The sequence below is a fragment of the Ideonella sp. genome (genome assembly GCF_035254525.1).
GTDB lineage: Bacteria > Pseudomonadota > Gammaproteobacteria > Burkholderiales > Burkholderiaceae_C > Ideonella.
Map to the genome: position 1 here is coordinate 1 of NZ_DATFAN010000116.1, position 86847 is coordinate 86847.

Genomic DNA, 86847 nt, shown 5'->3' on the forward strand with positions numbered 1-86847 from the left:
GGGTTCGGTAGCCGCGTCATGAGCGACGGCGGCACCGGGCTGCCCGGCGGCTTCCTGCTGAACAACGAGCTGACCGATTTCGCCTTCGTGCCGCGCGATGCCGCCAGCCGGCCGGTGGCCAACCGGGTCGAGCCGGGCAAGCGACCACGTTCGAGCATGAGCCCGACGATGGTCTTCGATGCGGTTTCGGGGCAGTTGCAGCTCGTCATGGGCTCGCCCGGGGGCTCGGCGATCATCCACTTCAACACCAAGACGCTGCTCGGCACGCTGGCCTGGGGCCTCGCGCCGCAGGCGGCACTCGACCTGCCCAACTTCGCCAACGACAACGGCCCGACGCGGCTGGAGACCGGGCGCTTCCCGCCGGCCACGCGCGAAGCGCTGCGCGCCAGGGGCCAGCAGGTCATCGAGCAGGAACTGACCAGCGGCAGCCAGGTGCTGCTGCGTGTCGACGGTGGATGGCTCGGCGGGGCCGACCGGCGCCGCGAAGGCACGGTCGTCGGCGAGTGAACCCCTGACCCCCCGCGAAGCCGCGAGCCTCAGCCGCTGGCCAAGGCGCGCGCGATCTCGGGCACCAGGCCCGGCCCACGGTAGATGAAGCCGGTGTAGACCTGCACCAGGTCCGCGCCGGCGGCGATCTTGGCCTTGGCGTCGTCGGCACTCATCACGCCGCCCACGCCGATGATCGGGAAGCCCGCGCCGAGCGCGCCGCGCAGCGCCCGCACGACCCGGTTGCTGGCCTCGCGCACCGGTGCGCCCGAGAGGCCCCCGGTCTCTTCCGCGTGAGGCAGGCCCTGGACCGCCTCGCGGGCGATGGTGGTGTTGGTCGCGATCACGCCGTCCACGCCGTGGCGCCGCAGCGTCGCGGCGATGACGGCGACCTGCTCGTCGTCCAGGTCCGGCGCGATCTTCAGGAACATCGGCACGCGCCGCGCCTGCTGCTGCTCGAGCAGGGCCTTGTGCTCGGTGAGTGCGCCCAGCAGCGCGTCGAGCGCCTCGTCGCTCTGCAGTGCGCGCAGGTTCTTGGTGTTCGGGCTCGAGATGTTGACGGTCACGTAGTCGGCGTGCGGGAACACGCCGGTCAGCCCGATCAGGTAGTCATCGACGGCGCGCTCGATCGGCGTCGCCGCGTTCTTGCCGATGTTCAGCCCCAGGATGCCGCCGGCCGCGCGGAAGCTGCGCGAGCGCCGCACGTTGGCCAGGAAGGTGTCGAGGCCCTCGTTGTTGAAACCCAGCCGGTTGATCAGCGCCTGGGCCTTCGGCAGGCGGAACAGGCGCGGCTTCGGGTTGCCGGGCTGCGCCTTTGGCGTGACCGTGCCGACCTCGATGAAGCCGAACCCCATTGCGCCCAGGCCGTCGATGCAGCGGCCGTTCTTGTCGAGCCCGGCGGCCAGGCCCACGCGGTTCGGAAAATGCAGCCCGGCGACGGTGACGGGGTCGTCGACGCGCGGCTGCGACCACAGGCACTGGGCCGGGGTGTTCTGCAGCCGGGCGATGGTGCCGAGCGTCAGCTCGTGCGCCGCTTCGGCGTCGAGGCCGAAGAGGAAGGGACGGGCGAGGGCGTAGGGAACGATGGACATGCTGCATTGTCCATGGCCCCGAGGCCGACACACGGCTGGGCCCGGGTGGCGGCCGCCGTGGCGCCCCGGTACAAGCCGAGCAGCGACAACAGCACGGTCAGTGCGGTCGTGAGAACCATCATCAAGGTCACCAGCCAGCGCGAGCGGCGGAACGGCGGGCCGGCCGTCACGGCAGTTGAGGCTGGGTGTAGGGCCCAATCGTCGTCCGGCCGAGGGGAGCCCGGCGGTGTGCTCGACACGGGCCCCGGGGTGGCGGCCCGGCCGCCCTTCCACAGCATGGAGAACTCGCGCGGCGCGTCGCCGCCGACGAACTCCTCGACCAGGTGCCTGAGCATCGAGCGCGAGCGGGGGGGGGCTGGTCGAGCGCCCGCTGCAGTGCGCGCCCAAGCGCCGCAAGATCGAGGTCCCCTGGGCGGCCGGGCGCGCGGGGCGCCGCCGATGGCGGAGGGAGTTGGCGCAGGCCGCGTTGGCACAGCTGTCCCCACAGGCTGCGCAGCGCGTGGCGGCCGCGCTCGAGCGGGCTCGGGGCGGGCGGTGGCGATAATCCTGGCCATGACGCAAGACGAACTGAAGGCCCTGGTCGGGCAGGCGGCCCTGCAATACGTGGTGCCGGGCGCGGTGGTCGGGGTCGGCACCGGCTCGACGGTGAACTGCTTCATCGACGCGCTGGCGATGATGAAGGACCGCATCGCCGGCGCCGTGTCCAGCTCGGTCAAGAGCACCGAGCGGCTGCAGGCCCATGGCATCACCGTGCTCGATGCGAACCAGGTGGACTCGCTGCCGGTCTACATCGACGGCGCCGACGAGATCGACCACCGCGGGTACATGATCAAGGGCGGGGGCGCGGCGCTGACCCGCGAGAAGATCGTGGCCGACCTGGCGGCCAGCTTCGTCTGCATCGCCGATGCATCCAAGCTGGTCGACACCCTGGGCGCCTTCCCCCTGCCGGTGGAGGTGATCCCGATGGCCGCAGCGCAGGTGGCGCGCCGTTTCCACTCGGCGTTTGGCGGGCAGGCGCGCGTGCGAGAGGGTGTGGTGACCGACAACGGCAACCTGATCCTCGACGTGCGCGGGCTGAAGATCAGCGACCCGCTGGCGCTGGAGACCGAGGTCAACCAGTGGCCGGGCGTCGTCACCGTCGGCGTCTTCGCGCGCCACAAGGCCAGCGTCTGCCTGCTCGGCACACCCGACGGGGTCAAGACGCTGCGTTTCTGATCGGCGCCCTGTGTTGGCCCGAGACCCGGTGGTGTTTCGGGCGGGTGTATCGTTGACGCCGGACCGTCGGCCCAGCCGCCGGCGGCTGCCTCTTCCCAGACTGCAAAGGACGGCCCGTGGCCACACCGAATTACGCGTATGAGAAACGCCAGCGCGAGCTGGCCAAGAAACGGAAGAAGGAAGAAAAAGCCGCCCGCAAGACCCATGGGGGGCCCGGCGAGAACGAGCCAGGGCAACCGGCGGCCGGCACCGACAGGCCGACGAACGACACCCCGCCCGGGCAGACAAGCGACGCCGGCTGAGCGGCGCCGCGTCGGCGGCTCACCGAGTTGCCCGGCGTGTCTCGCGCGACAAGAAGCGCGCGGGATCGACCGCATCGAGCAGGCTGCCGGCCACCGGCAGCGGGGTGCCGATCACCAATGCGGCCAACACCTCGCCCAGCAGCGGCGCCCAGGTGATGCCGCGCGAGCCGAGCCCGGCCAGCACATAGAGCCCGGGCACCCGGGGCACGTGGCGTGGCTGCTCCAGTCGCCGGGCGCCCTGCAGTGCGAGCCGCGGCAAGGGCACGCCGCCAAGCACCGGCAGGCGATCATCGAAACCCAGCCGCCATCCGACCCGGCCGCTCAGGATCCCGCCGCCGTCGAACCACGCTGGCGGCGGCTCGACCGCCACACCCGTCAACGCCTCGATCTGGGCGAGGTTCGCGCGGTGGTCGCCGAGCCGGATCGCGCTATCGCCATCGTCGGCCTGTGAGGTCGCGCCGCACAGCAACCCGCCGCCAAGCGCCTCGGGCAAGGCCAGCAGGTAGCCGCCGCTGGCCACCGGCAGCGCCGGCCGCGGCAGCGCACGCGCTTCGGCCGCGCGCACGACGGTGATCTGGCCGCGCGTGCGTCGCCAGGGCCAGCCGGGCGCATCGCTGTGCGGCGCGAGCAGATCGGGCGCGCCCTGGGCCGCCGTGACGACGGCAATGTCGGCCTCGGCCAGGGCATGGCCATCGTGGCCGAGCGCGCGCCAACGTCCATCGGGCAGCGGGTCGAGCGAGGCGACGCGGGCGCCGGTGCACAGCGTGACGCCCGGTGACTGCAGCCAGGTGCGCGCCAGCGCCGCCGGCTGCAACCAGCCGCCGCCCGGCAGGTACCAGGCGGCAGTGGTCAGCGGGCATTGCGCCAGCGCGGCGGCCTGTTCGCGCGACAGCGCCTGGGCGTAGGCCGGCGGAAGCGCCTGCACCGCCGCGACGGCCTGCAAGGCGGCGAGCGGCTCGGCGCCACGCAGCAGGCCGTCGATTCGGCCTGGGATGCAGCCGGCTTCGATCAGCGGCCGATACACCTGTTCGGCGCGCAGCGCGGCGGCCCGCAGCCACTGCGCGTGCGCGCCGTCGTGCGCGTGCACGACACCGTGGAACAGCCCGCCGGGGTTGCCCGAGCCGGCGGTCGCCGCCTGCGCCGCCGATTCGAGCACCGTGACCCGAAGGCCCTGGCGGGCCAGCGCCCACGCTGCCGCCGCGCCGGCCAGGCCCGCGCCGACGACGAGCGCGTGGCGAGCCTCGGGCCGGGAGCGGCGGCCGGGCGGGGCGCCGTGGCGGCGCTCGGCCGCCGGGGCCTGGCGTTGCGCCACGGTCATCTCGCGCTTGCCGGCGAAGCCGGGCACGAGCTGGGTGCGAAAGCCGGCGCTGGCCAGGCCGTCGCGCACGCTGCGCGCGGCGCTCCAGGTGGCGGCGGTCGCATCCGGCGCGGTCAGGCGGCCGAGCGCACGCAGCATGTGGGCGTCCCACATCGCGGCGTTGCGCGACGGCGCAAAGCCGTCGAGATAGACCGCGTCGACGCCGGCCTGCAGCTCGGGCAGCCAGGCGGCCACGTCGCCGAGCGCGAGCAGCAGCGTGACGCGCCCGCCTTCGAACTCGAGCGTGTGCAGGCCCGGCGCCAGCGGCGGCCAGGCGGCACGCAGCGCCGCGGCGAGCTCGGGCTCGGGCGAGGCGGCGTGGGCGCGCGCCATGTCGGCCGAGTCGAGCGGATGTGCCTCGATCGAGATGAAGACGAGCCGATCGGCGCGCGCGGCGTCGGCGCGCCACGTTGCCCAGGTGGCGAGGAAGTTGTTGCCCAGCCCGAAGCCGGTCTCGAGGATCACGAAGCGCGCGCGCCCGCGCCAGCGCGCCGGCAGCCCGTTGCCGGCGAGAAAGACCTGCCGCGCCTGCTCGAACGCGCCGGCCCTCGCGTGGTAGACGTCGTCGAACGCGGGTGCGAACGGCACACCGTCCTTCCACTCGATGCGTGCTGGAACGATGGGCGAAGTCTTCACAGTGAAAGTAGAAAAGCCGGCCCAGGGCCGGCTTGTCGATCATGCTGGAGCCCCCGCTTGGAGGGGGCTCGGGGGAGCGAAACGCTCACCGCGCCAGCGGGTTTGGGCGCTTTGCGCTCAAACCCGCTTGCGGTATTCGTGGGTGCGGGTGTCGATTTCGATCTTGTCGCCGTTCTCGACGAAGATCGGCACGGCGATCTCGAAACCGGTGCCCACCAGCTTGGCTGGCTTCAGCACCTTGCCTGAGGTGTCGCCCTTGACGGCCGGGTCGGTCTCGATTTCGCGCACGACGGTGGTCGGCAGCTCGACCGAGATGGCCTTGCCGTCGTAGAACACCACTTCGACGGCCATGCCGTCCTCGAGGTAGTTGATGGCGTCACCCATGTTCTCGGCCTCGACCTCGAACTGGTTGTACTCGGCGTCCATGAAGGCGTACATCGGGTCGGCGAAGTAGGAGTAGGTGCACTCCTTCTTGTCCAGCACGATCTGGTCCAGCTTGTCGTCGGCCTTGAACACCGTTTCAGCGCCGAAGCCGCTGAGAAGGCTCTTCATCTTGATGCGCACGGTGGCCGCGCCGCGGCCGCCACGGCTGTATTCGGTCTTGAGAACGACCATCGGGTCCTTGCCCTGCATGATCACGTTGCCGGCGCGGATTTCCTGTGCGAGTTTCATGGTGAGTTTCCGAGGAGTCGAGATACGGCGGGCTGCAGTTGCCCGATATGCCTTTGCTGCGGCTGGCCGCCGCGCTGCTCTCGAGATGGGGGCTCGGGCGTGGCCTTGCAAGATGGCGTTGAAAACAGCGACCGGGGCAGCGGCCATGAGGCCGCCACCAGCCGCCACGAAGGCTTCGCGCGGTGTTCCGCCGAGCCTTTGCCGCAAAGCCTTGAATTTTAACGCTTTTCGCAGACGAAGGCGAGCAGTTGCGTGGTCAGGTCGGGTTGAGCACACAGACCGTCACGCCAGCGCCGGGTGTGCGCGGCCCAGTCTTGCAGGTCGGGCAAGGGGGGCAGCTCGGGCTGAAGGCCGTTCCAGGCGCGCATCCAGGCGCCGATCGCCGCCCCGAGTGCAGCGGGCGCGCCCTGCAGGTGCCGGGCGAGAAAGGCGTCGAGCTTGGCCGCATGGGCGCCGTCGTGCTGCGGGTAGATGTGCCAGGCGAACGGCGCGCCGGCCCACTGGGCGCGCACGAACGAATCCTCGCCGCGCACGAGGTTCAGCGCGCAGGCCCAGAGCAGGCGGTCGTAGCCGGCCTGGCTCAGCCAGGGCAGGGGCTGCACCCGCACCGCCGTTGGCAGCGGCAGGCCGGCCACGCCATCGGTGGCAGGCCCGGGTGTCGTGAGCAGCAGGGTGGGCGCGTCGCCCAGGCGCCCGAGCAGGGCCGCCAGCGGCGCACCCGGATAGCAGAACAGGCTGACCAGCCGCTCACCCGGGTGCGGCGCGATGCCGTTCGCCGCGAGCCAGCGTGGCGCGTCGAACGCTGCCTGCGTGGCCACCAGGCCGGGCTCGCGCAGCAGCCCGCCGGTGGCCGCCGTGAAGCCGGGGTAGAAGAACCACTTGATGAGGCGGGCGCCCGGGCCGCTGGCCTGCGGCGAAGGCAGGCGGTGGCTGCGCTCGACATAGGGCTCGGCGCTGAGGTACTCGAGGTTGATCCATGCCGGCGGCCGCGGGCAGGCCGCCATCGCCGCGACGAAGGCGGCCGGCGGGTCGCAGCCGAAGGCCTCGATGACCACGTCGCCCGGCTCGGGGAGCGGGGTGGCATCGGTCCAGTGGATCGGCTGCACCCTCGGGGTGCCGTCGGGCGCGATCCAGGCGAGCGCGGTGGGGTCGTCGACCCACAGGCGCACTGTGTGGCCGCGGCCGGCCAGATCGGCCGCCAGGCGCCAGCACACGCCGATGTCGCCGTAGTTGTCGACCACGCGGCAGAAGAGGTCCCAGTGCAGGGCCGGGCAGGGGGTGGGCGCCATCGCGGCATTATCGAAGCCGGCACTGCACAATCGCCCCCCGATGCCTGATCCCGAATCTTCCTCCGCCCCCTCCGCAGCCCCTGCGCCGGCGGCTCCTGCCGCGGCCGAGGGCCACCAGCGCGACCTCGATGCCGCCCTGGCCGCGCGCGAGCGGCTGCTGGCCGAAGTGGCGGCGCTGCCCGGCCTGCCCGGCGTCTACCGCTATTTCGATGCCGGCGGCCAGGTGCTGTATGTCGGCAAGGCGCGCGACCTGAAGAAGCGCGTCTCGAGCTACTTCCACAAGGACCTGGGCGGCACGCGCATCGGCGTGATGGTGTCGCGCATCGCGCGGCTCGAGACCACGGTCGTGCGCACCGAGGCCGAGGCGCTGCTGCTCGAGAACAACCTGATCAAGGCGTTGAACCCGAAGTTCAACATCCTGTTCCGCGACGACAAGAGCTACCCCTACCTCAAGCTGGTTTCGCACCCGTTCCCGCGCGTGGCCTACTACCGCGGCGCGGTCGATCGCAAGCACCGCTACTTCGGCCCGTATCCAGGGGCCTGGGCGGTGAAGGAGACGATCCAGCTGATCCAGAAGGTGTTCCGCCTGCGCACCTGCGAGGACACGGTGTTCGCGAATCGCTCACGGCCGTGCCTGCTGTACCAGATCCGCCGTTGCTCGGGCCCGTGCGTCGGTTTCATCTCGCCCGAGGATTACGCGCGCGACGTGCGCGACACCGAGCGCTTCCTGCTCGGCGAGCAGCAGCAGGTGATCGACGAGCTGCAGGCGCAGATGATGGCGCACGCCGAGGTGCTCGAGTTCGAGAAGGCGGCCGAGTTGCGCAACCGCATCTCGGCGCTGGCCAAGGTGCTGCACCAGCAGGCGGTCGACGAGAGCAGCCTGTCGGGTGCCGGCAAGGAGGTCGACATCCTCGCGGTCAAGGTGGCGGGCGGCCGCGCCTGCGTGAACCTGGCGATGGTGCGCGGCGGTCGCCACCTGGGTGACCGGGCCTTCTTCCCGGCCCATGTGGACGACGCGACGGCACTGGCCGCCGACGAATCCGTCGCCCTCGGCGATGCCGTGCCGCGCGACGCGGACGCGGAGCCGCCGGTGACGAGCGCCGAGCAGCAGGTGCTGCAGGCCTTCATGGCCCAGCACTACCTGCACAGCCCGCCGCCCCCGCTGCTGGTGCTGAGCCACCCGGTCGACAAGGCACTGCTGGCGGCACTGGGCGCGCAGACCGGCGTCAAGATCACCGCCCAGCACCAGCCGCGCGAGCAGCGCCGCATCTGGCTCGACATGGCGATCAAGGGCTGCGAACTGGCGCTCGCGCGGCTGTTGGCCGAGGAAGGCTCGCAGCGCGAGCGCACGCGCGCGCTGGTCGATTCGCTCGATCTCGCGATCGACAACCTCGACACATTCCGTGTCGAATGTTTCGACATCAGCCATACGGCGGGCGAGGCAACGCAGGCAAGCTGCGTGGTCTATGAAGACCACCGCATGCAGAACGCGCAGTACCGGCGATTCAACATCGAGGGCGTGACCGGCGGCGACGACTACGCCGCGATGCGACAGGTGCTGACGCGGCGTTATGCCAAGCTGGCCGAGTTGATGGCGGCCGAGGGCGCACAGGCCGCCGCGCCCGGCGCGAAGCTGCGGGTGCCGGATCTGGTGCTGGTCGACGGCGGGCGCGGCCAGGTCGCGATGGCGCGCGAGGTGTTCGGCGAACTCGGGCTCGACCTGTCGCTGATCGCCGGCGTCGAGAAAGGCGAGGGCCGCAAGGTCGGGCTGGAGGAACTGGTCTTCGCCGACGGGCGCGACAAGCTCACGCTGCCGCCCGATTCGGCCGCGCTGATGCTGATCGCCCAGATCCGCGACGAGGCGCACCGTTTCGCCATCACGGGGATGCGGGCCAAACGTGCCAGTGTTCGCACTGGCGGCAGCCGGCTGGAGGACATCGCGGGGGTCGGCCCGAAAAAACGGGCGAAACTGCTGCAGCGCTTCGGTGGCGTGCGCGGCGTGACGGCAGCGAGCGTCGACGACCTGGCCAGCGTGGAAGGCATCTCGAAGGAATTGGCAGAGGACATCTACCGTGCATTGCATTAGTGAAGACACACGCCACGGCGACAGCGACGACGGCCGCGGCCAAGGCCCGCAGCGCCTGGCCGGCGCGCCGTTCTCCCACCGCGGAACACCCTGGGCCGGCATTGCGCTGCTGTGCTCGCTCGTCGTGCCCGCCGGCTGGATCGCCGGTTGCGCGACACGCGAGCCGGCCCCGGCCCCGGCGCCAGCGCCGGTGCGGCCCGTCGCCCCGATGGCGCGGCCCGCGCCGTCACCGGGCGCGGCCCGCAACTGGGACGAGTTCCGCCTGCGCGCGGCGCAGAAGCTGGTGGCCGCCAACCCCGGCATCACCTACACCGGCAGTGTGCCGGAGCCGCTGCTGGCCATCCCGGTGCTCTCGGTCGAGTTGAATGCCGACGGCAGCGTGGCCCGCATCGACGTGATGCGCCACCCGAGCCAGGCCAAGGACACGACCCAGATCGCGATCGACGCAGTGCGCCGCGCAGCGCCCTTCGGCGACGTCTCGCGCCTGCCCCGGCCCTGGAAGTACGTCGAGACCTTCCTGTTCGACGAAGAGCGCAAGTTCAAGCCGGTGACGCTGGACCGCTGACCGGCACGCCGGCCCGGCCGCAATCGCGGGCAGAATGCGCGCATCATGTTCTTCACCGTCCCGACGCTGCTGACCTGGGCCCGCATCCTGGCGATCCCGCTGATCGTCGGGGTCTTCTACCTGCCGCTGGCCGACGCCACCCGCAATCTCGCGGCGACGGTGATGTTCGTCGTGTTCGCGCTGACCGACTGGCTGGACGGCTACCTGGCGCGCAAGCTCAACCAGAGCTCGGCCTTCGGCGCCTTCCTCGACCCGGTGGCCGACAAGTTCCTCGTCTGCGCCGCGCTGATCGTGCTGGTCCATCTGGGCCGGGTCCATGCGCTGATCGCGCTCATCATCATCGGGCGCGAGATCGCGATTTCGTCGCTGCGCGAATGGATGGCGCACATCGGCGCATCGCGCAGCGTCGCCGTGCACATGCTCGGCAAGCTGAAGACCACGGTGCAGATGATTGCCATTCCGTTCCTGCTGTACGACGGGCCGCTGTTCGGGGTGGTCGACACCCATTGGTGGGGCACGCTGCTGATCGTCGCCGCCGCCGTGCTGACGATCTGGTCGATGGTCTATTACCTGCAGAAGGCCTTGCCCGAGATCCGTGCGAAGGCCCGTTGACGGACGGCGGACGCCTCGGGGTTTACACATAGAATCCCGCTGCGCGCTTGACACCACCGGGGGCCAACGCTGTAATGATTTTTCGCCCTCGAAACGAGGTGCAGCGCCCGAAGAAATCCAAGTCGTCAAAGTCGCTTCAGTCAAACCACTGCGAGAACGCTGAGAGAGGGGTACCTTCGTGAACAAATCCGAGTTGATCGAACACATCGCACGCCAGGCGGATATTTCCAAGGCCGCCGCGACGCGAGCGCTGGAAGCCGTGATCGGCGGGGTGAAAGTCACCCTGAAGAAAGGCGGCAGCGTGTCGATCGTTGGCTTCGGCACGTTTGCCGTCACCAAGCGCGCCGCGCGCACCGGGCGCAACCCGCGAACCGGCGCCACGATCAAGATCAAGTCGGCCAAGGTGCCCAAGTTCCGCCCCGGCAAGGGCCTGAAGGACGCCCTGAACTGATGCCTTTTCCCGGGCGCTTAGCTCAGCGGTAGAGCGGCTGCTTTACACGCAGCGGGTCGGCGGTTCGATCCCGTCAGCGCCCACCACCACCGCACAGCCTCCACTGCGCGGGCATTGATTAGAATCCCGCGCGGCGTGCGCAAACGTTTGACCAAGGCGAACCCCGGTTCGCCTTTGTCGTTTCTGGCCGGCGCCTCACTTCAAGGCTGAGTCCCATGTTCGATTTCGTCCGCTCGCACACCAAGCTGCTGCAGTTCATCCTGGTGTTGCTGATCTTCCCGTCCTTCGTGTTCTTCGGGATCCAAGGCTATTCGCGGTTCACCGACCCGAGCAACGCGGCGGTGGCCAAGGTCGCCGGCGGCGAGATCAAGCTGTCCGAGCTCGATCAGGCGCATCGCCAGCAGATCGAACGCATGCGCCAGCAGATGCCGAACGTCGACGTGAAGCTGCTGGACACGCCCGAGATGAAGCAGCAGACGCTCGAGGGCCTGGTGAAGGACCGGGTGATGCGCACCGCGGCGGCCAAGGAGAACCTGGTCATCACCGACGAGCGGCTCCAGCGCATCTTTGCGACCGACCCGCAGTTCGCCGCCGTGCGCCTGCCCGACGGCTCGGTCAACAAGGACTTCCTGTCCGCCCGCGGCCTGAGCTCGGCGATGTTCGCGCAGCAGCTGCGCGATGACCTGGCGGTGCGCCAGGTGATGCAGGGCGTCACTGGCTCGCTGGTCGCCGGCAAGACGAGCAGCGCGACCGCGCTGGATGCGCTGCTCGAGCGCCGCGAAGTGCAGCTGCAGCGCTTCGATGCCAAGGACTACCTCGCCAAGGTCAACCCGACCGAGGCCGACCTGGAGGCGCACTACAAGAAGAACCAGGCGCAGTTCCACACGAACGAGGAAGCGCGCATCGAATATGTCGTGCTCGACCTCGACGCGATGAAGAAACAGGTCACGCTGAGCGAAGACGACCTGCGCAAGTACTACGAACAGAACATCAACCGCTACACCAGCGCCGAGGAGCGCCACGCCGCGCACATCCTCGTCAACGCGCCGAAGGACGCGCCGGCGGCGGACCGCGAGAAGGCCAAGGCCAAGGCGGAAGCGCTGCTGGCCGAGGCGCGCAAGAACCCGGCGGGCTTCGCCGAACTGGCGAAGAAGAACTCCGACGACAAAGGCTCGGCCGCCAACGGCGGCGACCTCGATTTCTTCGGCCGTGGCGCGATGGTCAAACCCTTCGAGGACGCGGCCTTCGCGATGAAGCCGGGCGAGATCAGCAACCTGGTGGAGTCGGAATTCGGCTTCCACATCATCAAGCTGCTCGGGGTGCGCGGCGGCGAGAAGAAGCCCTTCGAAGCGGTGCGCGCGCAGATCGTCGAAGAGGTCAGCAAGCCGAAGGCACAGGAGCTGTTCGCGGCGGCGGCCGAGCAGTTCACCAACCTCGTCTACGAACAGTCCGACAGCCTGCAGCCGGTGATCGACAAGCTCAAGCTGACCAGGCAGGAGGCCACCGTGCAGCGCACGCCGACGCCCGGCGCGACCGGTCCGCTCGCCTCGGCCAAGCTGCTCGACGCCGTCTTCTCGACTGACGCGGTGAAGAACAAGCGCAACACCGAGGCGGTCGAGACGGGCGCGAACCAGCTCGTGTCGGCGCGCATCGTCGAGCACCACCCGGAGCGCACGCTGCCGCTGGCCGAGGTGCGCGAGCGCGTTCTGGCCGAGGTCAAGTCGCAGCAGGCGGCGGCGGCGGCCAAGAAGGATGGCGAGGCGCGTGTCGCCGCGCTCAAGGCCAACGCCGGCGAAACCCTGCCGCAGACGCTGGTGCTGTCGCGTACCAAGATCGAAGGGCAGCCGCGCCAGGTGATCGACGCGGTGCTGCGTGCCGACATTGCCAAGGGACCGGCCGCGGTCGGCGTCGATCTGGGCGACCAGGGCTATGTCGCGCTGCGGGTGCAAAAGCGTGTCGAGCGCGAAGCCAACGACCCGGACAACGAGCGGGCCCGCCCCTATGTGGCGCAGGCGCTGTCGGCAGCCGAGTCGGCCGCCTACTACGATGCACTCAAGCGCCGCTTCAAGGTCGACATCAAGACGGCCGCCGTGGCGGCGGACGCGGCCTCGGGCGCCTCCAAGTAAGGGGCGTTCCTAAGGGAGCGTCGTTCAGGCTATAATTTTCGGCTCTAGTGGTGGCTGTAGCTCAGTTGGTAGAGTCCCAGATTGTGATTCTGGTTGTCGTGGGTTCGAGTCCCATCAGCCACCCCACCTAGACACTCGCGCACCAGCGCACGCAACGGCCCTTCGGGGCCGTTTTCGTTGCCAGTGTCCGCTTGCCGCCTGGTGTCGGTGCCTGCGGTCGGTGCCTGCGCAGCACGCCTTCAGTGCTCGCGCAGCAATTCAGACAGGGTCTGGCGCAGCCAGGCGTTGCCGGCGTCCGCGTGGAAGCGTTCGTGCCAGTGCTGCTTGACCGCGAACGGCGGCAGCGCGACAGGCGGCTCCAGCACGCGCACCTGCTCCTGCCGCGCCAGCGCCTCGCCCAGGCGCCGCGGCACGATGACCAGCAGCTCGGTGCGCGCCACCAGCCGTGCCACGCCGAGAAAGCTCGGCACCTTGAGCACGATGCGGCGTTCGTAGCCCTGCTGCGCCAGCACCTTGTCGACGATCGCGTGGCCGGTGCCCGAGGTCGTCACCTGGATGTGGCCCTCGGCGAGGAAGGCGCGCTTGCCGGGCTTGCCGCGGATTCGCGGGTGGTCTCTCGCCGCGAGGCAGACGAAATCCTGCTGGAACAGGGTCTGCTGGTAGAAGCCCGCCTCGAGGTGCGGCATGAAGCCGACCGCGAGATCGATCTCGCCGGATTCGAGCCGCCGCGGGCTGTCGGTGGAGATGCGTTCGGCCTCGATCGTCACACCGGGCGCGCGCTGCTGCAGGTGGTTCAGCACCGTCGGCAGCACGACGATCTCGCTGATGTCGGTCATGCAGATGCGGAAGGGGCGCTGGGCCGTGGCCGGGTCGAACTTCGCGCCGCGCGCGTCGACGAGGCGCGCCAGGCGCTCGAGTGACGCCACCACGTCGGGGTAGATCTGCTGCGCGTAGGGTGTGGGCTCCATGCCGCGCGAGGTGCGGGCGAACAGGCGGTCGCCGAAATGCCGCCGCAGCTTGCCCAGCGCGATGCTGGCGCTGGCTTGCGCGATCGACAGCCGCTCGGCCGCGCGCGACACGCTCTGGGTCTTGTAGACCTCGACGAACACATTCAGCCAGTCCAGGTCGAGCTTGGCCATTCTTCGGCTCCCGTCGTTTTGATCCAGCTCACGAGAGTATTGCAAAAGTTGATTTGATTCATATCAACCTGAGCGTTTACGCAATAGACCGCCACCACCACACTGCCGCCCAACGCAGCAGAGGAGACAAGTCATGGCGGCGCGTTCTTCCGAACCCGGGCTTCCCGTACTCGTTGCCGGCGGCGGCATCGGCGGCATCGCCGCCGCGCTCGCGCTGGCCCGCCAGGGCTTTGCGGTCAAGGTGATGGAGCAGACCGCGCAGCTCGGCGAGATCGGTGCTGGCATCCAGCTCGGCCCCAACGCGTTTGCCGCCTTCGATGCGCTGGGCGTCGGGCCGCAGGCGCGCGGCCGCGCCGTCTACACCGACGAGATGGTGATGCACGACGCGCTCGACGAGACCCTCGTCGGGCGCATCCCGACCGGCGAGGCGTTCCGGGTTCGCTTCGGCAACCCCTACGCGGTGATCCACCGTGCCGACGTGCACCAGTCGCTGCTCGACGGCGCACAGCAGACCGACCGCATCCAGGTGGCCACCTCGACCTGCGTGCAGCGCATCGAGCAGGATGAGAGCGGGGTGACCGTGATCGACACGCAAGGCCGCACCCACCGCGGCCTCGCGCTGATCGGCGCCGACGGCGTGCGCTCGGCGGTGCGCCGGCAATATGTCGGCGACGAGGCGCGCGTGTCGGGCCACGTGGTCTACCGTGCCGTCGTGGACCGGCGCGACTTTCCCGCTGATCTGCAGTGGAACGTCGCGAGCATCTGGGTGGGCCCGAACTGCCACCTCGTGCACTACCCCCTGCGCGGCGGCGAGCAGTACAACGTGGTCGTCACCTTTCACAGCCGCGAGAAGGAAGAGTGGAGCGTGCGCCCAGGCAGCCGTGACGAGGTGCAGAGCTACTTCGACGGCATCTGCGCCAAGGCGCGCCAGCTGATCGACCTGCCGAAGGACTGGAAACGCTGGGCGACAGCCGACCGCGAGCCGATCGGCCAGTGGACCTACGGCCGCGCGACCCTGCTCGGCGACGCGGCGCACCCGACCCTGCAGTACCTGGCCCAGGGCGCCTGCATGGCGCTGGAAGATGCGGTGGCGCTGGGTGAGGCCCTGCGGGTCAACGACAACGACATCCCCAAGGCCTTTGCGCTCTATGAGCGTTCTCGCATCGCCCGCACCGCGCGCATCGTGCTGTCGGCGCGCGAGATGGGGCGCATCTTCCACGCCAAGGGCGTCGAGCGGCTGGTTCGCAACGAACTGTGGAAGGACCGCATGCCGGAGCGTTTCTACGACGCGATGGAGTGGCTGTACGGCTGGAAGGTCGACCACTGCCTGGCGGCTTAAGCGAGCAAGGAGCGAACCATGAACGAACTCGGACGCCTCGAAGACCTGCCGCTGGACTACCGGCAGGCACTGGCCGCGCAGAACCTCGTCCCGCTGTGGCCCAGCCTGCGCGCCGTGCTGCCGCCGGGCCAGCCGCGCCCGGCGACGCGCGCCACGCACTGGCCTTACGAAAGCCTGCGGCCCCTGCTGCTGAAGGCCGGCGCACTGACCCCGATCGAGAAGGCCGAGCGCCGCGTGCTGGTGCTGGCCAACCCCGGCCACGGGCTCGAGAAGATGCAGGCCAGCGCCGCGATGTACCTGGGCATGCAGTTGCTGCTGCCGGGCGAGTGGGCGCCGGCGCATCGCCACACGCCGAACGCGGTGCGCATGATCGTGGAGGGCGAAGGGGCCTACACGACGGTGGACGGCCAGAAGTGCCCGATGCGGCGTGGTGACCTGATCCTCACCCCGACCGGCCTGTGGCACGAGCACGGCCACGACGGCGACCAGCCGGTGGTCTGGCTCGATGTGCTGGACCTGCCGCTCGTCCACTACCTCGAGGCCTCGTACCACGTCGAGGGCGCGCGGCAGAGCGTCGAGCCCGGCCAGGCCGAGCGCCGATATGCCCGCGGCGGGCTGGTGCCGACGCCGGTGTTCGAGCGCAGCAGCACGCGCTACCCGATGCTGCGCTACCCCTGGGCCGATGCGCGCGCGGCGCTGCTCCAACTGGCCGAGGCCGAGCCCGGCCTGGAGCCGGTACAGATCACCTACGTGAACCCCGAGACCGGCGCGCACGCGCAGAACATCCTCGGCTTCTACGCCTTGATGCTGCGGCCCGGGCAGGCCCTGCGCCTGCCGGCGCGTTCACCGGCGCAGGTGTTCCACCTGATCGAGGGCGCGGCCGAAGTGCGCGTGAACGACCAGCAGTTCGCGCTGGCCGAGGCCGACACCTGCTGCGCGCCGGGCTACACCGCCGTGCATCTGGCCAACCGGTCGGCCACCGCGCCGGCCTTCGTCTTCATCGCCGATGAAACGCCGCTGCACCAGAAGCTCGGTGTCTACGAAAACCGTGGCTGACGCCCTCAACCCCAGGAGCATTTCTTGAGCGACAACACCTTTGTCTGGGCGCCGCCGCCGGTGCCTTCGCTGCCGGTGCGCCGGCTGGCCGCGCGCCTGCCGGTGAACCGCCTGTTCTTCGTCGGCCGCAACTACCATGCGCACGCCGTCGAAATGGGCCGGCCGGTCGACAAGGCCGCCGAGCGGCCGTTCTACTTCACCAAGTCGCCGGCGACGTTGGTGGAATCGGGCGCGATCGTGGCCTATCCGCCCGGCACGCAGAACTATCAGTACGAGATGGAGCTGGTGGTGGCGATCGGCGCGCCGGGCTTCCGGGTGGACGAGGCCGACGCGCACCGCCTCGTCTACGGCTACGCCTGCGGGCTGGACATGACGCGGCGCGATCTGCAGCTCGCCGCGCGCGACAAGGGCCGGCCCTGGGACCTGGGCAAGGACGTCGAGCAATCCTCGGTCGTCTCCGAGATCGTGCCGATGCCCGGCGTGGTGCTGGACCAGGGTGCGCTGGCCCTGGGCGTGAACGGCCAGCCGCGCCAGCAGTCGGATCTGAACAAGCTGATCTGGAACATCCGCGAGCTGATCGCCGATCTCTCCGGCTTCTACCACCTGCAGCCCGGCGACCTGATCTTCACCGGCACGCCCGAAGGCGTCGGCCCGGTGGTGGCCGGTGACCGGCTGGACGGGCACATCGAAGGCGTGGGCGAGATCCGGCTGCACATCGGTGCCGCGGAGTGAGACCTCCGATCACTCGCACATCGCCTTGATGTCTTCCGGGATCGGAATGGCCTTGAGGCGGTAGCTGTCCGGCAGGCGCATGACGAAGGCCCGCGTCTCGCGGCCTTCGCACAGCAGGTCCGTGCCCCGCATGATGCGGTGGTGCTGGATCAGCACCTTGGTGCGCCACTCCTCGACATGGGTGTGTACCTCCAGCGTCTCGCCGTAGGTGGCGGGCAGCAGGAAGCGGGTGTGGATCTCGAGCAGGGGGGTGCCAACGATGCCGCGCGTGCGCTCCAGCTCGCGCCAGGGCGGCACGCCGCAGGCCATGAAGAAGGCCAGCGAGGCCTGGTCCATCCAGCGCGAGAAGTTGGGAAAGAAGACGATGCCGGCGGGGTCGCAGTCGCCGAAATGCACGTCGACGCGGTGGATGTGCGACTTGCTCATCGTGGGTTCAGATGCGGATCACCTCGGGGTTCGGGATGGCACTGTACAGCGCGATGACCTCGGCGCTGCGCCGCGCGAGCACGGCGCGCTGGTTGATGTAGCCCTTGTCGGTGATCTCGCCGGCATCGGCACTGGGCGGTTCGGCCAACACCAGCGCGCGCGTCGGTGCCTGCGACGAGCCGCCGCCTTCGGCGCGCAGGGCCCGCAGCGCCGCGCAGATCTTCTGCCCGCGCTCGGCCGGGTCCATCGCCTTGGCCGCCGGGCTCGGGAAGACCAGCAGGCCGACCTCCTCGCGGTCGTGGCCGGTGACCACCACGTCGGCGGCCAGCGGGTTCAATGCGGCCACCGCGCGCAGGCGCAGCGTGCCGACCGACACCCAGGTGCCGCTCATGAGCTTGAAATCCTCGGCCACGCGGCCGTCGAAGGCCACGCCCTGGCTCGGGTCCTCGGGCGAGACCAGCTTGCCCGCATCGCCGATCAGGTAGTAGCCCTGGTCGTCGAAGGCCTTGTCGGTCAGCTCGGGCGCGTTGCGGTAGCCCGGAAAGACATTGGGCCCGCGCACCCGCATCTCGAGCTTGTCGCCGCTGGGCACGAACTTGAGCTCGGCGCCCGGCAGCGGCGCACCGATGCAGCCGGCGCGCTCGATCGCCCAGTGCACGCTGGTGATGGCCGGGGCGGTCTCGGTCGCGCCCCACGATGAAGTGAACCACAGCGGCTGTTCGCGCACGCGCCGCGCGACACCTTCGATCCGTTGCCACAGGCTCTGCGGCAACGCGGCGCCGGCGTAGAAGATGCCTTGCACGTTGTCGAAGAACTCGCGCGCGAAGCCCTCGTCGCCCTCGAGGAAGGGCAGCAGCATGTCGAAGCCGCGCGGCACGTTGAAGTAGAAGTTCGGCCGCACCTCGCGCAGGTTGGCCACCGTCTTCTCGACCAGCCCGGGCATCGGGCGGCCGTCGTCGATGTACAGGCTGCCGCCGTGCGCCAGCACCATGTGGAAGTTGTGGTTGGCGCCGAAGGTGTGGCTCCACGGCAGCCAGTCCAGCAGGCGCAGCGGGTGGCGGTTCAGGAAGGGCCAGGCCTGCGCGATCATCTGCTGGTTGGCGCACAGCATGCGGTGCGTGTTGATGACGACCTTGGGTGTGCCGGTCGAGCCGCTGGTCAGCAGGTACTTGGCGTGGGTGTCCGGTGTGATCGCCGCAAAGGCGGCGGCGACGGCGCCCGTCTCGGGCGCGGCGAGTTGCGCGAAGTCCAGCGCGCCAGGCATCTCGGTGGCCCCGCGGCTGAACACGACGGGCCGCGAGCCGCGCGCGGCCCAGCTGGCGATCGGCGGGCCGTAGACCGAGGGCTCGGCGGCGTAGATCAGCGCCGGGTCCAGCGCATCGAGGATCGCGTGGATCTTCGCGTAGTCCTTGGTCAGCCGGCAGTAGGCGCTGGAGACGGTGCAGACCGCGCGGCCGATGTGCATCGCCGCGAGCGCGAGCAGCGCATGGTCGATCGCGTTGTCCGACAGCACGACGATCGGTTGGCCTGCCGGCAGGTCCAGGTTCAGCAGGCCCTGGGCGATGCGACCGACCTCGGTGCGCACCTGGCCGTAGCTGAGTTGCCGCCAGCCGCCGGCGCCATCGCGCTCGGCGAGGAACAGCGCCCCGGGGGTCGCGCGGGCCCAATGCTCGAGCCAGTCGCCGATGCAGCGGGCATAGGGCTGGAGCAGTTCGGCGCTGCGCAGCACGAAGCCACCGCCGGGCAGGTCTTCGCGCAGCACGCGCGAGGGGGCGAGGGCGCCTGGCTCGCCGAAGGGCAGAGCGGTGGGGGCGGGGATGTTGATGCCGTCCATGGGCGGGGCCTTTCGAAGGGAATGTCAGACGCCGAGGCAGGCGGCGAGGGTGTCGCTGTCGGCCAGCTCGGCTGCGTTGCCGGTGAGCACGACCTGCCCCTTTTGCAGCACGACGAGGCGATCGGCCTGGGAGGCGACCTTGCGGTAATCGCGGTCGACGATCAGCGTGGCGATGCCACTCGCGCGGATCTGGCCGATCACACGCCAGATCTCGGCCACGATCAGCGGCGCGAGACCTTCGGTGGCCTCGTCGAGAATGATCAGGTCGGGGTGGGTCATCAGCACGCGGCCGATCGACAGCATCTGCTGCTCGCCGCCGGACAGCTGGCCGCCCAGGTTCGTCAGGCGCTCGGCCAGGCGCGGGAAGGTCGCCAGCACACGCTCGTAGGGCCAGTCGTGCCGGCCTTCGCGGCCGGGGCGCGCGGCCATCACGAGGTTCTCGCGCACGGTCAGGTTCGAGAAGACGCCGCGGCCCTCGGGCACGTAGCCCACGCCGGCGCGCGCCACTTCGTGCGGCGCAGCGCGCGAGCAATCCTGCCCGCGTACGGCGATGTGGCCCTCGCGCTGCTTCACATGGCCGAGCAGCGTGCGGATCAGCGTCGACTTGCCCATGCCGTTGCGGCCGAGCAGGCCGACCGTCTCGCCGGCATTGACCGTGATGTCCACCCCGTGCAGCACGTGGCTGGAGCCGTACCAGGCGTGGATGCCCGAGGCTTCGACGATCGGTGTTGCCATGCTCAGTGCCCCCCCAGGTAGGCGGCCTGCACGGCGGGATCGGAGCGGATCGCGCCGGGCGCGGCCGAGGCGATCACGACGCCGTTGACCATCACGGTGATCCAGTCGGCGATGCGGAACACCGCGTCCATGTCGTGTTCGACCAGCAGCGTCGCGTGACCCTGGCGGAGTTCGTCCAGCAGCGCCAGCATGCGCTCGGTCTCCTCGGCGCCCATGCCGGCCAGCGGCTCGTCGAGCAGCAGCACCTGCGGCGCCGTCGCCAGGCACATCGCGATCTCGAGCTGGCGCTTCTGGCCATGGCTCAGCAGGCCGGCGGGGCGGTCGAGCACGGCATCCAGCCCGGCGCGCGACAGCGCCTGGCGCGCCGCGCCGAGGCTGCGCTCACAGTGCGAGGCAGCTTGCCACCAGGCCCACGGGCGCTGGTAGGCGGCCTGCGCCGCGAGGCGGCAGTTCTCGAGAACGGTGAAGCCGGGGAAGATGGTGTTGCGCTGGTAGCTGCGGCCCAGGCCCGCGCGGGCGCGGCGCGGCTGGGTCCAGCCGGTCACGTCCTGGCCGAGCAGGTGCACCGTGCCGGCCGAGGGCGGGATCTCGCCCGACAGCATGTTGATGAGCGTCGACTTGCCGGCGCCGTTGGTGCCGATGACCGCGTGCACCTGGCCGCGCTCGAAACCGAGCGACACGCCGTCGACAGCGACCAGGCCGCCCCAGCGGCGGGTCAGGCCTTCGCAGCGAAGCAGGGTGTCGGTCATTGGAACCCCCTACGTCGCTGCGCGCCGGTCCCCCCGAGGGGGAGCGAGCGCCTTGGGAGCGGCCCGGCGGCGCTCATTTCGCCCCCTCGCCGAACAGCCGCCGCCGCACCTGCGCCGGCACGCCGATCAGCCCCTGCGGCAGCAGCGCGACGCAGGCGATGATGGTGGCGCCCAGCCCCAGGTGCCAGTGCTTGGCGAACGAGCCGAACACGGCCTCGCTCTGGAACAACTCCTGCAGCAGGGTGAAGGCGAAGGCGCCGAGCACCGCGCCGCGCAGGTGGCCCAGGCCGCCGAGGATGATCATGATCAGCACCGAGCCCGACAGGTGCCAAGACAGCAGCTCGGGGTTCACGAAGCCGTCCTTCACCGCGAACAGGAAGCCCGCGACGCCGGCGATGCAGCCCGAGAGCGCGAAGGCCGCGAGCTTGTACGGGTAGGTCGAGAAGCCGGCCGCGCGCATGCGCTGCTCGTTGGCGTGGATGCCGGCCAGTGCGCGGCCGAATCGTGAACGGGCCAGCAGCGCCAGCTTCGCGAACACGGCCACCAGGAAGGCGAGCACCAGGTAGTAGAAGGGCAGCGGCTTGTCGAGGTCGACGATCGTCCAGCCGCCGATGGCCAGTGTCGGCTTGAAGTACAGGTAGATGCCGTCGGTGCCGCCGCCCAGCGGCGTGTCGTGCACCACGTAGTAGGCCATCTGCGCGAAGGCCAGCGTCACCATGATGAAGTACACGCCCCTGGTGCGCAGCGACAGTGCGCCCATGAACAGCGCATACAGGCCCGAGACGCCGACGCTCGCGGGCAGCAGCCACCACATCGAGGCCGAGTCCGATTCGGGCGACAGCCGCACCGCGGCGTACCCGGCGAGGCCGAACAGGGCCGATTGGCCGAAGCAGACCAGCCCCGTCATGCCGACCAGCAGCTCCAGGCTCAACGCCAGGATGGCGAAGATCATGATCTTGGTGACCAGGTCGACGCCGAAGGTGCCGCTCAGCAGCGGAAACGCGGCCAGGGCGAGCACCGCGCCCACGACGAACATGCGCTTTCCGACCATCATCCCGCCTTGAACAGTCCGTCCGGCTTCCACAGCAGGATCAGCGCCATCAACACATACACCAGCACGCCGGCCGCCTGGGGGAAGATGACCTTGCCGAAGGTGTCGACCACCCCGATCAGCAGCGCGGCGAGCAGCGCGCCGCGGATCGAGCCGATGCCGCCGATCACGACGACGACGAAGCAGATGATCAGCACCTGGTTGCCCATGCCGGGGTAGACCGAGGACACCGGCGCCGCCACCATGCCGGCCAGCACCGCGATCGCCACGCCGGCGGCAAACACCACGCGGTAGAGGAACTTGATGTCGATGCCCAGCGACTGCACCATCTCGCGGTTCGTGCTACCGGCGCGGATCATCATGCCCAGCCGCGTCTTGGCGAACACGACGTACATGCCGAGTGCCAGCAGCACGCACACCGCCGAGATGAACAGCCGGTAGACCGGATAGCTCATCAGATCGCCGAGCGCAATGCTGCCCGAGAGCCAATCCGGCGGCGCGACGCTGTGCACGTCGTCACCGACCAGGATGGAGCGCAATTCTTCGAAGACCAGGATCAGCCCGTAGGTCATCAGCACCTGCTGCAAGTGTTCGCGCTCGTAGAGAAAGCTGAAGAAGGCCCACTCGAGCACATAGCCCAGCAGCACCGCGAGCACCAGGCCCACGGCCAGCGTCGAGAAGAAGCCCCCGCCCAGCGTGGCGGCCACCATCGGCGCCAGCGCGTAGGCCATGTAGGCGCCGATCATGTAGAAGCTGCCGTGCGCCAGGTTGATGACGCCCATGATCCCGAAGATCAGCGTCAGGCCCGAGGCCACCAGGAACAGCAGCAGCCCGTACTGCAGCGCGTTCAGGCATTGGACGAGAAAGGTTGCGAGGTCCATTGAACGCGCCGCCGCTCGTCGCGCCTCAGCTCTTGCAGCCGCGTGCGGGGTCTGCCAGTGCCTTGCTGGCGACGCCGATCACCTTGTTTTCCTTGCCCACGACCTGGCGCAGGTAGATGTCCTGCACGGGGTTGCCGGCCTTGCTGATGGTGAACGCACCGCGCGGGCTGTCGATCTTCGCCTTCTGCACGGCGGCGGCGAACTCGGCCTTCTTGCTCACGTCGCCCTTGACCGCAGCCAGCCCGATGCCGAGGATCTGGCCAGCGTCGTAGCCTTGCACGGCGTAGACGTCCGGTTGCAGCTTGTAGGCCTTGGCGTAAGCTAGGCGGAAGGCGTTGTCGCGCGGCGTGTTCAGGCTGTCGCCATAGTGCATGGTGGTGATCAGGCCGTCGGCATCGGCGCCTTGTGCCTCCAGCGTGCCGTCGGTCAGGAAGCCGGGACCGTACAGCGGGATGTTCTTGCGCAGGCCCGCGGCGGCATAGTCCTTGACGAACTTGACGGCGCCGGCGCCCGCGAAGAAGGTGTAGACGGCGTCGGGCTTGGTGGCGGCGATCTCGGTCAGCAGTGCCTGGAACTCGACGTTCGGGAAGGGCAGGTTCAGCTCCTTCACGACCTGGCCGCCGCCTTTCTCGAAAGCCTCCTTGAAGCCCTTGACCGATTCGTCGCCGGCCGCGTACTTCCAGGTGATCGTCACGGCCTTCTTGTGGCCCTTCTTCGCGACGACTTCGCCCATGGCGTAGGCGGGCTGCCAGTTCGAGAACGAGCTGCGCACGATGTTCGGGCCGCACAGCGGGCCGGTCACGGCATCGGCGCCGGCGTTGGGCACCACGAGCAGCGTGTTGGTCTCCTTGGCGACCTTGGCCATCGCCATCGCGACGCCGGAGTGCACGGTGCCGACGAGCACATCGACCTGGTCGCGCTTGACCAGCTTGTTCACGTTGTCGGTGGCCTTGGCCGGGTCGCTTTCGTCATCGACCTTGAAGAACTCGACCTCGCGTCCGCCGAGCTTGCCGCCTTGCTCGCTCACGTAGAGGCGAAAGCCGTTCTCGATCGCGTTGCCGAGCGCGGCATACGTACCGGTGTAGGGCAGCATCAGGCCGACCTTCAACTTCGCGGTGGTTTGGGCGGCGGCGGGGCCGGCGGCGCTCGCCAGCAGGGCGAGCAGGGCGGCGGAAGCAAGAAGAGCGCGGCGATGGGTCGTCATGGTTATCTCCAGGTTCTTGTGGACAGGGCCCGGGCAGGGTAGCTCAGCCGTCGGTGGCTGCCGGTTGGGGCTAGCACGGGGCGGCGAGCGGAGAGTCGGGCGAATCGGAGCATGCAATATGGTGCCTAAAGTGCCGACAGAGTAATCCATGTTCAGCAGAAAAGGCAATATAGTGCATACCCTCGCCACGCTATCCTTCGTCGCCCCGCCGCACGGTGGCGGGCCGGAGAACCCAGGACATGAACGCTTCAGATCTTCCCCCCGTCCTCGTCGTCGGCGCTGGCATCATGGGCGCCGGCATTGCGCAGGTGGCGGCCCAGGCCGGCCACCGCGTCATGCTGTTCGACGCGCGCGACGCAGCCGCGGCCACCGCGCGTGACAAGCTGGGCCAGACGCTGCACGGGCTGGTCGCCAAGGGGCGGCTGAGCGCCGAGGCGGCCGACGCGGCGCTGGCGCGCATCGCGCCCATCGCCCGCCTGGAGGAGGCGGCCGATGCCGGGCTGGTTGTCGAGGCCATCGTCGAGAACCTCGAGGCCAAGCGTGCGCTGTTGCGCCAGCTGGAGGCGCTGGTGTCGGCCGAGGCGGTGCTCGCATCGAACACCTCCTCGATCTCGATCACCGCGCTGGCCAACGGCCTTCGGGTGCCGGGGCGGGTGGTCGGCATGCACTTCTTCAACCCGGTGCCGCTGATGAAGCTGGTCGAGGTCGTGTCCGGGCTGCAGACCGATGCCGCGGTGGCCGAACGCGTCTTCGCGCTCGCCACCGCCTGGGGCAAGACGGCGGTCCATGCACGCTCGACGCCGGGCTTCATCGTCAACCGCATCGCGCGGCCTTACTACGCCGAGACGTTGGCGCTGCTGCAGGAGCGGGCCTCGACGCCGGCGGTGCTGGATGCCTGTCTTCGGGGCGCCGGCTTCCGCATGGGACCCTGCGAGCTGATGGACCTGATCGGCCACGACACGAATTTCTCGGTCACCGAGTCCGTGTACCAGGCCAATTTCGGCGACAAGCGCTTCCAGCCTTCGCTGGTGCAGCGCGAGATGGTCGACGGTGGCCTGCTGGGCCGCAAATCGGGCCGCGGTTTCTACGCCTATGGCGAAGGGGCGCCAGCGCCCACGCTGCCGGCGCCGCGTGGCAGCGCACTTCCCGCGTCGGTCCGATGGCATGGCGCGGGGGCAGGGGGCGCGGCGGTGACCACCTTCGGGCAGCGCTGGTGCGACGCGCTGGCCGCGGCCGGCGTGGCGGTCGAACTGGCCGAAGGGTCGGGTTGGATCGGCCTCGAAGCGGGCGCGGCGCGCCTGGCGCTGACCGATGGCCGCACGGCGACCGAGCGGGCGCAGGCCGAGGGCTGTGCCGAGTTGGTCCTGTTCGACCTGCCCATCGCCGAGTTGCCGGCGGGGGCGGCGCTGGCCTGTGCGGGCGCCCGGTCGGCCAGCGAGCCCTGGCTGGACCAGGCCGCGGCCTTGCTCGCCTGCGCCGGCGTCGTGCCGCAGCAACTCGACGATGCCCCGGGCTTGGTGGTCGCACGCACGGTGGCGATGCTGGTCAACGAGGCGGCCGACGCGGTACAGCAGGGTGTGTGCAGCACCGAGGGCGCCGACCTGGCGATGAAGCTGGGCGTCAACTACCCGGCCGGGCCGTTCGAGTGGCTGGCGCGCTGGGAGGCTGCGGCGATCGTCGCGCTGATCGACCGGCTCGACGCGTTCTACCGCGGCGAGCGCTATCGCGTCAGCCCTTGGTTGCGCCGCCGAGGTTCGGCACGCTGACCAGGCAGACGATGCCCTGCGGCTCGCGCTCGCGCCACGAGACCGAGCCGCCCATCAGCTTGACGCGCTTGCGAATGCCGCCCAGGCCCAGGCCGTGAGACCACTTGGCGGGATCGCGGCCGACGCCGTCGTCGCTCATCGTGATCGTGAACAGGCCCTGGTGCAGGCGAAGCTCGATCGTGATCTTGCTGGCCTTGGAGTGTGCGATCGCGTTGCTGACCAGCTCGCGCACGATGCGGGTCAGCGACGACCACTGGACCATCGTCAGCGTCAGGTCCTCGTCGAAGCTGGCGGTCCACTCCAGGTCGCAGCGCGCGGCCTCCAGCCGCTGCGTGATATCGGTCTTCCACTCGGCGGCGGCCAGGGCCAGCGAATGGGTCGCGGCTGCCAGCCCGCGGGTGAGCGTCTTCAGATCCTGCAGGGTGTGGCGGACGTAGTCCTCCATCTCCTTGCTCGGGGCCTTGTACATCAGCGTCAGCAGGCGAGCCCCGATGTCGTCGTGCAGGTCCTGCGCGATGCGCTGGCGCTCCTCGCTGCGCCCGCGCTCGACCGCGCGGTCGTGCGCCAGCGCCCGCATCAGCTGTTCGACGATGCGGTCGGCCAGGCGTGCGTCCTCGGGCGTGAACAGGCGCTTGCCCCGCTCGGCGAAGCGCAGCGCGATCTGGCCGTCGAGCATCGGGCCCTGCGTCAGGTTGGGCACCGGCACCAGCAGCACCGAGCCGTTGGCGACGACCCGGCTTTGCTTGGCGCGGCCGCTGGTGCGCGAGGTCTCCAGCGGCTCGAACACGTGCCGCAGCAGGTCGGCCATGCGGTCGGCCGCACGCTCGGGCTTGGCCTCGACCTCGCGCGCGATGCGGTAGAGGTGCTCGAACATGCGCTCGGTGGTCAGCGTGCGCGCGCCCATCATCTGGTTGACGACCCATTGCCGCACGGCGGCGTAGGCGCCCAGCGCGAGGAACAGCGACAGCGTCAACGAGGCGAACTGGCTGAACGAGAACACCGCGACAAACAGCAGGTCGACCGAGGTGGCCACGGTGCTGACACCGGCGAGCATGGCGAACTCGCGCATCACGTTCTGCGAGCGCGAGATGAAGGGCACCATCAGGATCACCGACGCGAAGAACACGTTCCAGATCACCGGGCCGACGGCGGCCAGCGGCTGGACGTCCGGCGGCATGTGGGGCACCAGCGCCACCGCCAGTGTCAGCAGCACCAGCGCGCCGACGGTCACGATCGCGAAGCGCCGCATGACCAGCGCGAACGGATGCGGCTGCGGGCCGGTCGGGAAGGCCAGGAACCCGATGCACAGCAAGCCGTCGGCGATCAGCACCGACTGCGCGCCCCACCAGGGGTACGGCTGGCGGCCGGCGACCGCCACCGCGGCAAAGCCGAGCGTGAAGGCCCAGCTCGCCAGCACCGGCAAGGAGCGCCAGCGCGATGGGTAGGGGTGCACCGCGGTCGCGTGCAGCACCGCCGCGCCGGTGACCAGGTCGAGCACGGTCAGCAACGCGTGTTCCTGGAGCACGAGTGCACTGGGCAGCGTCAAGCCGGGCACCGAGCCGATCGCCGCGAGCAACAGCTGCCCGGCCTGCGACAGGGCCATCAAGGCATACAGCAGGTTGCGCAACTGCGGCTGGACCAGCGGCACGATCCATCCGACGAGGAACAGCACCATCGCGAAGGCGCTGAGCAGCCAGAACATCGCGCCCAAGGCGACGTAGCCGCGTGCGTGCGGCATCACGTCGACCTTGTGGCCGTCGTTGAACACCATCACCAGGTGCCCCGCCTCGACGGCACGCGCCACCGTCAGCCGCGTGGCGATCAGGCGTTCGCGCTGCGCATCGTTGACCATCCAGCGAGCCGAATGGGTCAGTGCCAGTGCGTCGAAGGCCAGTGTGGAACCGGGCGCCGTCTCGATGCCGACCAACTCGCGGCCGACCTGCTCCTTCAGGGCCGGTACGCTGGTGTAGACGAGTTCCAGCCCGCCGCTGGCCGTGACCCGCCAGTCGGCCGCGACATGCGGGTTGTTGGCCATCACCCGGGCCAGCAGGAAGACCGTCAGGCACGCCACCACCGCGGCCAGCAGCAGTGCCTGGCGGCGCCAGCCGATGCGGGGGGTCGAACTGCCCAGGACGCTGCCGCTGCCAAAGGTGGCGGGCTCGTTGAAGCGGGAGTCGGCGTGAGGCCAGGTGCTGTCGGCGCCGGGCAGGCCCGCGTCGGCGGCGTCGTCCAAGGCGGCGTGCGTCACTGGGCCACCCGACGCGGCCGTGCGCTGGCCGCGCCCGCATCGGCGCTCACACCAGGCCTTGCTTGCTCGCGAGGACCGCGGCTTCGGCGCGGCTGGAGACGTTGAGCTTGCGGTAGATCGACTTGATGTGGTCGTTGACGGTGAACCACTTGATACCCATCAGGTTGGCGATCTCCTTGATCGTGAAACCCTTGCTCAGGTACGTCAAGACCTCGATTTCTCGCGGCGTCAGGTGCGGCAGGTCGATCGGCTTCTCGATCGGCACGGGTTTTTGCGCGCCGCTGGCCTGGGCACTCGAGAAGCTGCTCGTCATCGGCGCGGGCGCGGCCGATTCGGCGGCGCTGCCGTGGCGGAAATGGGTCAGCAGGCGGCGGGCGATGGCCGGCGACAGCGGGGGCTGGCCGAGCACGATCTTGCGCAGTTCCTCGACCAGCACGTCGAAGCGATCTTCCTTCAGCAGGTAGCCGTCGGCACCGCACTGCAGCGCCGGGAACAGGTGCTCGTCGTCGGAGTACAGCGTCGTCACGACCTTGGTGGCCGGGTACTGCGTGAGCTCGGCCAGCAACTCCAGGCCGTTGCCGTCGGGCAGTTCCAGGTCGACCAGCATCAGCTTGAACGGGTCGGCACCGTGCAGACCCTGCGGGCCGGTCAGCGCGATCTGCTCGCGCGCGGTTTCCAGATCCCCGGCTTCGGTGATCGAAATCGGATCACTGAAGCTCTCGCGCAGCACACGCGACAGGAAGTCGCGCGCCACCGGGTTGTCTTCGAGGATCAGCACCTTCACGGTCATGCACGGGCTCCCATACAAGCTAGCGTCGGGCGGCATCGTAGCAGCGGGCCGGGCCACGACCGAGCCCTCTTTTGGGGGACGTGAACAGGGGGGATCGCCCCCTAGGCCCCGCGACCGGCTCAATCGTTGACCAGCACCAGCTTGCCCTTGATGGCCCGCTCGGCCATGCGGCGATAAGCGGTCGGCAATTCGCTCATCGGCAGCACGGTGTCGATCACTGGCTTGATCTTGCCCTCGGCATACCAACGCGCCAGTTCGCCGAGTATGCGCGCATTGGCCGCCGGCTCACGGCGCACGAAGTCGCCCCAGAACACGCCGACCACCGAGGCGCCCTTGAGCAGGGGCAGGTTGAAGGGCAGCGCCGGGATGCCGCCGGCCGCGAAGCCGACCACCAGATAGCGGCCGCGCCAGGCGATCGAGCGGAAGGCCGGCTCGGCGAGATCGCCACCCACCGGGTCGTAGATGACGTCGGCGCCCTGGCCGGCGGTCAAGGTCTTCAGGGCATCGCGCAGGTTCTCGCGGCCGTAGTTGACCGTCGCGTCGGCGCCGATCGCCCGGCAGGCCTCGCACTTCTCGTCGGTCGAGGCGGCGGCGATCACCTTCGCCCCAGCCGCCTTGGCGATCTGCACGGCGGCCGTGCCCACGCCGCCGGCGGCGCCGAGCACCAGCACGGTCTCGCCGGCCTTCAGTTGGCCGCGGTCGATCAGCGCATGGTGCGAGGTGCCATAGGTGAAGGCGAACGCGGCGGCATCCTCGAGCCTGAAGCCTGGTGGCAGCGGGATGGCGTGTGCGGCCTTGACGCAGGCATGCGTGCCGAAGCCGCCCGAACTGCCGATGGCAGCCACCGGGTCGCCGCGCTTCAGATGGGTGACGCCCGAGCCGACGGCATCGACCGTGCCGGCGAACTCGGACCCCGGCACGAAAGGCATCTCGGGGCGGACCTGGTATTTGCCCTGGACCGTCAGCAGGTCGGGGAAGTTGATGCTGGCGGCGCGGATCGCGATCCTGACCTCGTCGGGCTTGGGCTCGGGTGTGGGCAGTTCGCGCCAGACGAGGTCCTGGGGGCCGGTGGTCGTTTCGCAAAGCCAGGCATGCATGAGAGGGCTCCGGTTGATCGCAGTCAAGCTGGCGGGATGATAGGCACGGCGACGCACCGTGTGCGTCGCGTGGGCGACTTCGGGGCCGCACTGCCTACAATCCCCGGCATGCGCATCCTCATCGCCAACGACGATGGTTACCTCGCGCCCGGCATTGCCGCGCTGGTGCAGGCCTGCCAGGGGCTGGGTGAGATCGACGTGATCGCCCCCGAGCAGAACGCCAGCGGCACCTCCAATGCGCTGAGCCTCACGCGTCCTTTGACGGTGCACGAGGCGCGCGGCGAGCCGGTGCAAGGCTTTCGCTTCGTCAACGGCACGCCGTCGGACAGCGTGCACATCGCGCTGACCGGCCTGCTGGCCCAGAAACCCGACCTGGTGCTCTCGGGCATCAACCAGGGCGCCAACATGGGCGACGACACGCTGTACTCGGGCACGGTCGCGGCCGCGATGGAAGGCTATTTGTTCGGGATCCCGGCGATTGCCTTCTCTCAGGCCGAGAAAGGCTGGGCCCACCTCGACGTGGCGGCCCGTGTGGCGCGCCGATTCGTCGAGTCGGTCCTCGAATCGGTGGCGACGCGCCCGCCGGCGCAGCGCCCGTGGCTGCTGAACGTCAACATCCCGAACCGGGCCGATGCCGACGAACTGCCCTGGGTCGTCACCCGGCTGGGCCGGCGCCACGCGAGCGAGCCGGTGATCCGCCAGATCAGCCCGCGCGGCGAGCCGGTCTACTGGATCGGCCCGGCCGGCGATGCCCGCGAGGCCGGCGAGGGCACCGACTTCCACGCCGTGGCCAATGGCCGGGTCTCGATCACCCCGCTGCAAGTCGACCTGACCGACCATGCCGGATTGCCCGACTGGGCCGCCCGGCTGTCGAAGTGAGATGAGCGACAAGCCTTCACCCCGCGGGGCGCGCTTTCCGGCCTCGCTGGGCTCGCGCGGGCCGTCCGCCGGCCCACAGGTCACCCTGCTGCGTCCGCAGCGCCCGCTGCAGGAGGCTGCGCGCGACGCGGCGCGGCTGGCAGCGCCCAGCGGCCTGGGGCTGGACAGCGCCCCGGTGCGGCAGCGCATGGTCCAGCGCCTTCGCGCCGACGGCGTGCGCTGCGAGCCGCTGCTGCAGGCGATGGGGCTCGTGCCACGCCATGAGTTCGTCGATTCGGCACTGGCGGCCCAGGCCTACGAGGACACCAGCCTGCCGATCGGGCTGTCGCAGACGATTTCCAAGCCCTCGGTCGTCGCGCGGATGATCGAGTGGCTCTACCTGGGTGAGGGCGCCCGCGCCCGGGGCCATCTGGGTCGCGTGCTGGAAATCGGCACCGGCTGCGGCTACCAGGCCGCGGTGCTGGCCCAGCTGTCGACCAGCGTGATGTCGGTCGAGCGGCTGAAGGCCCTGCACGAGCTCGCCGCGCGGCACTTGCACCGGCTGCAGGTGCCGCGCTGCCGCCTGGTCTATGGCGACGGCATGCGGGGTCATCCGCCCAACGCGCCCTACGACAGCATCATCGCTGCCGCCGGTGGTGACGACCTGCCGGCGGTCTGGCTGGAACAGCTCGCCGTGGGTGGGCGGCTCGTCGCGCCGGCGCGCTCGGCCGATGGCCGCGGCCAGGTGCTGGTCATCGTCGACCGCGGTCCCGCAGGCTTCACCCGTCGCCTCGGCGAGGCGGTGCAGTTCGTCCCCTTAAAATCCGGCACCCATTGACAACACCACAACAGGGACGCATGCCCTCGATGAGCACGAAGCAACGGCGTTGGACCACCCGCGCGCTCGGCCTGGCCGCAGCGATGGCGGTGATGCTGCTGGCCGGCTGCGCCTCACCGCGCCCGCCGGCGCCGGTGGAAGACCGGGCAACCGCCAAGGCGCCGGCCAAGCCTGCGTCAGCGCCCGAGGCGGCCAAGCCCGCGTCGGCGCCCGCCAGCGCGCCGGCCGACACGCGCGCGGCCACCTACACCGTGAAGCCGGGCGACACGCTGATGCGCATCGCCCTCGAGACCGGCCAGGCCTGGCGCGACATCGCGCGCTGGAACGGCATGGACAACCCGAACGTGATCGAGGTCGGCCAGGTGCTGCGCGTGCTGCCGCCGGTCGGCGAGACGGCGGTTGCCACCAAGCCGGTGACGGCGCCCAAGATCGAGGCCAAGCCGCTGGACGCCAACGGCAAACCGCCCGCCACGGCAGCCTCGGGGGCTGCCGCCAGCGCCTCGGGCGTGGCCCCGGCGGTGCCGTCGCGCGACAACGACGACGACGTCCAATGGGCCTGGCCGGCGGCCGGCCCGGTCGCCACCCCATTCGACGAGGCGCGAAACAAGGGCCTGGCGATCACCGGCAAGGCCGGGGATCCGGTCTACGCGGCCGCCGACGGCCGGGTGGTCTATGCCGGCTCGGGCTTGCGCGGCTACGGCAACCTGGTGATCGTCAAGCACAACGCGACCTACCTGACGGCCTATGCCCACAACCAGACCTTGCTCGTGAAGGAAGATCAGGTCGTGCGCAAGGGCCAGAAGATCGCCGAGATGGGCTCGTCCGATGCCGACCGGGTGCAACTGCACTTCGAAGTCCGCCGCCAGGGCAAGCCGGTCGATCCCGCCAAGCTGCTGCCGCCGCGCTGATCGCGCCTTGAGACCTCACTGGCGCCGCCTTCGGGCGGCGTTTTTCCATGACCGAACGAGATGAATGGCTGACGGTCGAGTCGCTCGACATCGAGGCCCAGGGCGTCGCCCACAACAGCGAAGGCAAGGTCGTCTTCATCGAGGGCGCACTGCCCGGCGAACAGGCGCAGGTCGACGTCCTGAAACGCAAGAACCAGTGGGAGCAGGCCACGCTGCGCGCGTTGCGGCGCGAGAGCTCGCAGCGGGTGCGGCCGGTCTGCCCGCATTTCGGCTTGCATGCGGGGGCCTGCGGCGGCTGCAAGATGCAGCACCTGCACGCCGGCGCGCAGGTGGCGATCAAGCAGCGCGTGCTCGAAGACAACCTGGCTCACCTCGGAAAGGTCAAGCCCGAGCGCATGCTGCGGCCGATCGAGGGACCGACCTGGGGCTACCGGTTGCGAGCGCGGCTGTCGGTGCGCTACGTGGCGAAGAAGGGCACGGTGCTGGTCGGCTTCCACGAGCGCAAGTCGCGCTACGTGGCCGACATGAGCGAGTGCCACGTCGTGCCGCGCCACGTCAGCGACATGCTGCTGCCGCTGCGCGCGCTGATCGGCATGATGGAAGCGCGCGAGCGCCTGCCGCAGATCGAGCTTGCGGTCGGTGACGGTGTCACCGCCCTGGTGCTGCGTCACCTGGAGCCCTTGTCGCCCGGCGACCTGAAGCACCTGCGGGACTTCGCGGCGAAGCACGGCGTGCAGTGGTGGCTGCAGCCCAAGGGTCCCGAGACGGTGCATCTGCTCGATGAAGGCGGCCCGGAGCTGGCCTACACGCTGCCCGAGTTCGGGCTGACGATGCCGTTCAAGCCGACCGACTTCACGCAGGTCAACCACCAGATCAACACGGTGCTGGTCGGTCGCGCGTTGAGGCTACTCGACGTGCAGCCGGGCGAGCGGGTGATCGACTGGTTCTGCGGCCTGGGCAACTTCACGCTGCCTCTGGCCACCCGGGCGCGGGAGGTGCTGGGCATCGAGGGCAGCGAGGTGCTGGTCGAGCGCTCGCGCCAGAACGCCGTGCGCAATGGCCTGGGGGCGAAGGCGAGCTTCGCGGCGCGCAACCTGTTCGAGCTCACGCCGGAGGATCTCGTGTCGTTCGGCGCGGCCGACAAGTGGCTCGTCGATCCGCCACGCGAGGGCGCCTTCGCGCTGGCCAAGGCGCTGGCCGACATCGCACCCGCCGCACCGGCGGGCTGGGCGCCGCCAAAGCGCATCGTCTACGTCAGCTGCAACCCGGCGACGCTGGCGCGTGATGCGGGTCTGCTGGTGAACGTGGCCGGCTACCGCTGCACGGCCGCCGGCGCGGTGAACATGTTCCCCCACACCGCCCATGTGGAGAGCATCGCCGTTTTCGAGCGTTCCTGAAGGCGCGCGCAGCGCCGCCGTCCCCCAAAGTGGCGTGCGCGGATCCGGCTCCGCCGGTCCGCTGCGCGAGCCCCAGGGGGGCCAAAGGGCCCCTTCGCGGCCCTGGGGGCAGCCCCGGGAGGGGCGTGGGGGCATCATCTACCCGAGCATCATCCCCTTGAAGCCGCGCCAGGACAGCAGGCTGCCGGGCATGCGGCGTTCCTCGAGGATGTCGGACAGCCGCGCGAGCGTGCGCCGGCTGTGCCGCGCCCGCCAGACCACCAGGCTGACCAGCAGCGGGTAGCGGTTGAAGCTGGCTGCCTTGCGGTACATCTGGAAGCGCGGTCGCAGCGCCTCCAGGCGGGCGCGGTAGTCGGCCAGCACCGCGGGGTCGTCGTGCTGCGTGAGCAGGCTGTCCGCGGCGGCGATGCCGGTCTCGAGCGCCTTGCCGATGCCCTCGCCCGTGAAGGCATAGGTGGCCCCAGCGGCTTCGCCGGCGACCAGCACGCCCGGCGCCAGCCACTGGGCGCCATTCAGGTCGCAGCGCAGCGGTGCGCCCTTCAATTCGCCCAGGGCTTCACCCTCGCCCATCAACTGCGCCGCCAGCGGATCGACCTTCAGGAAATCGTCGAACAGTGCGCGCAGGTTACGGCCTTGGCGGCGCACATCGCGGCTGTCCTCGGGGACCTCGGCGTGGCTGTCCAGCAGGCCGACCCCGATGTTGAACACATTGCCAGGTGCCGGAAAGATCCAGCCGTAACCACCCCGCATGCGGCGGTGCCAGACGAATCTCGGGTTCGGGATCGCGCCGGCGAGTCCTGGGTGGCGCACGTAGGTGCGCAGCGCCATGGCGCTGGGCGTGCGCCGTTCGCACAGGCCAGCCGCCAGCGTGGCCGCCGGGGTGGCGCCGGTGGCCAGGACGAGCCAGCGGCAGCCAATCTCGCGTGTCAGACCGGCGTGCGCGAACCGCGCTCCGACCGTTCGGCCGGTCGAGTCGCGCACGGGCTCGATGAAACGTGCCGGTGCCACCATCCGCGCACCCGATTCGACCGCGGCGGCGCACAGCACCGCATCCAGCTCGCGCCGCGGCAACACGGCCAGTTCGCCCGGCACGTCGATCGCGCTGCCGCTCGGCGCTACGCAGCGTGCGGCGTCCGCGGCCCGCGCCGCGCGCATCACCCGCTCGTGCACGCCCAGGTGGCGCAGCGCCGCGTGGCTGTCCGGCACGAGCCCGTCGCCGCAGACCTTGTCGCGTGGAAAGGCCTGGGCATCCACCAGCACGACGTTGCGCCCGGCCTGGGCCAGCACGCGCGCACACGCGCTGCCGGCCGGGCCGGCGCCCACGACCAGAACGTCGCAGGCCGAGGGCAGAGAGGCGAGGGGGCGGTTCCAGTCCGGCGGTGTGCTCATCGTGATCCGGATTGTGCCGTTCGACGGGCATGAAAAAGGGCCCTCGAGGGGCCCTGGTGGCGTGTGCGTCTCGCTTGCTCAGTCGCTCTCGCCACCGAAGATGCCGAGCAGGCTGAGCAGGCTCTGGAACACGTTGTAGACGTCCAGGTACAGCGCCAGTGTGGCGGTGATGTAGTTGGTCTCGCCGCCGTCGATCACGCGCTTCAGGTCGTAGACCATGAAGGCCGAGAACAGGCCGATGCACAGCACCGACATGGTCAGGAACGCTGCGCTCGACTGAACGAAGACGTTGATGATGCCGGCCACCATGATCACCAGCGCACCGACGAACAGGAACTTGCCCATGCCCGACAGGTCGCGCTTGATGACCGACGCGAGCATCGCCATGGCAAGGAACACGCCGGCCGTGCCGCCGAACGCCGTCATCACCAGCGAGGTGCCATTCTTGAAGCCCAGCACGACCGAGAGCAGCCGCGCCAGCATCAGGCCCATGAAGAAGGTGAAGCCCAGCAGCACCGCCACGCCCGCGGCGGAGTGCTTGGTCTTCTCGATCGCGAACATGAAGCCGAATGCGCCGCCAAGGAAGACGATCAGGCCGATGCCGGGGCTCATCGCGGCGGTGATGCCGGTGGCCACGCCGACCCAGGCGCCGAGCACCGTGGGAATCATCGACAGGGCGAGCAGCCAATAGGTGTTGCGCAGCACGCGATTGCGTTGCGCGGCCAGCGAGCCTGTGCCGGCGCCGCCGGTGTAGGTTTGCAGGCTTTCGTTCATGGAACCTCCGTTGGTTGCAGTAGCGCGGTCAAGCGCAGCGGGTCAGACCCGCGAGCGCTGATTCTAGTTCCGCGGGGCTCGCGGGCTGGGCCGGCGCATGGACTGGGCAAGCTCGACGTCTTGGCCGCGGGGCCGCGAGCAGCTATACTTAGCGGGTTTACCCGAAATCACAGCCGCCCAGCGAAACTCCCCCTCACGGTTTCCTCTCGAGTCCTGCCCCAGCCCCGAATCGACGGGCGGCAAGTGGGCCCGGGCTGGGTGCGCGAACACCGGAGTTTCCTTTGTTGCCCGCTACGTCTTCCCAGGTGCCTGTGTCCCTGGTGCCTGTCACGGCACCCGCCATCCTGGCCCTTGCAGACGGCACGGTCTTTTCCGGCACCTCGATCGGCGCAGCCGGTCAGACGGTCGGTGAGGTGGTGTTCAACACCGCGCTCACCGGCTACCAGGAAATCCTCACTGACCCCAGCTACTGCCGGCAGATCGTCACGCTGACGTATCCGCACATCGGCAACTACGGGGTCAACGTGGAGGATGTCGAGGCGTCGAAGGTCCATGCCGCCGGCCTGATCATCAAGGATCTGCCCATCCGTGTCTCCAACTTCCGCCACGTGCAGACGTTGTCGGACTACCTGCGCGCGCAGGGCACGGTCGCGATCGCCGACATCGACACGCGCCGCCTGACCCGCGTGCTTCGCACCCGGGGTGCGCAGAACGGCTGCATCGCGACCTTTGCGCTGGGCCATGTAGTGACCGAGGGCGAGATCGCCGACGCGGTCGCCCGCGCGAAGGCGGCGCCGAGCATGTCGGGCCAGGACCTGGCCCAGGTGGTCAGCGTCGATCGACCCTACGAATGGACCGAGACCGAGTGGAAGCTGGTGCGCGCCGACGGCACGCCGGGTTATGGCCAGCTCACCGATCCGAAGTTCCACGTCGTCGCCTACGACTTCGGCGTCAAGCGCAACATCCTGCGCATGCTCGCTGAGCGTGGCTGCCGCGTGACCGTGGTGCCCGCCAAGACGCCGGCCGCCGAGGCGCTCGCGCTCCAGCCCGACGGCATCTTCCTGTCCAACGGCCCGGGCGACCCGGAGCCCTGCGACTACGCGATCGCGGCTGTGCGCGAGCTGATCGACACCGGCCTGCCCACCTTCGGCATCTGCCTGGGCCACCAGATCCTCGCGCTCGCCTCGGGCGCGAAGACCTTCAAGATGAAGTTCGGCCACCACGGTGCGAACCACCCAGTGAAGGAGCTGGATTCGGGCCGCGTCTCGATCACCAGCCAGAACCACGGCTTCGCGGTCGACGAGAAGACGCTGCCCGCCAACCTGCGCCCGACGCACGTGAGCCTGTTCGATGGCACGCTGCAGGGCCTGGCCCGCACCGACAAGCCCGCGTTCTGCTTCCAGGGCCACCCGGAAGCCTCGCCCGGCCCGCACGACATTGCCTACCTGTTCGACCGCTTCGTGGCGTTGATGGAGAAACACTGAGATGCCCAAGCGCACCGACATCAAGAGCATCCTGATCATCGGCGCCGGCCCGATCATCATCGGCCAGGCCTGCGAGTTCGACTATTCCGGCGCACAGGCCTGCAAGGCCCTGCGTGAAGAGGGCTACAAGGTCATCCTGGTCAACTCGAACCCGGCGACCATCATGACCGACCCGGACACGGCCGATGTGACCTACATCGAGCCGATCACCTGGCCGGTGGTCGAGAAGATCATCGCCAAGGAGCGGCCGGACGCGATCCTGCCGACGATGGGTGGCCAGACTGCGCTGAACTGCGCGCTCGACCTGCACAAGCACGGCGTGCTGGCCAAGTACGGTGTCGAGATGATCGGCGCCAACGAGCACGCGATCGAGAAGGCCGAGGATCGCCTCAAGTTCAAGGACGCGATGACCAAGATCGGCCTGGGCTCGGCCAAGTCCGGCATCGCGCACTCGATGGAAGAAGCCTGGGCTGTGCAGCGCAGCATCCAGGCCGAGGTGGGCGGCTCGGGTTTCCCGATGGTCATCCGCCCCAGCTTCACGCTCGGCGGCACCGGCGGCGGCATCGCCTACAACCCGGAAGAGTTCGACGAGATCTGCCGGCGCGGGCTCGACCTGTCGCCCACCAACGAGCTCCTGATCGAGGAGTCGCTGATCGGCTGGAAAGAGTACGAGATGGAGGTCGTCCGCGACAAGGCGGACAACTGCATCATCGTCTGCTCGATCGAGAACCTCGACCCGATGGGCATCCACACCGGCGACTCGATCACCGTCGCCCCGGCCCAGACGCTGACCGACAAGGAATACCAGCTGCTGCGCAACGCGTCGATCGCGATCCTGCGCGAGATCGGTGTCGACACCGGCGGCTCGAACGTGCAGTTCTCGATCAACCCGGACACCGGCCGGATGATCGTGATCGAGATGAACCCGCGCGTGTCGCGCTCGTCGGCGCTGGCCTCGAAGGCGACCGGTTTCCCGATCGCCAAGATCGCCGCCAAGCTGGCGGTGGGCTACACGCTGGACGAGCTGAAGAACGACATCACCGGCGGTGTCACGCCGGCGTCGTTCGAGCCGTCGATCGACTACGTCGTCACCAAGATCCCGCGCTTCGCGTTCGAGAAATTCCCGGCGGCCGACGCGCACCTGACCACGCAGATGAAGTCGGTCGGCGAGGTGATGGCCATGGGGCGCACCTTCCAGGAGAGCTTCCAGAAGGCCCTGCGCGGCCTCGAGACCGGCATCGACGGCCTTTCCGAGCGCTCGACCGACCGCGAGGAGATCGTGCAGGAGATCGGCGAGGCGGGGCCCGAGCGCATCCTGTTCGTCGCCGATGCCTTCCGCATCGGCATGACGCTCGACGAAATCTTCACCGAGACGGCGATCGACCCCTGGTTCCTGGCGCAGATCGAGCAGATCGTCTCGACCGAGAAGGCCCTGTCCGGCCGCACGCTGGACAGCCTCGCGAAGGACGAGATCGTCTTCCTCAAGCGCAAGGGCTTTTCCGACAAGCGTCTGGCCAAGCTGCTCGGCACGAACCAGCACGAACTGCGCGCCAAGCGCCATGCCCTGGGCGTGCGCCCGGTCTACAAGCGGGTGGACACCTGCGCAGCCGAGTTCGCGACCCAGACCGCCTACCTCTATTCGACCTACGACGAGGAGTGTGAGGCCGCGCCCACCGACAAGAAGAAGATCATGGTGCTCGGCGGCGGGCCGAACCGCATCGGCCAGGGCATCGAGTTCGACTACTGCTGCGTTCACGCAGCGTTGGCGATGCGCGAGGACGGGTACGAGACCATCATGGTCAACTGCAACCCGGAAACCGTCTCGACCGACTACGACACGTCCGATCGCCTGTACTTCGAGCCGGTGACGCTGGAAGACGTGCTGGAGATCGTCGACAAGGAAAAGCCGGTCGGCGTGATCGTGCAGTACGGGGGCCAGACGCCGCTGAAGCTGGCGCTCGACCTCGAGCGAGCCGGCGTGCCAATCATCGGCACCAGCCCCGATTCGATCGACATCGCCGAAGACCGCGAGCGCTTCCAGAAGCTGCTCAACGAGCTCGGCCTGAAGCAGCCGCCCAACCGCACGGCGCGCACCGAAGAGGCGGCGCTGCAGCTGGCCCAGGAGATCGGCTACCCCCTGGTCGTGCGGCCGAGCTACGTGCTCGGCGGCCGCGCGATGGAGATCGTGCACGGCGACAAGGACCTCGAGCGCTACATGCGCGAAGCGGTCCGTGTTTCCGAGAAGTCACCGGTGCTGCTGGACCGCTTCCTCGACGACGCGATCGAAGTCGACGTCGACTGCATCAGCGACGGCACCGACGTGATGATCGGCGGCATCATGGAGCACATCGAGCAGGCGGGCGTGCACTCCGGCGATTCGGCGTGTTCGCTGCCGCCGTACTCGCTGTCGCCGGCGCTGCAGGATGAGCTTCGCCGCCAGACCGCGCTGATGGCGCGCGCGCTGAAGGTCATCGGCCTGATGAACGTGCAGTTCGCGATCCAGGGCCAGAATGGCGTGGCCAACGACGAGTCGGTCGTCTACGTGCTGGAGGTGAACCCGCGCGCCTCGCGCACCGTGCCGTTCGTCTCGAAGGCGACTGGCCAGCCGCTGGCCAAGATCGCCGCGCGCTGCATGGCCGGCCAGAAGCTGGTCGACCAGAAGGGTATGGGCGGCAAGCCGCCGCACGAGGTGATCCCGCCGTACTTCAGCGTGAAGGAGGCGGTGTTCCCGTTCAACAAGTTCCCGGGCGTCGACCCGATCCTCGGCCCCGAGATGCGCTCGACCGGCGAGGTGATGGGCGTGGCCTACAGCTTCGGCGAGGCGATGCTCAAGAGCCAGCTCGGGGCCGGTTCGCGCCTGCCGGCCAAGGGCACGGTGGTCATCACGGTCAAGAACAACGACAAGGACCGCGCGATCAAGGTCGCCGGCGACCTGGTCGACCTGGGCTACAGCGTCGTGGCGACCAAGGGCACGGCAGCGGCGATCGCGGCCGCCGGCGTGCCGGTGCGGCAGGTCAACAAGGTCAAAGACGGCCGGCCGCACATCGCCGACATGATCAAGGCCGGCGAGATCCAGCTCGTGTTCACGACGGTGGATGAAACCCGGACGGCCATTGCCGACTCGCGTTACATCCGAACCGCCGCGCTCGCCCACCGGGTGACCTACTACACGACGATGGCCGGCTGCGAGGCCGCGACCGAAGCGCTGAAGCACCAGGACGACCCGAATGTGCTGTCGCTGCAGGAGTTGCACGCGGCGCTGGTCTGAGCGGCGAGCCGGCCCGAAGGCCCGCACAATCCCTGATCGGGGCGCGGGCTTGCGAGCCGGCCAATCTGCTCTAAACTTCCCCAAAGCGCGCCTGATGGCGCGTTTTCCTTTTTTCCATGAATCTCATGAGCACCATTCCCCTCACCAAGCGCGGCGCCGAAAAGCTCAAGGAAGAGCTCCAGCGGCTGAAGACCGTCGAGCGCCACGCGGTGATCCAGGCCATCGCCGAGGCCCGCGCCCAGGGTGACCTGTCGGAGAACGCCGAGTACGACGCGGCCAAGGACAAGCAGGGCTTCATCGAGGGTCGCATCCTCGAGATCGAAGGCAAGCTGGCAGCGGCTCAGATCATCGACCCGTCAACGCTGGATGCCGGCGGCCGCGTCGTCTTCGGCGCCACCGTCGACCTGGAGGAAGAAGAATCCGGCGCCCAGGTGACCTACCAGATCGTCGGTGACGACGAGGCCGACCTGAAGCTGGGCCTGATCTCGATCAGCTCGCCGATCGCCCGCGCGCTGATCGGCAAGGAAGTGGGCGACGTTGCCGAAGTGCGCGCACCCGGTGGCGTGAAGAGCTACGAGATCGTGGCGGTGCGCTACCAGTGAAGCCCGACGTGGCCGACGCTGCCGAGCGCGTTCGGCGGCTGGTCCCCGGCCTGTGGGCGGGCGCGTTGCTGTGCATCGCGTTGATCGCCACGCCGGCGCCCTTTGCGACGCTGGCGACGCATGACGCGGGCCGCGTGGTCGCGCGCATCTTCGCGCAGGAGGCCTACCTGAGCCTGGCGCTGGGCGTCGGCATGCTGCTGCTCGAGCGCCGCGCTGCATCGGCAGCGGGCGGTGGATCGCGGTTGTCGACGTCGATGCTGCTGGCACTGGCTGCCATCTTCTTCACCGTCGCCGGCTATTTCGGCTTGCAGCCGATGATGGCCGACGCCCGGGCGGGGCAGGGCAGCTGGACTTTCGGCCAGCTCCACGCGGTGAGCCTGGCGCTGTTCGGCGCCAAGATCGTCGTGGTGCTGGCGCTGGCGTGGCAGGCCGCCACGCCGCGGCGCCCGCTCAATCCTGCTGGGCCTTCTTCTTGACGCTGGTCGCGCGCGCCTTGGCGCGCTTGATCTGGCCGCCGGCGGTGACCCGCTCGTTGCCGAACACCTTGACCTTCTTCACCGTCGGGCGGTGCGTGCCGCTCTTGGAGAAGCTGACGAGCTTGACGGTGCGCGGCCCGGGCTTGCGGTCGTCCTTCTCGCCGGAAGCCTTGGGCGGAAGCGGCCGCCACAGCACCAGCAGCTTGCCGATGTGCTGCACCGGCGCCGCGTTGAGCGAATCGGCCAGCTGGGCCAGCGTGGCCTCGCGGGTGGTGCGGTCGTCCGAGAACATGCGCACCTTGATCAGCCCGTGGGCCTTCAAGGCGGCGTCGGTCTCCTTCACGATGGCGGGCGTCAGGCCATCGGCGCCGATCATCACCACCGGGTCGAGGTGATGGGCTTCCCCGCGTTTTTCCTTGCGGGCGGCGGGTGTCAATTCGATTGCGGGCATCTAACTATTATCGCTTTGGCATGAAGATCAAAACCAAGAGCAAGAAGGTCAACAAGGCCTGGCTGCACGACCACCTCACCGATCCCTACGTCAAGCTGGCGCAGAAAGAGGGCTATCGCGCCCGCGCCGCCTACAAGCTCAAGGAGATCGACGAGACCTTCCACCTGATCCGTCCTGGCCAGGTGGTGGTCGATCTCGGCGCCGCTCCGGGCGCCTGGAGCCAGTACCTGCGCCGCCGCTTCGCGCCCAAGGCGGCGGGCGTGGGCGGCGCGGCCAGCGGCGAACTGGACGGCACGATCATCGCGCTCGATCTGCTCGAGTTCGAGCCGATCGACGGCGTGAGCTTCATTCAGGGCGACTTCCGCGAAGACGAGGTGATGGCCAAGCTCGAGGCGACCCTGGCGGGCCGGCCGGTCGACCTGGTCGTGTCGGACATGGCACCCAACCTGTCGGGCATCGCCTCGTCGGATTCGGCGCGGATCGCGCACCTGGTCGAACTGGCGGTCGATTTCAGCACGCGCCACCTGAAGCCCGACGGTGCCCTGGTCGCCAAGGTCTTCCACGGCAGTGGCTACAGCCAGCTGGTGGAGCTGTTCAAGCAGCACTTCAGGGTGGTCAAGCCGATCAAGCCCAAATCCTCGCGCGACAAGTCGGCCGAAACCTTTTTGGTGGGAATCGGTCTGAAAAGGCCTTGAATACCTCTGCAATGGCCGGATAACCCGGGGTTTTGGGCATCGATCGCTGCGTTGACGGGCATCAGCCCTCTGGCAGCATCGCAGGTATTGAGTCGACTAGAATCAACCCTATATGCCAGGAGTGGCAGGTGGGCTCACCTGCCTGCCTCTCGCAACATGGATCTCTCAAAGGAACCGCGGTGAACAATCAGTGGATTTCGAAGGTCGCCGTCTGGCTGGTGATCGCCTTGGTGCTGTTCACTGTCTTCAAGCAGTTCGACAAGCCGCGGGCCAATGAACAGGTCACCTACACCCAGTTCATGGACGACGCGAAGCAGGGCCGCGTCAAGCGTGTCGAGGTCCAGGGCCGTACGCTGAAAGTCACGCCGAACGACGGCCAGCCGTTCACGATCTCGTCTCCGGGCGACCTGTGGATGGTCGGTGACCTGATGAAGTACGGCGTGCAGGTCTCCGGCAAGCCCGACGAAGAGCCCTCGCTGCTGCAGACACTGCTGCTGTCCTGGGGCCCGATGCTGCTGCTGATCGGCGTCTGGATCTATTTCATGCGCCAGATGCAAGGTGGCGGCAAGGGTGGCGCGTTCAGCTTCGGCAAATCGAAGGCGCGCATGCTGGACGAGGCCAACAACAGCACGACCTTCGCCGACGTCGCTGGCTGCGACGAGGCCAAGGAAGAGGTGAAGGAACTCGTCGACTTCCTGAAGGATCCGCAGAAGTTCCAGAAGCTGGGCGGCCGCATCCCGCGCGGCGTGTTGCTGGTCGGTCCTCCGGGCACCGGCAAGACGCTGCTGGCCAAGGCCATCGCGGGTGAAGCGAAGGTGCCGTTTTTCTCGATCTCGGGCTCGGACTTCGTCGAGATGTTCGTCGGCGTCGGTGCAGCCCGCGTGCGCGACATGTTCGAGCAGGCCAAGAAGAGCGCCCCTTGCATCATCTTCGTCGACGAGATCGATGCGGTCGGTCGCCACCGCGGCGCGGGCCTCGGCGGCGGCAACGACGAGCGCGAGCAGACCCTGAACCAGATGCTGGTCGAGATGGACGGCTTCGAGACGAACCTGGGTGTCATCGTGATGGCCGCGACCAACCGCCCCGACATCCTCGATCCGGCGCTGTTGCGCCCCGGCCGCTTCGACCGCCAGGTCTACGTGACGCTGCCCGACATCCGCGGCCGCGAGCAGATCCTGAACGTGCACATGCGCAAGGTGCCGGTCGGCGGCGACGTCAAGGCCGACATCATCGCGCGCGGCACGCCGGGCTTCTCCGGCGCCGACCTGGCCAACCTCGTCAACGAGGCGGCGCTGTTCGCCGCCCGGCGCAACGCACGAGTCGTCGAGATGATCGACTTCGAGCGCGCCAAGGACAAGATCATCATGGGCACCGAGCGCAAGTCCATGGTGATGGACGAAGAGGAGCGCAGGAACACGGCCTACCACGAGTCCGGCCATGCGCTGATCGGCCGCCTGCTGCCCAAGCTCGATCCGGTGCACAAAGTGACGATCATCCCGCGCGGCGGCGCGCTGGGCGTGACGGTGTCCTTGCCCGAGAAGGACCGCTACAGCACCGACAAGATCCGCATGCTCAGCACGATCTCGATGCTGTTCGGTGGCCGGATCGCCGAAGAGGTCTTCATGGGCCAGATGACCACCGGCGCCAGCAACGACTTCGAGCGCGCGACGCAGATTGCGCGCGACATGGTCATGCGCTACGGGATGACCGATTCGCTGGGCCCGATGGTCTACGCCGAGAACGAGGGCGAGGTGTTCCTCGGCCGCTCGGTCACCAAGACGACCAACGTGTCGGAAGAGACGATGCGCAAGGTGGATGCCGAAGTGCGCCGCATCATCGACGAGCAGTACTTGATCGCCCGCAAGCTGATCGAGGACCATCAGGACAAGATGCACGCGATGGCCAAGGCGCTGCTCGAGTGGGAAACCATCGACGGCGAGCAGATCGACGACATCATGAACGACAAGCCGCCGCGGCCTCCGAAGGACTGGACGCCGTCGGCCAACCGGCCGAGCGGCACCGCCGCTTCGGTCAACGCCGACGGGGCGCCGGCAGCCGCCTGAAGGCGACGGTTTCGACGACCTGACCGATGACGGGGCCTCGAGGCCCCGTTGTGCTTGTTGTGGTGAACACTCTGACCGAATCTTCGTCCGCCTCCTCGGTGTGGTCGTGGCAGGCCGGCCGTTTCTGGCTCGACCTGGCGGCCCGGCCGCTGGTGATGGGCATCGTCAACGTCACGCCCGATTCCTTTTCCGATGGCGGCCGTCACGCCGCGGCGGCCGAGGCTGTGGCGTGCTGCGATCGGCTGGTCGCCGAGGGTGCCGGCATCCTCGACATCGGCGGCGAATCGACCCGCCCCGGCTCGCAACCGCCATCGGTCGAGGTCGAATTGGCGCGCGTGCTGCCGGTGGTGCGCCATGCGGTGACGCTGGGCGTGCCGGTGTCCGTGGATACCAGCCAGCCCGTGGTGATCGACGCGGTGCTGGCCGCTGGCGCCGACATCGTCAACGACGTGCGCGCCCTGCAGCTGCCCGGCGCGCTGGCCGCCGTCGCGGCCCATGCGAGCGCCGGTGTCTGCCTGATGCACATGCAGGGCGAACCCGCGACGATGCAACTGGCGCCGCACTATCGCGACGTGGTCGACGAGGTGCGAGCGTTTCTCGCTGGCCGGATGGCGGCCGCCCAGGCTGCCGGCGTCGGCAGCACACGAATCGTGTTGGATCCGGGCTACGGCTTCGGCAAGTCGCAGGAGCACAACTTGACGCTGTTCGCACGTCAGCACGAGTTGCTTGCGCTGGGGCGGCCGTTGCTCGTCGGCTGGTCGCGCAAGGGCATGCTGGGCAAACTCACCGGGCGCACGGTCGACGAGCGGCAGGCGGCCAGCGTTGGCGCGGCGCTGGCCGCCGTCGCGCGCGGCGCGCGGATCGTGCGGGTGCACGACGTGGCCGCCACCGTCGACGCACTGAAGGTCTGGAATGCCGCTGGCCTGGGGAGCCTCCCAACCAGCCAGGACCACAATCAAGACAGGAGGACTTCCCCATGACCCGCCGCTATTTCGGCACCGATGGCATCCGCGGCACCGTTGGCCAGGATCCGATCACGCCCGACTTCGCCCTGCGCCTGGGTCATGCCGTCGGCCGCGTCGTGCAGCAGGGGCTGCAGCGCCGCGGCAGCCAGCGCGCGCCTCAGGTGCTGATCGGCAAGGACACGCGCATTTCGGGCTACATGATGGAGTCGGCGCTCGAAGCCGGTTTCGCATCGGCCGGTGTCGACGTGCTGTTGACCGGCCCCTTGCCCACACCGGGCGTGGCCTACCTGACCCGCGCGCTGCGGCTGGACCTGGGCGTCGTGATCAGCGCGTCCCACAACGCCTATCCCGACAACGGCATCAAGTTCTTCTCGGCCCGCGGCGAAAAACTGCCTGACGCCTGGGAGCATGCCGTCGAAGCAGCACTGGAAGAGCCGGCGCAGTGGGTGGATTCGTCGCGCCTGGGCCGCGCGCGGCGGCTGGCTGACGCGCAAGGGCGCTACGTCGAATTCTGCAAGTCCACGGTCAGCGGCGAGCTGTCGCTCAAGGGCCTGAAGCTGGTGGTCGATGCCGCGAACGGCGCGGCCTACCAGGTGGCGCCGGCGGTGTTCCACGAGCTCGGCGCCCAGGTCGTCAGCATCGGCTGCTCGCCCAACGGCACCAACATCAACGCCGGCTTCGGCGCGACCGCGCCGCAGGCCTTGGTCGCCGCGGTGCGCGAGCAGGGCGCCGACTACGGCATTGCGCTCGACGGCGATGCCGATCGCCTGCAACTGGTCGACTCGGCGGGGCGCCTCTACAACGGCGACGAGCTGGTCTACCTGATGGCGATGGATCGGCGTGCGCTGGGCGAGGCGGTGCCAGGGGTCGTCGGCACGCTGATGACCAACATGGCGGTCGAGGTGGCGCTGGCAGGGCAGGGCATCGAGTTTGTGCGCGCCAAGGTCGGCGACCGCTACGTGCTGGAAGAGCTCGGCCGCCGCGGCTGGCTGCTCGGCGGCGAGGGCTCGGGCCACCTGCTCGCGCTGGACAAGCACAGCACCGGCGATGGCATCGTCAGCGCGCTGCAGGTGTTGCAGGCGGTGCAGCGCAGCGGCCGCACCCTGGCGCAGCTGCTGGCCGAGATCGAGCTGTATCCGCAGACGATGATCAACGTTCGCCTGGCAGACGGAGCGGACTGGACTCGCAACGCCGGCTTGGTGCGCGAGATCGAGACCGTCAAGGCCGAGCTCGGCCGTCTTGGCCGCGTGTTGATCCGCGCCTCGGGCACCGAGCCCGTGCTGCGCGTGATGGTCGAGGCCCGCGAGGCGCAACTGGCCCGCACGCTGGCGGAGCGCCTGGCTGCGGCCGCCCGCAGCGGGGCCTGATGGCCGTTGATGACGGTTCCGTGACCGCCACGTGACGCGCGTCACGCGTCACGGTCCTGTCACACAAGCTTTCTACAGTGCCGTCAACCGAGCCGCAGGGTGCCTGCTGGCCGGAAACGCAGACGAAAGGTTGTGTTGACATGCTGAATGCTCTGATTCGCCCGCTGTGGCTCGGTGCCGCGACCCTGGCACTGGCCACGAGTGCCTTCGCCCAAGACGTGACCGGCGCAGGTGCGACCTTCCCCGCGCCGCTGTACGCCAAGTGGGCCGACGCCTACAACAAGGCGACTGGCGTGCGGATCAACTACCAGTCGGTTGGCTCGGGCGCCGGCATCAAGCAGATCAAGTCGAAGACCGTCGACTTCGGTGCCTCCGATATGCCGCTGAAGGACGAGGAACTGGCCGCCGATGGCCTGCTGCAGTTCCCGACCGTGATCGGCGGCGTCGTGCCCGTCGTCAACATCAAGGGCGTCGCGCCGGGCCAGATCAAGCTGACCGGCCAGTTGCTCGGCGACATCTATCTGGGCAAGATCACGAAGTGGAACGATGCGGCCCTGACCGCGATGAACCCGGGCGTGCCGCTGCCGGACGCCGACATCTCGGTGGTCCGCCGCGCTGACGGCTCGGGCACCACCTTCATCTTCACCAACTACCTGAGCAAGGTGAACGCTGACTGGAAGGCGAAGGTCGGTGAAGGCACTGCCGTCAACTGGCCGACCGGCGCCGGCGGTAAGGGCAACGAGGGCGTCGCGGCCTTCCTGCAGCGGCTGCCGAACTCCATCGGCTACCTCGAGTACGCGTACGTGAAGCAGAACAAGCTGACCTACACGCTGATGAAGAACAAGGACGGCAACTTCGTGCCGCCGAGCGACACGGCATTCAAGGCGGCCGCGGCGGGTGCCGATTGGAACAAGACTTTCTACCAGGTGACGACCGAACAGCCTGGCAAGGATGCCTGGCCCATCACCAACCCGACCTACATCCTGATGCACGTCAGCCAGGCCAAGCCCGAGAGCGCGACCCAGGTGCTGAAGTTCTTCGACTGGGTCTATGCCAACGGCGACAAGATGGCCGATGACCTCGACTATGTTCCGCTGCCCGACTTGGTGAAGGCGCTGGTGCACAAGCAGTGGGCCAACATCAAGGACGCTGGCGGCAAGCCGGTGGCCCAGAAGTAAACCTCGCGCCGCTACAACGGCCGATCGCCGACATCCCGGCAGCCACGGGCCCCTCGCGGGGCCCGCGCCGCGCCGGTGCCGCCAAAGGAGCACCAGGTGACCGCTACACTGCCCGCCAGCCCCACCGTCCGAGAGCTGCCGATGGAACGATCTTCCCCGGCCGGGCGCCCGGGCGGGCGCAGCGTTCGCGCCCCCTGGGCGGACCGGCTCTTCGCGCTGGCCGCACACGGCGCGGCCTGGCTCACGCTGGCCTTGCTGGTGGGCATCCTGCTGTCGCTGGTGGCCGGTGCGGCCCCCGCCATCAGGGAGTACGGCCTGTCCTTCCTCTGGCGAAGCGAGTGGGATCCGGTGCAGGACCAGTACGGCGGCCTGGTCATGATCTACGGCACGCTGATGACCTCGTTCATCGCGCTGCTGATCGCCGTGCCGGTGAGCTTCGGCATCGCGTTGTTCCTGACCGAGCTGTCGCCGCAGTGGCTGAAGCGGCCGCTCGGTGTCGCGATCGAGCTGCTCGCCGCCGTGCCGTCGATCGTCTACGGCATGTGGGGCCTGCTGGTCTTCGGGCCGCTGCTGGCCACCTACGTGCAGCAGCCTCTGCAACACCTGTTCAAGGGCGTGCCCTACCTCGGCGCCTTGTTCTCCGGCCCGCCGGTCGGCATCGGCCTGCTGGCGGCCGGGATCATCCTGGCGATCATGATCATCCCGTTCATCGCCTCGGTGATGCGTGACGTGTTCGAGGTCACGCCGCCGATGCTCAAGGAGTCCGCCTACGGGCTGGGCTCGACCACCTGGGAGGTGGTCTGGAACGTCGTGCTGCCGTACACCAAGACCGGCGTCGTCGGCGGCGTGATGCTCGGCCTGGGCCGCGCGCTGGGCGAGACGATGGCGGTGACCTTCGTCATCGGCAACATGAACCAGCTCAACTCGCTGTCGGTGTTCGAGGCCGCCAACAGCATCACCTCGGCGCTGGCCAACGAGTTCGCCGAGGCGGGCGAAGGCCTGCACCAGGCCTCGTTGATCTACCTGGGGTTGGTCCTGTTCTTCATCACCTTCGTCGTGCTGGCGTTCTCCAAGGTCCTGCTGGCGCAGTTGAAGAAGGGCGAGGGGAGCAAGGCATGAGCACGCAGGGCCGCCCCAAGGGCGAATTCCCCCTCGGGGGGGCGGCGCGCAGCGCCAAGGGGGTTGCATGAGCAGCTTGGCTTCGCTCGACCCTGGCCGGCTGGCCATGCATCGCCGGCGCAAGCGCGTCAACGTGATCGCGCTGGCGTTGTCGCTGGCGGCGATGGCCTTCGGCGTGTTCTGGCTGATCTGGATCCTGTACGAGACCGTGCGCCTGGGCCTGGGTGGCCTGGGCTGGCAGGTCTTCACCGAGATGACGCCGCCACCCCAGGCGGAGGTCGGCGGGCTGGCCAACGCGATCTTCGGCTCGCTGGTCATGGTGTCGCTGGCCACGCTGATCGGCACGCCGGTCGGCATCATGGCCGGCATCTACCTGGCTGAATACGGCCAGCGCAGCTGGCTGGGCCGCACGACGCAGTTCATCAACGACATCCTGCTGTCGGCGCCGTCGATCGTGATCGGCCTGTTCATCTACTCGGTGGTGGTTGCACGTTTCAAGTCCTTCTCCGGCTGGGCGGGGGTGCTGGCGCTGGCGCTGATCGTGATTCCGGTCGTGATCCGCACGACCGAGAACATGCTGAGCCTGGTGCCCAACGCGCTGCGCGAGGCGGCTTATGCACTGGGCACGCCGAAGTGGAAGGTGATCCTGGCGATCACGCTGAAGGCGGCGCGTGCCGGCGTGGTGACCGGCGTGCTGCTGGCGCTGGCGCGCGTGTCGGGCGAGACGGCCCCGTTGCTGTTCACCGCGCTGTCGAACCAGTTCTGGACCTCGAACCTGTCCCAGCCGATGGCCAGCCTGCCGGTGACGATCTTCAAGTTCGCGATGAGCCCGTACGAAAACTGGCAGCAATTGGCCTGGGCAGGGGTGTTCCTCATCACGCTCGGCGTGCTGGCCCTGAACATCCTGGCCCGCGTGCTGTTCCGCAACAAACACTGAAGCCTCTGACATGGACGCCAAAGTCGACTCCCTCGTTGCCGAGAAGGCCAAGATCGCGGTGCGCGACCTGAACTTCTACTACGGCAGCTTCCATGCGCTGAAACACGTCAACCTCGACATCCCCGAGAAGAAGGTGACTGCCTTCATCGGCCCCTCGGGTTGCGGCAAGTCCACGCTGCTGCGCACCTTCAACCGCATGTTCGAGCTCTACCCCGAGCAGCGGGCCGAGGGCGAGATCCTGGTCGACGGCGAGAACGTGCTCGACAAGCGCCTCGACGTCTCGCTGATTCGCGCCAAGGTCGGCATGGTCTTCCAGAAGCCCACGCCGTTCCCGATGTCGATCTACGACAACATCGCCTTCGGCGTGCGGCTGTTCGAGAGCCTGTCGCGCGTGGAGATGGACGAGCGCGTCGAGTGGGCGCTGAAGAAGTCGGCGCTGTGGAACGAGGTCAAGGACAAGCTGGGCCAGAGCGGCTCGGGCTTGTCCGGCGGCCAGCAGCAGCGCTTGTGCATCGCGCGCGGCATCGCGATCAAGCCCGAGGTGCTGTTGCTCGATGAGCCCTGCTCGGCGCTGGACCCGATCTCCACCGGCAAGGTCGAGGAACTGATCCACGAGCTGAAGAGCGACTACACCGTGGTGATCGTCACCCACAACATGCAGCAGGCGGCGCGCGTGTCCGACTACACCGCCTACATGTACCTCGGCGACCTGATCGAATTCGGCCCGACGCGCGACCTCTTCATGAAGCCGCAGAAGAAGGACACCGAGGACTACATCACCGGCCGTTTCGGCTGAGAACGGGGAAGGACTCCACCATGGGCGAAAAGCATCTCTCCACCCAGTTCGATGCGGAACTGAGCGGCGTCTCCACCCGCGTGCTCGAAATGGGCGGCCTGGTCGAAGCGCAGGTCGCGCAGGCGATCTACGCACTGACGAACTTCAGCGCCGAGACGGCCACGCAGGTCCTGCAGATGGAGGAGAAGGTCAACCAGCTCGAGGTCGACATCGACGCCGACCTCTCCGCCATCATCGCGCGCCGCCAGCCGACCGCACGCGATCTGCGCCTGCTGATCGCGATCAGCAAGACCATCGGCAACCTCGAGCGCGTCGGCGACGAGGCCGCGCGCATCGCCCGCACCGTCCAGCGCCTGATCAACACGGGTGTGTTCAGCCGGCTGCGGCTGCCGGTGTCCGACGTGTCGTTCGAAGCCTCGCTGGCCATTGCCTCGCTGCGCAAGGCGCTCGACGCCTTCGCGCGGCTCGATACGGTGCAGGCGCTGGACGTGATCAAGCAGGACAACCAGATCGACGCCGAGTTCGATGGCCTGATGCGCAAGCTCATCACCTACATGATGGAAGACCCGCGCACGATCTCGGCCAGCATCGACCTGGTGTTCGTCGCCAAGGCCATCGAGCGCGTGGGCGACCACGCGAAGAACCTGGCCGAGCAGATCATCTACATCGTCAAGGGCACGGACGTGCGGCACAACCCGGTCGAGGCGGTCGAGACGATCGCGCTGAACCGCAATTGATCTCAGGAGTAGCGAACCCATGCCCACCGTGCTCGTGGTCGAAGACGAAGCGGCGATTGCCGAACTGGTCGCGATCAACCTGCGCCATGCCGGCTTCGACGTGACGCTGGCGGAGAACGCCGACCAGGCGACGGTCGCGGTCGATGCCGTGCTGCCCGACCTGGTGTTGCTGGACTGGATGCTGCCCGGGCAATCCGGCGTGGCGCTGGCCCGCCGCTGGCGCGCCGACCCGCGCACCCGCGAGCTGCCGATCATCATGCTGACCGCGCGGGCCGACGAGACCGACAAGGTCGCCGGCCTGGACGCGGGCGCCGATGACTACCTGACCAAACCCTTCTCGACGCAGGAACTGCTTGCACGCATCCGCGCGGTGCTGCGCCGCCGCGTGCCCGAGGCGCTGGATTCGGCGGTCGAGCTCGGCGGCCTCAAGCTCGATCCATCGACGCGGCGCGTCACGCGCGCCGGCATCGACCTGAAGCTCGGGCCCACCGAGTTCCGCCTGCTGCATTTCTTCATGACGCACCCCGAGCGGGTGCACAGCCGTGCGCAGCTGCTGGACCGCGTCTGGGGCGATCACGTCTTCATCGAGGAGCGCACGGTCGACGTGCATGTGAAGCGCCTGCGCGAGGCCCTGCTGCCGGCGCATTGCGCGACCATGATCGAGACGGTGCGCGGCGCCGGCTACCGCTTCAGCCAACAGGCGGTGGCGTCGGCGGCTTGAGCGGCGCGATGCGGCGCCGGCAACGCGAGGCGAAGTGATGCCCTGGATCTGGTTGCGCGTGTTGTTGGCACTGACCCTGGCCGTCGGCGGCGGGCTGCTGGGCCATCTGCTCGGGGGCGCCTGGGGCTATGCCTTGCAAGCGGCACTGACGGGTGCGCTGCTTGGTGTCGGCCTGCTGTTCAGCCTGGACATGCTGCGCGGGCACCGCATCCTGCGCTGGCTTGCCGAATCGCTGAACGGCCCGCCGCCCGCGTTCGCCGGCTTCTGGGGCGAGCTGGCCGCGCGCATCGAGCGGGCGCTGCGGGCGCGCGAGCGCACGGCCGATGCCGAGCGCGAACGCCTGGCGCAGTTCCTGTCGGCGATCGAGGCGTCGCCGAATGGCGTGCTGCTGCTCGATGCCAGCGAGCAGATCGAATGGTGCAACCAGCCGGCGGCCGAACACCTGGGGCTGGACCGGCAGCGCGATCTGCGCCAGCGGGTCACCAACCTCGTGCGCGCCCCGGCCTTCGTGGCGATGCTGCAGGCGCGGGCCTTCGACCAGCCGGTGCAGATTCCGCAGCCGGGCGGGCGCGGCCTGCTGTCGATCATCGTGCGGCCCTACGGTGACGGCCAGCGGCTGGTACTGACGCAGGACATCACCGAGCGCGAGCGGGCCGACGCGATGCGGCGTGACTTCGTGGCCAACGTATCGCACGAGATCCGCACGCCGCTGACGGTAGTTGCCGGCTTCGTCGAGACCTTGACCAACCTGCCGCTGTCGGAAGTGGAGCGAAAGCGCGTCCTGGCCTTGATGGCCCAGCAAACGCAGCGCATGCAGTCGCTGGTCGGTGATCTGCTGACGCTGGCGCGGCTGGAGGGCAGCCCGCGGCCGCCGGCCGACACCTGGGTGCCGCTCGCGCGGCTGAGCTCCGCGGTCGAACTCGATGCGCGAAGCCTGTCCGCCGGGCGCCATCGACTCGCTTTCGACTGGGGTGATGGGGTGGAGCTGGCCGGCAGCGAGCCCGAGTTGCTGAGCGCGGTGACCAACCTGGTCAGCAATGCAGTGCGCTACACGCCGGAGTCGGGCCAGATCGAGGTGGTGTGGCGCCGCCGCGCCGAGGGGGCCGGCGAGATCGTCGTACGTGACACCGGGCCCGGCATCGCCGCCGAGCATCTGACACGGCTGACCGAGCGCTTCTACCGCGTCGATGGCAGCCGCTCGCGCGACACCGGTGGCACCGGGCTGGGGCTGGCCATCGTCAAGCACGTCGTGCAGCGGCATGGCGGCGAGCTGCTGATCGAGAGCACGCCGGGCGTCGGCTCCTGCTTCACGCTCGTGCTGCCGGCGTCGCGCGTGCGTGCGCCGGCCACGCGCCTGGCGCTGCAGCCCTGATGGGCAATTGAGCCCTCAGGGCGCGCGGCGGTAGACGAGCAACTGCTCGCTGCGTTCGCCCGGACGTCGCAGGCGGGCCTCGAAGGCCCAGCCGGCCGGCGGCGGCGGTGGCGCGGCGTTGCCGCGCCAGGCCAGCAGCAGGTGTTGGCAATCGGTCGGCGCCGCTGCGGCGGGCTCGATCTGCGTGCGCACGCGATGCTCGCCGAAGACCTCCAGCGAGGCCACCTGTGCGCGTGTCATGCCCGGGGCGAGCACGCAGGCCCCGCGGGGCACGTGGCGGTTCGCCAGCGCCATCAGCGCCCGCGGGCTGCGCGCATAGTCCAGCGCCGGCAGCAACAGGGTCATCGTCAGCAGCCAGGCCAGCGCCACGCCACTGGCCGGCAGCACCAGGCTTTTCCACAAGGGGTGACGGTGGCGCGAGGTGCGCCAGCGCACGAGCCACATCCAGGCCACCGTGCCCAGCGCGGCCGCCACCAGCTCGATCAGCGAGAAGCGCGGCTCGAAGCCGGGCGCCAGGCGCTGGATGTTGGCCATTGGCTTGGCCGGCACGCCGGTCTGCATCGACAGGTAGATGACCCAGACGGCGAGCGCCGCCAGGCTGAAGAAGAAGACCGAGAACCAGTCTATCGCGGAGCCGGCGCTGCGCTTGAGCGTGGGCAGCGCGAAGGCGGCCATCACCGCCATGCCGGGCACTGCCAGCATCAGCGCGCGGTCGGAGCCGCCCATCGCGATGCAGCTTGCGACACCGACGGCGACGCCGGCCAGCGGCACGGCGATGTGCCGGCGCAGCCATTGGCGGCGCCAGCGCCAGAGCGTCCACAAGGCCAAGGGCCAGACCGGCCACGGAAACCACAGCAGCAGCCGCGCCGTGCCGAGCGCGTTGGGTGGCGCCAGGCGCGATTGCCACGCGCCGAGCGCGAAGGCGGCGCCGACCGCCAGCGCCAGCGACGCCAGCAGCCACGGCCAGAGCGCGCGGACCTCGGCGTAGCTGGAGCGAAGCGTGATGATCAGCGCCAGCACGCCCATCGCGACCGCCATGCTCGGGGCGCCGCTGGTCGCCAGCGCCGGCAATGCCAGCAGCAGGCCGGCGCGCACGGGCAGCGACCGGTACGGCGCCGCCGCGAGCGACCACATCAGCAGCGCCACCTCGCTCAGCTGCATCAGCTCGGGCGTGGTCTCGTGGCCGAGCTGCAGCAGGCCCAGCGTGGCGATGATCGCGAGCAAGGCGCCATCGGCGAGCGCGCGGGCATAGTCGACCGGATCGGCCTCGCCGCCGAAGGCGAAGGGCACCGGTTGCGCGGCTTCGGTGCGCGCGAGGTGGAAGGTGGCGTACCAGACCAGCGCCAGCGTCAGCGCCAGCAGCGCCGCAAATGGCAGGCGGGCGGCCAGGGCGGGGTCGAGCAGAGGGCCGAGCAGCTTGATGAAGACGGCGCCGAGCGCGTGCGGCAGCAGCGCGGTCTCGGCTGGCAGGTCGCCCAGCGTCGGCGCCCACCAGGGCGTGCGGCCCTCGGCCATCGCGAGCATCGTGCCGAATGCCGTCAGGTCGGCATTGCGCCAGGGGTCGCGGCCGAACAGGCCGGGCAGCAGGTAGGCGGCGCAGAACAGCAGCAGCGCCGCGCGCGGCAGGCGCTGGGCCGCGCGCTGTGTCACGAGGGCGGGGGTCGGCTGCGGCGAATTCACGGGTGACGGCACCGGAAAAAGAAAAAAGGCAGCCGCAGCTGCCTTTCCATCGTGGGCGTGGGCCGCAAGATTACTTCTTGATGCCGACGCGCGCGAACTTGTTGCGGAACTTCTCGACGCGGCCGCCCAGCGTATCGATGCTCTTTTGCTGGCCGGTGTAGAAGGGGTGCGACTCGCTGGTGGATTCCAGCTTGAACAGCGGCAGTTCGCGGCCGTCGTCCATCTTCACGGTTTCCTTGGTCTGCGCGCACGAGCGCGTGACGAACTTGAAGCCGTTGGACAAATCCACGAAGCAAACGTCGCGGTAGTTGGGGTGGATGCCTTCTTTCATGGCGCAAACCTCTCGCTCTCGCTGTGATCATCGGCAGCCACGCACGCACCATGCACGCGCACTTACCAAGCGTTAATCTTCCGTAAGCGGAAAACCCACAAGTATACCGTGACTCAACCGCCCCGACGCATCATGTCGAAGAAGTCGAGGTTGGTCTTGCTCGCCTTCATCTTGTCGAGCATGAACTCCATCGCTTCGATCTCGTCCATCGGGTAGATGAGCTTGCGCAGGATCCAGGTCTTCTGGAGGATCTCGGGCTTGAGCAGCAGCTCTTCGCGCCGGGTGCCCGACTTGTTGATCAGGATCGAGGGGTACACGCGCTTCTCGGCCATGCGACGATCCAGGTGGATTTCGCAGTTGCCGGTACCCTTGAACTCTTCGTAGATCACCTCGTCCATGCGCGAGCCGGTGTCGATCAGCGCAGTGCCGATAATGGTCAGCGAGCCGCCTTCCTCGACGTTGCGCGCGGCGCCGAAGAAGCGCTTCGGGCGCTGCAGTGCGTTGGCATCGACACCACCGGTCAGCACCTTGCCGGAGCTGGGCAGCACGTTGTTGTAGGCGCGGGCCAGGCGGGTGATCGAGTCGAGCAGGATCACCACGTCCTTCTTGAGCTCGACCAGGCGCTTGGCGCGCTCGATCACCATCTCGGCCACCTGCACGTGGCGGGCGGCCGGCTCGTCGAAGGTCGAGCTGATGACTTCGCCGCGCACGGTGCGCAGCATCTCGGTCACTTCCTCGGGGCGCTCGTCGACCAGCAGCACGATCAGGTGCACATCGGGGTGGTTGGCGACGATGGCATGCGCCAGGTGCTGCATCATCACCGTCTTGCCGGTCTTGGGCTGCGCGACGAGCAGCGCGCGCTGGCCTTTGCCGATCGGGGCGACCAGGTCGATGATGCGGCCGGTGATGTTCTCTTCGCCCTTGAAGTTCTCACGCTCGAGCTTGAACGCCTCTTTCGGGAAGAGCGGCGTCAGGTTCTCGAACATGATCTTGTGCTTGTTCTCCTCGGGCGTCAGGCCGTTCACGCGGTCGACTTTGACCAGCGCGAAATAGCGCTCGCCATCCTTCGGCACACGCACCTCGCCCTCGATCAGGTCGCCGGTGTGCAGGTTGAAGCGGCGGATCTGGCTGGGCGAGAGATAGATGTCGTCGGTCGACGCCATGTAGCTCGTATCGATCGAGCGCAGGAAGCCGAAGCCGTCCGGCAGCACTTCCAACACGCCATCGCCGAAGACCTGCTCGCCGGCCTTGGCGCGCTTCTTCATGATCGCGAACATCAGCTCCTGCTTGCGCAGGCGCGAGACATTGTCGATCTCCAGTTCCTCGCCCATCTGGATGAGGGCGGAGACGTGAAGCGCCTTGAGTTCTGACAGATGCATCGGAGGACACCCTTGGGGCAAGCGGCCGCGTGCGCATTCGACTGCGCCGGGCCTGTTGGGTTGAGCTCACTCGCCGGGTATCACCGGCGCATCGAGCGCTAACCGCGATTCGTGATGTGAGGGTTCGGGAAGCTGAGGCCTGAATCCGACGCGCCAGCCGGTGGGTGACCGGGGGCGCCGTGGCCTGAAACCTGATTCGCTAGGCATCGGGGCGAGGCCGGTGAGGCCGCCGCACCCGGTGCGTCAGACGCGATTATAGATGGCCGTCGAGGAAAGCCGTCAATTGGGCCTTGGACAGGGCGCCGACCTTGGTGGCGGCGAGCTGGCCGCCCTTGAACAGCATCAGCGTCGGGATGCCGCGAATACCGAATTTCGCCGGCACATCGCGGTTGTCGTCGACATTCATCTTCGCGATCTGCAGGCGCTCGCCGTATTCCTTGGCGGTCTCGTCCAGGATGGGCGCGATCATCTTGCACGGGCCGCACCATTCGGCCCAGTAGTCGACCAGCACGGGCTTGTCGGACTTCAGGACATCGGCCTCGAACGAGGCGTCGGAAATGTGCTTGATCAATTCGCTGCTCATGAAGAATCCTTGGGGGATGGCCAGGGCGAGCCGGGCACAATGATTCTGACATAAAGGCTGTAGCCACGCCGCCACGAAACCCGCCGCAGCCCTGCGGGCAGCGGGGGCGCCTGCGGCCTGCTCAGAACACGTGACTTCCCCTGCCGCCGATTTCATCGTTCTGCCACCCGGCCGCACCGACCGTGCCTGGTGGCTGGCGTGCGCGCGGCAGGTGCAGGCCTGGGCGAGCGAGCAAGGCGCGGGCCTGCGTGACGCGGTCTGGTTGCTGCCGTACTCGGCGCTGCTGCCGGTGGCGCGCCAGGCCCTGGCCGCGGCCGGCGGCTGGCAGCCGCGGGTCGAGACGCTGGCGACGCTGTGCGCCCAGCTCGGCCCACGTGCCGCCTCGATCGGGCCGGGGCCGGATGCCGTGTTGAACCGCCTGCGGGCGGCGCAGTGGCTGCGCGACGAGCCGGCCGGCGCGGCCTGGGCGCGCGACGACCCGCGGGCGTTCCGACAAGGTGTCGAGGCCCTGGTGCGCTGCGCCCAATCGCTGCTGGCCGCGGCGGCCAGCCGGCCGCCGCATGAACGTGCCGGTTGGTGGGCCGAGGCGCGCGCGCTGCTGGCCGGCGGCCAGGGGCCGGGTGGTGTCGAGCGGCAGCTGGCGCGCATCGCACTCGAATGGGCGGCCAGCGCCGATGCCTTCGATGCAGACACGTTGCGCCGGCTGCGCCCCTCGGCGTGGATCTTGCTGCGCGCCGGCGGCGTCGAGCCCTTGGCCGAGTCACTGCTGATCGAAGCGGCCGCCGAGGGCACGGCTTGCCTCGTGCTCGACGCCGATCCACCGCCCCACGACCTGTTCAGCCTCTCGCGGCAGGGGCAGCCGCCGGCCGAGGGCTCGTGCGTCGATGCCGAGGCCGAGGCCCAGGCCGCCTGCGCGCAGGTGCTGGCCGAGCTCGAGGCCGGCGAGGCGGTGCAGGTCGCCTTGATCGCGCAGGACCGCGAGGCCATGCGCCGCGTGCGTGCGCTGCTCGAGCGTTTCGGTGTGCCGGTGATCGACGACACCGGCTGGCGCCTGGCCACGACACGGGCCGCGGCGCGGCTGATGGCGCTGCTGCGGGCGGCACAGGGCCTGCGGCCCGGACGCTCGGATTCGACTGCCGCCGACCAGCGGCTGGACTGGCTGAAGGACGACCCGCTCGGCCTGGCGCGCCCCGAGGCGCTCGCCGCGCTCGAGGCATCGTGGCGAGGCCGGCGGCTGCCCGACGACGCGAAGGCGTTGGCCGACACGCTGTGGGCCGACGCTCAGGCACGGCTGGCCCCGCTGCTGGCCGAGCGCCGCCGCCCGCTTGCCGATTGGCTCGATCGCCTGGGTGTGCTGTGCCTGACCGACCCGCTTGAAGCCGCCCGCTGGCGCGACGACGCGGCCGGACGCGCCGTGCTGGACGCGCTGCGGCTGGAACCGCAGGCCCAGGCCCACGGCGCCTGGCAGGCGCTTGCGCGACGGGCCACGATGACGCTCGACGAGCTGGTCGCCTGGGTCGACGAGGTGCTCGCCGATGCGAGCTTCGTGCCGCCGCACGACGCCGCGGCGCGCGTCGTCATCACGCCCTTGGCGCGCGCGATGCTGCGGCCCTTCGACGCAGTGGTCTTTCCGGGCACCGACGAGCGGCGCCTCGGTGCGGCCGAGCCGCAACCCGAGCTCATCGGGCCGGCGCTGGCCGAGGCGCTGGGGCTGGATGGCCCGGCGGCGCAGCGGCAGCGCGAAGCGCTGGCCTTCGCGCAGTTGCTGCGCCTGCCGCGCGTCACGCTGTTGCGCCGGCAGGCCGAGGGCAGCGAGCCGCTGGGCGCCAGCCCCTTGCTCGAGCGCCTGCGGCTGGCCTGGCTCGCCGGGCCCGAGGGCGCGCGCGAGCTGCCGCGCGTCCGGCCGCAGTTGCCCACGGGCGTGCGCGCGGCGCAGGCGGTCACGCCGCCGCAGGCCGTCGCCAGTGCACGCTGGCCGTCCCAGCTCAGCGCCAGCGCGGTCGAGGCGCTGCGGGCCTGCCCCTACCGCTTCTTCAGCCGCGTGATCCTCGGCCTGGGCGAGGCGGACGAGCTCGACCGCGAGCTCGCCAAGCGCGACTACGGCAATTGGCTGCACGCGGTGTTGTGGCGTTTCCATCACGAGCGCATCCCGACCACCGACCTCGGGATCGACCGGCGGCGGCTGCACGATGCGGCTCAACAGGAGCAGGCGGCATCGGCGCATGCGGATGCCGATCTGCTGCCCTTTCTCGCCAGCTTCGAAGCCCTGGTCGAGCCCTACTTGCGCTGGCTGCATGCGCGCGAGGCCGAGGGCTGGTTCTGGTCGCAGGGGGAGCAGGAGCGCCGCATCGAGCCCGAGGCGCTGGGCGGCATCGCGCTGCAGGGCCGGCTCGACCGGCTCGACCGCCAGGCCGAGGGCCGGCTGCAGTTGCTGGACTACAAGACCGGCAGCGTGGCGGGGCTGAAGGCGCAGCTCGCCGACCGCAGCGAAGACACCCAGCTCGCGTTCTACGCGGCCCTCGTCGCCGGTGATGCGGCGCCCGAGGCGATCAGCGCGGCCTACCTGGCGATGGACGACCGGGCCTCGCCGGTCGAGTTGCCGCACGCGCGGGTCGGCGAGACGGCCGCGTTGCTGGTCCAGGGCCTGGGCGACGAACTGCAGCGCCTGCGCGCCGGCGAGCCGATGCTGGCGCTGGGGCGGGGCGAGATCTGCGAGCACTGCGAGGCGCGCGGCCTGTGCCGGCGGGACCACTGGGCGGCCAGGCCGGAAGGGGGCACGCCATGAGCGCACAGGCGGCCTACCGCATCGACGGCACGCAGGCCGATCGCGTCGCGTTCTACGCCACCGCCTGCGACCCGCGCCAGAGCGTGGTCGTCGAGGCCTGTGCCGGTGCCGGCAAGACCTGGATGCTGGTGTCGCGCATCCTGCGTGCGCTGCTCGAGGGCGCGGAGCCGCAGCAGATCCTCGCGATCACCTTCACCCGCAAGGCGGCGGGCGAGATGCGCGAGCGGCTGGCGGGCTGGCTGGCCGAGTTCTCGGAGGCGCGCTCGACCTCGGCGCAACGCGTGCAGGCGCTGCGCCAGCGCGGGTTGTCCGCCGCCGATGCCGAGCGCCTGGCGCCGGCGCTGGGCCGTCTGCACGAGCGCGTGCTGGCCAGCGGACGCATGGTGCAGGTCCGCACCTTCCACGCCTGGTTCGCGCAGCTGCTGCGCATGGCGCCGCTCGAGGTCCTGACCGGGCTGGGTCTGTCGTCGGGCATGGCCTTGATCGAGGATCCGCAGGAGCTGGGCCCCGAGCTGATGCGCCGCTTCCAGCGCCGCGTGGCCGCCGATGCCGGCCTTCGCGCCGACTACCACGCGCTCGTCGCGCGCCAGGGGCGCAGCACGCTGTCGCGCTGGCTCCAATCGGCCTGGCTGCGGCGCAGCGAGATCGAGCGGGCCGACGCGGCCGGTGTGCTCGAAAACGCGGTGCCGCCAGCCTCGCTGCAGTTCGCCGCCTGTGCCGGTCTCGCTCACCCGCTCGAGCAATGGTCGGCCGCGCCGCTGCGGGACATGGTCGCCACGCTGGCGCACGCGCTGGCGGCCGTGGACAAGGTCCATCACCACAAATCGGCGCGCTGGCTGCAGCAGGCCTTGGCCGCCACCGACCCGGTGCAAGCCTTCGCGCTCGCCTGGAAGGCCGTGCACACCGACGAGGGCTCGTTGCGCAAGCTGGCCGGCGTGCCGCCCGAGTTCGCTGCGCTGAGCGACTGCCTGGTGGCCATGGACGAGCAGGTGATGCAGCACGAGGCGCACGAGGACCACCGCCGCATGGTGCCGCTGGTGCGCGTGCTGCTGGCCGAATACGCGGCGCTCAAGCGAGAGCGGGCGCTGGTCGACATGGCGGACCTGGAGAACGTCGCGCTGCAGTTGTTGAGCGAAGGCGACTGGGCCGGCTGGATCCAGGAGCGGCTGGACGCGCGGCTGCGGCACCTGCTGATCGACGAGTTCCAGGACACCAGCCCGTTGCAGTGGCATGCGCTGCGCCCCTGGCTCGAGGGCTACGCCGGCGCCGGCGGCGGCGCGAGCGGGCGCGAGCCGCTGTCGGTCTTCATCGTCGGCGACCCCAAGCAGAGCATCTACCGCTTCCGCCGCGCCGAACCGCGCGTGTTCGCCGCGGCGGGTGATTTCGTCGCGCTGGCGCTCGGCGGCCGGCGCCTGGCCTGCGACCACACACGGCGCAATGCGCCGGCTGTGCTGACCGCGATGAACGAGGTCTTCGCGGCGGCCCAGCAAGCGGGCGCCTATGCCGGCTTCCGGCCGCACACCACGGAGGTCGACGCATCGCCGGGCGATGGCCTGGCCGGCGTCTTCGCGCTGCCGCGCGAGCCCAAGCCGCCGCAGCGCGCGCGGGCCGACCGTGATGCACCACTCGAATGGCGCGACAGCCTGACCGTGCCGCGCATCGAGGAGCAGGAGCGCCGCAGCGCGGCCGAGGCGCGGCAGGTGGCCGCGGCGATCGCCGAGCTGCTGTCGGCCGGTGCGCTGCGCCCGGGCGACATCCAGGTGCTGGCGCGCCGGCGCAGCGTGCTCGGCCACCTGTCCGACGCGCTGCGAACGCTGCACATCCCGCACGTGCGCCCCGAAGACCTGCAGCTGGCCGACGAGCCGGAGGCGCGCGACCTGATCGCGCTGCTCGACACGCTGGCGTCGCCGGGCCACGACCTCTCGCTGGCCCAGGCGCTGAAGAGCCCGGTCTTCGGCGCGAGCGATGCCGATCTGCTGTGGCTGGCCACCCGTTCGCGTGGCCCGGCCCGCGGTGGATGGTGGGCCGCGCTGCAGTCGGCCGGCATCGACGCGCCGCCCGCACTGGCCCGCGCGGCGCCGCTGCTGGCCCGCTGGGCCGAGGCGGCGCGCGCGCTGCCGCCGCACGACCTGCTCGACCGCGTGCTGCACGAGGGCGACATCGCCGCCCGGCTGGTGCAGGCCGCGCCGCCCGAGCGGCGCGACCACGCCCGCGCGGTGATCGACAGCCTGCTCGCCCAGACGCTGGCGCTCGATGGGGGGCGCTACACCAGCCCCTACCGTTTCGTGCGTGCGCTCAAGAGCGGCTGGCTGACCGGCAGCGTCGCGCCGGCCGAAGATGCGGTGCGCCTGCTCACCGTGCACGGCGCCAAGGGGCTGGAATCCGAGGTCGTGTTCCTGATGGACACCGACCCGGAGGCGCGCAACGCGGAAACCGGCAGCCTGCTGGTCGACTGGCCGGTCGCGCAGGACCACCCGGCCGCGGTGGCCTTCGTCGGCCGCTGGGCGCGCCTGGCGCCGTCGCTGCGGCCGCTGCGTGATGCCGAGGCGGCTGAGTCCGCGCGCGAGGAGTTGAACGGCCTGTACGTCGCGATCACCCGGGCGCGGCAGCGGCTGGTGCTGTCCTGCATCGAACCGCGTCGCAAGGCATCGGACCCGGCCTGGTGGGACCGGCTGCTCCCGCACGCCCAGCCTTGGGTGCCCGCAGTGCCGCCGTCGAATTCGGCCGCCGCTGCTGCCACGGACACCGTCGAGGTCATCGCCTGGCCGGCGCCGTTGCTCTCGCGTCCGCCGGTGCCGCGCGCGGCACCGGCCGGCGTGCTGGCTTCGGCGGGCAGCCGGGCGACGCTGATCGGCGAAGCCTTTCACCGGTTGATGCAGTGGAGCACCGGGCCGAGCGCGCCGCCGGCGGACCGGGAAACCGACTGGCTGGACGCCGCCGCCCCGGCCGCCGCGGCCGAGTTCGGCCTTGCGCCCGACGAGCTGGCGCTGGCCCGCCGCGCCGCCGAGGCCGTGCTCGCCAGCGCGGCCTGCGCGCCGCTGCTGCGCGGCCCGCAGATCGACTGGGCCGGCGATGAGGTGCCGATCGCCGACGGGGGCGAGCCGCTGCGCATCGACCGGCTGGTGGCGTTGCGCTCCCCCGCGCAGGCCGAACGCACCTGGTGGGTGCTCGACTACAAGCTCGAGCCCCGGCCGCAGGACGACGCCGAGAACCGGGCCCAACTGGCCCGCTACCGCCAGGCCGTGGCGGCCCTGCAGCCTGGCGAGCGGGTGCATGCCGCCTTCGTGACCGGCCGTGGCGACCTGATCGAGCTGGGCTGAGCTTGCCGGCCCGCTTGAGCGCGAATTGATCACGCTTTCCCGCGCTCTTCCGGGCACTGGGCGGGTGTGCGGCGAGGTTCAATCGGAGAAGAACCATGGCCTCGCTTGCCCCGAATCCTCCCGATACCCGCTCCGCCAGCCTGACGGGTGGCGTGCGCCTGTTCGGCCGCTTCCAGTTGCTGCGCCTGCTCGGCAAGAGCGAGCGCGGCATGCTGTGGCTGGCCGTCGACCCGCGCGACAACGTGGAGCTGATGCTCGCGATGCCGCGCACCCAGCCGGGCGAGGGGGCAGCGGCCTGGCACCACGCGGTGCGCCGCGCGGCGCGGCTGAACCACCCGCGCCTGGCGCGGCCGCTCGACATCGGCGAGCACGAGCGCTGGCCCTACGTCGTCTACGAACGCGGTGGCCGGCTCACCTGGGCCGAGAAGCTCGGCGCGCAAGGCCTCGCCGCCACCGAGCTGGCGCACTGGGTGGCGCAGGCGGCGCAAGGCCTCGCCTTCGCCCACGAGGCCGGCACCGCACACCATGATCTGCAACCCTGGTCGCTGCTGGTCGACGAAGAAGGCCATGTCAGCGTGCTGGGGCTCGAAGTTGCCGGCGCGCCGCGGGCCTCGGTCACCCAGCCGGGCGGGCTGGACGAGCTGCGCGCCGTGCGCGATGCCGCCGGCCAGGATGTGCTGGCGCTGGGCCTCATCGCCCACTGGGGCCTGTCCGGCCAGCCGCCGCTGGACGAGCCGGACATCGGCAAGGTCATCGCCGCGATGCCCCCGCTGGGCAGCGATTTCGTCCGCCTGCCGTGGAGCGTGCCGCGGCCGATTCCCGAGCCGCTGCGCGCGATCGTCAACCGCGCGACCGACCGCCAGGAGCGTCACCGCTATCTCAACGCCCGCACGCTGCAGCGTGCGCTCGAAGGCTGGATCAAGACCACGACCGAGCAGGACGGCGGCCCGCTCGCGCTGCTGCTGGATCGCTTGCGCCAGGTCGGCACGCTCCCGGCACAACCCGGCAGCGCCGACCGTGCGGCCCGCCTCGCGCTGATGGAAAGCGCGCGCACCAGCGACCTGGCCGAGATCGTGCTCGACGACATCGCGCTCAGCTTCGAGCTGCTGCGCACCGTCAACAACGCCACGCTGGCGGGCGGCCGTGTTTCGGGCGACGGCCCGGTGCTGATGCTGCGCCGCGCGATCGCCATGCTGGGGCTGGATGGCGTGCGTCGCACCGCGCTGTCGCTGCGCCGCTGGCCCGGCCCGATGAACGAGCAGGCCGCCAACGAGATGGAGACGCTGATCCGCCGCGTCAAGCGCGCTGGTCGCGTGGCCACCCGGCTCGTGCCTGCGGGCTACGACGGCGAGGTGGTCTACCTGATCGCCCTGCTGCAGAACCTGGGCCGATTGCTCGTGCAGTACCACTTTCCCGACGAGGCCGGCCAGATTCGCCGGCTGATGCAGCCCACGCTCGTGACGCTGCCCCGCAAGACCGCGGCCGCACCGACCGAGACCAAGGAAGAACCCGGCATGAGCGCCGAAGCCGCTTCGTACGCCGTGCTCGGCGCCGACCTCGAGGCGCTCGGCGCGGCCGTGGCTCGCCATTGGGGGCTGGACGACTCGGTACAGCACATGATCCGCCGTGTGCCGCCGACCGCGCCCGTGCGCACCCCCGAGTCGGATGCCGACATCCTGCGCGTCAGCGCGAGCTGCGCGAACGACCTGGTCGATGCGATGGGCCTGCCGGCCGACCGCGCCGCGAAGGCGCTGAACCTGATCGTGCAGCGCTATGCCCGCCCGCTCGGCCTGACAGGCAAGGAGATACAGGAGGCGCTGCAGGGCGAGGGCGCGCGGCGCCGTTCACCGCCGCCCGCCACCGGTGCCTCCGCGCCTGCCGCCGAACAGCCTGCGGGCGCCGACGCCAACAAGCCCGCTGCCGCACCCAGGCCGCCTGCCGGCCCGTGGTCCGAAGCGCTGGCAGGGACCCTGACATGACCGCAGCCACCGCGGCCACCCCGAAATCCACCGCTCGCGCAGCCGTCCAGCGCGTCGGCCGCTTCGAGCTGCAGCGCGTGCTCGGCCGCGGCGCGCAGGCGACCGTCTGGCTGGGCTGGGATCCCAAGCTGCAGCGCGAAGTGGCGGTCAAGGTCGTCAACGCCGGCGCGAGCACCGACGTCATCACCGAATGGCTCGCCGAGGCGCGCGCCACCAGCGCGCTGGCCCATCCGGGCATCGTGCCCGTCTACGACGCCGACCAGGACGGCGAGGCCGTCTTCCTCGTCTTCGAACGGGTCGACGGGCCGACGCTGTTCGACAAACTCAAGGGCATGGGGCCCATGCCCGCGCGCGAGGCTGCCGAGCTGATGCGCGAGGTGCTGGACGCACTCGCGTTTGCCCATGCCCGCGGCGTGGTGCACCGCGACCTGAAGCCCTCGAACATCCTGGTCGGCGGCGATGGCCGGGCGCGGGTGATGGACTTCGGCATCGCCGCCAAGATCGCCGCGGCGCACGACGGGCGCATCGTCGGCACGCCGGGCTACATCTCGCCCGAGGCCGCGAGCGGCCAGGCCCCGGCGCCGGCGATGGACGTGTTCGCCGCCGGCATGATGCTCGGGCAGCTGTTGCTGGGTGCCCACCTGCGGCCGATCCCCGCCACGCCCCAGGCCGCCCTGCGCCAGGTCATCGAACAGGATCTCGTCTGGCCGGACAGCAAGGTGGTGGTCGACGACAAGCTGCGCACGATGGTGATGCGCGCCACGGCGCGTTCGCCGGAGGGCCGTTTCGCCAGTGCCGCCGAATTCCGCGATGCGCTCGCCCGCTGGCTGACCCCGCCCGACGCCGCCCCGCAGCCGGGCGGCCACGGCACGCTCGAATTCCTGCTGCGCCGCATGCGGCTGCATGGTGATTTCCCTGCGCTGTCGGATTCGGTGATGCGCATCCAGCGCGTCACGGCTTCCGAGAACGAGAGCCTGCAGGCCCTGTCGGCCGAGATCCTGAAGGACGTGGCGCTGACGCAGAAGCTGCTGCGCCTGGTCAACACCGCGCACTTCCGCCACGTCGGTGCCGGCGAGATCTCGACCGTGTCGCGCGCGACCGCGCTGATCGGTTTCGCCGGCATCCGCAACATGGCACTGTCGGTCGTGCTGCTCGAGCACATGAAGGACCAGACCCATGCCCAGCGCATGAAGGAGCTGTTCCTGGCGGCCTTGCTGACCGGCACGCTGGTCGACCAGCTATCGCCGCCCACGCGCGAGCGTGAAGAGGCCTTTCTCGGCGGCATGCTGAGCCACCTCGGGCGCATGCTGGCCGAGTACTACTTTCCCGAGGAGGCGGCGCAGATCCGCCAGCGCAGCGCCCGCAGCGGCCTGCGCGAAACCTCCGCCGAGGCACCCAGCGAGGCCCGCGTGGCCGCCGACGTGCTGGGCCTGAGCTACGACGACCTCGGGCTCGGCGTGGCCCAGTCCTGGGGCCTGCCGGATCACCTGCGCCGCGTGATGAGCCCGCCGCAGGACGAGGTGCCGGGCCGCGCGGTCGAGGCCGCCGTCGACCGCATGCGCTGGCGCGTGCGTGCGTCGGGTGAGCTGGTGCAGATCCTGCTCGAAGGCGACCCGGCGCAGACGGAGCAACGGGTGCTGGCGCTCGGCGAGCGGTATGCCCGCGCGCTGGACATGCGGGCCGAGGATTTCGGCGAGGCGCTGAAAGTCGCCCGCGTGCACCTGTCCGAGATGGCGATCAGCCTGAAGATCGAGGTGGGTACGAAGACGCGTGCCCGCCGGCTGATGAGCACGCTGGTGCCGCCTGCACTTGCCGGGGCGCCCGCCGCTCCTGTCGAACTTGCCGCGGCTGCTTCACCCGATCACAGCGACGACACCACGCTGGTGCTGCCTGCCTGCCGCACCCCCGAGCAGGCCGAAGCCATGCTGTCGGCCGGCATTGCCGACGTGACCAGCTCGATGGCCGGCGACAGCTTCCGGCTCAACGAGGTGCTGAAGCTGATCCTCGACACCATCCATCAGGGCCTGGCCTTCGACCGCGTGGTGTTCTGCCTGCGTGACGCCAAGTCGGGCCTGTTGACCGGCCGCATCGGCCTGGGCGAGGGGGGCTCGTCGCTGGCACCGCGCTTCGTGATCGACGCACGTGGCTCACAGGCCACCGACCTCTTCGCCGCCGCTTGCCTGAAGGGCGCCGATACGCTGATCACCGACGGCCGCAGCGCCGGCCTCGCGCCGCGCCTGCCGGCCTGGTACCGCGGCGCGCCCGCGATGAGCTTCTTGCTGCTGCCGATGATGCTCAAGGGCGCGCCGTTCGCGCTGATCTACGCCGATCGCCAGGCGATGCCGATCGATTTCGGTGAAAAGGAACTGAGCCTGCTGCGCACGCTGCGCAATCAGGCCGTGATGGCCTTCAAGGCTGCAGGCTGATTGAGCCCCCACGCCCCCTCCGGGGGCTGCCCCCCGTGGGGGCTCGCGCAGCGGACCGGCGAAGCCGCATCCGCGCACGCCACTTGAGGGTGGCGGCTCCTTCGGAGCGCCTTTGTCGGGGAGTGCCGTGACAATCGTCCGCACGATGTCCGGCCTTCCTTCTCCATCGCCTCGCCTGCGCGACCAGCACGACTACCTGCGCCTGCTCGGCGCGCGCATCGCCGGCACGGCGGCCAACCAGATGTTGATGGTGGCGCTGGGCTGGCAGGTCTACGAGATCACCACCAGCGCCTGGGCGCTGGGCTTCGTCGGGCTTGCGCAGTTCCTGCCGGCACTGCTGTTCACACTGCCGGCGGGGCACCTCGTCGACCGGCACGACCGCCGCCTGATGCTGGCGGCGAGTCTCGGGCTGCAGGCGCTGGTGGCGCTGACCCTGGCCTGGGGCAGCGCCCAGGGCTGGGTCGACGCGCGCTGGATCCTCGGCACCTCGGTGCTGCTGGGCGTGGCGCGCGCGGTGCAGATGCCGGCGCTGCAGGCGCTGACACCGTCGCTGGTGCCGCCGGTGCTGCTGCCGCGCGCGGTGGCGGCCAGCAGCTCGGTGATGCAGGGCGCGATCGTCATCGGCCCGGCGCTGGGCGGGGCGATCTACGGCGCGGCCGCCACCCTCGAGCCCGGCCGCTTCGGCGCCGCGCCCGGTGCGGTGATGGTCTACCTCGCGGCCCTGGTGATGCTGCTGCTGTCGATCGGCGCCGTGGCGCTGCTGCGCCACCGCGCGACCTTCGAGCGCACCGCAGCGGCGAGCTGGGCCAGCGTGACGGCGGGCTTGCGCTTCATCTGGCAGCGGCCGGTGATGCTGGGCGCGATCTCGCTCGACCTGTTCGCGGTGCTGCTGGGCGGCGCGACGGCGCTGCTGCCGATCTTCGCTAAGGACATCCTCGAGATCGGCCCGCAGGGCCTGGGGCTGCTGCGCTCGGCCCCGGCGGCCGGCGCGGTGCTCGTCGGGCTGGTGATTGCGCGCCGCGGCATCGAGCGCCACGCCGGCGCCTGGCTGCTCGGCGCCGTCGCGGTGTTCGGCGTGTCGATGGTCGGCTTCGGCCTCGCGCGCAGCGCGGCGCTGGCATTCGTGATGCTGGCGCTTTCGGGCGCGGCCGACATGATCAGCGTGGTGATCCGCCAATCGCTGGTTCAGCTGGAGACACCCGAGGACATGCGCGGCCGCGTCGGCGCGGTCAACTCGGTTTTCATCGGCGCGAGCAACCAGCTCGGCGAATTCGAATCGGGCGCGACGGCGGCCCTGCTCGGGCCGGTCGGCTCGGTGCTGCTCGGCGGCTTCGGCACCATCGCGGTGGTGCTGCTGTGGTGGCGGCTGTTCCCGGCGCTGGCGCAGCGCGACCGATTGCGAACCGGATGAAGGGCTGCCGGACGTGGCCCGCAGGGCGAGCCGGTCAGCCTGCCGCGGCCACCTGACCGTGCAGCTGCTTGCGCGCGGCGGTGTAGGCCCACCAAGGCTTGGGCTCGGCGCCCTGCATGAAATCGACGATGGCCATGAAGGTGTCGAGGACGCAAGGATCCTGCCGCTGGCCGGTGGCGCGCTCGAGCGCCCGGTACAGCGCGAAGGCATCGCGCCCGCGCAGATCCGCCGGGTGCTGGATGCCGAGCAGCCGCAGGTCGCCCGCCATCGCCGGGCCCACGTTGGGCAGTTGCTCCAGCGCCTGGCACTCGGCGGCCGAGGCGGCCTTGGGCGCCTTGATCGGGCGGACGGGGCGGATGGGGCGGATCGGCATGGCAGGGGTTTCGGCGCGGCCCAACGTGCTCACTTCGTCAGAACAGCATGTGTTGACGCACCAGGCCCACGGCGACGCCTTCGATCGCGAATTCGCATTGGCCGGGTGCGACGATGATGGGCTGGAAATCGGGGTTGTCGGGCAGCAACTCGATCGCATGCCGCGTGCGGTGCAGGCGCTTGACGGTGACCTCGTCGTCGAGCCGGGCGACGACGATCTGGCCGTTGCGTGCGTCGCTGGTCTTCTGCACGGCGAGCAGGTCGCCATCCATGATGCCGGCGTCGCGCATGCTCATGCCCTTGACCTTCAGCAGGTAATCGGGCCGGCGCGGGAACAGGCTGGCCTCGAGCAGGTAGGTCTGGTCGATGTTTTCCTGCGCGAGGATGGGGTTGCCGGCGGCCACCCGGCCGACCAGCGGCAGCGTGAGCTGCGCCAGGCTCGGCAGCGGCAGCGAGAATTGCTTGCCGCGCGCTTCGTTCAGGGCGCGCAGCGTGTTGGACTGCAGGCGAATGCCGCGCGACGTGCCCCCCACCAGCTCGATCACGCCCTTGCGGGCCAACGCCTGCAAATGCTCTTCGGCCGCATTCGGCGAGCGAAAGCCCAGCTCGGCGGCGATCTCGGCCCGGGTGGGCGGGGCGCCAGTGCGCTCGATGGTGGTTTGCACCAGGTCGAGAATCTGCTGTTGGCGCGCAGTGAGCTTCGGGCTTTCCATCATGGCAGCGGGCCTACCGACGAACCGGTACGGCTGAGGTTGCATCCAGTAGCTGTATTTTTATCCAGAGCTTCGCAAAATGCAAAACAATTCACAGCACAGTGACGGCCTCGTGGTGATCCTCGCCACCGGCGGCACGATCGCCGGCTCGGGCGACGACGTCGGCTACACCGCCGGCCAGGTGGGCGTGGCGGACCTGGTGGCGGCGGTGCCGGCGCTGGCGGGCCGCGCGCTCGAGGCCGAGCAAGTGGCCCAGGTCGACAGCAAGGACATGAGCCACGCGATCTGGCGGACGCTGGCCGAGCGCCTGGTGCACCACCTGGCGCGGCCGGAAGTCGCGGGCATCGTGGTGACCCACGGCACCGACACGCTGGAGGAGACAGCCTACTTCCTGCACCGCGTCCTGGGGCCGGCGAAGCCGGTCGTGCTGACCGCGGCGATGCGGCCGGTGACCTCGCTGCAGTCCGACGGGCCGCAAAACCTGCTCGATGCCGTGACCATCGCCGCCCACCTTGACGTGCGCGGCGTGCTCGCGGTGCTGCAGGGCCGCGTGCATGGCCCGGTGGACGTGCGCAAGGCGCTGCCCTTCGCGCTCGATGCCTTCAGCTCGGGTGAAGCGGGGCCGGTGGCATTGATCCAGGAGGGCCAGCTGCGCGCGCTGCGTCCCTGGCCGGCCGGCACGCCGCTGGGCATGTCGGCCATCGGCACCGACCCAGCGGCCTGGCCGAGGGTCGACATCGTCGTCAGCCATGCCGGTGCCGACGGGGTGGTCGTCGATGCGCTGGTGGCCGCCGGCGCACGCGGCCTGGTGGTCGAAGGCACCGGCAACGGCACCGTGCATGCCTCGTTGCTGGCGGCCCTGGCGCGTGCGCAGGCCACCGGCGTGCGGGTGCTGCGCGCCACGCGTTGCGCCGGCGCCGCCGTGGTCGGCGCGCCGGCGGGCGCGCTGCCCTCGGCCGGCGAGCTGTCACCGGCGAAGGCGCGCATCGAGCTGCTGCTGGAGATCCTTACTTCGGCTGCTTGAACTGCTGCAGGTCGTAGGCCGAGCCGGCCAGGTCCGCGTCGTCGAAAGCGAAGACGAAGAACTGGTTCGGGTTGGCCAGGCCCCCCGGTGCGGTGGCGAGAAAGTCGTTGTCGTTGGCCACGTACAGCGTGTGCCTGGTGACCCCATCGACCACCACGTCCGGGCCGAAGGCCATGCCTTCGAGCTTGGCGGGAATCTGCACATCGCCGACGCCGGCGGCGTTCAGCACCGCGCGCAGGTCGGCGAACAGCGTCTTGGCCGGTGCCTTGGCGAGCAGCGCCTCGGCGCCCTCGAGGGCGCTCACGTCCTCGGCGCCGGCCAGATCGACCTTCCACAGCTGCTTCACGACGGCCGACGATCCGTCGCCCAGACCCTTGCCGTCGCGTTCGAGCACCAGGAACTCATGGCGGTTCAACGCCAGGATCTCGCTGCTGTTGTACGCCTTGTTCAGCGCCGGGATGAAGTTGTCATAGGCGTACTGGCTGACCGCGCCGGTGGCGATGTCGATCTTCACGATGCGGTTGGCGCGGCCACCGTCGCCGCCGTCCTGCAGCAGCGGGCTCTGCACGAAGCCGAACAAGGTCGAGCCGTCGGGCGAGATCGCCAGGCCCTCCATGCCCTTGTTGGCCACGCGGCCGCGCGTGTTGCTGCCGATCTCGGCCGCGCCCGTCGCCGCCTTCGTCGTGACGGCGAAGATCGACTCGGGCAACGCGAACACGCGGGTGCGCTTGCCGGTGGCACGGCTGAATTCGTAGACGTAGGGGCCGTACTCATCCGTGATGTAGACGTGCTTGCCGTTGCGCGAGACACGGATGCCCTCCGGATCGAAGCGGGCGTCGAGCGGGCCGAGCGAATTCGTCGACGGGTCGAAATTGTCCGAGCGACCGGAGAAGTAGTGGTGGCCCTTGGTGTTGTTCGGCGGCACGGCCGGGCCGTAGGCAAGTCCATCGCGGCTGTACAGCAGCGTGGTCGCGTTCAGTTCGGCCGACAGCGTCATCGGCAGGTTGCCATCGGGCAGCGCGGCCAGCGTCAGGGTCAGCGTGTCGAATCGGGGCACCCACGAGGTCGTGTGGTCCACGTCGGCGTTCCAGTCGCTCGCGTTCGGGCCACGGTCCGGTACGGTCACGAAGGTATTGCTGCCGGCCCATGCCAGGCCCGAGCCCAGGCCGCCGAGCAGGTTGGCCGGCGCGCCGTTCTCGAGCGTGTGCGTGAGGCCCGAGAGGTCGGCGCCGTCGCCGGGCAGGCTGCCCCTGGCGATCAGCGTGACGGCGGCGTGGGCCGGCAGGCAGGCGGCGGCGCAGGCCAGGGCGAGCGCGCCGATGAGGTTCTTGGACATGGAAAAGGCTCCTCGGGTGAAACAACCCGGGGAGCCTCGTGGCTGCCGATGACGGGCACGTGACCCGCCCGTGACGCGCCGGTGACAAGGGGGGTCAGACCAAGGGTCAGACGACCGTCAGCGACACGTCGATGTTGCCGCGGGTGGCGTTCGAGTACGGGCAGACCTGGTGCGCGGCGGCGACCAGCGCTTCGGCGGCGGCGCGCTCCATGCCGGGCACGCTGATGCGCATCGCCACCTGGATGCCGAAGCCGGCCGGGATCGGGCCGATGCCGACATCGGCGCTGATCGACACGTCGGCCGGCAGCGCGATCTTCTGCCTGGCGGCAACCGCCTTCATGGCGCCGATGAAGCAGGCCGAATAGCCCGCGGCGAACAGTTGCTCGGGGTTGGTGCCCGCGCCGCCGTCGCCGCCCAGTTCCTTCGGCGTGCTCAGGGTCAGCTGCAGGCGGCCGTCGTCCGTCTTCGAGGTGCCGGTGCGGCCGCCGGTGGAGGTGGCGTGGGCGGTGTAGAGAACCTTGTCGAGAGCCATGGTGCGGATCGTCCTGTGGTGAGGTGGGGGTGAAAGCTCAGGCGCTTGCCTGGGTGAGGTTGTCGCGCAGGGCCTTCAGCCGCTGCGTGAGCGAGGTGATCTCGTCGAGTTGACACTGCGCGGCACAGAGCACCTGCTGCGGCACCGCCAGCGCCTTGGCCTTGAGGGCGCGGCCCTCGGCCGTGAGCCGGATCAGCACACGCCGCTCGTCGGCCGCATCGCGCAGGCGGTGCACCAGCCCCGCCGCCTCGAGCCGCTTGAGCAGCGGCGTCAGGGTGCCGGAATCGAGCGTCAACCGCTCGCCGATCGCGTTGACCGGCTGGCCATCGGCTTCCCACAGCACCAGCATCACCAGGTACTGCGGGTAGGTCAGCCCCAGCGGCTCGAGCAGCGGCTTGTACAGCTTGGTCATCGCCAGCGAGGCCGAATACAGCGCGAAGCACAGCTGCGCATCCAGCGCCAGCCAGGCGGCGGCATCGGCTTTCGGGAGCTTGGGGCGCGTTGTCATGGTCTGAAGTATCGTGCAAAATTTAATTGCACACAATTTATATGGACATTCGCCACACCGGCCGGAGCCGCATTGGCGCTGCGATGCGCGCTGTTCCTAGGGCGTCAGCTTCAGCACGCGCTGGCCGTCTTCGCTGAGGAAGCATGTCATCGAGCGCTCCCCGAGCGAGACGCCGGTCGGTGCAATCGAGGTGACCCTGACCTGGTACTTGCGGCTGATCATCGGTTGCTGCGCATACTGGATCACCTCCGACGTGCCGCCTTCGATGGCATCGACGCGCAGGGTCGAGCCGTCGCTGCGGCTCAGCGCACTCATGGCGGCGGAGCCGCAGGCCTGCCCGCCGCCGCTGCCGGCCGTGGCCGCCTGTCCGCCACCCGGGGGCGGCAAACGGACGGCGGCGGCATCGCTTGCACAAGGCGTCTGGCTGAAGGTGTTGCCGCAGCGGTAGAGCTGCTGCGCGCTGGCCAGCGCCGGCAACAGCAGGCACGCCAGCATCGTGCCGGCGGCACGGGGCGAATGGGTCATTGCGTTCTCCTCCCTGGTTCCCTCGCGGGACGGGCGCAGGATAACGCGCAGGCTCATGGCCGTCCTCCCCGGAACAGGGGATGGCATCAGCGGCGTGTCAGACGTCGAGCGTGTAGACCACGGCCGCGGCGCGCTCGGCGGGGCTGTGGCCTTCGAGGGCGTTGTCCCAGGCGGGGGCGTCGGCGCCGGCGGCGGGCTTCAGGTGCTGGGTCATCACCGCGACCTCTTCGGAGCCGGCGTCGAACTCGCCGACGGGCACGAAGGTGTCGGTGAACAGGCGGGCGACGGTCGATCCGCCGGCGTCGATCAACAGCAGGTAGCGCGCGGGCTTGCGGTGTTCGCCCGTCGGGTGGCTCCCGTGAGCCTCCATGCCAAAGCCGTGGTTCATGCGGGCGATGATGCCACGCCCGGCTCTGCCCGGGGCAGCCCGACCACGCCGGCGGCTTGCAGTTCGTCAATTTCTCCGTCGAGGTAGCCGAGCTCGCGCAGCACGGCCACCGTGTGCTGGCCCAAGGCCGGCGGCGGCGTGCGCAGCGGCAGGCGCTCGCCGCCGAGCGTCAGCGGCAGCAGGGCGGTGTGCGTCTCGATGGGCCGGCCGGCGCCGCTGGCATCGGCCGGAATGGTCATCGCGGCCAGGCCGCCGGTGGCCTTCAGGTGCGGGTCGTCGAACAGATCCTGCGGCCGGGTGATCGGCGCGTAGGGCAGGCCGTTGCGCTCGAAGCGCTCGGCCAGTTCGACCGCGCCGAAGGCCGCGAAACGCTCGCGCAACAGCGGCAGCAGCCAGTCGCGCGCGCGGACGCGGTGGTTGTTGCTCGCCAGCCGGGCGTCCGCCGCGAGGTCGTCGAAGCCGAACTCGCGGCACAACGATGCCCACTGGGTGTCGCTGACCGCGGCGAGGAAGATCTGCTCGCCGCCTTGCACGGCGAAGACGTCGTACAGGCCCCAGGCCGAGATGCGGCTGGGCATCGGTGCCGCGGGCTGGCCGGTGACCGCGAACTGCATCATGTGCTGGGCGACGAGGAACACGTTGTTCTCGAACAGTGCGCTGTTCACTTCCTGGCCACGGCCGGTCCTGGCGCGTGCGGCCAGCGCGGCCAGTGCGCCGATCGCGCCGAACATGCCACCCATGATGTCGTTGACGCTGGCCCCGGCGCGCAGCGGCCGGCCTTCCGGCCCGGTCATGTAGGCCAGGCCGCCCATCATCTGCACCACCTCGTCGAGCGCGGTGCGGTGTTCGTAGGGGCCGGGCAGGAAGCCCTTGTGCGAAACGTAGACCAGGCGTGGGTTCAGTGCGGCCAGCGCCGTGGGGCCGAAGCCCAGCCGCTCCATCGTGCCGCCCTTGAAGTTCTCGCTGAAGACATCGGCGTGGGCGACGAGCTTCAGCACGATCTCGCGGCCGCGTGCATCCTTCACGTCGACCGCAAGGCTGCGCTTGTTGCGATTGAACAGCGGGAAGAAACCGGCGCCGGAGCCGAGCAGATGGCGGGTGTTGTCGCCCGCCAGCGGTTCGACCTTGATGACCTCGGCGCCGAGGTCGGCCAGGATCAGGCCGCAGCTCGGGCCCATGACCATGTGGGTGAACTCGACGACGCGGGTTCCGGCCAGCGGCAATTCGGCATCGGGCGGGCTCATGCAGACCCTGTTGGCAGTGGGCATATCGCAGTGTTCCGTTGTTGGGGGCCGGCGCGCCGTCTGATTGACACCGGGTGGCTTCAGGCGTAAATCTCGTTCTCACCGCGCCATAGTTTCCGTCCGCGCGGATGAGGAGGCCGTATGCGTAGACGCCTGTATGTGGTGTTGCCTGACGTGACCAGCGCGCGCCAGACTGCCAATGATCTGTTGCTGGCCCGCATCGAGGACCGGCACATGCATTTCCTGGGCCGGCGCGACCTGCCGCTCGAAGACCTGCACGAGGCCAACTTCCTGCAGAAGACCGACGTGCGACACGCCTTCTTCCTCGGCGCCGGCATCGGCGTCGTGGGGGGGGCCGCGGTCGGCGTCATCCTGAAGATGACCTCGCTGGGCGGCTACGACTTCAGCGTCGGCACGCTCATCCTGTGCACGCTGGGTGGCCTGCTGCTCGGCGCCTGGGCATCGACGCTGATCGGCGTGTCGACACCCAGCGTGGCGCTCAAGCCCTTCGAGGGCGAACTCGAGGCCGGCAAGGTCCTGCTGATGGTCGACGTGCCGCATTCGCGCGTCGAGGAAATCCAGCAGCTGCTCGAAAAGCGCCACCCCGAAGCCGACCGCAAGGGCATCGACCTCACGATGCCCGCGTTCCCGTAAGTCTCCTCGCTTCGGCACCGAGGGCCCTGTAGGACGGGAGCTACAGGGCTGCGCGCCCGCGTCCGGTATCCAGCCGCACCCCCGCTTTGCACGATGGAGCCAGCATGCCAGGCTCCATTTCTGGAGGGATGTCTGGCCATGCGTCAACACTCTTCCAGACAAACGGAGAAGGCGATGCATACCACCATCAAGGCAGCGGCCGCCGCGGCGGCCACCCTCATGGCAGCCCAGGCGAGCGCCGAGATCACGTTCTACCAACGCGAAGGTTTCAGCGGCCGGGCATTCACGACCTACGAAACCATCGTCAACCTCGATCGCTACGGCTTGAACGACCGGGCCTCCTCGGTCGTCGTCGATCGCCAGCGCTACGAGGTTTGCGAATACGCGGGCTTCCAGGGCCGCTGCGTGATCCTGCGCCCGGGCAGCTACCCCTCGCTGGCGGCGATGGGCTTGAACAACCAGGTCAGCTCCGTGCGCCCGATCTCGTGGTCGGTGCGCATCGAGCCCGAACGCTTCGCACCGCCGCCAGTGGTGATCGGCGGGCCGGACTACTACCGCCGCCGCTCCGGCGAGCGGTTGTACGAAGTGCCGGTGGCCGATGTGCGCGCCGTCATCGGCCCGCCCGAACAGCGCTGCTGGATCGAGAAGGAGCGCATCGTGCACGACGATGACCAGCCCAACGTCGGTGGCGCGGTCGTCGGGGCGCTGATCGGCGGCGTGCTCGGCCACCAGATCGGCGCCGGCAGCGGGCGCGACCTGGCCACCGTCGGCGGGGCCGTCGCCGGCGCGGCGATCGGCGCCAATGCCGACGACGGGCGGCCCGACTACAGCGTGCGGCGCGTGCAGCGCTGCAGCAGCTGGCGCGACGACGACCGGCCGCAGTTCTGGGATGTCGTCTACTACTTCCGCGGCGCCGAGCACCACATGCAGACCAGCATGCCGCCGCGGCGAGGCGCGATGATCACCGTGAACGACTACGGTGAGCCGCGCATGGGCTGACCGCCAGGTCAGCGGGCGGCCGCGGGCCGCCCGGTGAGCTGGCGCGTGATCGCGCTCTTGAGCGGCGCGATGCCGCTGGCCAGGCGCAGCACCGCCGTGCGGGCGGCGCGGGCCGGGGCGCGATCGTCGGTGAACAGGCGCACGATCGCGTTGGTGCCGAGGTAGATCGGCAGCGTGGTGCGCCGGTGCTCGTCGGCCCAGCGCTGCAGCAGGCCGGCGTCACCGAGGTCACGGCCCGCCTGGCGCGCCGCCTTCAGGGTGGCAGCCAGGCGCTCGATCCCGTACAGGCCGAAGTTGTAGCCGTGGGCGGTGACCGGGTGCATGCCGACCGCGGCGTCGCCCACCAGCGCGAAGCGGGGGTCGGCGAAGCGGTGGGCATAGGTGGCGACCAGCGGGTAGGCGTGGCGTTGGCCGTTGGTGTGCATGGTGCCCAGGCGGTGGCCGAATTGCTCGGCCAGGCGTTGGGCGAATTCGTCGTCGGTCAGCGCGAGCCAGCCGGGCGCTTCGTTGCTGCGCACGGTCAGCACGGCAGACGATTGCCGGCCCGCCATCGGCAGCATCGCCAGCGTGTTGCCATAGCGGAAGCATTCGTGGGCGACGCCGGCATGGTCCTGCTCGTGGCCCATGCGGCAGACGATCGCGGTGCGGCCGAAATCGAGCATGCGCGCGCCGATGCCGGCCAGCCGGCGCACGGCCGAGAAGCGGCTGTCGGCGGCCACGACGAGGCGCGCGCGGTGGCGCGTGGTGGCCGCGCCCTCGGGGCCGACGGTGTCGACCCAGGCGCTGTCCGCGTCGCGCCCGAATGCCACCGCCCGCGCGTCGCCTTGCAGCCGCACCTGCGGCAGCGCGCTCGCCAGCGCGTGGCAAGCCGCGCGAATGCGGTGGTTGGGCACCAGCCAGCCGAGCGCCTCGTGACCGTCGCTCTGGGCGTCGAAGGGCAGCACCCAGGGCGAGGCGCCATCGCTGACCTGCGCACAGCGCAGCGGGGCGATCTCGTCGGCCGGCAGGGCCTGCCACAGGCCCAGGCCCTCGAGGATGCGCCGTGCGCGGTGCGTCAGCGCGATGTCACGGCCGTCTTCGGGTGGATCCACCAGGCTGGCCAGCGGCGCCTGCTCGAGAACGCTGCTGGCGATGCCGGCCTGGGCCAGCGCGATGGCGAAGGCGAGCCCGGCGGGGCCGGCGCCGACGATCAGCACATCGGCGATCGAGGTGTCTTGGGGCGTGTTCACAACGGGCAGTGTCTCCACCACCCGGTCATGCCGTCTTGACCCGAATCAGGCTTGGGTCAGATTCGGGCCGTGCGCATCACCTGCACGCAGCCGATGGCGCACACCACGAACAGCGTCAGGCTCCAGAACGCGTACGGAATGCCGAGCAACTTCACGGAGGCCTCGGCACACGAGGCCATCGGCGCGAAGACGGACGGAGCGAGGTCGAACAGGCCCAGCGTCTTCATGATGCGATCGGCCAGCGTCAGGTTGCAGCTGTCGCTGCTGGCGGCCACGAAGTGCTGCCACAGCGCGGCGGCGATGCCGGCGATCGAGAACATCAGGCCGCCGGCGGCCATGACCCGGCGCACGCCGTTGGAGGGGATCAGGAGCCCCAGCAGCGCGAAGCCGCCGACGACCAGGAAGATCAGCCGCTGCAGCGTGCACCACGGGCAGGGCTGCATGTCGTACTGGTATTGCGACACGAGGGCCACCGCCACCGCGGCGACCGACACCAGCACGATCAGCGCCAGCAGGGCGGCGGGGCGGCGAAGCGGACCGGGCATGTGCGTTCAGTCCTTCAACTCGGCGATCAACTCGATCTCGACGCAGGCGCCCAGCGGGATCTGGGCGACGCCGAACGCGCTGCGCGCATGCGCGCCGGCCTGCGGGCCGAACACCTCGCCCAGCAGCTCCGAGCAGCCGTTGGTGACCAGGTGCTGCTCGGTGAAGGTGGGGGTCGAGTTGACCAGGCTCATGACCTTGACGATGCGGGCCACGCGCTCGAGGTCGCCGCAGGCGGCCTTCAGCGTGCCCATCAGGTCGATCGCGATCGCGCGGGCGGCGGCCTTGCCCTCTTCGGTCGCCATCGTCAGGCCCAGTTGGCCGACCCAGGGCTTGCCATCTTTCTTCGCGATGTGGCCCGACAGGAAGACGAGCTTGCCGGTCTGCACGAAAGGCACATAGGCCGCGGCGGGGATGGCCACGGGCGGCAGCTCGATACCGAGCGCCTGCAGGCGAGCGGCAACAGACATGGTTTTCTCCGGTGAAAGACGGTGCGGCGGGCATCCTACACTGGGGCATGCAGGGAGGAGCGATCGCGGCGCTGGCCATGGCCTGGCTCGCCGGAACAGCGCTGCAGCTACAACAGGCCGAGGTCTGGCCGCCGGGTGTCTACATCGCCCTGGGCGCGGCCGGCATGGCCGCCGTGGCGGCAGCAACATGGTGGGCGCTGCGCCGCAATGCGGGCGTGGCGCTGCTCGCGCTCGCGCTGGCGGGCAGCGCGACGCTGGCCTTTGCATTGGCCGGCGCGCGCGGCGCATGGCGCGTGGCCGAGACCCTGCCACCTGCGCTCGAAGGCCGCGACCTCCTCGTGACGGGCCGCATCGCGCGGCTGCCGCAGGTCGATGCCGAAGGCGTGCATTTCCTCTTCGTGCCCGACGCGGCCCGCTCGGCTGCTGGCGAGCCGGTCACGCTGCCGCCACGCCTGTGGCTCGCGTGGCCGCGCGCCGGGCTCGGCGAGGGGGGCTTCGCCGGCCCGCCCGAGCGCGCGCTGGCGGGCGAGCGCTGGCAACTGCCCTTGCGCCTGAAGCGCCCGCACGGCGCGATGAACCCCGAGGGCTTCGACGCCGAGCTGTGGCTGTTCGAACAAGGCATCGGTGCCGTGGGCAGCGTGCGTGCGGCGGCACCAACCGACCCGAAGCGCCTCGAGGGCCCGCGCTGGTGGCGGCCCGACGAACAGCTCGACGCCGCGCGCCAGCGCTGGCGCGACGCCGCGCTGCTGCAAGGCACGGACCCGCTCGTGGCCGGCGTGCTGGCCGCGCTGACGGTGGGCGACCAGTCGGCGATCGATGCGCCCGGCTGGGCGCTCTTCCGCCAGACCGGGGTCGCCCACCTGATGAGCATCAGCGGCCTGCACATCACGCTGTTCGCGTGGCTCGCGTCGCGCCTGATCGCCCGGCTGTGGCGCGCCAGCCCGCGGCTGATGCACGCCTGGCCGACGCCGTTCGCGGCGCGTTGGGGTGGCGTGCTGCTGGCGGCCGGCTACGCGCTGGTCGCCGGCTGGGGCGTGCCGGCGCAGCGAACGGTGTGGATGCTCGCGCTGACCGTGGGCCTGCTGCAGCTCGGCCTGCGCTGGCCGCCCTTGCTGGTGTGCCTGGCCGCCGGCGCGGCGGTGGCGGCGCTGGACCCGTGGGCGCTGCTGCAGCCCGGGTTCTGGCTGTCGTTCGTCGCGGTGGCGCTGCTGATCGCCAGCCACCCGCCCGAGCCCGAGGGCGATGAGCCGCCCGTCGGCTGGCGCGATCGCCTGCGCGCCACGCTGAAGGCAGCGCTGCGTCAGCAGGTGGTGGCCACGCTCGCGCTGGCGCCGCTGACGCTGCTGCTGTTCGAGCAGATTTCACTCGTCGGCTTCGTGGCGAACCTGCTGGCGGTGCCGTGGGTCACGCTGGTGGTCACGCCGCTGGCTCTGGCCGGGCTGCTGGTGCCGCCGCTGTGGGCGCTGGCGGCGTGGGCCCTGCAGCCGCTGCTGTGGGTGCTGGCCCTGTTCGCCCAGGCGCCGCTGGCGGTGTGGACCGTGCCGGCCGCCCCGGCCTGGGCCGGCGCGCTGGGCCTCGTCGGCGGGGCCTTGCTGGTGCTGCCGCTGCCCTGGCGCGCCCGCCTGGCCGGCCTGCCGTTGCTGCTGCCCTTGCTCTGGCCCGCCATCGAGCGCCCGGCGCCCGGCCACTTCGAGCTGCTGGCCGCCGACGTGGGGCAGGGCAGTGCGATCCTCGTGCGTACCGCGAACCACCTGCTGCTGCACGACACCGGCCCGCGCTACGGGCAGGACAACGATGCCGGCCAGCGCGTGCTGCTGCCGCTGCTGCGCGCCCGCGGCGAGCACCGCATCGATTCGCTGGTGCTGAGCCACCGCGACACCGACCACGTCGGTGGCGCCGCCGCGGTGCTGGCCGCCTTGCCGGTGGGCGAGCTACGGACCGGCCTGGAGCCCGGCCACCCGCTGCGCGAAGCCACCGGCCCGGCCGGCGAGCCGGTGACGCACGTCGACTGCGCGGCCGGCCAGTCGTGGCAGTGGGACGGTGTTCGCTTCGACGTGCTGCACCCGCCGGCCGATGCCTGGCGGCCGGGCACCAAGCCGAACGCGATGAGCTGCGTCGTGCGGGTGCAGGACGCCCAAGGCCGCAGCGCACTGCTCACCGGCGACATCGAGGCGCCGGGCGAGCAGGCCCTGGCCGAGCAGCTCGGCCCGGCGCTGAAGACCGACATCCTCGTCGTGCCCCACCACGGCAGCCAGACCTCGTCGACCGCCGCCTTCCTCGCCGCCGTGCAGCCGAGCCAGGCGGTGATCCAGGTCGGCTACCGCAGCCGCTTCGGCCACCCGCACCCGTCGGTGCTGGCGCGCTACGCCGCCGCGGGCATCCCCGTCGCCCGAACCGACCACTGTGGTGCATGGGGCTGGAGCGACGCCGGTGCATGGTGCACCCGTGCCGTGCAGCAGCGATACTGGCACTGGCTGGGCAGCCTGTCGCCGCCCGCGGGTGGTGCGGTTGTTGCTAGTCCCTGACCCAGGAGAGCTTGAATGACCAGACCCAGCTTCGACGAGATGTACGCCGCCGGCAAGGCCGTGCGAGAGCACTACAAGATCTACGACAGCTGGCTGGCCCAGCAGCCGCGCGACATCATGAAGAGCCGGCGCGAAGAGGCCGAGGTCATCTTCCGCCGCGTGGGCATCACCTTCGCCGTCTACGGCGACAAGGACGACGGCGAGGGCACCGAGCGGCTGATCCCCTTCGACCTGATCCCCCGCGTGATCCCCGCGCACGAGTGGCGCGAGATGGAAAAAGGCCTGCGCCAGCGGGTGACGGCGCTGAACCGCTTCATCCACGACATCTACCACGGCCAGGAGATCCTCAAGGCCGGCCTGGTGCCCGAAGACCAGATCAAGCACAACGCGCAGTTCCGCCCCGAGATGATGGGCGTGAACGTGCCGCACGACGTCTACTCGCACATCTCGGGCATCGACATCGTGCGCGCCGCGAACCCCGATGGCTCCGGCAGCTACTACGTGCTCGAAGACAACCTGCGCGTGCCCAGCGGCGTGAGCTACATGCTCGAAGACCGCAAGATGATGATGCGGCTGTTCCCCGAGCTGTTCAGCGAGCACCGCGTCGCGCCCGTCGCCCACTACCCCGACCTGCTGCTGGAGACGCTGCGCAGCGTGGCGCCCTCGGGCGTCAACGAGCCGACGGTCGTCGTGCTCACGCCCGGCATGTACAACTCGGCCTACTTCGAGCATGCGTTTCTCGCGCAGCAGATGGGCGTGGAGCTGGTCGAGGGGCAGGACCTGTTCGTGAGGGACAACTTCGTCTTCATGCGCACCACGCAAGGCCCGAAGCGGGTGGACGTGATCTACCGCCGCATCGACGACGACTTCCTCGACCCCAAGGTCTTCCGGCCCAACTCCACGCTGGGCTGCGCCGGGCTGGTCGAGGCCTACAAGGCCGGCAACGTCACGCTCAGCAATGCCATCGGCACCGGCATCGCCGACGACAAGTCGATCTACCCCTACGTGCCGAAGATGATCGAGTTCTACCTCGGCGAGAAGCCGATCCTGAACAACGTGCCGACCTACCAGTGCCGCGACAAGGGCGACCTGCAGTACACGCTGGATCACCTGGCCGACCTGGTCGTGAAAGAGGTGCATGGTGCCGGCGGCTACGGCATGCTCGTCGGCCCCGCGGCCACGAAGGACGAGATCGCGAAGTTCCGCGAGGTCCTCATCGCCCACCCCGGCAACTACATCGCCCAGCCCACGCTGAGCCTGTCGACCTGCCCGACCTTCGTCGAATCGGGCATCGCGCCGCGCCACATCGACCTGCGGCCCTTCGTGCTCTCGGGTACCGAGGTGCAGATGGTGCCGGGCGGCCTGACCCGCGTGGCGCTGAAGGAAGGGTCCCTCGTCGTCAACAGCAGCCAAGGCGGCGGGACGAAGGACACCTGGGTGCTCGAAGACTGACGTCGCAGGGAGACAAGAACATGCTTTCACGCACCGCCGACCATCTGTTTTGGATGGCCCGTTACATGGAGCGGGCCGAAAACACCGCCCGCATGCTCGACGTGAACTACCAGACCGCGCTGCTGCCGCAATCGGCCGCCGTGGCCGAGCAGGGCTGGGCCGGCCTGCTCAGCATCAGCGAGCTGACGCACGACTACACCAGCCGCTACGGCGCGATCAACCCGCGCCAGGTGATGAGCTTCATGGTGAAGGACGAGCGCAACCCCTCGTCCATCCTCAGCTGCCTGCGCGCTGCGCGCGAGAACGCCCGCGCCGTGCGCGGCACGCTGACCACCGAGGTCTGGGAAACCACCAACCAGACCTGGCTCGAGTTCAACCGCATGGTGGCCGATGGCGACCTCACGCGCGACCCGGCGGCCGTGTTCGAGTGGGTCAAGTTCCGCTCGCACCTGAGCCGTGGCGTCACCGTGGGCACGATGCTGCAGGACGAAGCCTTCCACTTCATCCGCATCGGCTCCTTCCTCGAGCGGGCCGACAACACCGCGCGCCTGCTCGACGTGAAGTTCCACGCCGTGCAGAGCGATTTCTACGGGGCCGCCAGCGAGCGCGACAGCGAGTACGACTTCTATCACTGGTCGGCCATCCTGCGCTCGGTCTCGGGCTTCGAGGTCTACCGCAAGGTCTACCGCAACGTGATCACGCCGGAGAAGGTGGCCGAGCTGCTGATCCTTCGCCACGACATGCCGCGCTCGCTCGCGGCCTGCATGCACGAAGTGGTGACGAACCTGAAGCTGGTCGCCAACGAGCAATCGGCCGAAACCCAGCGCCGTGCGGGCCGGCTGATGGCGGACCTCGAGTACGGCCGCATCGACGAGATCCTCGCCACCGGGCTGCACGCCTACCTCACCCAGTTCCTCGACCGCGTCGGCGACCTGGGCCTGGGCATCAGCCGCGACTTCCTGGTCACGGCCCACTGAATCGCCCAACGAGCAAGGATTCCCTGTGTCGATCCATGTCGCGCTGAAGCACGTTACCCATTACAAGTACGACCGCCTCGTCGGCCTGTCGCCGCAGGTCGTGCGCCTGAGGCCCGCGCCGCACTGCCGCACCAACATCCTGTCGTACTCGCTGAAGATCGAGCCGGCAGAGCACTTCATCAACTGGCAGCAGGATCCGTTCGCCAATTACCTGGCGCGCCTGGTCTTTCCCGAGAAGACCACCGAGTTCAAGGTCACCGTCGATCTGGTGGCCGAGATGTCGGTCTACAACCCGTTCGACTTCTTTCTCGAGCCCAGCGCCGAGACCTTCCCCTTCACCTACGAGCCGGCGCTGGCGCGCGAGCTCGCGCCCTACCTGGCCACCGAGCTGTCGACCTCGGCCACGCCGGTGTTCCGCCGATTTCTCGAGAGCATCCCGCGCGACGAGACGCGCACGATGGATTTCCTCGTCGGGCTGAACCAGCGGCTGCAGAACGAGATCAGCTACCTGATCCGCATGGAGCCCGGTGTGCAGACGCCGGAGGAAACGCTCACCCATGCCAGCGGCTCCTGCCGCGACACCGGCTGGCTGCTGGTGCAGACGCTGCGCCACCTGGGCCTGGCCGCGCGCTTCGTCTCGGGCTACCTGATCCAGCTCGCGCCGGATGTGAAAGCGCTCGATGGCCCGAGCGGCACCGAGGTCGATTTCACTGATTTGCACGCCTGGTGCGAGGTCTACCTGCCCGGCGCCGGCTGGATCGGCTTCGATCCCACCTCGGGCCTGCTGGCCGGCGAGGGCCACATTCCGCTGGCCGCCACGCCGCAGCCCTCAAGCGCGGCGCCGGTCAGCGGCGCGGTGGACGAGTGCGAAGTGCAGTTCGGCCACGAGATGTCGGTGAGCCGCATCTGGGAATCGCCCCGCGTCACCAAGCCCTACACCGATGACCAGTGGGCCGGCGTGCTGGCGCTGGGCGACCAGGTCGATGCCGCACTGCAGGCCGGCGACGTGCGCCTCACGATGGGCGGCGAGCCGACCTTCGTCTCGGTGGCCGACCGCGACGGCGCCGAGTGGAACACCGATGCGCTCGGCCCCACCAAGCGCATGTACGCGCAAGACCTGGTCCACCGCCTG

Annotated in this window: 76 protein-coding genes and 2 tRNA genes; 45 read left to right on the forward strand and 33 right to left on the reverse strand. The window is 69.8% G+C overall.

The window, feature by feature from the left end:
• On the forward strand, positions 1-507 hold a 507-nt coding region (locus VJ693_RS11220), incomplete at its 5' end, for a gamma-glutamyltransferase (RefSeq protein WP_324154134.1).
• 29 nt (positions 508-536) lie between these two features.
• Here VJ693_RS11220 and VJ693_RS11225 read toward each other — a convergent pair.
• Positions 537-1577, reverse strand: a complete 1041-nt coding sequence (locus tag VJ693_RS11225) for a quinone-dependent dihydroorotate dehydrogenase (RefSeq protein ID WP_324154136.1) — start codon at positions 1575-1577, stop codon at positions 537-539.
• 552 nt (positions 1578-2129) lie between these two features.
• On the opposite strand from VJ693_RS11225, the gene rpiA reads away from it, so the two are divergent.
• Together rpiA and VJ693_RS11235 are read left to right on the forward strand one after the other, a co-directional pair.
• A complete protein-coding gene (gene rpiA, locus VJ693_RS11230; RefSeq protein ID WP_324154138.1) occupies positions 2130-2792 on the forward strand; it encodes a ribose-5-phosphate isomerase RpiA in 663 nt (220 codons plus the stop codon).
• Between the two features lie 116 nt (positions 2793-2908).
• On the forward strand, positions 2909-3094 hold the full coding sequence (locus VJ693_RS11235; RefSeq protein ID WP_324154139.1) for a hypothetical protein: 186 nt from the start codon (positions 2909-2911) through the stop codon (positions 3092-3094).
• A 19-nt stretch (positions 3095-3113) separates the two neighbouring features.
• Here VJ693_RS11235 and mnmC read toward each other — a convergent pair whose 3' ends face one another.
• From mnmC to earP, 3 genes are all read right to left on the reverse strand, one after another.
• Positions 3114-5087 (reverse strand): FAD-dependent 5-carboxymethylaminomethyl-2-thiouridine(34) oxidoreductase MnmC, encoded by a 1974-nt coding sequence (mnmC, locus tag VJ693_RS11240; RefSeq protein WP_324154141.1) that lies wholly within the window; start codon positions 5085-5087, stop codon positions 3114-3116.
• 117 nt (positions 5088-5204) lie between these two features.
• Positions 5205-5759 carry an elongation factor P gene (gene efp, locus VJ693_RS11245; protein ID WP_324154143.1) on the reverse strand — a complete coding sequence of 185 codons (555 nt, stop codon included), beginning with the start codon at positions 5757-5759 and terminating at the stop codon, positions 5205-5207.
• A gap of 218 nt (positions 5760-5977) precedes the next feature.
• Positions 5978-7048, reverse strand: a complete 1071-nt coding sequence (gene earP, locus VJ693_RS11250; RefSeq protein ID WP_324154145.1) for an elongation factor P maturation arginine rhamnosyltransferase EarP — start codon at positions 7046-7048, stop codon at positions 5978-5980.
• A 40-nt stretch (positions 7049-7088) separates the two neighbouring features.
• On the opposite strand from earP, the gene uvrC reads away from it, so the two are divergent.
• The 7 genes from uvrC (at position 7089) to VJ693_RS11285 (ending at position 13014) form a co-directional block, all read left to right on the forward strand.
• Positions 7089-9134, forward strand: a complete 2046-nt coding sequence (gene uvrC / locus VJ693_RS11255; RefSeq protein ID WP_324154147.1) for an excinuclease ABC subunit UvrC — start codon at positions 7089-7091, stop codon at positions 9132-9134.
• On the forward strand, positions 9121-9699 hold the full coding sequence (locus VJ693_RS11260) for a hypothetical protein (RefSeq protein WP_324154149.1): 579 nt from the start codon (positions 9121-9123) through the stop codon (positions 9697-9699). The genes uvrC and VJ693_RS11260 overlap by 14 nt, the downstream gene beginning before the upstream one ends.
• A gap of 45 nt (positions 9700-9744) precedes the next feature.
• Positions 9745-10311: a CDP-diacylglycerol--glycerol-3-phosphate 3-phosphatidyltransferase gene (pgsA, locus tag VJ693_RS11265; protein ID WP_324154150.1), complete on the forward strand. Its 567-nt coding sequence runs from the start codon at positions 9745-9747 to the stop codon at positions 10309-10311.
• Between the two features lie 178 nt (positions 10312-10489).
• Complete coding sequence (locus VJ693_RS11270) at positions 10490-10762, forward strand: HU family DNA-binding protein (protein WP_324154152.1); 273 nt, start codon at positions 10490-10492, stop codon at positions 10760-10762.
• Positions 10763-10773: 11 nt separating this feature from the next.
• Positions 10774-10848 (forward strand) — tRNA-Val (locus VJ693_RS11275).
• A 129-nt stretch (positions 10849-10977) separates the two neighbouring features.
• A complete protein-coding gene (locus VJ693_RS11280; protein WP_324154154.1) occupies positions 10978-12888 on the forward strand; it encodes a SurA N-terminal domain-containing protein in 1911 nt (636 codons plus the stop codon).
• A gap of 50 nt (positions 12889-12938) precedes the next feature.
• Positions 12939-13014 (forward strand) — tRNA-His (locus VJ693_RS11285).
• Positions 13015-13127: 113 nt separating this feature from the next.
• On the opposite strand, the gene VJ693_RS11290 is transcribed toward VJ693_RS11285, so the two are convergent.
• Positions 13128-14027 carry a LysR family transcriptional regulator gene (locus tag VJ693_RS11290; protein WP_324154156.1) on the reverse strand — a complete coding sequence of 300 codons (900 nt, stop codon included), beginning with the start codon at positions 14025-14027 and terminating at the stop codon, positions 13128-13130.
• Positions 14028-14160: 133 nt separating this feature from the next.
• On the opposite strand from VJ693_RS11290, the gene VJ693_RS11295 reads away from it, so the two are divergent.
• Genes VJ693_RS11295 through VJ693_RS11305 form a run of 3 tightly spaced genes read left to right on the forward strand, consistent with a single transcriptional unit; the run spans position 14161 to position 17154 of the window.
• On the forward strand, positions 14161-15366 hold the full coding sequence (locus VJ693_RS11295) for a 3-hydroxybenzoate 6-monooxygenase (RefSeq protein ID WP_324154158.1): 1206 nt from the start codon (positions 14161-14163) through the stop codon (positions 15364-15366).
• A gap of 18 nt (positions 15367-15384) precedes the next feature.
• Entirely contained in the window at positions 15385-16422 is a 1038-nt protein-coding gene (locus VJ693_RS11300) for a cupin domain-containing protein (protein WP_324154160.1), read from the forward strand.
• A gap of 24 nt (positions 16423-16446) precedes the next feature.
• On the forward strand, positions 16447-17154 hold the full coding sequence (locus VJ693_RS11305; protein ID WP_324154161.1) for a fumarylacetoacetate hydrolase family protein: 708 nt from the start codon (positions 16447-16449) through the stop codon (positions 17152-17154).
• 9 nt (positions 17155-17163) lie between these two features.
• On the opposite strand, the gene VJ693_RS11310 is transcribed toward VJ693_RS11305, so the two are convergent.
• The 7 genes from VJ693_RS11310 to VJ693_RS11340 all read right to left on the reverse strand — a co-directional run bounded on the left by VJ693_RS11310 (position 17164) and on the right by VJ693_RS11340 (position 24034).
• Positions 17164-17580 carry an acyl-CoA thioesterase gene (locus VJ693_RS11310; protein ID WP_324154163.1) on the reverse strand — a complete coding sequence of 139 codons (417 nt, stop codon included), beginning with the start codon at positions 17578-17580 and terminating at the stop codon, positions 17164-17166.
• A 7-nt stretch (positions 17581-17587) separates the two neighbouring features.
• Positions 17588-19414 carry a feruloyl-CoA synthase gene (locus VJ693_RS11315; protein WP_324154165.1) on the reverse strand — a complete coding sequence of 609 codons (1827 nt, stop codon included), beginning with the start codon at positions 19412-19414 and terminating at the stop codon, positions 17588-17590.
• 24 nt (positions 19415-19438) lie between these two features.
• Entirely contained in the window at positions 19439-20149 is a 711-nt protein-coding gene (locus VJ693_RS11320) for an ABC transporter ATP-binding protein (protein WP_324154166.1), read from the reverse strand.
• 2 nt (positions 20150-20151) lie between these two features.
• Positions 20152-20898, reverse strand: a complete 747-nt coding sequence (locus tag VJ693_RS11325) for an ABC transporter ATP-binding protein (protein WP_324154168.1) — start codon at positions 20896-20898, stop codon at positions 20152-20154.
• A 73-nt stretch (positions 20899-20971) separates the two neighbouring features.
• Complete coding sequence (locus VJ693_RS11330; protein WP_414652262.1) at positions 20972-21952, reverse strand: branched-chain amino acid ABC transporter permease; 981 nt, start codon at positions 21950-21952, stop codon at positions 20972-20974.
• Positions 21949-22830, reverse strand: coding sequence for a branched-chain amino acid ABC transporter permease (locus VJ693_RS11335; protein ID WP_324154171.1), 882 nt, complete (start codon positions 22828-22830; stop codon positions 21949-21951). Before VJ693_RS11335 ends, VJ693_RS11330 begins: the two co-directional genes overlap by 4 nt.
• Positions 22831-22855: 25 nt before the next feature.
• Positions 22856-24034: an ABC transporter substrate-binding protein gene (locus VJ693_RS11340; protein WP_324154173.1), complete on the reverse strand. Its 1179-nt coding sequence runs from the start codon at positions 24032-24034 to the stop codon at positions 22856-22858.
• Between the two features lie 239 nt (positions 24035-24273).
• Here VJ693_RS11340 and VJ693_RS11345 point away from each other — a divergent pair, with 239 nt between their 5' ends.
• A complete protein-coding gene (locus tag VJ693_RS11345) occupies positions 24274-25800 on the forward strand; it encodes a 3-hydroxyacyl-CoA dehydrogenase (protein ID WP_324154174.1) in 1527 nt (508 codons plus the stop codon).
• Here VJ693_RS11345 and VJ693_RS11350 read toward each other — a convergent pair.
• The 3 genes from VJ693_RS11350 to VJ693_RS11360 form a co-directional block, all read right to left on the reverse strand.
• Positions 25763-28033 (reverse strand): sensor histidine kinase, encoded by a 2271-nt coding sequence (locus tag VJ693_RS11350; RefSeq protein ID WP_324154176.1) that lies wholly within the window; start codon positions 28031-28033, stop codon positions 25763-25765. The two genes, VJ693_RS11345 and VJ693_RS11350, sit on opposite strands and share 38 nt — an antisense overlap.
• 61 nt (positions 28034-28094) lie before the next feature.
• On the reverse strand, positions 28095-28838 hold the full coding sequence (locus tag VJ693_RS11355) for a response regulator transcription factor (RefSeq protein ID WP_324154177.1): 744 nt from the start codon (positions 28836-28838) through the stop codon (positions 28095-28097).
• A 119-nt stretch (positions 28839-28957) separates the two neighbouring features.
• Positions 28958-29935 carry an NADPH:quinone oxidoreductase family protein gene (locus VJ693_RS11360; protein ID WP_324154179.1) on the reverse strand — a complete coding sequence of 326 codons (978 nt, stop codon included), beginning with the start codon at positions 29933-29935 and terminating at the stop codon, positions 28958-28960.
• 108 nt (positions 29936-30043) lie between these two features.
• Here VJ693_RS11360 and surE point away from each other — a divergent pair, with 108 nt between their 5' ends.
• The 4 genes from surE to rlmD are packed head-to-tail and all read left to right on the forward strand — an operon-like array spanning position 30044 to position 33936.
• Positions 30044-30814, forward strand: a complete 771-nt coding sequence (gene surE / locus VJ693_RS11365; RefSeq protein ID WP_324154180.1) for a 5'/3'-nucleotidase SurE — start codon at positions 30044-30046, stop codon at positions 30812-30814.
• 1 nt (position 30815) lies between these two features.
• Positions 30816-31631, forward strand: a complete 816-nt coding sequence (locus VJ693_RS11370; protein WP_324154182.1) for a protein-L-isoaspartate(D-aspartate) O-methyltransferase — start codon at positions 30816-30818, stop codon at positions 31629-31631.
• Positions 31632-31660: 29 nt separating this feature from the next.
• On the forward strand, positions 31661-32539 hold the full coding sequence (locus tag VJ693_RS11375) for a peptidoglycan DD-metalloendopeptidase family protein (RefSeq protein ID WP_324154184.1): 879 nt from the start codon (positions 31661-31663) through the stop codon (positions 32537-32539).
• Positions 32540-32586: 47 nt separating this feature from the next.
• On the forward strand, positions 32587-33936 hold the full coding sequence (gene rlmD / locus VJ693_RS11380) for a 23S rRNA (uracil(1939)-C(5))-methyltransferase RlmD (RefSeq protein WP_324154186.1): 1350 nt from the start codon (positions 32587-32589) through the stop codon (positions 33934-33936).
• A gap of 138 nt (positions 33937-34074) precedes the next feature.
• On the opposite strand, the gene VJ693_RS11385 is transcribed toward rlmD, so the two are convergent.
• Positions 34075-35325, reverse strand: a complete 1251-nt coding sequence (locus VJ693_RS11385; protein ID WP_324154188.1) for an NAD(P)/FAD-dependent oxidoreductase — start codon at positions 35323-35325, stop codon at positions 34075-34077.
• Between the two features lie 78 nt (positions 35326-35403).
• Positions 35404-36099 (reverse strand): Bax inhibitor-1/YccA family protein, encoded by a 696-nt coding sequence (locus VJ693_RS11390; protein ID WP_324154190.1) that lies wholly within the window; start codon positions 36097-36099, stop codon positions 35404-35406.
• Positions 36100-36416: 317 nt separating this feature from the next.
• On the opposite strand from VJ693_RS11390, the gene carA reads away from it, so the two are divergent.
• The 4 genes from carA (at position 36417) to VJ693_RS11410 (ending at position 41929) form a co-directional block, all read left to right on the forward strand.
• Entirely contained in the window at positions 36417-37583 is a 1167-nt protein-coding gene (gene carA, locus VJ693_RS11395) for a glutamine-hydrolyzing carbamoyl-phosphate synthase small subunit (protein ID WP_324154266.1), read from the forward strand.
• 1 nt (position 37584) lies between these two features.
• Positions 37585-40851 (forward strand): carbamoyl-phosphate synthase large subunit, encoded by a 3267-nt coding sequence (gene carB, locus VJ693_RS11400; RefSeq protein WP_324154192.1) that lies wholly within the window; start codon positions 37585-37587, stop codon positions 40849-40851.
• Between the two features lie 125 nt (positions 40852-40976).
• On the forward strand, positions 40977-41453 hold the full coding sequence (greA, locus tag VJ693_RS11405; protein ID WP_324154193.1) for a transcription elongation factor GreA: 477 nt from the start codon (positions 40977-40979) through the stop codon (positions 41451-41453).
• 8 nt (positions 41454-41461) lie between these two features.
• Complete coding sequence (locus VJ693_RS11410) at positions 41462-41929, forward strand: DUF4149 domain-containing protein (protein WP_324154195.1); 468 nt, start codon at positions 41462-41464, stop codon at positions 41927-41929.
• Here the strand turns inward: VJ693_RS11410 and VJ693_RS11415 are convergent.
• Positions 41904-42380 carry a YhbY family RNA-binding protein gene (locus tag VJ693_RS11415; RefSeq protein WP_324154197.1) on the reverse strand — a complete coding sequence of 159 codons (477 nt, stop codon included), beginning with the start codon at positions 42378-42380 and terminating at the stop codon, positions 41904-41906. The genes VJ693_RS11410 and VJ693_RS11415 overlap by 26 nt on opposite strands.
• A gap of 20 nt (positions 42381-42400) precedes the next feature.
• Here VJ693_RS11415 and VJ693_RS11420 point away from each other — a divergent pair, with 20 nt between their 5' ends.
• The 11 genes from VJ693_RS11420 to phoR all read left to right on the forward strand — a co-directional run bounded on the left by VJ693_RS11420 (position 42401) and on the right by phoR (position 54330).
• Positions 42401-43075, forward strand: a complete 675-nt coding sequence (locus VJ693_RS11420; RefSeq protein ID WP_324154199.1) for an RlmE family RNA methyltransferase — start codon at positions 42401-42403, stop codon at positions 43073-43075.
• A gap of 179 nt (positions 43076-43254) precedes the next feature.
• Entirely contained in the window at positions 43255-45138 is a 1884-nt protein-coding gene (ftsH, locus tag VJ693_RS11425) for an ATP-dependent zinc metalloprotease FtsH (protein ID WP_324154201.1), read from the forward strand.
• Positions 45139-45293: 155 nt separating this feature from the next.
• Positions 45294-46118 (forward strand): dihydropteroate synthase, encoded by an 825-nt coding sequence (gene folP, locus VJ693_RS11430; protein ID WP_324154268.1) that lies wholly within the window; start codon positions 45294-45296, stop codon positions 46116-46118.
• Entirely contained in the window at positions 46115-47470 is a 1356-nt protein-coding gene (gene glmM, locus VJ693_RS11435; RefSeq protein WP_324154203.1) for a phosphoglucosamine mutase, read from the forward strand. The genes folP and glmM overlap by 4 nt, the downstream gene beginning before the upstream one ends.
• A gap of 140 nt (positions 47471-47610) precedes the next feature.
• Positions 47611-48648 carry a phosphate ABC transporter substrate-binding protein PstS gene (pstS, locus tag VJ693_RS11440; protein ID WP_324154205.1) on the forward strand — a complete coding sequence of 346 codons (1038 nt, stop codon included), beginning with the start codon at positions 47611-47613 and terminating at the stop codon, positions 48646-48648.
• A gap of 141 nt (positions 48649-48789) precedes the next feature.
• Positions 48790-49767: a phosphate ABC transporter permease PstC gene (pstC, locus tag VJ693_RS11445; protein WP_324154207.1), complete on the forward strand. Its 978-nt coding sequence runs from the start codon at positions 48790-48792 to the stop codon at positions 49765-49767.
• Between the two features lie 67 nt (positions 49768-49834).
• A complete protein-coding gene (gene pstA / locus VJ693_RS11450) occupies positions 49835-50704 on the forward strand; it encodes a phosphate ABC transporter permease PstA (RefSeq protein ID WP_324154209.1) in 870 nt (289 codons plus the stop codon).
• Between the two features lie 10 nt (positions 50705-50714).
• Entirely contained in the window at positions 50715-51500 is a 786-nt protein-coding gene (gene pstB, locus VJ693_RS11455) for a phosphate ABC transporter ATP-binding protein PstB (RefSeq protein ID WP_324154211.1), read from the forward strand.
• A 20-nt stretch (positions 51501-51520) separates the two neighbouring features.
• Positions 51521-52237: a phosphate signaling complex protein PhoU gene (gene phoU, locus VJ693_RS11460; RefSeq protein ID WP_324154212.1), complete on the forward strand. Its 717-nt coding sequence runs from the start codon at positions 51521-51523 to the stop codon at positions 52235-52237.
• A gap of 19 nt (positions 52238-52256) precedes the next feature.
• Entirely contained in the window at positions 52257-52958 is a 702-nt protein-coding gene (gene phoB / locus VJ693_RS11465) for a phosphate regulon transcriptional regulator PhoB (RefSeq protein ID WP_324154214.1), read from the forward strand.
• A 37-nt stretch (positions 52959-52995) separates the two neighbouring features.
• On the forward strand, positions 52996-54330 hold the full coding sequence (gene phoR / locus VJ693_RS11470; RefSeq protein ID WP_324154216.1) for a phosphate regulon sensor histidine kinase PhoR: 1335 nt from the start codon (positions 52996-52998) through the stop codon (positions 54328-54330).
• A gap of 15 nt (positions 54331-54345) precedes the next feature.
• On the opposite strand, the gene VJ693_RS11475 is transcribed toward phoR, so the two are convergent.
• The 4 genes from VJ693_RS11475 to trxA all read right to left on the reverse strand — a co-directional run bounded on the left by VJ693_RS11475 (position 54346) and on the right by trxA (position 58303).
• Entirely contained in the window at positions 54346-55980 is a 1635-nt protein-coding gene (locus tag VJ693_RS11475) for a hypothetical protein (RefSeq protein ID WP_324154218.1), read from the reverse strand.
• A 100-nt stretch (positions 55981-56080) separates the two neighbouring features.
• Positions 56081-56341: a type B 50S ribosomal protein L31 gene (locus tag VJ693_RS11480; RefSeq protein WP_324154220.1), complete on the reverse strand. Its 261-nt coding sequence runs from the start codon at positions 56339-56341 to the stop codon at positions 56081-56083.
• Between the two features lie 113 nt (positions 56342-56454).
• Positions 56455-57720, reverse strand: a complete 1266-nt coding sequence (gene rho / locus VJ693_RS11485) for a transcription termination factor Rho (RefSeq protein WP_324154222.1) — start codon at positions 57718-57720, stop codon at positions 56455-56457.
• 253 nt (positions 57721-57973) lie between these two features.
• Positions 57974-58303 carry a thioredoxin TrxA gene (gene trxA, locus VJ693_RS11490; protein ID WP_324154224.1) on the reverse strand — a complete coding sequence of 110 codons (330 nt, stop codon included), beginning with the start codon at positions 58301-58303 and terminating at the stop codon, positions 57974-57976.
• 130 nt (positions 58304-58433) lie between these two features.
• Here trxA and VJ693_RS11495 point away from each other — a divergent pair, with 130 nt between their 5' ends.
• From VJ693_RS11495 to VJ693_RS11515, 5 genes are all read left to right on the forward strand, one after another.
• Positions 58434-61088 (forward strand): PD-(D/E)XK nuclease family protein, encoded by a 2655-nt coding sequence (locus VJ693_RS11495; RefSeq protein WP_324154225.1) that lies wholly within the window; start codon positions 58434-58436, stop codon positions 61086-61088.
• Complete coding sequence (locus VJ693_RS11500; protein WP_324154227.1) at positions 61085-64408, forward strand: UvrD-helicase domain-containing protein; 3324 nt, start codon at positions 61085-61087, stop codon at positions 64406-64408. Before VJ693_RS11495 ends, VJ693_RS11500 begins: the two co-directional genes overlap by 4 nt.
• A 95-nt stretch (positions 64409-64503) precedes the next feature.
• A complete protein-coding gene (locus tag VJ693_RS11505) occupies positions 64504-66387 on the forward strand; it encodes an HDOD domain-containing protein (RefSeq protein ID WP_324154228.1) in 1884 nt (627 codons plus the stop codon).
• Positions 66384-68813, forward strand: coding sequence for a protein kinase domain-containing protein (locus VJ693_RS11510; protein ID WP_324154230.1), 2430 nt, complete (start codon positions 66384-66386; stop codon positions 68811-68813). The genes VJ693_RS11505 and VJ693_RS11510 overlap by 4 nt, the downstream gene beginning before the upstream one ends.
• A 145-nt stretch (positions 68814-68958) precedes the next feature.
• A complete protein-coding gene (locus VJ693_RS11515; protein ID WP_324154232.1) occupies positions 68959-70224 on the forward strand; it encodes an MFS transporter in 1266 nt (421 codons plus the stop codon).
• A gap of 34 nt (positions 70225-70258) precedes the next feature.
• On the opposite strand, the gene VJ693_RS11520 is transcribed toward VJ693_RS11515, so the two are convergent.
• Entirely contained in the window at positions 70259-70597 is a 339-nt protein-coding gene (locus VJ693_RS11520) for a helix-hairpin-helix domain-containing protein (RefSeq protein WP_324154234.1), read from the reverse strand.
• A 37-nt stretch (positions 70598-70634) separates the two neighbouring features.
• Positions 70635-71312, reverse strand: coding sequence for a transcriptional repressor LexA (gene lexA / locus VJ693_RS11525; protein ID WP_324154236.1), 678 nt, complete (start codon positions 71310-71312; stop codon positions 70635-70637).
• 76 nt (positions 71313-71388) lie between these two features.
• Here lexA and VJ693_RS11530 point away from each other — a divergent pair, with 76 nt between their 5' ends.
• Positions 71389-72333, forward strand: a complete 945-nt coding sequence (locus VJ693_RS11530) for an asparaginase (RefSeq protein ID WP_324154238.1) — start codon at positions 71389-71391, stop codon at positions 72331-72333.
• Here the strand turns inward: VJ693_RS11530 and VJ693_RS11535 are convergent.
• From VJ693_RS11535 to VJ693_RS11560, 6 genes are all read right to left on the reverse strand, one after another.
• On the reverse strand, positions 72317-73669 hold the full coding sequence (locus VJ693_RS11535) for an esterase-like activity of phytase family protein (protein WP_324154240.1): 1353 nt from the start codon (positions 73667-73669) through the stop codon (positions 72317-72319). The two genes, VJ693_RS11530 and VJ693_RS11535, sit on opposite strands and share 17 nt — an antisense overlap.
• A gap of 106 nt (positions 73670-73775) precedes the next feature.
• Complete coding sequence (locus VJ693_RS11540; protein WP_324154242.1) at positions 73776-74201, reverse strand: organic hydroperoxide resistance protein; 426 nt, start codon at positions 74199-74201, stop codon at positions 73776-73778.
• Between the two features lie 37 nt (positions 74202-74238).
• Entirely contained in the window at positions 74239-74709 is a 471-nt protein-coding gene (locus VJ693_RS11545) for a MarR family transcriptional regulator (RefSeq protein ID WP_324154244.1), read from the reverse strand.
• A gap of 96 nt (positions 74710-74805) precedes the next feature.
• The gene (locus tag VJ693_RS11550) at positions 74806-75234 is read right to left on the reverse strand and encodes a hypothetical protein (protein WP_324154246.1); all 429 of its coding nucleotides are present in this window, start codon (positions 75232-75234) and stop codon (positions 74806-74808) included.
• Between the two features lie 97 nt (positions 75235-75331).
• Positions 75332-75622 carry a hypothetical protein gene (locus VJ693_RS11555; RefSeq protein WP_324154248.1) on the reverse strand — a complete coding sequence of 97 codons (291 nt, stop codon included), beginning with the start codon at positions 75620-75622 and terminating at the stop codon, positions 75332-75334.
• Complete coding sequence (locus tag VJ693_RS11560; RefSeq protein WP_324154270.1) at positions 75619-76866, reverse strand: CaiB/BaiF CoA-transferase family protein; 1248 nt, start codon at positions 76864-76866, stop codon at positions 75619-75621. The genes VJ693_RS11555 and VJ693_RS11560 overlap by 4 nt, the downstream gene beginning before the upstream one ends.
• Positions 76867-77007: 141 nt before the next feature.
• Between VJ693_RS11560 and VJ693_RS11565 the strand changes: the two genes are divergently transcribed.
• Both VJ693_RS11565 and VJ693_RS11570 read left to right on the forward strand, forming a co-directional pair.
• Positions 77008-77520: a DUF1269 domain-containing protein gene (locus VJ693_RS11565; RefSeq protein ID WP_324154250.1), complete on the forward strand. Its 513-nt coding sequence runs from the start codon at positions 77008-77010 to the stop codon at positions 77518-77520.
• A 174-nt stretch (positions 77521-77694) separates the two neighbouring features.
• A complete protein-coding gene (locus tag VJ693_RS11570) occupies positions 77695-78519 on the forward strand; it encodes a beta/gamma crystallin-related protein (protein ID WP_324154251.1) in 825 nt (274 codons plus the stop codon).
• 8 nt (positions 78520-78527) lie between these two features.
• On the opposite strand, the gene ubiM is transcribed toward VJ693_RS11570, so the two are convergent.
• The 3 genes from ubiM to VJ693_RS11585 are packed head-to-tail and all read right to left on the reverse strand — an operon-like array spanning position 78528 to position 80761.
• The gene (ubiM, locus tag VJ693_RS11575) at positions 78528-79748 is read right to left on the reverse strand and encodes a 5-demethoxyubiquinol-8 5-hydroxylase UbiM (RefSeq protein ID WP_324154253.1); all 1221 of its coding nucleotides are present in this window, start codon (positions 79746-79748) and stop codon (positions 78528-78530) included.
• A 56-nt stretch (positions 79749-79804) separates the two neighbouring features.
• Entirely contained in the window at positions 79805-80293 is a 489-nt protein-coding gene (locus VJ693_RS11580; RefSeq protein ID WP_324154255.1) for a disulfide bond formation protein B, read from the reverse strand.
• Positions 80294-80299: 6 nt separating this feature from the next.
• On the reverse strand, positions 80300-80761 hold the full coding sequence (locus tag VJ693_RS11585; protein WP_324154257.1) for a RidA family protein: 462 nt from the start codon (positions 80759-80761) through the stop codon (positions 80300-80302).
• A gap of 77 nt (positions 80762-80838) precedes the next feature.
• On the opposite strand from VJ693_RS11585, the gene VJ693_RS11590 reads away from it, so the two are divergent.
• The 4 genes from VJ693_RS11590 to VJ693_RS11605 all read left to right on the forward strand — a co-directional run.
• Positions 80839-83286, forward strand: coding sequence for a DNA internalization-related competence protein ComEC/Rec2 (locus VJ693_RS11590; protein ID WP_324154259.1), 2448 nt, complete (start codon positions 80839-80841; stop codon positions 83284-83286).
• 15 nt (positions 83287-83301) lie between these two features.
• A complete protein-coding gene (locus tag VJ693_RS11595) occupies positions 83302-84738 on the forward strand; it encodes a circularly permuted type 2 ATP-grasp protein (protein WP_324154260.1) in 1437 nt (478 codons plus the stop codon).
• 20 nt (positions 84739-84758) lie between these two features.
• The gene (locus VJ693_RS11600; RefSeq protein ID WP_324154262.1) at positions 84759-85715 is read left to right on the forward strand and encodes an alpha-E domain-containing protein; all 957 of its coding nucleotides are present in this window, start codon (positions 84759-84761) and stop codon (positions 85713-85715) included.
• Between the two features lie 25 nt (positions 85716-85740).
• On the forward strand, positions 85741-86847 hold a 1107-nt coding region (locus VJ693_RS11605; protein WP_324154264.1), incomplete at its 3' end, for a transglutaminase family protein.

What these genes read in the sequence shown, in the direction of transcription:
- surE (WP_324154180.1), top strand. Translation starts at nt 30,044, where the DNA reads ATGCGCATCCTCATCGCCAACGACGATGGTTACCTCGCGCCCGGCATT.
- VJ693_RS11500 (WP_324154227.1), top strand. Translation starts at nt 61,085, where the DNA reads ATGAGCGCACAGGCGGCCTACCGCATCGACGGCACGCAGGCCGATCGC.
- VJ693_RS11515 (WP_324154232.1), top strand. Translation starts at nt 68,959, where the DNA reads ATGTCCGGCCTTCCTTCTCCATCGCCTCGCCTGCGCGACCAGCACGAC.
- pstA (WP_324154209.1), top strand. Translation starts at nt 49,835, where the DNA reads ATGAGCAGCTTGGCTTCGCTCGACCCTGGCCGGCTGGCCATGCATCGC.
- VJ693_RS11585 (WP_324154257.1), bottom strand. Translation starts at nt 80,761, where the DNA reads ATGTCTGTTGCCGCTCGCCTGCAGGCGCTCGGTATCGAGCTGCCGCCC.
- glmM (WP_324154203.1), top strand. Translation starts at nt 46,115, where the DNA reads ATGACCCGCCGCTATTTCGGCACCGATGGCATCCGCGGCACCGTTGGC.
- VJ693_RS11570 (WP_324154251.1), top strand. Translation starts at nt 77,695, where the DNA reads ATGCATACCACCATCAAGGCAGCGGCCGCCGCGGCGGCCACCCTCATG.
- VJ693_RS11480 (WP_324154220.1), bottom strand. Translation starts at nt 56,341, where the DNA reads ATGAAAGAAGGCATCCACCCCAACTACCGCGACGTTTGCTTCGTGGAT.
- VJ693_RS11535 (WP_324154240.1), bottom strand. Translation starts at nt 73,669, where the DNA reads ATGTCCAAGAACCTCATCGGCGCGCTCGCCCTGGCCTGCGCCGCCGCC.
- VJ693_RS11340 (WP_324154173.1), bottom strand. Translation starts at nt 24,034, where the DNA reads ATGACGACCCATCGCCGCGCTCTTCTTGCTTCCGCCGCCCTGCTCGCC.
- VJ693_RS11560 (WP_324154270.1), bottom strand. Translation starts at nt 76,866, where the DNA reads ATGAGCCCGCCCGATGCCGAATTGCCGCTGGCCGGAACCCGCGTCGTC.
- VJ693_RS11295 (WP_324154158.1), top strand. Translation starts at nt 14,161, where the DNA reads ATGGCGGCGCGTTCTTCCGAACCCGGGCTTCCCGTACTCGTTGCCGGC.
- VJ693_RS11375 (WP_324154184.1), top strand. Translation starts at nt 31,661, where the DNA reads ATGAGCACGAAGCAACGGCGTTGGACCACCCGCGCGCTCGGCCTGGCC.
- VJ693_RS11315 (WP_324154165.1), bottom strand. Translation starts at nt 19,414, where the DNA reads ATGGACGGCATCAACATCCCCGCCCCCACCGCTCTGCCCTTCGGCGAG.
- VJ693_RS11280 (WP_324154154.1), top strand. Translation starts at nt 10,978, where the DNA reads ATGTTCGATTTCGTCCGCTCGCACACCAAGCTGCTGCAGTTCATCCTG.
- VJ693_RS11325 (WP_324154168.1), bottom strand. Translation starts at nt 20,898, where the DNA reads ATGACCGACACCCTGCTTCGCTGCGAAGGCCTGACCCGCCGCTGGGGC.
- rlmD (WP_324154186.1), top strand. Translation starts at nt 32,587, where the DNA reads ATGACCGAACGAGATGAATGGCTGACGGTCGAGTCGCTCGACATCGAG.
- trxA (WP_324154224.1), bottom strand. Translation starts at nt 58,303, where the DNA reads ATGAGCAGCGAATTGATCAAGCACATTTCCGACGCCTCGTTCGAGGCC.
- VJ693_RS11600 (WP_324154262.1), top strand. Translation starts at nt 84,759, where the DNA reads ATGCTTTCACGCACCGCCGACCATCTGTTTTGGATGGCCCGTTACATG.
- pstS (WP_324154205.1), top strand. Translation starts at nt 47,611, where the DNA reads ATGCTGAATGCTCTGATTCGCCCGCTGTGGCTCGGTGCCGCGACCCTG.
- uvrC (WP_324154147.1), top strand. Translation starts at nt 7,089, where the DNA reads ATGCCTGATCCCGAATCTTCCTCCGCCCCCTCCGCAGCCCCTGCGCCG.
- VJ693_RS11290 (WP_324154156.1), bottom strand. Translation starts at nt 14,027, where the DNA reads ATGGCCAAGCTCGACCTGGACTGGCTGAATGTGTTCGTCGAGGTCTAC.
- VJ693_RS11390 (WP_324154190.1), bottom strand. Translation starts at nt 36,099, where the DNA reads ATGAACGAAAGCCTGCAAACCTACACCGGCGGCGCCGGCACAGGCTCG.
- VJ693_RS11545 (WP_324154244.1), bottom strand. Translation starts at nt 74,709, where the DNA reads ATGACAACGCGCCCCAAGCTCCCGAAAGCCGATGCCGCCGCCTGGCTG.
- VJ693_RS11300 (WP_324154160.1), top strand. Translation starts at nt 15,385, where the DNA reads ATGAACGAACTCGGACGCCTCGAAGACCTGCCGCTGGACTACCGGCAG.
- VJ693_RS11310 (WP_324154163.1), bottom strand. Translation starts at nt 17,580, where the DNA reads ATGAGCAAGTCGCACATCCACCGCGTCGACGTGCATTTCGGCGACTGC.
- VJ693_RS11345 (WP_324154174.1), top strand. Translation starts at nt 24,274, where the DNA reads ATGAACGCTTCAGATCTTCCCCCCGTCCTCGTCGTCGGCGCTGGCATC.
- VJ693_RS11360 (WP_324154179.1), bottom strand. Translation starts at nt 29,935, where the DNA reads ATGCATGCCTGGCTTTGCGAAACGACCACCGGCCCCCAGGACCTCGTC.
- VJ693_RS11565 (WP_324154250.1), top strand. Translation starts at nt 77,008, where the DNA reads ATGCGTAGACGCCTGTATGTGGTGTTGCCTGACGTGACCAGCGCGCGC.
- VJ693_RS11320 (WP_324154166.1), bottom strand. Translation starts at nt 20,149, where the DNA reads ATGGCAACACCGATCGTCGAAGCCTCGGGCATCCACGCCTGGTACGGC.
- VJ693_RS11590 (WP_324154259.1), top strand. Translation starts at nt 80,839, where the DNA reads ATGGCCTGGCTCGCCGGAACAGCGCTGCAGCTACAACAGGCCGAGGTC.
- folP (WP_324154268.1), top strand. Translation starts at nt 45,294, where the DNA reads ATGGGCATCGTCAACGTCACGCCCGATTCCTTTTCCGATGGCGGCCGT.
- earP (WP_324154145.1), bottom strand. Translation starts at nt 7,048, where the DNA reads ATGGCGCCCACCCCCTGCCCGGCCCTGCACTGGGACCTCTTCTGCCGC.
- VJ693_RS11595 (WP_324154260.1), top strand. Translation starts at nt 83,302, where the DNA reads ATGACCAGACCCAGCTTCGACGAGATGTACGCCGCCGGCAAGGCCGTG.
- VJ693_RS11555 (WP_324154248.1), bottom strand. Translation starts at nt 75,622, where the DNA reads ATGAACCACGGCTTTGGCATGGAGGCTCACGGGAGCCACCCGACGGGC.
- efp (WP_324154143.1), bottom strand. Translation starts at nt 5,759, where the DNA reads ATGAAACTCGCACAGGAAATCCGCGCCGGCAACGTGATCATGCAGGGC.
- phoR (WP_324154216.1), top strand. Translation starts at nt 52,996, where the DNA reads ATGCCCTGGATCTGGTTGCGCGTGTTGTTGGCACTGACCCTGGCCGTC.
- VJ693_RS11505 (WP_324154228.1), top strand. Translation starts at nt 64,504, where the DNA reads ATGGCCTCGCTTGCCCCGAATCCTCCCGATACCCGCTCCGCCAGCCTG.
- carB (WP_324154192.1), top strand. Translation starts at nt 37,585, where the DNA reads ATGCCCAAGCGCACCGACATCAAGAGCATCCTGATCATCGGCGCCGGC.
- phoB (WP_324154214.1), top strand. Translation starts at nt 52,257, where the DNA reads ATGCCCACCGTGCTCGTGGTCGAAGACGAAGCGGCGATTGCCGAACTG.
- VJ693_RS11415 (WP_324154197.1), bottom strand. Translation starts at nt 42,380, where the DNA reads ATGCCCGCAATCGAATTGACACCCGCCGCCCGCAAGGAAAAACGCGGG.
- VJ693_RS11370 (WP_324154182.1), top strand. Translation starts at nt 30,816, where the DNA reads ATGAGCGACAAGCCTTCACCCCGCGGGGCGCGCTTTCCGGCCTCGCTG.
- VJ693_RS11330 (WP_414652262.1), bottom strand. Translation starts at nt 21,952, where the DNA reads ATGATGGTCGGAAAGCGCATGTTCGTCGTGGGCGCGGTGCTCGCCCTG.
- rho (WP_324154222.1), bottom strand. Translation starts at nt 57,720, where the DNA reads ATGCATCTGTCAGAACTCAAGGCGCTTCACGTCTCCGCCCTCATCCAG.
- VJ693_RS11420 (WP_324154199.1), top strand. Translation starts at nt 42,401, where the DNA reads ATGAAGATCAAAACCAAGAGCAAGAAGGTCAACAAGGCCTGGCTGCAC.
- VJ693_RS11520 (WP_324154234.1), bottom strand. Translation starts at nt 70,597, where the DNA reads ATGCCGATCCGCCCCATCCGCCCCGTCCGCCCGATCAAGGCGCCCAAG.
- VJ693_RS11335 (WP_324154171.1), bottom strand. Translation starts at nt 22,830, where the DNA reads ATGGACCTCGCAACCTTTCTCGTCCAATGCCTGAACGCGCTGCAGTAC.
- VJ693_RS11355 (WP_324154177.1), bottom strand. Translation starts at nt 28,838, where the DNA reads ATGACCGTGAAGGTGCTGATCCTCGAAGACAACCCGGTGGCGCGCGAC.
- pgsA (WP_324154150.1), top strand. Translation starts at nt 9,745, where the DNA reads ATGTTCTTCACCGTCCCGACGCTGCTGACCTGGGCCCGCATCCTGGCG.
- pstC (WP_324154207.1), top strand. Translation starts at nt 48,790, where the DNA reads ATGGAACGATCTTCCCCGGCCGGGCGCCCGGGCGGGCGCAGCGTTCGC.
- VJ693_RS11385 (WP_324154188.1), bottom strand. Translation starts at nt 35,325, where the DNA reads ATGAGCACACCGCCGGACTGGAACCGCCCCCTCGCCTCTCTGCCCTCG.
- VJ693_RS11580 (WP_324154255.1), bottom strand. Translation starts at nt 80,293, where the DNA reads ATGCCCGGTCCGCTTCGCCGCCCCGCCGCCCTGCTGGCGCTGATCGTG.
- VJ693_RS11510 (WP_324154230.1), top strand. Translation starts at nt 66,384, where the DNA reads ATGACCGCAGCCACCGCGGCCACCCCGAAATCCACCGCTCGCGCAGCC.
- lexA (WP_324154236.1), bottom strand. Translation starts at nt 71,312, where the DNA reads ATGATGGAAAGCCCGAAGCTCACTGCGCGCCAACAGCAGATTCTCGAC.
- phoU (WP_324154212.1), top strand. Translation starts at nt 51,521, where the DNA reads ATGGGCGAAAAGCATCTCTCCACCCAGTTCGATGCGGAACTGAGCGGC.
- VJ693_RS11540 (WP_324154242.1), bottom strand. Translation starts at nt 74,201, where the DNA reads ATGGCTCTCGACAAGGTTCTCTACACCGCCCACGCCACCTCCACCGGC.
- VJ693_RS11225 (WP_324154136.1), bottom strand. Translation starts at nt 1,577, where the DNA reads ATGTCCATCGTTCCCTACGCCCTCGCCCGTCCCTTCCTCTTCGGCCTC.
- pstB (WP_324154211.1), top strand. Translation starts at nt 50,715, where the DNA reads ATGGACGCCAAAGTCGACTCCCTCGTTGCCGAGAAGGCCAAGATCGCG.
- greA (WP_324154193.1), top strand. Translation starts at nt 40,977, where the DNA reads ATGAGCACCATTCCCCTCACCAAGCGCGGCGCCGAAAAGCTCAAGGAA.
- rpiA (WP_324154138.1), top strand. Translation starts at nt 2,130, where the DNA reads ATGACGCAAGACGAACTGAAGGCCCTGGTCGGGCAGGCGGCCCTGCAA.
- VJ693_RS11550 (WP_324154246.1), bottom strand. Translation starts at nt 75,234, where the DNA reads ATGACCCATTCGCCCCGTGCCGCCGGCACGATGCTGGCGTGCCTGCTG.
- VJ693_RS11530 (WP_324154238.1), top strand. Translation starts at nt 71,389, where the DNA reads ATGCAAAACAATTCACAGCACAGTGACGGCCTCGTGGTGATCCTCGCC.